Annotated in this window: 97 protein-coding genes, 2 tRNA genes and 6 pseudogenes (2 of these 105 running past the window's edge); 51 read left to right on the forward strand and 54 right to left on the reverse strand. The window is 45.1% G+C overall.

Features of this window, described 5'->3' with window-relative positions; genetic code table 11:
* From BFO_RS04640 to dacB, 22 genes are all read right to left on the reverse strand, one after another.
* Positions 1 to 504: the 5' portion of a hypothetical protein gene (locus BFO_RS04640; RefSeq protein WP_014224477.1), read on the reverse strand. The gene continues 828 nt to the left of window position 1, outside the view; only the first 504 of its 1332 coding nucleotides appear in the window; it begins with the start codon at positions 502 to 504; its stop codon lies off the left edge, out of view.
* A complete protein-coding gene (locus tag BFO_RS04645) occupies positions 494 to 1186 on the reverse strand; it encodes an acylneuraminate cytidylyltransferase family protein (RefSeq protein ID WP_014224478.1) in 693 nt (230 codons plus the stop codon). The genes BFO_RS04640 and BFO_RS04645 overlap by 11 nt, the downstream gene beginning before the upstream one ends.
* Entirely contained in the window at positions 1183 to 2220 is a 1038-nt protein-coding gene (locus BFO_RS04650; protein WP_014224479.1) for a nucleotidyltransferase family protein, read from the reverse strand. Before BFO_RS04650 ends, BFO_RS04645 begins: the two co-directional genes overlap by 4 nt.
* Positions 2221 to 3375: a UDP-N-acetylglucosamine 2-epimerase gene (neuC, locus tag BFO_RS04655; protein WP_014224480.1), complete on the reverse strand. Its 1155-nt coding sequence runs from the start codon at positions 3373 to 3375 to the stop codon at positions 2221 to 2223.
* The gene (gene neuB, locus BFO_RS04660; protein WP_014224481.1) at positions 3372 to 4382 is read right to left on the reverse strand and encodes an N-acetylneuraminate synthase; all 1011 of its coding nucleotides are present in this window, start codon (positions 4380 to 4382) and stop codon (positions 3372 to 3374) included. Before neuB ends, neuC begins: the two co-directional genes overlap by 4 nt.
* The gene (locus tag BFO_RS04665) at positions 4379 to 5014 is read right to left on the reverse strand and encodes an acetyltransferase (RefSeq protein ID WP_041590678.1); all 636 of its coding nucleotides are present in this window, start codon (positions 5012 to 5014) and stop codon (positions 4379 to 4381) included. The genes neuB and BFO_RS04665 overlap by 4 nt, the downstream gene beginning before the upstream one ends.
* Positions 5011 to 6045, reverse strand: a complete 1035-nt coding sequence (locus tag BFO_RS04670) for a polysaccharide deacetylase family protein (RefSeq protein WP_014224483.1) — start codon at positions 6043 to 6045, stop codon at positions 5011 to 5013. Before BFO_RS04670 ends, BFO_RS04665 begins: the two co-directional genes overlap by 4 nt.
* Positions 6042 to 7070 carry a hypothetical protein gene (locus tag BFO_RS04675; protein ID WP_046472580.1) on the reverse strand — a complete coding sequence of 343 codons (1029 nt, stop codon included), beginning with the start codon at positions 7068 to 7070 and terminating at the stop codon, positions 6042 to 6044. Before BFO_RS04675 ends, BFO_RS04670 begins: the two co-directional genes overlap by 4 nt.
* Positions 7071 to 7072: 2 nt before the next feature.
* Entirely contained in the window at positions 7073 to 8068 is a 996-nt protein-coding gene (locus BFO_RS04680) for a ketoacyl-ACP synthase III (RefSeq protein ID WP_014224485.1), read from the reverse strand.
* Positions 8069 to 8083: 15 nt separating this feature from the next.
* Positions 8084 to 8833, reverse strand: a complete 750-nt coding sequence (locus BFO_RS04685) for an SDR family NAD(P)-dependent oxidoreductase (protein WP_014224486.1) — start codon at positions 8831 to 8833, stop codon at positions 8084 to 8086.
* Positions 8833 to 9063 carry an acyl carrier protein gene (locus BFO_RS04690; RefSeq protein ID WP_014224487.1) on the reverse strand — a complete coding sequence of 77 codons (231 nt, stop codon included), beginning with the start codon at positions 9061 to 9063 and terminating at the stop codon, positions 8833 to 8835. The genes BFO_RS04685 and BFO_RS04690 overlap by 1 nt, the downstream gene beginning before the upstream one ends.
* 3 nt (positions 9064 to 9066) lie before the next feature.
* Positions 9067 to 10221: a LegC family aminotransferase gene (locus tag BFO_RS04695; RefSeq protein WP_014224488.1), complete on the reverse strand. Its 1155-nt coding sequence runs from the start codon at positions 10219 to 10221 to the stop codon at positions 9067 to 9069.
* A gap of 5 nt (positions 10222 to 10226) precedes the next feature.
* Positions 10227 to 11204, reverse strand: a complete 978-nt coding sequence (locus BFO_RS04700; protein WP_014224489.1) for an NAD-dependent 4,6-dehydratase LegB — start codon at positions 11202 to 11204, stop codon at positions 10227 to 10229.
* The gene (locus BFO_RS04705; protein WP_014224490.1) at positions 11204 to 12652 is read right to left on the reverse strand and encodes a lipopolysaccharide biosynthesis protein; all 1449 of its coding nucleotides are present in this window, start codon (positions 12650 to 12652) and stop codon (positions 11204 to 11206) included. The genes BFO_RS04700 and BFO_RS04705 overlap by 1 nt, the downstream gene beginning before the upstream one ends.
* Before the next feature lie 7 nt (positions 12653 to 12659).
* The gene (locus BFO_RS04710; protein WP_014224491.1) at positions 12660 to 13634 is read right to left on the reverse strand and encodes a coiled-coil domain-containing protein; all 975 of its coding nucleotides are present in this window, start codon (positions 13632 to 13634) and stop codon (positions 12660 to 12662) included.
* A 19-nt stretch (positions 13635 to 13653) separates the two neighbouring features.
* Positions 13654 to 14697 (reverse strand): Gfo/Idh/MocA family protein, encoded by a 1044-nt coding sequence (locus BFO_RS04715; protein ID WP_041591131.1) that lies wholly within the window; start codon positions 14695 to 14697, stop codon positions 13654 to 13656.
* Between the two features lie 235 nt (positions 14698 to 14932).
* Positions 14933 to 16189 carry an SO_0444 family Cu/Zn efflux transporter gene (locus tag BFO_RS04720; protein ID WP_014224494.1) on the reverse strand — a complete coding sequence of 419 codons (1257 nt, stop codon included), beginning with the start codon at positions 16187 to 16189 and terminating at the stop codon, positions 14933 to 14935.
* Between the two features lie 38 nt (positions 16190 to 16227).
* A complete protein-coding gene (locus BFO_RS04725; protein ID WP_014224495.1) occupies positions 16228 to 17826 on the reverse strand; it encodes a S41 family peptidase in 1599 nt (532 codons plus the stop codon).
* Positions 17823 to 18302 carry a pantetheine-phosphate adenylyltransferase gene (coaD, locus tag BFO_RS04730; RefSeq protein ID WP_014224496.1) on the reverse strand — a complete coding sequence of 160 codons (480 nt, stop codon included), beginning with the start codon at positions 18300 to 18302 and terminating at the stop codon, positions 17823 to 17825. Before coaD ends, BFO_RS04725 begins: the two co-directional genes overlap by 4 nt.
* A 10-nt stretch (positions 18303 to 18312) precedes the next feature.
* Positions 18313 to 20178, reverse strand: a complete 1866-nt coding sequence (locus BFO_RS04735; RefSeq protein WP_014224497.1) for a DNA topoisomerase IV subunit B — start codon at positions 20176 to 20178, stop codon at positions 18313 to 18315.
* A gap of 3 nt (positions 20179 to 20181) precedes the next feature.
* Positions 20182 to 21312, reverse strand: coding sequence for a hypothetical protein (locus BFO_RS04740; RefSeq protein WP_014224498.1), 1131 nt, complete (start codon positions 21310 to 21312; stop codon positions 20182 to 20184).
* Positions 21313 to 21390: 78 nt separating this feature from the next.
* A complete protein-coding gene (dacB, locus tag BFO_RS04745; protein ID WP_014224499.1) occupies positions 21391 to 22854 on the reverse strand; it encodes a D-alanyl-D-alanine carboxypeptidase/D-alanyl-D-alanine endopeptidase in 1464 nt (487 codons plus the stop codon).
* 153 nt (positions 22855 to 23007) lie between these two features.
* Between dacB and BFO_RS04750 the strand changes: the two genes are divergently transcribed.
* Positions 23008 to 23080: transfer RNA gene (locus BFO_RS04750), tRNA-Lys, on the forward strand.
* A gap of 198 nt (positions 23081 to 23278) precedes the next feature.
* Here BFO_RS04750 and BFO_RS04755 read toward each other — a convergent pair.
* The 4 genes from BFO_RS04755 to purN form a co-directional block, all read right to left on the reverse strand.
* Positions 23279 to 26038, reverse strand: coding sequence for a transglutaminase domain-containing protein (locus tag BFO_RS04755; RefSeq protein WP_014224500.1), 2760 nt, complete (start codon positions 26036 to 26038; stop codon positions 23279 to 23281).
* Positions 26039 to 26203: 165 nt separating this feature from the next.
* Positions 26204 to 26965 (reverse strand): lipopolysaccharide kinase InaA family protein, encoded by a 762-nt coding sequence (locus BFO_RS04760; protein ID WP_014224501.1) that lies wholly within the window; start codon positions 26963 to 26965, stop codon positions 26204 to 26206.
* On the reverse strand, positions 26962 to 27996 hold the full coding sequence (locus tag BFO_RS04765; RefSeq protein WP_014224502.1) for a glycosyltransferase family 9 protein: 1035 nt from the start codon (positions 27994 to 27996) through the stop codon (positions 26962 to 26964). The genes BFO_RS04760 and BFO_RS04765 overlap by 4 nt, the downstream gene beginning before the upstream one ends.
* A gap of 43 nt (positions 27997 to 28039) precedes the next feature.
* A complete protein-coding gene (gene purN / locus BFO_RS04770; RefSeq protein WP_041591132.1) occupies positions 28040 to 28627 on the reverse strand; it encodes a phosphoribosylglycinamide formyltransferase in 588 nt (195 codons plus the stop codon).
* A gap of 159 nt (positions 28628 to 28786) precedes the next feature.
* On the opposite strand from purN, the gene BFO_RS04775 reads away from it, so the two are divergent.
* From BFO_RS04775 to rnc, 3 genes are read left to right on the forward strand one after another with little or no spacing between them, the layout of a single operon-like run.
* Positions 28787 to 29023, forward strand: coding sequence for an acyl carrier protein (locus BFO_RS04775; RefSeq protein WP_014224504.1), 237 nt, complete (start codon positions 28787 to 28789; stop codon positions 29021 to 29023).
* A 17-nt stretch (positions 29024 to 29040) separates the two neighbouring features.
* A complete protein-coding gene (gene fabF / locus BFO_RS04780; RefSeq protein ID WP_014224505.1) occupies positions 29041 to 30297 on the forward strand; it encodes a beta-ketoacyl-ACP synthase II in 1257 nt (418 codons plus the stop codon).
* Positions 30298 to 30299: 2 nt separating this feature from the next.
* Positions 30300 to 31097 carry a ribonuclease III gene (rnc, locus tag BFO_RS04785; RefSeq protein ID WP_141728758.1) on the forward strand — a complete coding sequence of 266 codons (798 nt, stop codon included), beginning with the start codon at positions 30300 to 30302 and terminating at the stop codon, positions 31095 to 31097.
* 222 nt (positions 31098 to 31319) lie between these two features.
* On the opposite strand, the gene BFO_RS04790 is transcribed toward rnc, so the two are convergent.
* Together BFO_RS04790 and BFO_RS04795 are read right to left on the reverse strand one after the other, a co-directional pair.
* On the reverse strand, positions 31320 to 31673 hold the full coding sequence (locus BFO_RS04790) for an MmcQ/YjbR family DNA-binding protein (RefSeq protein WP_014224507.1): 354 nt from the start codon (positions 31671 to 31673) through the stop codon (positions 31320 to 31322).
* 111 nt (positions 31674 to 31784) lie between these two features.
* Positions 31785 to 32795: an ATP-dependent 6-phosphofructokinase gene (locus BFO_RS04795; protein WP_014224509.1), complete on the reverse strand. Its 1011-nt coding sequence runs from the start codon at positions 32793 to 32795 to the stop codon at positions 31785 to 31787.
* Positions 32796 to 32941: 146 nt separating this feature from the next.
* Between BFO_RS04795 and BFO_RS04800 the strand changes: the two genes are divergently transcribed.
* The 5 genes from BFO_RS04800 (at position 32942) to dtd (ending at position 42693) form a co-directional block, all read left to right on the forward strand.
* Complete coding sequence (locus BFO_RS04800) at positions 32942 to 34378, forward strand: bifunctional metallophosphatase/5'-nucleotidase (protein WP_014224510.1); 1437 nt, start codon at positions 32942 to 32944, stop codon at positions 34376 to 34378.
* A 93-nt stretch (positions 34379 to 34471) separates the two neighbouring features.
* On the forward strand, positions 34472 to 37729 hold the full coding sequence (locus tag BFO_RS04805; RefSeq protein WP_014224511.1) for a TonB-dependent receptor: 3258 nt from the start codon (positions 34472 to 34474) through the stop codon (positions 37727 to 37729).
* Between the two features lie 758 nt (positions 37730 to 38487).
* Complete coding sequence (gene mnmG / locus BFO_RS04810) at positions 38488 to 40365, forward strand: tRNA uridine-5-carboxymethylaminomethyl(34) synthesis enzyme MnmG (RefSeq protein ID WP_014224513.1); 1878 nt, start codon at positions 38488 to 38490, stop codon at positions 40363 to 40365.
* 45 nt (positions 40366 to 40410) lie between these two features.
* On the forward strand, positions 40411 to 42216 hold the full coding sequence (gene uvrC, locus BFO_RS04815) for an excinuclease ABC subunit UvrC (protein WP_014224514.1): 1806 nt from the start codon (positions 40411 to 40413) through the stop codon (positions 42214 to 42216).
* A gap of 30 nt (positions 42217 to 42246) precedes the next feature.
* Entirely contained in the window at positions 42247 to 42693 is a 447-nt protein-coding gene (dtd, locus tag BFO_RS04820) for a D-aminoacyl-tRNA deacylase (protein ID WP_014224515.1), read from the forward strand.
* A gap of 356 nt (positions 42694 to 43049) precedes the next feature.
* Here the strand turns inward: dtd and BFO_RS16590 are convergent.
* The 7 genes and pseudogenes from BFO_RS16590 to BFO_RS04855 form a co-directional block, all read right to left on the reverse strand.
* Positions 43050 to 43172: pseudogene (locus BFO_RS16590) on the reverse strand (T9SS type A sorting domain-containing protein); the annotation flags it as partial.
* 675 nt (positions 43173 to 43847) lie between these two features.
* Positions 43848 to 44279, reverse strand: a complete 432-nt coding sequence (locus BFO_RS04830; protein ID WP_041590680.1) for a hypothetical protein — start codon at positions 44277 to 44279, stop codon at positions 43848 to 43850.
* 181 nt (positions 44280 to 44460) lie between these two features.
* Positions 44461 to 45704, reverse strand: a pseudogene (locus tag BFO_RS04835) (ISL3 family transposase).
* A gap of 35 nt (positions 45705 to 45739) precedes the next feature.
* Complete coding sequence (locus tag BFO_RS04840; protein ID WP_014224519.1) at positions 45740 to 46153, reverse strand: hypothetical protein; 414 nt, start codon at positions 46151 to 46153, stop codon at positions 45740 to 45742.
* Positions 46154 to 46167: 14 nt separating this feature from the next.
* On the reverse strand, positions 46168 to 46680 hold the full coding sequence (locus BFO_RS04845; RefSeq protein WP_014224520.1) for a hypothetical protein: 513 nt from the start codon (positions 46678 to 46680) through the stop codon (positions 46168 to 46170).
* 609 nt (positions 46681 to 47289) lie between these two features.
* Positions 47290 to 48204, reverse strand: coding sequence for a ribonuclease Z (locus tag BFO_RS04850; RefSeq protein ID WP_041591134.1), 915 nt, complete (start codon positions 48202 to 48204; stop codon positions 47290 to 47292).
* Between the two features lie 360 nt (positions 48205 to 48564).
* Positions 48565 to 49767: an IS110 family RNA-guided transposase gene (locus BFO_RS04855; protein ID WP_014225157.1), complete on the reverse strand. Its 1203-nt coding sequence runs from the start codon at positions 49765 to 49767 to the stop codon at positions 48565 to 48567.
* A 164-nt stretch (positions 49768 to 49931) separates the two neighbouring features.
* Between BFO_RS04855 and rpoN the strand changes: the two genes are divergently transcribed.
* The 4 genes from rpoN to ispG all read left to right on the forward strand — a co-directional run bounded on the left by rpoN (position 49932) and on the right by ispG (position 54186).
* A complete protein-coding gene (rpoN, locus tag BFO_RS04860) occupies positions 49932 to 51389 on the forward strand; it encodes an RNA polymerase factor sigma-54 (protein ID WP_041591135.1) in 1458 nt (485 codons plus the stop codon).
* Between the two features lie 80 nt (positions 51390 to 51469).
* Positions 51470 to 51847 carry a glycine cleavage system protein GcvH gene (gene gcvH / locus BFO_RS04865; RefSeq protein ID WP_014224526.1) on the forward strand — a complete coding sequence of 126 codons (378 nt, stop codon included), beginning with the start codon at positions 51470 to 51472 and terminating at the stop codon, positions 51845 to 51847.
* Between the two features lie 6 nt (positions 51848 to 51853).
* Complete coding sequence (gene purE / locus BFO_RS04870) at positions 51854 to 52360, forward strand: 5-(carboxyamino)imidazole ribonucleotide mutase (protein WP_014224527.1); 507 nt, start codon at positions 51854 to 51856, stop codon at positions 52358 to 52360.
* The gene (gene ispG, locus BFO_RS04875; protein WP_014224528.1) at positions 52357 to 54186 is read left to right on the forward strand and encodes a (E)-4-hydroxy-3-methylbut-2-enyl-diphosphate synthase; all 1830 of its coding nucleotides are present in this window, start codon (positions 52357 to 52359) and stop codon (positions 54184 to 54186) included. The genes purE and ispG overlap by 4 nt, the downstream gene beginning before the upstream one ends.
* Here ispG and BFO_RS04880 read toward each other — a convergent pair.
* Complete coding sequence (locus BFO_RS04880) at positions 54134 to 55042, reverse strand: alpha/beta fold hydrolase (protein WP_041590682.1); 909 nt, start codon at positions 55040 to 55042, stop codon at positions 54134 to 54136. The two genes, ispG and BFO_RS04880, sit on opposite strands and share 53 nt — an antisense overlap.
* Positions 55043 to 55146: 104 nt before the next feature.
* Complete coding sequence (locus BFO_RS04885; RefSeq protein WP_014224529.1) at positions 55147 to 58905, reverse strand: T9SS type A sorting domain-containing protein; 3759 nt, start codon at positions 58903 to 58905, stop codon at positions 55147 to 55149.
* 406 nt (positions 58906 to 59311) lie between these two features.
* Here BFO_RS04885 and BFO_RS04890 point away from each other — a divergent pair, with 406 nt between their 5' ends.
* Entirely contained in the window at positions 59312 to 60967 is a 1656-nt protein-coding gene (locus BFO_RS04890; protein WP_014224531.1) for a phospholipase D-like domain-containing protein, read from the forward strand.
* A 33-nt stretch (positions 60968 to 61000) separates the two neighbouring features.
* On the opposite strand, the gene BFO_RS04895 is transcribed toward BFO_RS04890, so the two are convergent.
* A tRNA-Ala gene (locus tag BFO_RS04895) sits at positions 61001 to 61074 on the reverse strand.
* Between the two features lie 73 nt (positions 61075 to 61147).
* On the opposite strand from BFO_RS04895, the gene BFO_RS04900 reads away from it, so the two are divergent.
* Positions 61148 to 61462, forward strand: coding sequence for a DUF4286 family protein (locus tag BFO_RS04900; protein ID WP_014224532.1), 315 nt, complete (start codon positions 61148 to 61150; stop codon positions 61460 to 61462).
* The gene (gene ruvC, locus BFO_RS04905) at positions 61459 to 62034 is read left to right on the forward strand and encodes a crossover junction endodeoxyribonuclease RuvC (RefSeq protein ID WP_014224533.1); all 576 of its coding nucleotides are present in this window, start codon (positions 61459 to 61461) and stop codon (positions 62032 to 62034) included. The genes BFO_RS04900 and ruvC overlap by 4 nt, the downstream gene beginning before the upstream one ends.
* A gap of 47 nt (positions 62035 to 62081) precedes the next feature.
* Here the strand turns inward: ruvC and gdhA are convergent, their stop codons facing one another.
* On the reverse strand, positions 62082 to 63416 hold the full coding sequence (gene gdhA, locus BFO_RS04910; RefSeq protein ID WP_014224534.1) for an NADP-specific glutamate dehydrogenase: 1335 nt from the start codon (positions 63414 to 63416) through the stop codon (positions 62082 to 62084).
* A gap of 110 nt (positions 63417 to 63526) precedes the next feature.
* Between gdhA and BFO_RS04915 the strand changes: the two genes are divergently transcribed.
* The 3 genes from BFO_RS04915 to BFO_RS04925 all read left to right on the forward strand — a co-directional run bounded on the left by BFO_RS04915 (position 63527) and on the right by BFO_RS04925 (position 71465).
* Positions 63527 to 66499 (forward strand): PEP/pyruvate-binding domain-containing protein, encoded by a 2973-nt coding sequence (locus BFO_RS04915; RefSeq protein ID WP_041590683.1) that lies wholly within the window; start codon positions 63527 to 63529, stop codon positions 66497 to 66499.
* Positions 66500 to 66618: 119 nt separating this feature from the next.
* Entirely contained in the window at positions 66619 to 69618 is a 3000-nt protein-coding gene (locus tag BFO_RS04920) for a tetratricopeptide repeat protein (RefSeq protein ID WP_014224538.1), read from the forward strand.
* A 32-nt stretch (positions 69619 to 69650) separates the two neighbouring features.
* Complete coding sequence (locus BFO_RS04925) at positions 69651 to 71465, forward strand: TonB-dependent receptor (protein ID WP_244262947.1); 1815 nt, start codon at positions 69651 to 69653, stop codon at positions 71463 to 71465.
* 1 nt (position 71466) lies between these two features.
* Here BFO_RS04925 and BFO_RS04930 read toward each other — a convergent pair whose 3' ends face one another.
* Entirely contained in the window at positions 71467 to 71730 is a 264-nt protein-coding gene (locus tag BFO_RS04930) for a tetratricopeptide repeat protein (protein WP_041591137.1), read from the reverse strand.
* A gap of 118 nt (positions 71731 to 71848) precedes the next feature.
* Positions 71849 to 73267: an adenosylhomocysteinase gene (gene ahcY / locus BFO_RS04935; protein ID WP_014224542.1), complete on the reverse strand. Its 1419-nt coding sequence runs from the start codon at positions 73265 to 73267 to the stop codon at positions 71849 to 71851.
* 341 nt (positions 73268 to 73608) lie between these two features.
* On the opposite strand from ahcY, the gene BFO_RS04940 reads away from it, so the two are divergent.
* The 5 genes from BFO_RS04940 to dusB all read left to right on the forward strand — a co-directional run bounded on the left by BFO_RS04940 (position 73609) and on the right by dusB (position 78043).
* Complete coding sequence (locus BFO_RS04940) at positions 73609 to 74808, forward strand: beta-ketoacyl-[acyl-carrier-protein] synthase family protein (RefSeq protein WP_014224544.1); 1200 nt, start codon at positions 73609 to 73611, stop codon at positions 74806 to 74808.
* 6 nt (positions 74809 to 74814) lie between these two features.
* Positions 74815 to 75843, forward strand: coding sequence for a beta-ketoacyl synthase chain length factor (locus BFO_RS04945; RefSeq protein WP_014224545.1), 1029 nt, complete (start codon positions 74815 to 74817; stop codon positions 75841 to 75843).
* A complete protein-coding gene (locus BFO_RS04950) occupies positions 75837 to 76190 on the forward strand; it encodes an EamA family transporter (protein ID WP_041590685.1) in 354 nt (117 codons plus the stop codon). The genes BFO_RS04945 and BFO_RS04950 overlap by 7 nt, the downstream gene beginning before the upstream one ends.
* A 27-nt stretch (positions 76191 to 76217) precedes the next feature.
* On the forward strand, positions 76218 to 76952 hold the full coding sequence (locus BFO_RS04955) for an RDD family protein (protein WP_014224547.1): 735 nt from the start codon (positions 76218 to 76220) through the stop codon (positions 76950 to 76952).
* A gap of 86 nt (positions 76953 to 77038) precedes the next feature.
* Entirely contained in the window at positions 77039 to 78043 is a 1005-nt protein-coding gene (gene dusB / locus BFO_RS04960; protein WP_041590686.1) for a tRNA dihydrouridine synthase DusB, read from the forward strand.
* Here dusB and BFO_RS04965 read toward each other — a convergent pair.
* Positions 78037 to 79458 carry a lamin tail domain-containing protein gene (locus BFO_RS04965; protein ID WP_157755292.1) on the reverse strand — a complete coding sequence of 474 codons (1422 nt, stop codon included), beginning with the start codon at positions 79456 to 79458 and terminating at the stop codon, positions 78037 to 78039. The two genes, dusB and BFO_RS04965, sit on opposite strands and share 7 nt — an antisense overlap.
* Positions 79459 to 79625: 167 nt before the next feature.
* Here BFO_RS04965 and BFO_RS04970 point away from each other — a divergent pair, with 167 nt between their 5' ends.
* Positions 79626 to 80636 (forward strand): aspartate-semialdehyde dehydrogenase, encoded by a 1011-nt coding sequence (locus tag BFO_RS04970; protein WP_014224550.1) that lies wholly within the window; start codon positions 79626 to 79628, stop codon positions 80634 to 80636.
* Between the two features lie 27 nt (positions 80637 to 80663).
* Here BFO_RS04970 and BFO_RS04975 read toward each other — a convergent pair whose 3' ends face one another.
* Complete coding sequence (locus tag BFO_RS04975) at positions 80664 to 80897, reverse strand: rhodanese-like domain-containing protein (RefSeq protein ID WP_014224551.1); 234 nt, start codon at positions 80895 to 80897, stop codon at positions 80664 to 80666.
* A gap of 264 nt (positions 80898 to 81161) precedes the next feature.
* On the opposite strand from BFO_RS04975, the pseudogene BFO_RS16595 reads away from it, so the two are divergent.
* The 3 genes and pseudogenes from BFO_RS16595 to BFO_RS16600 form a co-directional block, all read left to right on the forward strand.
* Positions 81162 to 81443 (forward strand): annotated as a pseudogene (locus tag BFO_RS16595) (carboxypeptidase-like regulatory domain-containing protein); the annotation flags it as partial.
* A gap of 21 nt (positions 81444 to 81464) precedes the next feature.
* Positions 81465 to 83483, forward strand: coding sequence for a TonB-dependent receptor domain-containing protein (locus tag BFO_RS04980; protein ID WP_236684396.1), 2019 nt, complete (start codon positions 81465 to 81467; stop codon positions 83481 to 83483).
* Complete coding sequence (locus tag BFO_RS16600) at positions 83480 to 83734, forward strand: glycosyltransferase (RefSeq protein ID WP_157755293.1); 255 nt, start codon at positions 83480 to 83482, stop codon at positions 83732 to 83734. Before BFO_RS04980 ends, BFO_RS16600 begins: the two co-directional genes overlap by 4 nt.
* Here BFO_RS16600 and BFO_RS04985 read toward each other — a convergent pair.
* Entirely contained in the window at positions 83701 to 84636 is a 936-nt protein-coding gene (locus tag BFO_RS04985) for an IS1595 family transposase (protein WP_014224553.1), read from the reverse strand. The two genes, BFO_RS16600 and BFO_RS04985, sit on opposite strands and share 34 nt — an antisense overlap.
* A gap of 375 nt (positions 84637 to 85011) precedes the next feature.
* On the opposite strand from BFO_RS04985, the gene BFO_RS04990 reads away from it, so the two are divergent.
* The 7 genes and pseudogenes from BFO_RS04990 to BFO_RS16605 all read left to right on the forward strand — a co-directional run.
* Positions 85012 to 85452, forward strand: a complete 441-nt coding sequence (locus tag BFO_RS04990) for a hypothetical protein (RefSeq protein WP_157755294.1) — start codon at positions 85012 to 85014, stop codon at positions 85450 to 85452.
* Positions 85453 to 85464: 12 nt separating this feature from the next.
* Positions 85465 to 85656, forward strand: a complete 192-nt coding sequence (locus tag BFO_RS15530) for a hypothetical protein (protein ID WP_140230623.1) — start codon at positions 85465 to 85467, stop codon at positions 85654 to 85656.
* 66 nt (positions 85657 to 85722) lie between these two features.
* The gene (locus BFO_RS15535) at positions 85723 to 86013 is read left to right on the forward strand and encodes a hypothetical protein (RefSeq protein ID WP_143596089.1); all 291 of its coding nucleotides are present in this window, start codon (positions 85723 to 85725) and stop codon (positions 86011 to 86013) included.
* A gap of 14 nt (positions 86014 to 86027) precedes the next feature.
* Positions 86028 to 87566: a YcaO-like family protein gene (locus BFO_RS04995; RefSeq protein ID WP_140230624.1), complete on the forward strand. Its 1539-nt coding sequence runs from the start codon at positions 86028 to 86030 to the stop codon at positions 87564 to 87566.
* 218 nt (positions 87567 to 87784) lie between these two features.
* Entirely contained in the window at positions 87785 to 88486 is a 702-nt protein-coding gene (locus BFO_RS14380; RefSeq protein ID WP_157755295.1) for a LuxR C-terminal-related transcriptional regulator, read from the forward strand.
* Between the two features lie 195 nt (positions 88487 to 88681).
* Positions 88682 to 88978 carry an S-adenosylmethionine:tRNA ribosyltransferase-isomerase gene (locus tag BFO_RS05005; protein ID WP_041590691.1) on the forward strand — a complete coding sequence of 99 codons (297 nt, stop codon included), beginning with the start codon at positions 88682 to 88684 and terminating at the stop codon, positions 88976 to 88978.
* Positions 88979 to 89083: pseudogene (locus tag BFO_RS16605) on the forward strand (aspartate-semialdehyde dehydrogenase); the annotation flags it as partial.
* Between the two features lie 28 nt (positions 89084 to 89111).
* Here the strand turns inward: BFO_RS16605 and BFO_RS05010 are convergent.
* A complete protein-coding gene (locus BFO_RS05010) occupies positions 89112 to 89501 on the reverse strand; it encodes a rhodanese-like domain-containing protein (RefSeq protein ID WP_041590692.1) in 390 nt (129 codons plus the stop codon).
* A 77-nt stretch (positions 89502 to 89578) separates the two neighbouring features.
* Here BFO_RS05010 and BFO_RS05015 point away from each other — a divergent pair, with 77 nt between their 5' ends.
* From BFO_RS05015 to deoC, 3 genes are read left to right on the forward strand one after another with little or no spacing between them, the layout of a single operon-like run.
* Positions 89579 to 91132, forward strand: a complete 1554-nt coding sequence (locus BFO_RS05015) for a sulfatase (RefSeq protein ID WP_014224561.1) — start codon at positions 89579 to 89581, stop codon at positions 91130 to 91132.
* Positions 91116 to 91463 (forward strand): nucleotide pyrophosphohydrolase, encoded by a 348-nt coding sequence (locus BFO_RS05020; RefSeq protein ID WP_041591140.1) that lies wholly within the window; start codon positions 91116 to 91118, stop codon positions 91461 to 91463. The genes BFO_RS05015 and BFO_RS05020 overlap by 17 nt, the downstream gene beginning before the upstream one ends.
* 6 nt (positions 91464 to 91469) lie before the next feature.
* A complete protein-coding gene (gene deoC, locus BFO_RS05025; protein WP_014224563.1) occupies positions 91470 to 92384 on the forward strand; it encodes a deoxyribose-phosphate aldolase in 915 nt (304 codons plus the stop codon).
* Here the strand turns inward: deoC and BFO_RS05030 are convergent.
* Entirely contained in the window at positions 92381 to 94060 is a 1680-nt protein-coding gene (locus BFO_RS05030) for a nucleoside kinase (RefSeq protein ID WP_014224564.1), read from the reverse strand. The genes deoC and BFO_RS05030 overlap by 4 nt on opposite strands.
* A gap of 63 nt (positions 94061 to 94123) precedes the next feature.
* Between BFO_RS05030 and BFO_RS05035 the strand changes: the two genes are divergently transcribed.
* The 4 genes from BFO_RS05035 to BFO_RS05050 all read left to right on the forward strand — a co-directional run bounded on the left by BFO_RS05035 (position 94124) and on the right by BFO_RS05050 (position 98803).
* On the forward strand, positions 94124 to 95929 hold the full coding sequence (locus BFO_RS05035) for a Na/Pi cotransporter family protein (protein WP_014224565.1): 1806 nt from the start codon (positions 94124 to 94126) through the stop codon (positions 95927 to 95929).
* Positions 95929 to 97335, forward strand: a complete 1407-nt coding sequence (uxaC, locus tag BFO_RS05040; protein WP_014224566.1) for a glucuronate isomerase — start codon at positions 95929 to 95931, stop codon at positions 97333 to 97335. Before BFO_RS05035 ends, uxaC begins: the two co-directional genes overlap by 1 nt.
* 127 nt (positions 97336 to 97462) lie before the next feature.
* The gene (gene pfkA, locus BFO_RS05045) at positions 97463 to 98446 is read left to right on the forward strand and encodes a 6-phosphofructokinase (RefSeq protein WP_041590693.1); all 984 of its coding nucleotides are present in this window, start codon (positions 97463 to 97465) and stop codon (positions 98444 to 98446) included.
* A 57-nt stretch (positions 98447 to 98503) separates the two neighbouring features.
* Positions 98504 to 98803 (forward strand): hypothetical protein, encoded by a 300-nt coding sequence (locus tag BFO_RS05050; protein ID WP_014224568.1) that lies wholly within the window; start codon positions 98504 to 98506, stop codon positions 98801 to 98803.
* 130 nt (positions 98804 to 98933) lie between these two features.
* On the opposite strand, the gene BFO_RS05055 is transcribed toward BFO_RS05050, so the two are convergent.
* Positions 98934 to 100286 (reverse strand): IS5 family transposase, encoded by a 1353-nt coding sequence (locus BFO_RS05055; RefSeq protein WP_046472573.1) that lies wholly within the window; start codon positions 100284 to 100286, stop codon positions 98934 to 98936.
* Positions 100287 to 101295: 1009 nt separating this feature from the next.
* On the opposite strand from BFO_RS05055, the gene BFO_RS05060 reads away from it, so the two are divergent.
* Genes BFO_RS05060 through BFO_RS05085 form a run of 6 tightly spaced genes read left to right on the forward strand, consistent with a single transcriptional unit; the run spans position 101296 to position 107636 of the window.
* Complete coding sequence (locus tag BFO_RS05060; protein WP_014224571.1) at positions 101296 to 102279, forward strand: stage II sporulation protein M; 984 nt, start codon at positions 101296 to 101298, stop codon at positions 102277 to 102279.
* Positions 102266 to 103198, forward strand: coding sequence for a hypothetical protein (locus BFO_RS05065; RefSeq protein ID WP_014224572.1), 933 nt, complete (start codon positions 102266 to 102268; stop codon positions 103196 to 103198). The genes BFO_RS05060 and BFO_RS05065 overlap by 14 nt, the downstream gene beginning before the upstream one ends.
* Positions 103199 to 103207: 9 nt before the next feature.
* Positions 103208 to 103858 carry a DUF4129 domain-containing protein gene (locus tag BFO_RS05070; protein ID WP_041590695.1) on the forward strand — a complete coding sequence of 217 codons (651 nt, stop codon included), beginning with the start codon at positions 103208 to 103210 and terminating at the stop codon, positions 103856 to 103858.
* On the forward strand, positions 103845 to 105350 hold the full coding sequence (locus BFO_RS05075; RefSeq protein ID WP_052299237.1) for a DUF4350 domain-containing protein: 1506 nt from the start codon (positions 103845 to 103847) through the stop codon (positions 105348 to 105350). Before BFO_RS05070 ends, BFO_RS05075 begins: the two co-directional genes overlap by 14 nt.
* Before the next feature lies 1 nt (position 105351).
* A complete protein-coding gene (locus BFO_RS05080) occupies positions 105352 to 106323 on the forward strand; it encodes an AAA family ATPase (protein ID WP_014224575.1) in 972 nt (323 codons plus the stop codon).
* The gene (locus tag BFO_RS05085) at positions 106323 to 107636 is read left to right on the forward strand and encodes a DUF58 domain-containing protein (RefSeq protein ID WP_014224576.1); all 1314 of its coding nucleotides are present in this window, start codon (positions 106323 to 106325) and stop codon (positions 107634 to 107636) included. The genes BFO_RS05080 and BFO_RS05085 overlap by 1 nt, the downstream gene beginning before the upstream one ends.
* 380 nt (positions 107637 to 108016) lie before the next feature.
* Here the strand turns inward: BFO_RS05085 and BFO_RS05090 are convergent, their stop codons facing one another.
* The 3 genes from BFO_RS05090 to BFO_RS05100 all read right to left on the reverse strand — a co-directional run bounded on the left by BFO_RS05090 (position 108017) and on the right by BFO_RS05100 (position 110979).
* Positions 108017 to 109984: a M4 family KLIKK metalloprotease forsilysin gene (locus BFO_RS05090; RefSeq protein WP_014224577.1), complete on the reverse strand. Its 1968-nt coding sequence runs from the start codon at positions 109982 to 109984 to the stop codon at positions 108017 to 108019.
* A gap of 165 nt (positions 109985 to 110149) precedes the next feature.
* A complete protein-coding gene (locus BFO_RS05095) occupies positions 110150 to 110590 on the reverse strand; it encodes a hypothetical protein (protein WP_041590696.1) in 441 nt (146 codons plus the stop codon).
* Between the two features lie 5 nt (positions 110591 to 110595).
* The gene (locus tag BFO_RS05100) at positions 110596 to 110979 is read right to left on the reverse strand and encodes a hypothetical protein (protein WP_014224578.1); all 384 of its coding nucleotides are present in this window, start codon (positions 110977 to 110979) and stop codon (positions 110596 to 110598) included.
* A gap of 516 nt (positions 110980 to 111495) precedes the next feature.
* Here BFO_RS05100 and BFO_RS15815 point away from each other — a divergent pair.
* Positions 111496 to 111636, forward strand: a complete 141-nt coding sequence (locus tag BFO_RS15815) for a hypothetical protein (protein ID WP_014224580.1) — start codon at positions 111496 to 111498, stop codon at positions 111634 to 111636.
* Between the two features lie 297 nt (positions 111637 to 111933).
* Here the strand turns inward: BFO_RS15815 and BFO_RS16610 are convergent.
* The 4 genes and pseudogenes from BFO_RS16610 to BFO_RS05115 form a co-directional block, all read right to left on the reverse strand.
* Positions 111934 to 112197 (reverse strand): annotated as a pseudogene (locus tag BFO_RS16610) (T9SS type A sorting domain-containing protein); the annotation flags it as partial.
* Positions 112198 to 112620: 423 nt separating this feature from the next.
* Positions 112621 to 113250 (reverse strand): annotated as a pseudogene (locus BFO_RS16615) (hypothetical protein); the annotation flags it as partial.
* A 13-nt stretch (positions 113251 to 113263) separates the two neighbouring features.
* Positions 113264 to 113626 (reverse strand): hypothetical protein, encoded by a 363-nt coding sequence (locus BFO_RS05110; protein WP_041590698.1) that lies wholly within the window; start codon positions 113624 to 113626, stop codon positions 113264 to 113266.
* 4 nt (positions 113627 to 113630) lie between these two features.
* Positions 113631 to 114341, reverse strand: coding sequence for a hypothetical protein (locus BFO_RS05115; RefSeq protein WP_014224584.1), 711 nt, complete (start codon positions 114339 to 114341; stop codon positions 113631 to 113633).
* A 524-nt stretch (positions 114342 to 114865) separates the two neighbouring features.
* Here BFO_RS05115 and BFO_RS15820 point away from each other — a divergent pair.
* Both BFO_RS15820 and BFO_RS05120 read left to right on the forward strand, forming a co-directional pair.
* Positions 114866 to 115024, forward strand: coding sequence for a hypothetical protein (locus tag BFO_RS15820; RefSeq protein ID WP_167536502.1), 159 nt, complete (start codon positions 114866 to 114868; stop codon positions 115022 to 115024).
* Positions 115025 to 115196: 172 nt separating this feature from the next.
* Positions 115197 to 115343, forward strand: partial view of a hypothetical protein gene (locus BFO_RS05120; RefSeq protein ID WP_014224586.1) — the 5' portion only. The gene runs 66 nt beyond the window's last position; 147 of the gene's 213 nt are visible here — the first part of the coding sequence; it begins with the start codon at positions 115197 to 115199; the stop codon falls past the right edge of the window.

Genomic DNA, 115343 nt, shown 5'->3' on the forward strand with positions numbered 1-115343 from the left:
TTGCTTCTTATAATGTATCGGATGGAAATGCCATTCTACGGCATCAACCTGACAATCCTCCAATTGGCTGAATATTTCCATATAATGGTCATAGATATTCAGATATCCCATATCTCTATGTCTCGGGTTTGTTTCAAACCCCGCATGATCCAATATATGCCAATTATAAATCCATCCGTTGCCAAAGCTATCCTTATATTTATTCCTGAAATTGGACGTCAAGATTCTAAAAAGCATTTCATCGATCTCTTTCCATGAGCTTTTATATTCAAGTAAATGTGGAGAAATGATGACTTTCATTTTTTCTATTTCATCCGGACGGAGAAAATCAACCTCTCCTTTCTGTAATTTTATCAGGTTGTTTTTTGTAGGTGAAAGAGGAATACTGATACCTATAATTTCTTCTATCCGTTTAAATGTTTCCGAGACTGATTCATACAAGGGACCCTCCGTGTCAACATGATGGACAACGTATACGATCGGATTCTTCTGACTAACGTTCATAAGCTAAAATTGTTTCTGCATACATAAAATCATATTGATCGTCAATATCAATAGATCGATGCTTGGGCATAATGTACTTTATTTTCTTTTCAAAGTTTGAAATCCCTTTTTCTCGTAAAGACTTCGGATTGATGATATAGATTGCTCCATTATATTCGTAATAAACAGGTATGTTTTGGCGTCTTCCTGCGGTCGGATTCAGCATCAACTCCACAAAACCGGATTGGTTCTCTTTACATAAAACAGAAGGAGCGTGTGATATGCTAACGGATACGACCATATCGATGGAGTCGTCGTACAAGCTGAACGCCTTTTCTATATCTTGAGATGTTCTTAGAGGAGAAGTCGGTTGAAGCAATAAAACAACATCGTAATCGATACTTCTCTGTTTGTAAAAATCAAGAGCATGTAAGAGCACATCATTAACGGAAGACCTGTCAGTTGCTAATTCGTCCGGACGAATAAAAGGAACGTATAAACCATAATTTTCTACAATCTGAATGATCTCTTTATCGTCCGTAGAGACACAGATATGCTCATCCGATAAAACTCCTCTTGCAGCATCAATAGAATAACAAATCAAAGGTTTTCCGTGCAAAAGTTTGATGTTTTTACCGGGTAGTCCTTTGCTCCCCCCTCTTGCCGGAATTACAGCCAAAATCTTTTTATCCGTATTTATCATAGATATTTAGCGATCTCTCGTACTTTCGCGTAATCTTCTTTTTTACCAATATCAACCCAAAAACCCATTAAAGGAAAACGGATAATTTTCTTTCTTCTTTTTATCAATAAATCCATCAAATCAGTTGCATCACAGTATACATTATCCGGTATTAATCCGATAAGAGATCTCTTGATTAAATATATACCAGCATTGGCATAGTAATTAAAAACCGGTTTCTCTTTTATTCCCAGAATATCATGGCCATCCAACTCAAACACGCCATAAGGGACGGAATGTGAATACGGAACGGCTGCAACAGACATGTCGGCATTATATTTACGAAAATGCAGATAAAACTCTTCATAATCGATGTTCGTGAATAAGTCTGAATTCATGACTAAGATGGTATCATGGTGAAAAGTCGGAACAAATTTCACCGAACCAATCGTTCCTAAATAGGTTGGTTCTCGTACACATTCCACTTGTATGTTTTCTCGTTTATCCTTAAAATGAGACTCTATTTGTTCTCTCAGATAGTTTACAGTGATAGAGATATGTTCTACGCCATAAGAAAGAAGACGTTCAATATTATAGTCGATAATGGTTTTGTCACCAACGGGAAGAAGAGGCTTCGGCACTTTTTCCGTTAAAGGGCGCAATCGTTCGCCTTTCCCTCCTGCCATAAGCACAGCGTCAATCGGCAAAATTGATCTTTTTATTTTTAGATCATATATTTTTACGACCTTTCCTTCAGAATCCAAATATGGGACTAATGTGATTTGATTTTCCCTTAAATACTTAACCTGATTGACATCTATTTTTTTCTCAAGAAAATGGAATTTTTTCTCCATTGCTTCCCGCACACAATCCTCTAAAGAGCCGCCTGCAACTAACCATCTGCGAATATCCCCATCAGTTAATGTCCCGGTCATAACTTTATTGTTATTGATAACAAATAAGGTCAGGGGATCAATAGAAAGTTTGTTCAATGCGACCAACGCATCTTTTATTGTTGCGGTATCTTCAATCAGATACTTTGCAAATCTTTCCATTCAAAGATTGTAAAAAGATTTTTGAGCCAAATCATTTAACGGGTAACCTTTAATCACATTAAAAATCGATTGTGCCGTTTTTTTTTTCTCATACGGATTACGAACCTCTTTCGCGATTTCAGCCATCTCTTCCGATAAGACTTTTTTAAGTCCCTTTCTTATAGAGTCTTTATCGCTATAGCAGCTTATAATGCTATCACAAGTCACCCGACCTTTCTGACGGTCACCAATATTCAGTGTAGGGATTCTCAATGAAGGAGCTTCAATAATTCCACTCGATGAGTTTCCAATGACAGCCGCAACATGCTTTATCACAGATAAATATCGTTTCATTCCCAATGATGTGAAAGCGATAGCACGTTCTCTATTTCTTGTCGTGAATTCGCTGATCCTCTCTGAGATGTATGTTCCCTCCGGATCGGAGTTAGGCATTGTAAAAAGAACACGTATGTTTTTTTCTTCATCCAATGCCGTAAGAAATTCATCCATTTCTATTCGATTGTTTCCTTTTGTCAATGTTACAGGATGATACGTCGCAATAACAGTCTTTTTATTCAATTCAAAACCTAATGATTTTTCGATTTCATCTTTACTCATCAAAGTCATCTTCTTGATGTTTTCAACGCCAAGAGAACCAACATTAAAGACACGGTCCGGTTGCTCGCCAAGTTGAATGACACGTCTGCGATATTCCTCCGTAGAAGTAAAATGCAAATGGCTCATTTTCGTAATTGCATGACGGATGGCGTCATCGAATGCTCCTTCCGTAATTTCTCCTCCATGGATGTGAGCTATCGGGATCTTATAGACTAACGCTGCCGTAGCTGCAATCAACATTTCGTATCGATCGCCAAGTAAGACGATTAAATCCGGTCTCAATTCTTCATAAGCATCTGCGATACCTGAAAGTTCTACTGCCATAGACTTTACAATACCATTACTCGTGTCAGCAAGCTTGTGCATCGGCACCTTTTTATCAATAGTAAAACCATCCGCTTCTATTTCTTTATAGGTCAGACCAAACTCCGGAGACAGATGCATATTAGTCGCAATGATCTGAAGCGTTAAATCATGATCCGCCCGGATAAGCCACATCAAGCGGCTTAACAGGCCATATTCGGCACGGGTTCCTGTAACAACACAAACCTTCCTCATAATACGATTAAATCATCCGTCGCAAAGTCTTGCTTCGCTTCTTTCCCTAAGACATGTTCCCATTGCATCGGCGAAATGCCGTCTCCCGGACGCTTCACAGTGAGATTCTCTTCTGTAAAGACGTCTCCTTTTTTAATGTCGTATGCCGCAACGATGCTCTTTCGAACAATACATCTGTTTTTCTCTTCCGATGCACTGACTTTCTTCTCTGTGCCTCCTAATGCTTTCTCTACATTCCGAATGGCTGACACCATTTGGGTAAGTTCTTTCGGCTCCAAGGACGCTCTATGATCCGGTCCGTCCATCTCTCGGTCGAGTGTAAAATGTTTCTCGATGACACATGCTCCAAGTGCAACGGCCGCAATGGGTATCTCAATCCCCAAAGTATGATCCGAATATCCTACTTTAACTCCTAATTGATCTGCGATTGTTTTCATTGCGTGCAAATGCACATCGCGCATCGGCGTGGGATATTCCGTATTACAATGCAGCACGGTTAGTTGTTCTTTCGTCAATCCGTTTCGTAATAAGACCTTCATAGCCTCTTCTATTTCTGTCATTTCGCACATACCTGTAGAAAAAATCACAGGTTCATGCCACAATGCAATCCTCTTTAAATACGGATAATTCGTTATTTCTCCGGACGGGATTTTCCATAAACCCAAATGCAGCGAAGCCAAGAAATCGATGCTTGACAAATCGAATGGAGTGGAAAGAAACTTTATTTTTTTCCGGTTACAATATGTGACTAATTCGTAGTGGTGCTCTCTGGACAATTCCAGCTTCTTCAACATCGAATATTGCGAGGTATCGTCAGTCGAAAACATATTCTGTTGTTGATAGTTTGCTTTTCGGGCATCTTTTGAAACGAGCGCCTCAGTCTTAAATGTCTGAAACTTCACATAATCAGCCCCTGCCATTGCTGCAGCATCGACCAATTGCTTGGCAATCCGTATATCGCCATTATGATTTACACCAGCTTCTGCAATGATGATAGTTTTATTCATAGTCTGACTTTTAATAAAGCGGGATTTCCTGAGTAGATACCTCTTATTTTTATATCTTTTCTTACGACAGATCCCGCAGCAATCACGCACCCGTCCGTAATGCTTGTTCCATTTACCATTACCGACTGACTGCCCAAAAAAGAAGCTTCTCCTACACAACAATTTCCATTTACCATTGTTCCCGTAGACACATGTGCGTAATCTCCTATTACAGAATCATGCTCTATGTTCGCAAATGTATTTATAATACACCCTCTCCCAATGCAGACATCTGCATTTACTACCGCCTGGTGCATGATTACGGAGCCTTCTCCTATATCAGCATAGCGAGAAATAATAGCCGTAGGAGAGATGAGGGTAGCTAATGTTCCATTTTTGCGGAGGACCTTTTCATGTAACTTTATCCGCAAAGAAGCATCCTTTATATGACCGACGGTAACAATAAAAGAAGCATAATCGATGAGTCTGCAAATATCCTCATCCGTACCAATAACTTCATAATTAAGTACTTTCCCCCCTATATGTTCTGCCGTATCCAAAATTCCAAGAATACGAAACCCTGCAGATTCAGCAACATTTATAACAGATTTGCAATGCCCCCCACCTCCAATAAGAACGATACTCCGGTTCATGCGATGTTTGTATCATTAGATTCCACATACCATTTATTGACAACGGCATTTGCATCTTTCGGGATATCATTGGTATCTAACCGAGGTAATTTGTAGATCGAATCTTGTACAGAAGATACGGAACATAGAGAAACTTCCGTCGTTAGCCCTAACTTACATCCATATGTCTTTAATAAAGAAATGGTATCATCATTATAACTTCCATAAGGATAAGAAATCGTCCAATGGTTTAAATTGCCATTTATTCGTTGTATGAATTCTCTTGATTTCTCAATTTCGTATTTTTGCTGTTCCTTATTCAGCGTCCCTAACCACAAATGATCATATCCGTGACTCCCAACATGCATACCACAGTCTGCCATACATTGAAGCTGATCAATGTTCATATACAATTCATGACTGAAAGATTCCTCATCTATACCCACAACATTGGCGAATAACTCGTCTGTTATTTGCTTTCGTAATTTTTCCTGTAATTCAACTTGCAATAAACGCTTTACAAAAATAGTCTCTTTGTTGTCAAATCTATTTGCGGTTGCAAGTTTCTCAAAGTAATAATCAAATGATCTTAAATCAAACTCTTCTTGATATTTCAACAGCAATTGCTTTATTTCATTGAGCAAACAGGGGAATTTGTCTTCTGAAGTTAATGCCAAGATAAAGTGTATTTTGTTTACATCCAATACTCTGTGCTCCGTTATTGCTTTCACAGGCGGATAAAAAGCGCCTTGTATATGATACTTCTTAAGAACAGGAAAAACATTTATAAAATGATCTATATAAGCATCATCAAAAGTCAGCAGAACAGGATTAGGGGGCAAGCCCCCCCCCGTTAACATATTTTCACCATCCATCTTGCCATCAAATGCTGCAATAATTTGTTCTATCGTAACAAAGTTGTAATGCTTCTTCAAATATTCCAACTGTTCTTTAAACAAATGAATATCTAAACCTTTAATTCGAGGATATCGCGATTTCTTTAAATCACGAATATAATGATACATTATTATCGTCAGTTTAGTCTCTCTCATTGTATAATATTAGGTCGATCTTGATCAGAATCACCTTTAAAAATTACATAGTTAAAATCCGCTTTGTATGCAAATTCAATTCTTATATTCTTTCTTTCAAACGGTTCGAAATAATTTGGAATAATCACATCTCCGATTGGATTCAACTTAAGAAATCCAAGGTTAAAAAAGACCTCTTCGTTTATTCCGTAATTAAGGATATCCATATATTCAGCCCCAATATCTACCAACATTTTTTGTAATTCAGCCGACAAGCAAGGGAGATATTCGATATTTCCTAATATATCGACAATCCTAATCGCCCTCGATTTATTCATTTTTATGATTCGTAAAGTCCATATCGATACAAGTCGTTCTGAATCAAAAATTCCCCAAAAGCAATATTTATAAAAAGGATGATTTAAGTATCGATTTTTCAAGTATGAAATTGATTTCCTCGGCCGATAAGTACAGTCAATCCTTTCTTGTATCTGCTCTATACGAACTTCCCTAATCGCAATATCTCCGGGATATTGGGGGAACGATACTTGTTTTACATCTACATGTTCAGCAATATAAAAATTCTTGACATTTATATTAGGCAAGTAATAATGTGCCAACTCTCCGATCTGCATACCGGAAATTGCATAAATTTTTTTAGCAATTTCACTAATGCCTATAGCCGCCCAAGATTGGAAATTATCTAATTCAAATAATTTCTCCCAAATAGTAAGACCTAAATTTTTAATTTCGGCATTTTGTACATCTGTGCGCACTTTCCAAATGGCCCCCCAATAATCTCCTTCCTTAAAAAGCTCTTTGTCATATTGATATGTCGGTATAAAACCTAATAAAGCGTCAACTTCGTTAGTCGTATTATTAACCGCAATAATAAAATTATAGTTTTGATTTAACGGATTTAAATGCTGGAAATCAAGCACTTCTTTAGACAAGCCTAAGATGTGATTTTGTTTCCAATGCTTCTTGATAAAAGATTGGATTTTTAGGGAATCACTGTTTTCTGCGTATTTAACTGTGTAAATCATTATTATATCTTCAACATTACTCCTCCCCAAGAATATCCAACACCAAACCCGGCTAACAGTATATTACCTAATAACTTATTTTCTTTCTTTGCCTGATATAAAGCAATCGGTATCGTTGAGGATACCGTATTCCCCGTTTCTTCCAAACATATATAGAATTTGTCTTTAGGCAACTCAAGCAATTTTCTCAGATAATTTATCATATATTTATTTGCTTGATGGAATACATATAGATCAATATCATCTCGAGTTAGTTGATTTATTTTCAACACATCCTCAATAAGAACGGGAACAACCTCCGCAGTAAAATTAAAGATTTCACCTCCATTCATATACAGATAATCTCCGGATATCGGATTCCCTGAACTGTCAAAAGTCAGATCGTTTCGGGGGCTTTTATTACGGAATGCCCCTGTTCTTACGATTAAGTTTTCCGCCCCACGTCCATCCGTGCCTAAGCTAAAATCCTTTATTTCTGCAAATCCATCAGTAGATATTAGACATGCAGAAGCAGCATCTCCAAAAATAGCTCTGTTTCCTTTATCTTTATAGTGAATATGTTTATTGTATGTTTCCGCCGTAATTAGCAGCACATTACGAGCGACTCCTATCGCAATTAACCCTTTAGCAATAGATAAACCATAAATGAAACCAGAGCATCCCAAATTGTAATCTACAGCCCCACATGACGTCGGAAGCCCTAACTCGTTCTGAATAATGCAGGAAGACGTGGGTAAAAAATAATCCGGGCTTTGGGTACAGAGTAATACAAAATCAATCGTTTTTTTATCTATACAATGCTCATCAAAGAGTCTCTTCGCCGCTGATATCGCCATGTCTGTTGCTGTTTCATCTTCTGCCGCAAGATGCCGTTGAGTCACCCCAATTTTACTTGTTATCTTCTCTACAGACCATTCCGGAAACTCTTCGGCCAACTGCTCATTTGAGACTGTCTTTTGGGGTAAATAATACGATATCGCTTTTATATACGCTTCCATCTGTTGATACTTACGTTATAAGACACCTTCTCCTCCTCCCGTTATATCAATACAGCTCCCCGTCATCCACGAACTTTTGGAGGACAATAAATAAATAGACAAATAGGCGATATCATCGGGTGTGCCATAACGTTTCAATGGATATTTCTGCTGCGCTTCATTTAGTTTGTCATGATTAAAACCGATATTTGATATCATATTCGTTAAAACCATGGCAGGACAAATACAATTCACCCTAATTTGACGAGGCGCGAGTTCTAAAGCCAATACTTTTGCATACGATATCATCGCTCCTTTTGAGGCGCTGTATAAAGCATTCCCGACACTGGGTGCATAAGCTGCACGAGAAGCAATGAAGACAATAGACGCTTCTTTTTTTATTTTTTTTGCCTTCAAAAGAGCTGTTTGCAACAAGATCGGAGCAACAAGATTCGGAGAGATTGTTTGTTCAATGTCAGCAGGCTCAATTAACTTTGTTACAATCCTATGATTAACGCCTGCACAATGTACTATTCCATCTAAATCGGGAAGCTGTTCCACTAAATTATCCATTGATGCTTTGTCAGTCAAATCGGCGGCAAGTTCTATGTGATTTTTGCCTGACATTTGGTATAATGTCTCTTGCAAACGACTCTGGTTACGTGCAGTTAAAATTATATTTGCCCCCATTTCAGAACATCGTATGGATATTGCTCGCCCAATACCGGACGACGCTCCCGTAACTAACACCGTTTTATTTGACAAAGAAAATGGATTTTGTTCCATTATTGCTTAGACAGAACATAATTAAACAATTCCTCAATAGAGTTGATCTCTAACAAATCACTGTTTTTTATATTTACGTTGTATTTTTTAGCAATCATGTTTAAAACAGCTAAAGCTGTTAATGAAGACCATTCTTCCAATTCTTTAAAATTAGTAGTTGGTACGAATTCACTAATGTCTGTATCATCAAATTGGTCTGCAATTCTTTCAATAAACTCTTTTAATTCCATAATTCACTTTTTCAGATTTACACTACTAGGGATATTTACGATTCGTTCTTCGAGCCATTGTGTATGTTTCAAGCCATCGGTTTCGCATCCTTTAAACATTTCCAATCGATTCATAAGCTGCCATGCAGGGCGTGTCATGATGCCATGGGCGTTCGTATACTGCAAAAAATCCTGTTGAGCTTGTCTGTCTTTCAACAGGATGGTGTTTAACCAATAATTCGATCGACAGTTTTCAGGTTCGAGGAAATAATCCATATCATCTATTGTCGCAAAAAACGCGTGATATTTTTCGGCCGTTTCACGTTTATTCAGGACGAATTCTTCCAAATGCTCTAATTGCGCACATCCCAATGCCGCATTGATATTAGGCATACGATAATTATAGCCGACCCTGTCGTGAATAAACTCCCAACGATGAGGCACTTTCGCCTGTGTCGTAAGATGCTTGGCTTGAGCTCCCAATTCTTCGTTATTCAATAATAACATTCCGCCACCACCGGTCGTGATCGTCTTGTTTCCGTTAAAACTAATCACGCCGACACGCCCGAAAAGTCCGGTATGCTGTCCTTTATATAGACTACCAAGGCTTTCTGCCGCATCTTCAACTAATTCGATATGATACTCTTCACAAACAGCCGCAATTTCATCGATTCTTGCAGGATGCCCGAATGTATGCATCGGCACACAGGCTTTTATCCGACGTTGGGTGTTTTTGTTAAAGCACTGCGAATCTTTCATTTCCGCATTTCTGAAGAGCCAATCACGCATCGCATCCGGCGAAAGTCCCATAGTCGATTGATCAACATCTAAGAAGACCGGGTGTGCATCGATATAACGTATGGCATTACATGTGGCGATAAACGTAAGCGCTTGAGTCAAGACTTCGTCTCCTCGCGCTACTCCGACAAGCAACAGCGCCAGATGCAAGGCATTGGTGCCGTTCACACAAGTAACAGCCCTTGCCGCTCCGGTATATTGGGCCATCTTTTCCTCAAATCTATCAACAAATTGACCTACGCTGGATACAAATGTCGTGTCAACACATTCGGCCAAATATTTTTTTTCATTTCCAATAAAACAAGGTGCATGAAGAGGAACTTCCGGAGCTCCGTATAAATCATGAATAAAATCTGTTATTTTCTTATAGCTGCTCTCCATAGACGCTACACGTTGTATATCCCGGATTTATATTTCACTAAGTTCTTGTCATTCTTAAACCACTCGATCGTTTCTTTAAGTCCTTCTTCAATCGAGTATGAAGGGGTAAATCCGGTAAGAGACTTTAATTTCGTATTGTCTCCCCATAAACGGAAGACTTCAGAACCTGCAGGACGCAGACGTTGTGCATCTTCAATGAATTTTACATCTGCCAACATGAGTCGGGCTACCAGCTCAAATGTATCACGCATGGATATCTCATAGTTGCTGCAAATATTGATTTCCTGTCCGATAGCCTGGTCACAATTCGAAAGTTCGATAAACCCTCTGCAAGTATCTTTGACATAATTAAAGTCACGAGTAGGGCTTAGATCACCCAGTCGTATCTCTTTCATTCCACTCATAATCTGCGTTATGATAGTAGGGATGATGGCTCGTGCCGATTGGCGAGGCCCATACGTATTGAAAGGGCGCACAACGATCACCGGCAGTTCGAACGTATTGTAAAAGCTCATCGCCATGGCATCGGCCGCAATCTTCGTTGCCGAATAGGGCGATTGCGGTTGCTTCGGATGCTTCTCATCGATCGGCACATATTGCGCTGTGCCGTACGTTTCGGAAGTCGAAGTTATTAGCACCTTCTTCACTCCATTTTCTTTTGCTGCCTGACAGATATTCAATGTCCCTTTGATATTTGTATCTACGTAGCTGTCGGGAGCTATATACGAATAAGGGATTGCGATGAGGGCAGCCAGATGAAAAATCGTATCCACATCTTTCGATAGGTGTTTACAAAAGTACGGGTCGCGTACATCACCCGTCACCACTTCCAACTCAGGATGATCCAATCCTTCAAGCCATCCCCAGTCATTAAATGAATTATAGTAAGACAACGCTCGTACATGATGACCTTCCTCCAATAACATTTCCGTTAAGTGAGAACCGATAAATCCATCTGCTCCGGTAACTAGTATTGTTTGCATTATAATGATTTGATTTTTCTTGCCACAAAACCAAGGCTTTCTTTAAAAATAACGGAGTTTGTCATCCATAATATCCCAATATAAAAGGCAGCAACTAATATGATCTTAGCAGAGAATAATATGTATATATTTCCAATATTTTTCGTAATAAACCACGTCATTCCAATGGAAAAGATTACAATTACAAAGTATGGCAATATATCTTTTATTATAGATAAAAATCTAATACCAATCAGTTTATTTGTAAAATAGTGATTCGGGAAGAAACACATTAAACGAATTACGATGTAGGCAGTAATCATCGGTATGATTCCTAATGGCCTCATTAATAAAGCGCTTAATATCTGAAAGAAACACATGGCAGTAATGACCCATACATAAACATCCGATTTTCCTTTGGAAATTAGCAAATACACATAGATTGATTCCAAGAAACCAAAACTCCCCCAAATACAGAATAACTGCAAAAATATGACACTGCCCAGCCATTTTTCACCGATCGTCAGTAAAACAAATTCTTTCCCGACAAAAAGTAATCCAAACATTGCAGGAAAAGTAACAAAAGCACCGAATCTTACTAACTTATGAAACACATTAACCTGCCGATGTATATTATCCGAAGCTTCTACGAGAACGGATTGTACCACTCCTGTTATCATCCCCGACAAAACAGAATTACCCAAAGAGGCCCATTTATTACCTTGACTATAATAACCCGTTTCCGTTTTTCCATAATAACGCCCCAATATGACGGAAAAGATATTGGCAGATAACATACCCACAATAACACCGATAAATATCTTCACTCCGAATCCGAACATTTCTTTGAGCGGGGCCCAGTCAAATTCAAATGTCGGCCTCCATGGCGAGAAGTACCAGCGCAGCACTACGGCAATCATTATCTGAGACAGCTGCTGCACCGCCAATCCCCAAAACGCAAAACCGTTTAACGCCAATACCAGCCCGACTGCACCCGAACAGAACACCGCCGCCATATCGATGATTCCACGTTGCTTGGCCATGATTTTTTTAAGTAGATAGGCGTTGTGTGCAATGCCGGAAGACGCAAGGATAAAACTCAGGAAGACGATTCGAGAAAGATGAACCAGCACCGGCTGGTTATAAAACCGGGCAATCAGTGGCGCCGTAAAAAACAGAATGACATACATTCCAATAGCCGCAAAGACATTAAACCAGAAGACCGCATTATAGTCCCTGTGTTCGATAGTTTTTCTGTTGATAAGCGCCGTAGTAAAGCCACTGTCCATAACCGCATTGGCCATCGCCGTGAAGATGGCCAGCATCGCCACTAATCCGTAATCGTCGGGCGAAAGGATCCGGGCGATGGCTATACCAAAAGCCATACCAATCACTTGCTGTACGAAATTGCTGATTCCGCCCCAGAACAAGCCCTTGGCTGTTTTCTCTTTCAGTGTCGCTTCAGGCATTTAGATATTATTCTCCTTCTTTTTCTTTTACGTAGCGAGGTATTGAAGAGTTCTGAATCGCTTTCAATGCAATATCTTTTACACTGGTTTCAGCACGAAGAGCCTTATCGGCATACTCTTTTACCTGTGCCTGGAGCTCTTTTATCTTTTCCTGCAGAGAGGTTATTTGCTGATCTTTCAGACGAATCTCTGCCTCATTCTGCTGTTCGGAGAGTTTGTTTTTAAACTCATACTCCGTCTTTAAGCTCTTTGTGATCTCCGTCTCCTTATCGGTCAGCGCCTTTTCCAACATCTGAGGATACTCGGCGTGATATTTGCGCAACTCCACCAATTCTGCTTCTGCAGTTTTGAGGTTCGTTTCACGTTCCATCATTTCCTGCTCGAACTGCGCTTTCCTCTCTTGAAGCTCTCTTTCGAGTTGCTGCACTTTGGATTTATACTCGTCCGTATCCTTTTGCCTTGCTGTTTTCAGATGGTACGTATACTCTTCTTCTTCACGCTTACGTCGCTTGGCCACCTCGTTGGCATACTCCTCCTCTGCCGTTTTGTGTTTCAGCTTCTCCGTCTCCCATAAAAGTCTCGCTTCAGTCATTTCTTTTTCGAAAGCTTCTTTCTTTTCTTTCTGTACAAGAAGCATTGTGGCTAACGAGTCAGTATTGGCCGTGAGCGAGTACAATTCTTCGAGTTTCTTCTCCTCAACTGCAATGGCCGTTTTTATATCGGATAATTTCTTATATTCGATGGAAAGCCCTTCCAATAATTCGTTTAACGAACCGTTTAAAGTCACTTTCAGGTTTTCGATACTTTTTCCGATATTGTCTTTTGACAAGTCGGAAACACGATCACTTATTTCTTTATTTTGCTTCTCTTCCTGTTGCAGTTTAGGATGATTAGCTTTGGCTTTCTGCACTTCTTCCAAAAGATTTTCGTATGCTTCGAGAATCTCCGTCTTGGTGTTTTTTGATGATACGACGGTTGCCATAATTATTAATGTTAATTTATTATTTAATCATTTTTTGTCCGGATATTTTCAACGCATAAATCCGCTCGATGATATCGACGACTTTCATGCCTTCAAGTACATTCGTCGTTATCGTATCGGAGGTGTTACCGGAAAGCACATTCACCACGTTGCGGATCACGAGGTGATGGTTCTGTGCCGAGCCTTTGTAGGCGCCGTAGTCGTTGCCCGGATTCGTAGGCGGCAGGACAGGCATCTCGTAGTCCCGGATATGGCAATACTCGACTTCGTTCATATACTGTCCGCCAATTTTCACACTTCCGTTTTCCGCCACAATCAGCATACTGCTTTCGAGGTTTTTATCCCAAACGGCAGTCGAGTAGTTCAACGAGCCCATACCTCCTCCGTTCGTAAAACGGAAGTGAACGACGCCCGAGTCTTCGAACGCGGTTGTGTCATGGTGATTGAAATCGTCGAATCGCGCCTGTATGTCGGTAATGTCACCGAAAAGCCAGTACATCACGTCAATAAAATGCGAGAATTGTGTAAAGAGTGTGCCGCCGTCCAAGTCGGCCGTTCCGTGCCACCCGCCGGGTTTGTAATAACGTTCATCGCGATTCCAGTAACAATTGAGCTGCACCATGTAAATCTGTCCCAAACGTTCCGACTCAATTATCTCTTTGATCCAGACCGAAGGCGGAGAATAGCGGTTTTGCATCACACAGAAGACTTGTCGATGGTGTTTCAGACCGGTGTAGATGACCTTCTCGGCATCGGCTACAGAGAGTGCCATCGGCTTTTCGATGACCACGTGACAGCCTGCTTCCATCGCCCGGATAGCCATCGGGGCATGCAGACCGTTCGGCACGCAGATATTTAATACGTCGAACGGAATACCGCTTTCTAATAAAGCATCCAAACTGCGGAAAAAAGGTACTTTATATGCCTCGATACCCAATACGAGTTCGGGTCGGATATCGCAGAGGGCCACCAGCTCCGCTCCCTCTTCACGGGCGATCATTTCCGCGTGGCGTTTGCCGATATGTCCGCAACCCACCACGGCAAAACGAACCTGTTTGATCATCTTTTTTGTTGTCTTCTCCATACAACAAGTCCACGTCACTCCCATCGTGCGGGGCGACCTAAAAAGCGTTGCAAAGATACAAAACTTATTCTATATTATTGCAAGCGGCATCCGTGCCCGGAAAAGTATGCTTTCTCTTCGCCCGACAGGCGCTTATATATGATACGTTGCGCCCGTCCTGTCTCCGGGTCACGACGAGACGGGCGGGTGGCGCCTCTGTTCCGTCCGTTCTGCCTTATGCTTTTCCGCCGTACCCGAAGCCGAGATCGTCGATCACCGCCTTGACTTCGGCTTCCGTAGCGGTGCCTTCAACAAAAGCCGTCCCACTGTTCAAATCAACGCTTACGGAAGTGACGCCCGCCAACTTGCCAAGGCCTTTCTCCACACTTTCTTTGCAATGGTTGCAACTCATGCCGGTAATTTTATATTTTGCTGTCATATCGTTTATTTGTACAGGTTTTTGTTTGTATTTCAAGAAAAAAGCATAAACAAGCAGTAGCACAAGCAGGATGCTGCACGAGGTCTTGAACCAGGGTGTATCCGGCTGGCAACAGGCCGCAGCCGTGACGGTGAGCGGAGCCGCAAACCATTCGGCAGGCAGTAGATAATCGATTACCAGCCCGAAGCCGACTGCACCGATCATGATGGCTGCAAGATAAGTGATAAGGGTCTTTGCGCCCATCACTTTGCGTATAACGAGAATAGCCGCCATGTTCGTGGCCGGCCCCGCCATCAGCAGGACGAGCGCCGCACCGGGCGACATGCCTTTCAGCATCAGTGCCGCAGCAATCGGGATAGACCCCGTGGCACAAAGATACATGGGGACAGAAAAGAGTAGTACGAGTAACATGTTCTTTATCGGGGTGTCAGCATACTGCTCGAAAAAGGTTGTAGGCACGAAGACGGTAATCAGTCCCGCAATCACCAACCCGATCACTAACCATTTACCGATATCTTGAAGCATTTCCACATATCCGTAGCGCAGCGCTTCAATCAGACGGTTGGATCGTCTCGAACGGGAGGAATTGTTATTGTTGGAGCATCCGGTCTCACATGGAGAAGGAGATGATCCGTTCGATTCTTTCTCACTGCCGGCGGCGAAGCGGTTCACCGCCATTCCGCCAACAAACGCGGTCACTAACGCCACGAACGGACGGATGACAGCAAACGGAAGTCCCAGAAGCGAATAAGTCGCCATGATGGAGTCGACCCCTGTTTGTGGCGTAGCGATCAGAAAGGAGGTGGTTGCTCCCTTACTTGCCCCTTCGTTGCGTAACGACATGGCTGTGGGTATCACTCCGCAGGAACACAGAGGCAATGGAATACCGAATAAGGCCGCCCACAGTACCGACCGGAAATCATTCTGCGAAAGATAGCGCATGTAAATTCCCCGCGGTACATACACGTGCAGCAGTCCCGCAAAGAGGAAGCCCAGCAACAGGTAGGGCGACATCTCATTCAACAGGCTGATAAATGCATTCCATGATTCCATAAGATAATTTCTTTTATTAACCGATCATTCCCTTCATGTCATTGACTTTGTCCGAGCACCTTGCGATAGGCAGCCTCGTCGTTGATGATACGCAGGGCTTCTTTCAGGCTTTCGTTGTCGTCGTTGATCGTTTGAAAGTATTCGTTCATATTGAACAAGTCGCGTGCGATAAGCGCCTTAAGTTGAAGCGAAATCAGCGGCTTGGACCGATGATATTGCTCCTCGTTAAATTCGATCTTCTCGTCGGCCGCAAGTTTCTGAAGCTCTTGAAGCATTTCATCCGTCACTTCAAACTTCGCCCTGTATGTTTTGAATGCCGGATATTTCCTGCTCAGTTCCTTGCGATTCCTGTCGAGATAATTCATCGCTACGCGGTTGACGATTCCCATCCCGGCTACTTTCCGGTGATAGTCGGTGTAACGCGTCGAATCGAAAGGAATAAAAATATCGGGCATGATTCCGCCGCCCCCATAGACCGTGCGTTTATTCAACAAGGTATTGAATCTCAAGGAATCGGGAAAATGAATACTGTCGACATTCATCAGTTCGCCCCGATTATACCGTTCGATCAGATCACGATTATATTCTTTGGCCTGACCGTTCTTATAAGGTTTTTGAATATATCGTCCCGAAGGCGTGTAATAACGTGCGACAGTGAGGCGGATCATCGATCCGTCGGGCATGGGGATCGGTTTTTGTACAAGTCCCTTGCCGAACGTGCGGCGTCCGAGAATGATGCCTCTGTCCCAATCCTGCACGGCCCCGGAGACGATCTCACTCGCCGAAGCCGATGACTCGTCGACCATGATGATCAGCCGTCCGTTCTCAAATCCTCCTTTTTCGGTAGCGTCGGCCTCCTCGCGTGGCTGTCTGTTCCCTTTTGTATAGACGATCAGCCTGTCTTTTCCGAGAAATTCGTCGGCTAAGGCACACGCCACATGGAGATAGCCTCCGCCGTTGCCCTGCAAGTCCAGAATCAGATGTTTCATACCCTGTTTGCGGAGCTTGTCGAGCGCTTGGTTAAATTCTTCGTTCGAAGAGGCGGCGAAACGATTCAAGCGGATGTATCCGGTCGTTGCATCGGCCATATAAGCAGCGTCTAAACTGTAAACGGGTATTTTGCCACGGATAATCTTAAATTCGAGCAATTCGTTGGAGGTACCGCGTTTCACTTTCACACGCACTTCGGTACCTTTCGGGCCTTTCAGCCGTTTCATGATGTCGCTCGTTTTCATCTTCACACCGGCAATCAGCGAATCGTCTACCATGATGATCCGGTCGCCGGCCATCAGTCCTACTTTTTCCGAAGGACCTCCGGAGATGACCTGAATCACGTAGAGCGTGTCGGTAAGCATATTGAACTGGATACCGATGCCGTCGAAGTTACTGTCCAACGGCTCCGTCAGCTCTTTCGTTTCCTCCGGATCCGAATAGTCGGAGTGAGGGTCTAACTTTTCAAGCATCCCGACGATTGCATCTTCTACCAGCTTCTTTTCGTCCGTCTTATCCACGTATAAGTTGCTGATGGCATACAATGCCATGGAGAGCTTCCGGGCTTCCATGTCGGATCGCTGCTGCGCATGAGCCGATGAATAAAGCAATATGCAGACTATAAGGATCGATAAAATTCTGTTCATGATTTTTGTTGTTTTAATGTGTGTTGAACTTCTTGAGGAACAAAACGGGAGATATCTTTGCCATATTGTAACAGCTCGCGCACGATACTGGAACTGATATGTGTATATTCGGGCTCAGTAAAAAGAATGAACGTTTCGATACCGGTGAGTTCACGGTTGACATCCGCCATATACTTCTCGTACTCAAAATCGTTTACGGTGCGGATACCGCGCAGAATAAACCGGGCATCTATGCGTTTCGCAAAATCGACGGTCAACGAGTCATACAACATGACTTTAACGCGAGGATCGCTGCGATAGAGTTGTTCAATGGATGCCACTCGCTCCTCTAATGAGAAATATGTTTTTTTGGCCGAATTGATTCCGATGGAAATGACGATTTCGTCGACTAACGTTAATGCACGATCGACCAACGACTGATGGCCGATCGTGAAAGGATCGAAAGTTCCCGGGAAAATAGCTCTTCTTTTTTCCATGTGTCTGCATTCAGGCGGTGAGGTCTTCCTCTACCACAAGATTGTCAATAATAAAATTTTGTCTCTCCATCGTATTCTTTCCCATGTAAAATTCGAGCAGTTCCTTGATCGCGTCTTCCTTTTTGATGGAAACAGGATCCAAGCGCATCTCTTTCCCGATAAAATGTTTGAATTCGTCGGGAGAAATTTCACCTAATCCTTTGAAGCGCGTAATCTCCGGATTCTTTCCCAATTCATGAATTGCCGCGTTTTTCTCTTCCTCGTTGTAGCAATAGATGGTTTTCTGTTTGTTACGGACGCGGAAGAGCGGGGTTTGAAGGATAAATACATGCTTTTGTTTCACCAAGTCGGGGAAGAACTGGAGAAAGAACGTGATCAGCAAGAGCCGGATATGCATGCCGTCCACATCGGCATCCGTGGCAATGATGACCCGGTTATAGCGCAATCCGTCCAGCCCGTCTTCAATGTTCAAGGCGGCTTGCAGCAGGTTGAATTCTTCATTCTCATACACGACTTTTTTAGTCAGACCGAAGCAGTTCAGCGGTTTTCCACGCAGACTGAATACGGCCTGTAAGTTCGGATCACGGCTTTTCGTGATCGAACCGCTGGCCGAGTCGCCCTCAGTAATGAAGATACTGCTCTCGGTCTTGTTATCGCTCTTCCCGTCATTGAGGTGGATACGGCAATCGCGCAGCTTACGGTTGTGAAGGTTCACCTTCTTAGCCCGCTCCCGTGCTAATTTCGCCACTCCGGCGATGGCCTTCCGCTCCTTTTCAGATTCCTGTATCTTTTTATAGAGCGCATCGGCTGTTTCCGGATTCTTGTGAAGGTAATTGTCGACCTCCTTCTTTATAAAATCGCCGATAAATTTGGCCACCGACAGATTGCCTTTCGGACTCATGTTTCGCGAGCCTAACTTGATCTTTGTTTGCGATTCGAACTCCGGCTCCTCTACTCCTATATATATAGCGGCTACAAGTCCACTACGGATATCGGCCACTTCGAGGTTCTTATTGTAAAACTCCTTCACCGTACGTGCAAAAGACTCTTTGAATGCGGCCTGATGCGTGCCTCCCTGCGAAGTGTACTGTCCGTTGACGAACGAATAATAATCATCGCGCGACTGGTTGACATGCGTAAAGGCAATCTCTATATCGTTCGCTTTGAGATGTACGATAGGGTAAAGAATCTCGTCGGTGATGTTTTCATTGAGCAAATCTTCAAGACCTTTTTCCGAAATATATTTTTCTCCATTGTAATAAATGGACAGTCCTGAGTTCAGGTAGCAATAATTCCGAACCAATGCCTCGACAAACTCGTGACGGTATGCGTAATTTTCGAAAATGGAAGGGTCGGGCGTGAACCGGATAAGAGTCCCGTTTCTCTCTTTCGTCTCAACAGCCTCAGCGTCGCAGACAAGTTTTCCGCGCTGAAACTCAACCTTTTTTTCTACCTGATCACGATACGATACGACGGTAAAATCGGTAGACAGCGCATTGACCGCCTTGATACCGACTCCGTTCAGACCGATGGACTTCTTGAATGCCTCGGAGCCAAACTTACCGCTGGTATGAAGCGTCGAGACGGTTTTCGCCAGATTACCTTGCGGAATGCCGCGTCCGTAGTCACGTACCGATACATGCCCTTCGTCGATCGTAAGATCGATCCGGGTGCCGGCTTTCATACGGAACTCATCGATTGAGTTGTCGATGACCTCTTTCAGAAGGACGTAGATGCCATCGTGCCGATCTTCGCCGCCGTGCGTATTGCCAATATACATACCGGGACGCTTGCGAACGGCGTCAAGTCCTTCGAGCGTGACAATATCTTTATCTTCGTAAACCGTCGTTTGCGAAAGGTTTGCGTATTCGTTCATAAATCAAATCAGTTTTTTGATAAAGACCCTTCGTGTTTTATGATGCTCACGTTTAAAATAATCCCACTGCGCCTGTACGGCCGTATTTGTCTCCAACTCGATGTTGCTCTCCGCGTACTCCGCTCCCAGCTTGATATATTCGGGGATAAGGTCGCAGAAAAGAAGTGCATTCACGCCTTTGTTCTGATATTCGGGAAGTATACCCATCAGATACAGATCGACAATCTTCGTTTTCGAGTGCATTGCTTTGAGCAGTGGAATGAAACCGAACGGGAAGAGTCGCCCTTTGGCCTTTTGCAAGGCATGCGAAAGGCTGGGGAGCGAGATACCGAAGCCGACTACCGTATCGTCTTCTTCGCGCACAATCAACGTGATCAGGTTAAGACGCAACATCGGAATATATATCCTTACATAGTAATCAATCTGCTTCGGGGTCAGTTCGGCAAACCCGTAGAGCGGAGCGAACGACGCATTTAGCGTTTCGAAGACTTTGCGCGCATACGGCTGAATGTCTTTTCGTTTTTTGAACTTCAATACTTTGAGGCCGTATTTCTTTTTCACGATTTCGGCGATGCGCAAATGTTTTTCGGGGATCGCGTCCGGGATATAAATTTTAAACTCGTGCCAGTCCTGATCTTTCACGTAGCCCATCCGTTCCATCTGTCGGGGATAATACGGATAGTTGTAGATCGTTGCCATCGTGCCGAGCTGGTCGAACCCTTCGATCAGCATCCCCTCGTGATCCATGTCGGTAAAGCCCATCGGCCCGTGAACAGCTTCCATACCTTTGGCTTGGGCCCATGCCTCTACGGCATGAAACAAGGCATCGACAACTTCCGGATCATCGATAAAGTCGACAAAACCGAAACGTGCATATTTTTGTCCCCAGATCTTGTTGCTGGCATGGACAATCATCCCGGCAATCCGCCCCACGATCTTATCATCCTTATACGCCAAAAAATAAATCGCTTCGCTGTTTTCGAAAGCAGGATTCTTCTCTTTCGATAAGGTAATCATTTCCTCCTCGATAAGTCCGGGAACATGATACGGGTTGTCTTTGTATAAATCGATATTGAACTTGACGAAGTTCTTCAGATCCTTTTTTGTTGTTACTTCTTTAATTGATACACTCATATTCGCAGCTGCTGTAAACGTTCTTCCGTTTTTTTAAGCGACAAATGTAGTGATTTTAATTCAGACCTGTGTTGTTTTTTAGAAAAGGGAGAGTAGTAACTCCTCGATAGAGGCTTTCATCCGGCGACTTTTTCCGGTGAAATTATTGACTAAGATCACAACGGCATAACGCTTCCCGTCGTGATCGATGTATCCGCCATAACACAGGACACGACTCATGCTGCCGCTTTTCAGTCGCGCTTTTCCTTGCAACGAGCTTCCTTTCATCATGTTTCGCAAGGTACCGTCTATCCCTGCTTGCGGCAACGAATGCACGAAGGCCTCCGATGCTTTCGAACGCATGGCCATGTAAGTATATACGTCGCACAGGAATTCGGCCGTTACTTTGTTGGTAATGGCCAGACCACTCCCGTCGAACATCCGGAGCGAAGAGGTGTCGATCCCTTTTTGCTTCCAATACTGTGTGATGACCTGTGCTCCCCTTCCGAAAGAAGAGATCGCCTCTTTCGAGGAAGGAGCATAACGTAACCCGAGCGTTTTGAACACGGCGTCGGCATACAGGTTATGGCTGACGAAACAAAATATGCGAGTGAGCTCCTTAAGCGGAGGCGAATAAGTTGTGATCAAGGTTTTGCGGGGTGTCTCTTTCCACTGTCCAGCCTGTGAAAGGATGCGATGGCACGAAGGAGCCCCTTTGATGCGGATACCTTCGCGTTGAAGGAACGTATGAACGTAACGGGCTGAAAAAAGCGCAGGGTCGGGAATATCGCCAATCAGTTTGAAGTGAGAGCAGCGCGTAGGGATTGCACCGTAGAGGTATCGCTCATTGGAAAATGGGAATCCGATGATAAAACAGCTGTCGGTAGATGCGGGAAGAGCTTTGAGATAGTTGTGAAACGTGAGAGACGGTATGTCCGGTTCACAGTATTTGATCGCCGGAGTTGTACCGGCCACTCCGCTCTCAAGGTACAGACGGAACTGATTATCGAAGATGTTCAGCCCATAGCTCCCCTGTCCGTATTCACTTCCGAGGTCTTCACGCATCCATTTCATCGATACGCCTTCGGTATCGAAAATGCTTTCGTCCGCAATCAGCGCTCCCGCAACTTCGCGGATGCCGGCCTTGCGGATACCGGCTGCCCAAAGCATCAGCACACTGTCTTTCGGGGTATCAAGTTCAGACGAGTTAAGCGTAGGGTCTCCGCTTCCGCAGAGGTACAAATTACCGTGCAGGATGCCGTCGCGAATTTCTCCGTCGTACGAAACAGACGTCTCGAAGCGAAAGTTTTCACCTAAGATTTCAAGAGCAGCTGCTGCCGTAATGGTCTTCATCACCGAAGCCGGGGTCAACAGACGCTTGCTTTCATACTCGTATATGACGTCACCTTTGCTTACTTCCTTTACCATCAATGCGACGGAAGCTCCTCGAACCATCGGCTTGTCTAAGAAACACTTTAATGGAGCAGGAACGGATTGGGAGAAAATTGTCTGTGTACCGAAGCAGAGACATGCGGCCAAAATGATTTTCCACCGATCAATCATGATATTCCTCATTTTTTATCTATATCTATATATAATATTAGAAGCAAAGATATGAATATGAAAAAAGAAATACGGAAAAATTACGGTATTCGTTGTTTTCTTCAAAAAAAGCATTACCTTTGCACTCGCATTAAAAAAAAGTACTTCAAGTTCGATTCGCTAGCTCAGCAGGTAGAGCACATCCCTTTTAAGGATGGGGTCCTGGGTTCGAGCCCCAGGCGGATCACTCCAAAAAAGGTCTTCATTTTTGAAGACCTTTTCTTTTTTAAACCGGTCATTACTAATGATATTCAGCCTGTTATTTCATGTCTGTAATAAGTCATTCGAGACACCCGGGGGGGGAGCGTCTCGAATCAATGATCAATTGCGATTCCGTGTACTCGAAGAATGACAATTAACCCTTAATTATCTATCCGAAGGGATTTTACAATTGATGAATCACTTTCATCATCTGTTCGCCCAATCCGATGGTATACCCCTGCGAAACGAATACGACCCGTCCGAAGGTATCGGCAATGATAAAGATCGGGAGGCTGTCGGGATTCGAGAGTTTCATCGCGTCGGTAACCATACGCGAAATCTCGCCGTTCTCATCCGTTCCGAGCGTGATGGTCGAAGGTAATTCGCCGAACTCATTCCGGTCGAAGAGTTTGAAGTTTTGTTCATTTTTGAAAAGCAGGATCATACTGCGATTCCATTGTTCGAAATCGGCCTTGAGTTTCGCAATATCACGCATGGCATGGTTCGTCGGCTCCTGACGTGCACCAAGAATACCGATGACGAAGTAACCGCGTCCCGTGGTGTTGAGGATTGTCGTTTCCTCACCTTTCTCGGTACGATACTTCGCTTCGGCGTTGATGTTTCCGATCACTTGGATGTCGGCATCGTCGTGACGCATCACAAGGTCGACCGTCGTTTTCTTTTCTGCTTCGATAGGAAAGAAGCTCAGACGCGCCAGCACCTTCCCGCTGGCCATACGCGTACCGCTGACAAGTACATAGTTCCCCTCGTCTAATCGCAAGGAACAAGGCGATTGCAGCAGGTCTTTCCATGTATCGCCCGCCCCCATGTCAGCCTCCGTCTCGAAGTTCAGCGTCTGCAACCGGGCATCGTCCTTCAGCCGGGCAATCGTGAAATGACTATAGTACTTCGGATTATCGAGCGCTTTGACCGGTTGATAACCGGCTGAAAGCGCTCCTTGCGGAGCATTCGCCCGACTGGCGGCCGCCTCGAAATCAACGTCGAGCCATCCGCGGCAGTAATATTGGACCTTGCCGGTGACCGATTCGATACGTGCAGGGATGCCCAGACTGCGTGCCACAGCAACGAAAAAGATATTGCGTGAATGTGTATCGGCTATGCGCGCCTTCCAGACACCTATCGGCATTATCGGGATACGTTGCGGATTCAGGTCGTTGCGCACAGTGATATGTTGTTTCACCCATTCGACTAATGCTTGCGGATTCTTGCGTGCCTCGGTTGCTAACGAAGCATCAATTTGCTCGGCGAAAAACTTCTTGTAAGGTGTCAGATACTCATTCCATATACGCGGATTCATAACGAAAAAATAGAAGAGGCTCTCAAGTTCCGAGGGAGCCTTAGAGACGGTCTTCTTTATTTCGTAAAGATTCTCCGGGATCTTCGGTGTATTGTCTAAATGATCGAGCAGGACGTCGGCGGGAGTATCGCGCAAATCTTTCTCGGAAATTCTATACAGCAGGAAGATCGCCTCGATTGGCACGCTTCCGGGTTGGGCTCCGGCCATCTCGGAGTAGAGATCTTTGTGGTTGACCGATTCGCGGAGGAATTTCTCTATTTCTGCATGGTTTCCGCGGCTTTTCCGCATGATTTCCTTCAGTTCGTGATTGGGCACCAACAGTTCTTTTGCCAATGCAACAGCCATCGTGTCCGTAAAGAAAGTTGCGACGTAACGGTTTCGAATCTCGTCTTCCTCGTGCATCCGTCGGGCGTTTTCTTCTTTTTGTTCGTCAGTCACCTCGCTCTCGGCAGCGATCGTACCTTCTACCGGCGGTACGATATCGAGTTCGACAGTTGCCGTGTCGCCCGGTGTTTTATCGAGGGTAATCGTTACCTCATCATCTTTCCCAAACGATACCTTATGATACCCAAACCGTCCGTCTTTCGTAGCCCATACAAGCATATCGCCTTTCCCGGCAGCGAGCGAGCACCGGCCTTCATCGTCGGTCTTCTTACGCGCCACGGAATAAAACTCGGCATAGTTATACAACTTGAACTCCACCAGCGCGTCTTCTACCGGTTTGCCTTCGCTGTCCGTCACGGTTACAACGGTCTTGCCGGTCGGTGCATAATGATCGATGACATTGATTTCCGTATAACATGCCGTCTGTTCCATCACCTCTTCCGGACCGTTATACGCTCCGAATGCTTTGGTATGCATCAGCATGCCGCGATACGCCGGAGCGTTGAACCAGCCCAGGTTAAGTACGGGTTCAGGCTCGCAGGCACCCAAAAAATACCACTTGCCGTTGACCCACGCCTCGACCCACGCATGGTTATCGTCGGTATGGGCCCAACGAGGCGTATACACCTGACGGGCAGGTATGCCGACCGAGCGTAGAGCAGCCACCGTAAACGTCGACTCTTCACCGCAACGGCCATACGCCGTGCGTACCGACGCAAGCGGCGAGCTGGTGCGTGCATCCGACGGCATGTAAACAACTTTCTCATGGCACCAGTGATTGACCTCCAGCACGGCATCGTGCAGCGACAAACCTTTTACACGGTCTTTCAACTCCTCGTAAAACACCATCCGGCTCTCGTCTAAATTCTCGTTATTGACCCGCACGGGAAGCACGAAGTGACGAAAAATCATTTCGGGAATATCTTTGCCCCAAGGCATCTCCTTGCGTGCGGCAAACGACGAACGCACGTTCTTCAGATAAAATTGCCCGTCGTAGTCGGCAATGTCGCCCACCGGCATGTAGGCATACAAGAACTGCATGGCCTCGCGTTCGGGCACAGTCATCTCCGTATCAAAAACGGCAAACAGGGACGAGTCGGCAAATAACTCGGCTTTCGCATCGAAATCTTTCGACACTTGATCTCGGTAAGTAGAATCGGTGATAAAATGTTCGGGCTTCTTGCATCCGAAAGTCACACACATCATCATGATTGCTCCAGCAATAAATCGGTTTGCTTTCATCGTTATTTTTTTAATTTATACTCCGGCAATACCGGCAACGTTATTATTGAATCGGTCAAAGGTACGAATATTTTCAGCATAATGACCATAACATACCGACGATTTGTCCGCTCATCGGCAGAAAGCAGGTCATACCGCGGACGAACAACAACCTTAACCTTCTCCTCATTTGAATTTCTTCAAAAATGCTTTTCGTTTCTTCCTGTGTTCATCATAAATCCGCTTAATCTCTATCCCTTGAGCAAAATAGGATTCCATTTCCCACCCCATACATTCTATGTATCTTCTCAGCACATAATGATACAACTCATCCTGTACGTCGAACCGGGTGAGGTTATTGAGGCATTCGTATGCCGTAAAATTCTGCCCGAGGGCTTTGAAGCGCATCCGGTTCGTATCGATCAAAGAAAAGGTATAATGCCCGTCGTCGCGTGTGCGGAACAGTACATTCGTCGGATTCAAGTCGCCGTGAAGAATGCTCTTTTGATGCAATGCCGCCACTAACGCTGCAAAACCGTCGGCAATGACACGATCGAAAGGCTGCTGTGCAACAAGACGTTCATAGATCGCCGGCGCACCATCTTCTTCCGCAAGAAAATAACAATGAGAGAGCAGCCCCCTCCGACGTTGCTCAAGGTAGGCAATCTCGTGCGGCGTACCAAAGCCGCGATGACGCAAAACAGCTGCATAGAGGTAAGCACGTTGAGCTTTTGTTTTCCTGAAAAATCCATAGATGATCCGTTGAATCAGTATCGGTTTTTTGAAACGCTTTACGATGACGGGACGCCCCGACGGCAACACGAAACGTTTCACCTGATTGCGTTTATCGTAAAGCATCTCTCCTTCCCCATCAAACATCATCGGCAGCTGCTCCAAGAAAGTTTCAACCTCATCGCCGGAATACGCCGGATGAATCGCGAATCTCATGCCTTACTCAGATAGTCGTTTATCTTTCGAACAATTTGTTCGGCTGTAATTTGTGACAGGCAGGCCCAATCGCCACGATAACAAGGTTTATTTCCGTACGTTGAACATGGCCGACAAGGCAAGTCGGCCTGTATCGCCAAGTCGTAAGGCTGTTTATAGCCGTAAAAACCTGCATATGGGTGGGTAGCCCCCCAAATGGAGATCACCTTCGTCCCGACAAGCGAAGCAAAGTGCATATTCGCCGAATCCATACACAGAAAGACATCCAGACGACTGATCAGCGCCAGTTCATGATCCAGCCGATGCTTCCCGGCCATGTTCCGAGCACCCGGATATTGAAACGCCCATTGATCGAGAACCGCCTCTTCGTAGCCTTTTCCGCCGAACAAAAAGATCGTCATGTCGTTTTGCCCCGACAGGGATTTGACGACTTCCTCCATCTCGTCAATGGGATAAATCTTCCCGCGATGCTTGGCAAACGGCGCGATGCCGATCCATTTACCTTGCTTCTCGCCGGCCATAGATGCAATCAATGCATCATCGGCAGGATGTTGTTCGTACAAAGAAATAAAGGTATCGGTAAAATGAAATCCGGCAGTCCGAAAAACATCGGCATAACGCGCCGATACAAGCCGCAGAGGGCGGATGGTTTTCGGAGGTCTGCCGGTCAGGCGTCTACGCTCTTCCCGCATCTTATCCACTATATATACCGGTCTACGCTGTAACCGGAAAGTAAAATCGATCACTCTGCTGCGAATAACATCGTGCAGATCGAGAATTTTATCGAACTTATACCCGGTCAGAGCAAAAGCGAAACGCAACACCCCCCATAGCGTCTTCTCCGTGCTTTGCGTGTTGAGACCGATGATTCGTACATTTTCGGGACGATGGATGAAAATCGGTATCAGGAATGACTGCGTCAGTACGGTAAACGAGTCCTCAGGATTAGCTCGCGCCACCGAATAAATGACAGGGATTGTCATGGCTACGTCGCCGATTGCCGATAATCTTATGATCAATACTTTTGCCATTCTCTTGTGTCAAAAATCATACGCTCTGCACAAAGATACGATGCTAAAACGACTCGTGCAAGTTTTCGCCGAGCAGAACGCGCTCAATCACGGCGGGGTAATGCGCATATTCGAGGGCATGTACTTTAGTCGCCACATCTTCAGGAGTATCGGTCGGAGCAACCGGACAACGTGCCTGAAAAACAACTTGCCCTTCATCGTATCGGTCGTTGATAAAATGGATGGTAATCCCCGATTCCGTATCGCCGGCAGCCACGACAGCCTGATGCACGCGCATACCATACATTCCTTTCCCCCCATGTTTGGGGAGCAAAGCCGGATGAATATTGAGAATTTTTTTCGGGTAAGCACGTAAAATGGCGTCCGGAATCTTCTTCAGGAAACCGGCCAATACAATAAAATCGGCGCCATCTTCAGCCAATTTCTTCAAAACGGAGGTGCCACCGGACAGACTTTCTTTCGGGAAAGTTATGGAAGGAATCCCCAACCGTTTTGCACGATGGTGTACTCTGGCAGAAGCATTTTCGGAGTACACGGAAACCACTTCAACCATTTCGTTATCATGAAAATATCGTATGATATTCTCTGCATTTGTCCCATCGCCCGAAGCGAAAATAACCATCCTTTTCATCGCTTTCCCAAAAACAAGAAATGCACAAAAAACATAAAAATGTGCAATATTCGAGTTTTTTTGCCTTAAAAATTTGTTCTGTAAGATAAAAAATTCTTTCCTTTGCACTGCAAAAATAGAAAGTATTGCAAAAACAGTATTCATTTAAATCAAAAAATTATGTCTGATGTAGCATCTCGCGTAAAAGCGATTATTGTTGACAAATTGAGTGTTGAAGAATCGGAAGTAACAAACGAAGCAAGCTTCACGAATGATTTGGGAGCAGATTCTCTTGACACAGTGGAGTTGATCATGGAATTTGAAAAAGAATTTGGCCTCTCCATTCCGGATGACCAGGCTGAAAAAATCTCTACGGTAGGAGACGCTATTGCTTATATCGAAGCAAACGCGAAGTAATCTGCTTTTTATTCAGTATGGAATTAAAAAGAGTCGTAGTAACGGGTCTCGGTGCTCTTACTCCTATCGGCAACAACACCGCGGAAACGTGGGAGTCTTTGCAGAAGGGGGTAAGCGGCGCAGGGCCTATTACTCAATTTGATGCCTCCAAGTTCAAAACACAATTTGCCTGCGAAGTCAAAGGGTTCGACCCATTGCAGTACTTCGACCGGAAAGAGGTGCGCAAGTATGACCGGTATGCACAGCTCTCGCTCGTAGCAGCGACGGAAGCCGTGACAGATTCAGCAATGGACTTGGAAAAGGAAGATCTGAACCAGATCGGAGTGATCTTTGCCGCCGGTATCGGGGGTATCCGTTCGTTTGAAGACGAAGTACGGGACTACGATGCGGAGCGTGGGCCACGTTTTAATCCGTTCTTTATCCCTAAGATTATCGCAGATATAGCGGCCGGTCATATCTCGATGAAATATGGTTTCAGAGGCCCCAACTTTGCCACGGTCTCGGCATGTGCCTCTTCGACAAACGCCATTGCCGATGCGTTCAACTATATCCGTTTGGGCAAAGCCAATGCGATCGTAGCCGGAGGTGCCGAAGCCGCCATCGCCATTGTGGGGGTGGGAGGTTTCAACGCCATGAATGCGCTCTCGACACGCAACGATTCGCCACAGACCGCTTCCCGTCCGTTCAGTCAAAGCCGCGACGGCTTCGTTATCGGAGAAGGAGCAGCCTGTCTGATCCTCGAAGAGCTGGAACATGCTCTGGCACGCGGTGCAAAAATTTATGCCGAAGTAGCAGGCGCAGGTCTCTCGGCAGACGCTCATCACCTCACGGCAAGCCATCCCGAAGGATTAGGTGCAAAGCTGGTGATGCGGAATGCGCTGGAAGACGCGGAAATGAAACCGGAAGACATAGACTATATTAATGTACATGGTACGTCTACTCCTGTGGGCGATATCTCCGAAGTAAAAGCCATCAAGGATGTCTTTGGCGAACATGCTTACAAACTGAATATCAGCTCAACAAAGTCAATGACCGGTCATCTTTTAGGCGCTGCCGGCGCATTGGAAGCGGCAACCGCTGTGTTAGCCGTACGTGACGATATCGTTCCTCCGACCATCAATCATGCCGAGGGAGACGATGATCCTGAGATTGATTACAAACTGAACTTTACGTTTAACAAAGCACAAAAACGCGTGGTACGGGCTGCATTATCCAACACGTTTGGATTTGGCGGGCACAATGCCAGTGTAATTGTGAAAAAATTTGAGAAATAGACGTGCGTTTGTTCTTACAACAACTAAAAAGGCTCTTTATTCCTCAGAATAAAGAGCCTTATCTGTCCTTATCCCAACTGTTGGGATTCCATCCGAACGATGTGAAACTCTACGAACAGGCGCTTACACACCGCTCGTCACACTTTCCCGACGGCAAACGACCCCATAATAACGAACGGCTCGAATTTCTCGGCGACGCCATCCTCGGAGCGACTGTAGCCGATATTCTATACAAACATTTTCCGAACAAAAAAGAAGGTTTTCTGACCAGCGTACGCTCTAAAATCGTACAACGTGAGACCTTGAACCGTATAGCCCTCGAAATGGGGCTCGACAAGATGACCGTTGCCTCCATTCGCCCCAACTCTCACAACAACTGCGTATATGGCAATGCACTCGAAGCACTGATCGGCGCCATCTATTTGGATCACGGATATCGGAAATGCTTCAAGTTTGTCAAAGAGCGAATGATCGGTCATTATCTGTCGCTGGAAAAATTAGCCCGCAAAGAGATGAACTTTAAATCGAATTTGTTGGAGTGGGGACAAAAAGAAAAATTGAGAATCGATTTCGAACTGACAGACATCTATTCAGACAAAAACAAAAACCCAATATTTCATACCACTGTATCGGTTGAAAGTCATCCGTTAGCCACAGGCACAGGCTACACAAAGAAAGAGTCGCAACAAACGGCGGCCAAAAAAGCGATCCGGAGGATTCGCACAGATAAAAACATGCAAAGCCTGATTACCGAACTGAAACGCCAATCTTCGCTCAAGCCCGAGGGAGCCCCGATGTAGCGTATTTATCCCAGATTCCGCAATAGAACCAATTCTCCATGACGCGTGCAACATGTTGGTCGGCCTATGGCGTAAAAGCAGGGTCTACCTTGCCATCGCTCATATTCAAGAAACCACCTGTGAGCACCACGCCCATATAGTTCATCTTACAGAACGACAAGGTGGTGCGATAACGCTTGTCAACATCGGCTATCGACAGCCCGGCTTCTCCTGTTCTTTATTTTAAACTGTTATACTTTTTTTGCCCACAATTTCAAGTGAGCCCTTTATCAATCGCTTTATCAATTCGTCGTCAGCTCGTGTGATGTCGATACCAATCCAATATTTCGCAAAATTCTTGTTCGCATTGTAGGGCAGTCCGATGCAATCGTATTGCTCGCGCAACAGTATAGCCTCCTCCTCGCTGCATTTCATCGACACACGACTCAAGTCGTTGATATCGAAATAACAGAACATGTGGCCGCCGATGTAGAACACCAGGACGTCACGTGCAGCCCGAAACTTTTGGAAAGGAAACTTTTCTTCCACCTCGGGCGAGAGCGACAAACAGTAAGTGCGCAATGCTTCAATATCCATCTCAAGTTAATTATACAACAGCTTTAATCTTTCCGAAATCCATCTCCATCGGACGAATAAACGACCACGAGGATCATGAGACAATTAAAAGCAATCAAAAAATACCTTTTGTCATATCCCGAACGAAATCCCCATACGCTCCCCTTGTTTAATAAGCTCATTATCGGATGATACGCGTTTCGTCTTGCCCGCAATTTCGGCGAGCGGCACGGAGCCGATTTTTCCGTCTTTAAAACAGACCATACGCCCGAACTGTTTTTGAGCCACAAGCTCGGTCGCATGACCGCCAAGAAGTGTAGCCAGATTGCGGTCGAAAGGAGAGGGATTTCCGCCGCGCTGAATATATCCAAGCACTGTCTGACGCACTTCAATGCCCGTCGCCTCTCCCACGGCATGCGAAATATAATCAGCCGGACTGAGACAATCCGTCTTCAGTCCTTCCGCTGTCACAATGATGGAATACGGTTTGCCAAGATGCAAACGGTGCAATATCTTTTCATTGACTTTACGAATATCAAAACCCAGCTCAGGAATAAGGATAATATCTGCACCACCTGCCATACCGGCATAGAGTGCAATCCATCCGGCGCTATGTCCCATCACTTCGACAACCATCACACGCTTGTGCGAACTGGCTGTCGAGTGCAGACGATCAATCGCTTCGGTCGCAATATTGACTGCCGTATCAAACCCAAACGTGAGGTCCGTACCGTAAATATCATTATCGATTGTTTTGGGTACTCCAATCACATTCAGTCCGATTTGGAAAAGTTTGTTCGCCGTCTTCTGCGTACCGTTTCCGCCGATGCAGATAAGACAGTCAAGTCCCATTTCCATATAGTTCCGGCAGATGATCTCCGGCTTTTTATTGTCACCGGACTGAATAATCTTTTTGAAAGGTTTCTCGCGCGAAGTCCCGAGAATCGTTCCTCCCAGATTCAGAATACCCGAAAGCGTTCGTTCCGTGAAGAGCTCGGTATCTCGATTAAGCAAACCCGTAAAGCCGTTATGGATGCCTATCACCTCCATGCCATAGTGCATGATGGCCGTTTTACCTACTCCGCGAATCGTCGCATTGATGCCGGGACAATCTCCGCCCGACGAAAGAATACCGATTTTCATAAAATTTATTCATTAACGAACTACTTTGTACAAAGATACGTTTTTTGGAAAAGATACGAAACAGAAATAACAAAAAACAGCAAAGCAACACTAATGTAATATAAAATATACTATCTTTGCACCAAAGATAAAAAAAAACGGAATTTATGTTGAAGAAACTCACTACATGGATCATTTTGTTCTGTTGCGTAGCATGCGGGCAACAGGACAAACAGATTATTATACTTTCAACAAACGATATGCACGCACATATTGATGACTACGCGAAAGTAGCGGCTTACGTCGAACAAGAACGACAAAAAAATCCGAATGTATTGGTATTAAGCGCAGGTGATTTATTCTCGGGTAACCCGATCGTCGATTACTGTCCGAAATACGGTAACGGCTTTCCCATAATCGACTTGATGAACCGCATCGGATATCGTTTTACGGCATTCGGGAACCATGAATTCGACTACGGTCAGCATATCTTATGCGACCGTATGGCTCAAGCCGAATTCCCGTTCCTCTGTGCTAACATGACGGTTAACGACAGCCTTTGCATCAAACAACCCGAACCTTCGGCCACGATCGAAATCGACGGAGTGAAAATCGGCATCATCTCAGCCATTCAGATCGAAAACGTAAACGGTCGGCTCATTCCTGCTACACATCCCGACAAAGTAAAAGGCATTACGTTTACAAACCCTGTGGAAGCGCTCTGCGCATTACGGGAGATACGAAATCAATGTGACGTATTCATCGCTTTGACACATACAGGTATAGATACAGATAAAGAGATCGCCGAACGTATGCCTGAACTGGATCTAATCGTGGGTGGACATACGCACACGAAACTTGATACGGGAATCATCGTAAACAATGTTCTGATCACACAGGCAAACGAATATCTGAAATATATCGGTAAAACAACGCTTACAGTCAGAAACGGCAAAGTGGTTGAGAGAAAAAATGAGCTGATTAACCTTCCCAAACTGCGTGACGAAGATGAATCCATCAAAGCATTAATCGCTAAATATCACGACGAATCGCCGATGAATGAAATCATTGGAGAAGCAGGAAAACAATTTGACGGGAAAGAAGCGCTTGGCAATCTGATGACCGATGCCATCGTAAACGTACATCAAACGGATTTCGCCTTTCAAAATGCCGGCGGAGTACGCATCGGGAAAATCGAAAAAGGTGACCTTACCATGGGAAAAATCTATGAATTGGACCCGTTTAACAACCGTATCGTGATCATCGAAATGAAACCTGACGAAATCCGTTCACTCATCAAAAACTCACATAAACGCAGGAACAAACGCGCTGACTTATTTGTGTCGGGGATGACATACAAAATTTTCACAAAAGACGGTATAGCGGAACTCGTCGAAATGAAAATGGCAAACGGAAAACTGCTCGACGAAAACAAATATTACCGCGTTGGAATCAATGATTATCTTGCATCGGCATATACGTACGAGCATAAAAAAGCACCGCAGATTACCGACAAAACATCGGAAGAAACTCTTGTGGAGTATATCCGAAACAAAAAACAAATCACACCACAATACCCTCGTACGGAAGTGGTTGAAAAATAACGATAAAATGCCTGATTATCGAACAAACCCATAGAAACAACATAATCGTTAGAATCAAAAAGAAATTTATTTAACTAATTAATATAAGCACTTATGATAAAAAAAATTCAATTTCTTGCAGTAATGTTTCTTCTTATGACAACTACTGCAATACAAGCACAGGTAACGACCGCAAGTATGAGCGGACACGTGACAGATAAAGAAGGAGCAGTGATAGGTGCAACTATTGTCGCCACACATGAACCTTCGGGAACAACGTATGGAACAATTACCAACGTAGATGGACGATATAACCTGAATGGAATGCGCGTAGGTGGTCCATATAAATTAGAAGTATCATATATCGGATACAAAAAATCGGTAACAACCGGAATAACACTTTCATTAAGTGAAAATTATGTATTAAACATTCAACTTATGGAAGAAGCTGTCGGATTAGATGAAATTCAAATTGTAGCAAAAGGTGGAAGTTCAAATATGAACAGCGACAGAGCCGGTGCTGTGACCAATATTAATACAAGAATTATTAGCACATTACCTTCAGTTAGCAGAAGTTTGACCGACTTTACGAAACTTACTCCTCAAGCAAATGGAGCAGCTATTGGAGGAGGTACTTACCGACAAAACAATATTACAATTGATGGAGCTTCTTTTAACAATAAGTTCGGTATCGGACAAAGTATGCCTGCAAACGGTTCACCGATTTCTTTAGATGCGATTGATCAGATATCGGTAAGCGTAACTCCTTATGATGTTCGACAAAGCGGATTTCTCGGAGCTTCTATTAATGCGGTGACTCGTTCAGGCGATAATGAATTCAGAGGATCAGTCTATACCTATCTGAACAACGAAAAATTTAAAGGAAATAAAGTAAAAGATCAGACTTTTGAGCGCACAGAAAGTAGATATAACCTGTACGGCATACGTTTCGGAGGTCCTATTATTAAAAATAAATTATTTTTTTTCATTAACTATGAAACGGAAAAAACGATTGTTCCCGGTCCATCAAGAATAGCTGCAACAGATGGTAATCCTTATACTGACGGATCAAATAATATCGCTCGTCCGCTTGCCAGCGAAATGGATATGATCAGTAAATATCTTTCCGAAACGTACGGTTATGAAACAGGACCCTATCAAAATTATTCAAACGAGAGTCCGGGAATGAAATTTTTAGCTCGTGTAGATTGGAATATAAACAATAATCACCGTTTAAATATCCGATATAACATCACAAAAAGTAAAGAACCTTTGTACCCAAGCACTTCATCATCCCAAATTTTCCCCTCACCTTATGACAGAAGTTATAATAGAAGGGGAATGTATGCAATGTGGTATAAAAATACCGGGTATTTTCAAGAACAAAATTTTTCATCTGTTGCTGCCGAATTAAATTCCTCATTTGGAAAATTAAGCAATTTATTCAGATTTACTTATACAAATCAAGACGAACCTCGTTCTACTTCCGGTAAAGCATTTCCTTTTGTAGATATATTAAAAGATAAAACTCCATTCGTAAGTTTCGGAACAGAACTTTTTTCACACGGAAATTTACGAAAAGTTGAATCCTTTACTTTAAATGATGATGTTACATTTGGTGTAAATAAACATACCATTACAGCCGGATTACAATTCGAATATAATCATACAAAAAATGGTTTTCAACGTTTTGGAACAGGATATTATGCTTTTGATTCATGGGACGATTTTATTTCAAATAAGCCTGCAAAATCATTTGCAATTACACATCCCAACGATCTTTCCATTTCACAGGCATTTCCTTCTTTTAAATTTAACCAGTTTACCTTATATGCACAAGATGAGATAAATATATCTGAACGATTAAAAATATTAGCCGGAATACGAACTGATTTACCTTTTTATCCGAAAATAAATACATATAATCCTAAAGTTGCAGAGTTAGACTTTGACAGTAAAAAATTCGATACGGGAGAATTACCGTCAGCCAAAGTTTTATTTTCTCCCCGTTTAGGATTTAATTACGATATAAAAGGCGATCGTTCTATTGTTTTACGAGGAGGTACTGGTCTTTTTACGGGAACGATTCCTTTTGTATGGATTGTAGCTCAAGCAAGTGATGCAGGAGTATTACAAACAACTTATTCAGGTAAATCAATTCCATCATTTAAACCGACAACTTCTGAAATTTTAAATGAAATCTATCCGGGTGGACTAAAAGCAGAACCAGCATTACCCTCAGCAATAGTAAAAATAGATCATAATTTAAAATTACCACAGAACTGGAAAAGTAGCCTTGCCATTGACGTCAAGTTACCATGGAATATGAATGCTTCACTAGAAGGAATTTATAGTAAAGATATTCATTCGGTAGCTGTAACGAATGTGGGATTAAAGCCTGATGCTTTTCAAATAAACGGATATCCGGATCAACGTCCTATTTCCAAAAAACAATATTATCAATCTAAATTAAAGAATGTATATTTACTTAATAATGCAGGAGAAAATGAATATTGGTCTATCACGGCAAAATTACAGAAATCGTTTGAAAATGGTTTTGATGCTTCAATAGCCTATACACATAGTTACGGAAAGAGCTCGGGCGATGGAATCGGTGATCAAGTAGGTTCTGCTTGGTTCAATGATCCTCGTACTTACGGTTCAAACTCTCATGATATAGGTTATATGAACTATATTTTACCCAATCGCTTAATAGCTTCTGTTTCGTATAGAAAAGAGTATGCCAAATATTTCGCTACAACCGTATCTTTATTTTATGAAGGCGGTGAATCAGGTCGTTTTTCTTATTTATACGCGAACAACTTAAATAATGACGGAGGAGGCAATGCTATGCTTTATATTCCGAAAGACAAATCTGAAATAACATTTGCCGATCTATTCGATACGAATAAAAAAAGCCCTAATTACGGTAAAGTTATTTATACGGCTTCGCAACAAGAAACCGACTTTTGGAATTATGTCGAACAAGATGCTTATTTAAGAACTCACAAAGGAAAATATGCGATGCGTAACGGTGCACTCATGCCTTGGGTAAATACTTTCGATATAAAAATTTTACAGGATTTCTTTATACATGCTGGCGGAAAACGAAATACAATACAAGTAGGTTTAGATATCATAAATGTAGGAAATCTTCTAAACAGTAAATGGGGAATCCATCATAGCGTAAATAAAAATAATATCTTAGAAGTAGCAAATATGAAAGAAGTTATAGAAGGAAATGGGTCAGTAAAACCAACCTTTAACTTTCTTAAAAACGGAAAGGAAACACTTAAAGAAACGTATAGACCTAATATAGGATATGCTTCAACATATTATATGCAACTAAGTTTACGTTATATATTTAATTGATTATCTAACAAATTTACAGATATTCTTCCCTCGGAAACTCTTTCCTATTTCCGAGGGATTTTTTTCATATACTCCCTCGGAAAAAGCAAGCTGAAAACTCAGAAAAAAGTTGTTTATAAAAACTGAAAAAAAAATTTGAATAATCCATTAGGTTTTTAAATAGGGTTCAAATTTCATCTTCCGAAAAAAAATACAGGAATTCTTTTATGTATTTTTCAAACGATGAAATCCACAAAAAAAATAATTTTTTTCATGCAAAAATATCCCCTGAAAAGGTTTTCAAGCTTTGTTTATAAATCATTTATAAATACTATTTATAAACAACTTATCCTGTTTATATCTTACTCAAAAAATAGTCCGTTTATTTGAAAGAATGAAAAACAAAAAATCATTGAAGAAAATTTCAACACTTTAAACAGCCTATCATCTATATCATATTATTTTATAAAAACCAATTATATAAATAGTTGTGAGAAAACCGTTGAAATATTCTTTTGCTTCATATTCTAACTGTATGAAAGGTCAATTCGTCAGAGGAAATTCCACAGAACATAATTGGTGATCAATTTTTTCGTAAATAGACTCGGCGTATTTGTTTAGATTTGAAAAGCTACTTTTTGAATTTGTTTTACTGGTATAACACGATTGTCTATTTTAAAATGTTTATTTACTGATTGAAACTGCATTTTTGGGAGAGTTTTTTATTTGTGTATGTCTTTGATTATCTTTGTGCCTCTTTTTATCAAGTTGAGTAATAGATGAGGTTTGATTATGATGTGATAGTAGTGGGAGCAGGTCATGCGGGCTGTGAAGCTGCAGCTGCAGCTGCGAATTTAGGTTCGCGCACGTTACTGATTACTATGGATATGAATAAGATTGCCCAGATGAGCTGTAATCCTGCTGTAGGTGGAATTGCGAAGGGGCAGATTGTTCGCGAGATCGATGCTTTGGGAGGTTTTATGGGGATTGTAACCGATCGTACGGCTATTCAGTTTAGAATGTTGAACCGGAGTAAGGGACCTGCCATGTGGAGTCCTCGTGCACAGAATGATCGGGTAAAATTTATTCAGGCTTGGCGTGAGATTCTTGAGAATCTTCCTAATTTGTGGATATGGCAAGATACCGTCAGTGAATTGCTTTTAGACGGTAATCGTGTTTGTGGTGTAAAGACGGCTTTTGGAATCGAATTTCAAGCAAATTCGGTTGTTTTGACAAACGGTACTTTTTTGAATGGATTGATACATGTCGGTCGTGTACAATTTTCGGGAGGACGAATTTCGGAACCGGCTGTAGGAGGATTGACGGAACAGTTGATTTCTCTCGGTTTTATTTCAGATCGGATGAAAACAGGTACTCCTGTACGAATAGATGCTCGAAGTATTTATTTTGAAGAACTTACCGAACAACCGGGCGAAAATGATTTTCGTAAATTTTCTTATTTAGACAATGTCAAAAGAGAACTTAAACAATTAAGCTGCTGGACTTTATATACGAATGAAGAGTGTCACAATGTCTTACGTAAAGGATTATCGGAATCACCTCTGTATAATGGACAGATACAAAGTATAGGTCCTCGTTATTGTCCGAGTATCGAAACTAAAATCGTCACTTTTGCCGATAAAATACAACATCAATTATTTTTGGAACCCGAAGGTGAATCGACACAGGAATATTATCTGAATGGATTTTCTTCATCTCTTCCTTTCTATATTCAGTTGAAGGCTTTGCAAAAAATATCGCCTTTTCGTGATGTTCAATTATATCGTCCGGGGTATGCGATCGAATATGATTTTTTTGATCCTACGCAGTTATTACATACTTTAGAGACAAAGAAGATTTCACATCTGTTTTTTGCCGGTCAGATTAATGGAACTACCGGTTATGAAGAAGCGGCGGGGCAGGGGATAGTGGCAGGTATTAATGCACATCTTCGTTGTCATGGTGATGATACGTTTGTTTTAAATCGTGATGAGGCATATATTGGAGTATTGATAGATGATCTGGTGACAAAAGGAGTGGATGAACCGTATCGTATGTTTACTTCGCGTGCGGAGTATCGGATTCTTTTGCGTCAGGACGATGCGGATATGCGTCTTACCGAACGAGGTTATCAATTAGGACTTGCCGATACTTATCGTTATGGTTTATTGAAAAAGAAGAAAGAAATGATTGATCGGATCACGGAGTTTATTCGTTCTTTTTCCGTTATACCTGTTCAAATTAATGCTAAATTAACTTCTTTAGGAACGGCTCCTATTCCTCATGCTTACAAACTGGTCGATATATTAACTCGACCTCAAGTTTCATTTTCCGATATCAAAGAAGTGATACCGGAGTTTAATCAGTTGATAGATACGATTCCAATTTCTCGTCGGGATGAAATTTTAGAAGCGGCTGAGATTAGGATAAAATATAGCGGATATATCCAGCGAGAAAAGCAGATTGCAAGTAAAGTATCTCGATTGGAAAATATTCGTATCAAAGATAAGTTTGATTATTTATCGATTCAATCTCTTTCGACGGAGGCTCGCCAAAAATTACATAAAATAAATCCGGAAACAATTGCGCAGGCAAATCGTATTCCCGGAATATCTCCGAGCGACGTCAATATTCTTTTGGTATTATTGGGTAGATAATATAGAAATGTTCCACGTGGAACATGATTTTTTTATAAAAGAAGAATGGATGACAGGCTTAGCTACATACTAAAAATTCTTTCTACTATACCTGAGAAGCCGGGATGTTATCAATATTTCGATCGTAAAGGAACGATTATTTATGTAGGAAAAGCGAAGAATTTACGCAAACGAGTTTCTTCTTATTTTCAGAAAGAGCATGAAAATAATAAAACTCGTGTTTTAGTCAAACATATTTATGATTTAAAATATATTGTAGTAGATTCGGAAGAAGATGCCCTGTTACTCGAAAATAACTTAATCAAACAGTATCGTCCGCGTTACAATGTCTTATTGAAGGACGATAAAACGTATCCTTCCATCGTGATCAAAAACGAATATTTTCCACGTATATTTCAGACAAGAAATATTGTAAGGGATGGTTCTTTGTATTTCGGTCCGTATGCGTCTGCTTATACTGCGAAGATCATGCTGCAACTGATAAAAGAATTGTATCCGGTCCGGACATGCAAACATACCTTGACACCCGAATCCATTGCTTCGGGAAGGTATAAAGTTTGTCTCGAATATCATATTAAACGATGTAAAGCTCCTTGTGTCGGACTACAAAATAGAGAAGAATATAATCGGAATATTTCCGAGATAAAGGAAATATTAAAAGGAAACAGTTCACGCGTAAGCGCGCTCCTTCTAAATCGGATGCGAAAACTTTCGGAGGAAATGCGTTTTGAGGAAGCTCAGGAAATCAAATATCAATATGATTTGATTGAAAATTTTCGGTCGAAGTCGACGGTTGTTCCCATGTTGCATAATGTAGATGTATTTTCGTTGGATGAAAGCGAACAGTCCGTCTATATTAATTACATGCATATAGGAAACGGAGCCATTGTGCAGGTATATACGATTGAGTATCGGAAAAAACTTGATGAACCGAAAGAGGAACTTTTAGGTTTGGGTATTGTGGAAATGAGAGAGAGATTTCAAAGTAATGCTTCCGAAATAATCGTTCCTTTTATGCCTGAAGGTGTATTTTCAAAACATATTATTTTCACGGTTCCACAACGAGGAGATAAGAAGAAATTACTTGATTTGTCTGTTCAAAATGTAAAGCAATATAAGATTGATAAATTGAAACGTTCGGATAAGTTTAATCCCGAACAGCGATCGACCCGTCTGTTAACTGCGATTCAAAAGGATTTACATTTACCTGTTCTGCCGATGCAGATAGAATGTTTCGATAATTCAAATATACAAGGTACGAATCCCGTTGCGGCCTGCGTCGTATTTAAAAAAGGGAAACCGTCGAAGAAGGATTATCGTCATTTTCATATAAAGACGGTTGTAGGTCCCGATGATTTCGCTTCGATGACGGAAGTTGTTACGCGTCGTTACACACGACTGTTGGAAGAAGGTCTGCCTCTTCCGCAGTTGATTGTTATCGATGGAGGAAAGGGACAGTTGAATGCAGCAACGGAAGTGCTTCGGCAATTGAATTTATTAGATAAAATATCGATTGTAGGATTGGCAAAACGATTGGAAGAGATTTTTTATCCGGGCGATCCGATACCGCTTATACTCGATAAAAATTCGGAAACGCTGAAAGTCATTCAACATCTCCGCGACGAAGCCCATCGGTTCGGTATTACATTTCATCGGAAGATGCGAAGTAAAAAGCAAATTATTTCGGAATTGGATGAGATTAAAGGTATCGGAGAAAAGACGAAAGAGACATTATTGAAAAAGTATAAAAGTGTAAAACGGATTAAGGAAGCTCCGATGGACGAACTCATTGAATTGATAGGAGAGAGTAAGGCGGGTATCTTAATAAACGGTTTGAAAAAACCGGAATAAATATAAGCAGGAGAATTTAATTTTTGTAATATGAGAACAGTCATACAACGCGTACAACACGCGTCGGTTGCGATTGATGGAGCGGTACGATCCGAGATTGGTAAAGGTCTACTGATTTTGGTGGGTTTTGAAGATTCGGATACGGGTAAGGAAATTGTCCGGATGGCGAAAAAGATCGTAAATATGAGAATTTTCGACGACGATAAAGGTGTTATGAATCGCTCTGTACTTGAAATCGGTGGAGAAATTTTAATCGTCAGCCAGTTTACTTTATATGCTTCGACAAAAAAAGGAAATCGTCCGTCGTATATTCGTGCCGCGAAACCGGATATTGCGATTCCATTGTACGAGTCGTTTTGCAAGGAAGTAGAAATGCAGTTAGGTCGTGACGTAAAAACGGGTGTTTTCGGTGCGGATATGAAAGTTTATTTGTTGAACGATGGTCCTGTAACCATCATTGTTGATACAAAAGATTGATACGATTTCGTCGGATGGAGTAGGGGATGGAAGTCCGATTCTGAGCATAATCTTTCTCGATCTATTTAAAAACAAATCCGGTTGACCTTTTATATACGTTTAAAATTCTCAGCCTGCTTTATGCTTCGGCACGTATCGGATATACGTCCCGAACGTATCTGTGCGACTTACGGTGTCGTTTCGCCTCCGGCAGGCGGAGTGGGAACATGCGGCTCTTCTCCGTTCTGCTCCTTTCTTTCGTGTCCGCAAGGGGTTATGGGAAAGTGAAAAACGAAGAACGAAAAGTCCTTCGGGCTACATTTTTCATTCTTCACTTTTCACTTTTTACTCTTCACTGTTCGTTTTTCACTTTTCTCTCACTTCTTAATCAACTTCTGTGTGTACGTCTGTCCGTCTTTGACAACGCGCACAAAGTACAGTCCTGCCGGCAGTCCTGCCATCGAGATTTGGAACGTCGGCTCATTCGTCCGGAACGAGCTGATTCGTTGGTTTGTATTCCATAATTCAATATCATAGCTGTCTTCTTTATCGTTTTGACGCAATGACGAATGTTGGAATGCACCTAATTGGGCTCGTTCTTTAAATAACCGGGCCTGCTGTGCAGCTTCTTTTATGATGTAATATTCTTCTGTTAAACTGACAATAGCAGTTGCACTTGATTGATCGAAATACGCGTTGAAAATATTTTGAGGTGAAGAGCAATTACTACGTACCATATATACATGTCCCGGCCCCCATTCTCCCCATGTTCCGGAATTGCTTTTAGCTCTACACACAAACTCCAAAACATAAGGCTGATAATGAGAGTGTATATACATACTCAACGATTCTTTAAGCAGATTGTTACAATTCGCAGTAGTGTAATTCTGTATCATTGACGGAGGATTCGATGAATAATCGAATATTTTCCACTCGATTTCTTTTATATTCGGATTGTTACACAGGCTTTGCCCGAATTCGTTAACCGCACGGAAAGTACGGGTGCTTCCGAAGCTCAAACATGTCATAGCCGGAGGGTCTAAAGATACACGAGGAATGCCGGAAGAAGGTGGTGTTTTTTTGTAATATTTCAAGTTGCTAGAACCGAATGGACTGTAATTCCATGAATGTTTCATTAATGGCCATTCATTCCATTTTGAGATGAATATCCCTTGTTACTCGGTTGTTATAGCAGTATGATCACCAGATGCCCAAAAGACTTTTCCCGGATATGTTTCTTGTGAAACCTCAGTGTAACTGCCATCAGTTATATATATTTTCTCAGGATCTACAATATCATTAGGCCATCCTGTCCCTATCCACCGATCAATATTTTGCTCAACTCTCAACCAAGCATATCCATGACAATTAAACTTACGTGTAGAACTACAATTATCATATGTTTTTATTTGCACAGCATGTGGATAATGTTGAGCATAGTATTGATCGAGACTTTTTCGTTTCTCTATGCTTGACTCACACATTAGAAATGTAACTACTGGACTGCCATTAGGCGTATATATATCATTCATCCTTATGTCACATTGGCCTTTTATTGAGAAAGATATGACAATATGAAGTATAAATAAATAAAAAATCTTTTTCATAAGAGTTTATTTTATAATGGAATATTGGTATAAATGACTTTGGCTGACTTTAATTTCTGAGTGAATGAAAAAAGCTCCTCATTTTTAGTTGTATCCCACACAATTTTATTCCCTCTACAATCATAGAAATAGTAAAGAATACCACCACTACCCATCATCATATCGGTCACAAACATGGGCTCTATGTTGATTTGAGTGGGTAATGGAAATTCCTTCCTCCGTTTATGTAGTATACCATATCCATAAAGTTATTCACATTTGCGTATCCTCTGGCTCTTCTTTTGGCCAATTGTACTTTAGAGTTAAGACTTTCCAATACCCCATTTGTGATAGTTCCCTGCTCAAAGAATGTCTTTATGCCGAACAGATGCCCCTTGAACGTTGCCACCGGTTTTCTGAACGGTTCCAATGCAGAGACTGCTCAGCCATCTCCATCCATTTGAGAAAGTCTTCCCATGCTCCTTGAGATTTGGCAGTGGCGGCATGAAGTATATCAACGAGGCCTTCCTTGAGGCTATAGGCTTTTCCAAGAGATGGGTAGGTGAGCAATATCGTATCAAGCTCTTGCAACCTTCCTTCCGGCAGGTTCTTCCGAAGATGCAGCAGTGTAAACCGATGCCCTTTCAGCAGTTTCTTCTCACCCACTTCTGCCTTGCGCACCTCATCAAGTCTCTTGTTGGTGTCCTGTACTATGTGGAACTTGTCATATACAATATGTGCTTGAGGGAAATACGTCATGCAGCCGGAGGTGAAAGCATTGGACATGTCCATAGCAACCACCTCTATAAGCGAAGGATCTCCATCATGCTCTATGAGCCATTGGGAAAACCTCTTGAATGTATCTGAATCCTTGCCCGGACAGACGAATATCGTCTCTCTGGTGTCAAGGTCAACAAACTGAGTGATGTATGAATGTCCTTTCCTGCGAGAGGTTTCATTCACGCCTATACGTCTGACTCCGCACAAGTTGAGATTACGCTTGCCTTTGCTTATCCAATGACGGAATATGGTCCATATACGCTTGGGATATTCCTTTACTGTCTTAGCTACAGAGTTGACAGGAGTCTCTTCTTCTATAAGAGCCATCGCAAACGCCTCGAAAAGCATCGTAAAGCCCGAGTTATGCCGTGCCCAGGGAACCTGTACCATCTCTATTGAGGAAACATCGGTCTTCAATCGAGGAACACGAGCATGCAAATAACATGGATGCTCAAAGAAATTCAGATGACGCCACTGCTTGTCAACCGTGTCGTGAGGGGAAAGTAAGGTTCCCTTAGAAGAGATGAACCGGGAGCCGTACTCAAAGTCAATCCAAATATGAAGCTCGCGGATATTGCTCTCATCAAGCAAACGAAACTCACTCTTAACCACTTTCCAGGGAAAAGACAAATTCAAACCAATAGAGAATAACATGTTCGTATCCATGAATGCAATTATACAACTTTTTTCCGAATGCTGATCTATGGGTTACCCACACGATTCAACACAGACCCGAAAAAATTAGAAAGACCTATTTTCATTCCATATCTTCCTATAAAATAAGGGGATACCGTTTGTACTCCCTCAATTTGTTTTAATTTGCTCACTCGTTCTTTATAGCTTCTCCCCTCATTCATTGTGGATAATTTGAGCTCAGTCCAATAAAAATCCGTTGAAATCTTTTGTTTTTGCTTTAAAATTTGTTCCTTATGTAAATTTAAAGTTCTTTTTGATATCAGATTGCTTTTTTGTAAAGCAACATCATTGACTGTATAAATAAATACACGTGTTGTATCTAACTGTAACGGTTGTTTCTTTCCCTTATAATAATAAAAGTGCTCTTGAGCAAGCAATGATAAAGGGAAAAGTAGCACTATAAAAACTATCTTTTTCATAATCTTGAAATTATTTAAATATGTAACGGTTCTATTTTAAAGGTAACTTTTGCCGATTGAGCAAGTTTGTCAACTAAGATACCGTAACGAAAAACGTCAGGCTGGGTTGCATCGCCATCCACCTTCAACAAGTAAGTATAAGCATTGGAACCTGTTCTTACAAATGAATGTTCCATATTCGTTACTTGATTACCATAGGTTCCATATCCCAATAGCAGAGTGTGTTTCGAGAAATCGATCTGCTGTAAATCTTTGAAGTGTTTTAAATCTTTTTCAGTAAACACCGATTTAAGTTCTTTCTCTGACCGGATAACCTTCGATTCTTTATGATTACCTATCGCGGTTATTTTGGGCAGCTTTTTTATTATGGTTACTTCAAGAGAATTTGAGTTACCGGAAGAGGTTGAATCTTCATTTTGCAACTCTTTTTCTATGGTTACTTCAGGAGCAATAACATCTTTCTTACACCCCGCTCCTGCTGTTAGTAAAAGCAGGGTACTTATCCATAAAATGATTTGCTGTTTCATGTTTTTCTGTTTTTTAAGTTTGTACATGTTTTCCGCGTTCCGGATATTTCTTTTACGCTGCGCCTCCGTTGCGGTTTGCGAGGCACATCGGCTTGTCAGGTGGAGTGTCGGCTGTTATTTCCATGGTCTTATATTTTTTGTTATGTACGACAAAGGTATAAATGTTTTTTTGATCAGATGCAAATATTTTGTCTGTTTTTTTTGCGCTCTTTGTGTAATCCATTGTGAACTTAGTGGTAAAATTACCGCAGAAAACGCGAAAGTTACACAAAGCACGCAAGTTTGTTTAAGTAAAACATCTCGACCATTAAATAAATTAATATTTTATATAAGGTTTACAGCCCTCCGCAGGAGTGGGTATTCTTTTTTCCCCAACGCTTCGCTTCGCTACACATTGGGCTGAATTAACGCACCCCTTCGGAGCTGTTACAGTGGTCAGCTATCAGCTTTTAAGCAGTCAGCTATCAGCCAACAATTCGACAACTCAACAATCAAACAACCCAACGCCCGAAGGGCTGTTTTTAATGTTTAATTGTGTTTTGTTTAGCGATATTTTTAAAAGGAATCGCTCTGTGTGATCGCAGGCATGTTCTTTAACGGATCATTGTGTCAGACTTGGACAATCATGCCTTCCTGACCTGCAATGGTGTTCGAAAAAATGGCTTGAGCTTCTCCAAGTAATGGGTTAATATCTTCGTAGCGAGCTGAATAATGTCCTATTACGAGTTTTTTTGCACCTGCCATACGGGCAATTTCCGCGGCTTGACGGGCTGTAGAATGAAACGTTTCTCTGGCGCGTGCCAGTTCACTATCCATAAACGTTGCTTCATGATATAAGCAGTCAACTCCTTCGATATAAGGAACAATAGACGGTTCAAAGGCTGTATCCGAACAGAACGCGTAACGCCTCGGCGGTTGTGCCGGTCGTGTCAGTCGCGTATGAGGAACGGTTACCCCTTCGGGTGTTATAAAATTTTCTCCCTGCTTGATACCCCTCAATGCTTTGACAGGCACTTGGTAAAAATCGATCATTTCACGTATCAGATGAGCTTCGCGAGGTTTCTCGGCAAAAAGGTAGCCGCACGTAGGTATGCGATGCTTTAGCGGAATAGACCAGACACTGAGCGAACGATCTTCCATCACCAGTGCATGCTTTTGGGGATCAATCAGGTTTAGCCGTACGGTGTATCCCATTTCTTTGCAGAATAAGGCGAGAACAGGGCGAATAAAATCACCGAGGGCATGAGGCCCGTGAATCACTAACTCGCCTTTGCGTCCCAACATACCGAGTGTTGAAAGTAATCCGGGCAGTCCGAAACAATGATCGCCGTGCAGATGGGAAATAAAAATATGGGTCAGACGATTGAATCGGATATGCATCCTCCTCATTTGTAGCTGTGCTCCTTCACCACAGTCAATCATATACAGTTTATCGTGCAGATTTACGACTTGAGCGGTTGCCTCGTGACGCAAGGTCGGTGTCGCCGAACCGCATCCCAGCAAGGTCACATCGAAACGTATCATATTTTTCTCTCTGTTCATGAGCCGCAAAGGTACGTATATTTTCTGCTTTCTTCTCGTTGTTCTTTCCCCGTTTCTTTTTTTACACTACCTTTCCTCTAAAACGTATTTTGTGAGTTTGCTTACATTGCTGCTCAATCCCTCCCAAATTCGGTTGTTTGGGTGACTATAACACACGACTGTTGGCTCCGTGACGGTCGGTGTGTCTCGGAGATTGCGAATATAAGTATGTTACTTTCCTCTACAAGCTTGGGTAGCTTATGCCGGTGTCCGACTCCTTCCGGTGTATCTGTAAATTTGCGAAACGGGCTACTCTGTGCACCACAAAGGTAATTACGTGGCACCGAAAGGTATATCAAATGGCTAATCGGCCATATACGATTCAAGCAGTTTGATTTGTCCTTCTGTTCTTTTCAACTCTTCCTGCCTTTTGAGATAAATGTCAATGAAATCCTCTTCTTTGGAGAGCATGTGCCATACGGCAACGAGTATTTTCCGAGCGATGGCCACCTGGATCTTCATTTTGTTCTTTTTCTTGACGGTAGTTTGGAGGTAGCTGAAATGAGAGAAGAAACAGTTTCGGGTTCGTGATGCAGCCCATGCAATTTCGATCAATATTTGTCTGAGGTATCTGTTTCCGTGTGTCACTTTTCTGCTTTTGAAACGCCCGTTGCTTACATCGTTACGCGGTTTCAGACCGCACCATCCCACAAGGCTTGCCGCCGTAGCGAACATCTTCATATCAACACCTGTTTCCGCAATGATTGCCGTGGCTGCGCGTTCCTTGACACCGGGGATGGTTTGCAGGCGTTCGTATGGTTTGGGGTAATGTTCTTTGCAGAGCCGGACGAGTTCTTGCTGACAGTACGCCGTCTGTTTTTCGATCAGGTCGAGTGTTTCCTTCAATTGTCTGAGAACAATCAGGTCAGTTTCTGAGAACGAGCCTGTCAGCGCGGCTTTCACCCTCTCACGTCCATGTTTGTTGAGTATGCGTCCATGCACAAGACTGAGGAGTTCATCAGGATCGGTCTGTCCGTCGATTATCGCTTTGAGTACAGACCGATAGCTTTTACTTTTGGTGGTAGCCACGTAATTGCTGAGCCTAAAACCGCATCTTTGCAAAGCTGCGTCGAGTTTGTTGCTGTTGTAGGTCGTATCTTCGCACAGGTCCATGATACGGCGGTTCAATTTGCGCATATCCTGCACGATGGGCTCGGGAACGAAGCTTCCCTTGATGAGATTTTTCAGAAGACACTCCGCGATCCATCGGGCATCCTTCACGTCACTTTTCCTGCCGGGAAGCTGCTTGATGAAATAGGGATTCACCAATCTGAGTTCCATCGATTCGCAGAGTTCCGTCCATACCGGAACCCAATAGACGGCCGTGCTCTCCATAGCTGCTTCGGTGACACCATGGGCTCTCATGTCATGATGCATCTCACGCAAGTCGGGAGTAAGCACTCCATAAGTATTTTCCCAAATAATGGCCTGGTCATACCCCATAATACAGAGATAAATGCTATCTTTGTGCACATCAAGGCCGGCAACTGTTCGAGTTCTGTTCATAATTATTTTTTTAAATTTTTTTCCCTCCAAGATAGTAAAATTGTGGCTAAGAACACGCAGAGGAGGGGACAGAAAACAGAGCGTCGGCCTTGTGTTTTTATCTGCCCGGTGTAAAATCTCGAGGATTTTATCTAAATTTGCACATACGTTTTCAGATGCTTTTTATGCAGAAACAGCAGTTACAACAAAGTTTACAACAACGTCTTTCACCCCAGCAAATTCAGATTATCCGCATGCTCGAGTTGCCGGCCATCGAAATGGAAGAACGCATCCGGCAGGAGCTTGAAGAAAATCCGGCGCTTGAAGAAGGGCGCGAACCCTTGTCGGATGGTGAAACCGATGGTTCCGAGGCAGATGAAACCATATATGAAAGCCCGGAAAACGAGACCGATTTAACCCTTGGCAACTATCTTACCGAAGATGATATTCCTGATTACCAGATTCGTGTAATGAACGGCGCAAACGAACGACGCGAAGATATTCCTTTTTCTGCCGGCCCTTCGCTCCATGACTTCCTTGTCGAACAACTCAGTCTTCGGAATCTGACCGAGGAAGAAAAGAAAATAGGCGAATACATCATAGGGAATATTGATGACGACGGTTATTTGCGTCGCGAACTGTCGGCCATTGCAGACGACTTGATGTTTAAGGCTGGGGTAGATGTGAACGAATCCGACATCGAACCAACCTTAAAAGTCATTCAGGATTTCGAACCCATCGGTATCGGAGCGCGCAACTTGCAGGAATGTTTGCATATCCAGCTCGAGAAAAAAGAACAGACACCTTACACCCGTCAGGCCACAGAAATCATTGATTGTCATTTTGAAGCTTTTATACGGAAGCATTACGACAAGATTCAGCGGGCCTTGAATATAGACGACGAAACCTTGCGAGCCGTTTTACATGAAATAACGGCACTTAACCCCAAGCCCGGCAACGGCTGGAACGAATCTTCCGAGAGTGCCATGAACGAAATCACACCCGATTTCATCGTCGAAAATCACAACGGTGAACTGACGCTGAGTATGAATCAGCGCGATGTGCCCGACTTACGCATCAGCCGTGAATACAGCGATATGTTTCGCGATTATGCCGGCAACAAGACGAACCGCAGCCCGGAGATGCGCAATGCCGTTCAGTTTGTCAAACAGAAACTCGATGCTGCACAGTGGTTTATCAATGCTGTTCGGCAACGTCAAGAGACTTTACAGCGTACCATGGAAGCGATCGTCGTATTGCAAAACGAATTTTTCCTCACCGGCGATGAAACGAAGCTCCGGCCGATGATTCTGAAAGACGTAGCCGAACGTGCGGGATACGATATCTCGACCATCTCGCGTGTCAGCAACAGTAAGTACGTACAAACGAACTTCGGGATTTTCCCGCTGAAGTACTTCTTTTCCGAATCAGCTCGTAACGATAGCGGTGAAGAAATATCTACACGTGAAATCAAGCAAATTATGCGCGAAACCATCGATGCGGAAGATAAACAGAATCCTGTTACCGACGATGCGCTTTCAGTCCTTCTGAAAGAGAAAGGCTATCGGTTGGCACGCCGTACCGTGGCCAAATATCGAGAGCAAATGGGAATCCCCGTAGCCCGACTCCGAAAAGAAATTTAAAACAGACCGTTCCATTACGGTTATCGGAAAGTTTTTTATCTTTGTCGCGGAATAACATTAACCCATAAAAAATTAGAATCATGAATTTCCCGACAGAATTAAAGTACACCAAGGACCATGAATGGATCCGTGTTGAGGGCGACTGCGCCTATGTAGGTATTACCGATTATGCACAGAAAGAGCTGGGCGAAATCGTCTATGTTGACATTCCCACCGAGGGTGAGCATGTAGCTCAGGAAGAGGCGTTCGGCTCTATCGAAGCCGTAAAAACCGTTTCAGACCTGTTGATGCCTGTATGTGGCGAGATTCTCGAAGTCAATTCCGAACTCGAAGATAAACCGGAGTTGATCAATGAAGATCCGTATGGCAAAGGGTGGATCGTAAAAATCAAACCGGACGACGTAAGCAAAGCTGAGTCTCTGCTTTCTGCTGCCGATTATCAGAATCTTATCGGATAAACTGGTATGAAACCGGTTGTAAGTATCATCATGGGCAGTACGTCAGACTTGCCCGTGATGAATAAGGCGGCACAATTCCTCGACGAGATGGAAATCCCGTTCGAGATGAACGCTCTCTCGGCCCACCGTACTCCCGAAGAGGTGGAACGGTTTGCCAAAAATGCCGCCGGACGCGGAATCAAAGTCATTATTGCAGCGGCCGGTATGGCGGCACACCTCTGCGGCGTGATTGCTTCAATGACAACGTTACCCGTCATCGGCGTACCTATCAATGCTTCGTTGGATGGTATGGACGCGTTATTGGCTATCGTACAAATGCCGCCCGGTATTCCCGTCGCGACAGTAGGCATCAACGGAGCACAGAATGCTGCTATTCTGGCTGTACAGATGCTTGCCCTTGGCGATGAGAAGTTGAGCTCTCACCTGGCAGCTTATAAGGAGGATTTGAAGAAGAAGATCGTCAAGGCCAATGAAGAGTTGGCCGCTGTGAAGTTCAAATATAAAACGAATTGAAACGCCGCCACACATCGGTTGTAACGATCGGGAATACTCCGCTCGGAGGAACCAATCCTGTTCGTATCCAGTCCATGGCCGATGTTTCGACCATGGATACGGATGCTGCCGTAGCTCAGGCTCTCCGTATGGCCGAAGCGGGTGCCGAATACATACGCTTCACGGCGCAAGGTGAGCGGGAGGCTCATAACCTCGGTCTTATCCGCAGCAAATTGCGCGAAAAGGGGTGTGAAACACCTCTCGTGGCCGATATTCATTTTAATCCTAAAGCGGCTGAGGTGGCTGCTGTTCATGTCGAAAAAGTCCGAATTAATCCCGGTAACTATGTAGATGGGGTACGTAAATTTCGAAGCACTGATTATACGGACGAAGAATATGCAGCCGGGCTTCAAAAGATTCGCGACCGCTTTATTCCTTTTCTCCGTCTATGCCGAAAACATCGCACGGCTATCCGCATCGGTGTCAATCACGGCTCTCTTTCGGATCGTATCATGAATCGTTATGGCGATACGCCCGAGGGTATGGTCGCCTCATGTATGGAGTTTCTCCGCATTTGCAAGGAGGAGCATTTCAACGATGTCGTACTTTCCGTCAAGGCTTCGAATACAGTCGTTATGGTGCGTACCGTACGACTTCTCGTGCGCATGATGGAAGCCGAAGATATGTATTATCCATTGCATTTGGGGGTGACCGAGGCCGGTAACGATGAAGACGGACGCATCAAAAGCGTCACAGGCATCGGGGCGTTGCTGACCGACGGTATCGGCGATACGATCCGTGTATCGCTCAGCGAGCCTCCCGAAGCCGAAATACCCGTCGCACGGAAGCTGGTACATCATATTGAGGCCTGCAGGGAGGTCGAATTCACCGATATGCCCTCAACCTATCAAGGTACGGTCACGGATTATACGAGGGAGACGAAGGCCGTCGAAATCATCGGTGGAGAACATCTTCCTGTTGTTATTTCATGCCGGAAACCGGATGATCTTGCGATTTCAACAGTCGATCGGCCGGATTATTTTCGGGTATCTTACAATGATAATGACACACAGTCTGTACACGAATCAAATATCTATCGCACAGGCGAAACTCTGAAGCCGAGCCATGTCCGTTTAATGGAAGTTACCATTGCCGATCTTACCCCAGCATTTATTGAAGAAATCAAGGGGCAGGAGGCTGTTGTCCTGATCTTGAAAAGGCTCTCGGCCGACGGGGTCAACGAGGCGCGTGCAGCTGTCCTTCGTCTTAAAGAAGCCCAATCTCAAACGCCGCTTATCCTGCATCGTCATTATAAGGAGACCGATCTCGAAAACCTTCAGATCAAAGCGGCGGCCGATCTCGGGGTACTGCTTATCGATGGAATCGGTAACGGGGTTATGATTACGAGCGATGGGTTCGATGCTTCGGTGACTGATCGCCTTGCTTTCGGTATCCTGCAAGCTGCACGTGCCCGAATCAGCCGTACGGAATATATATCATGCCCCGGATGCGGACGGACACTTTATAACCTGCAAACAACCATCTCCCGTATCAAGGCGGCGACATCTCACTTAACGGGGTTGAAGATCGGTATCATGGGATGCATCGTCAATGGACCCGGTGAGATGGCTGATGCGGATTACGGCTATGTCGGTGCGGGACGTGGTCGGATCAGTCTGTATAAGGGGAAAACGTGTGTACTCAAGAATATCCCTGAAGAAGAAGCCGTAGAGCAATTGCTCAAGTTAATTGCCGAAAACCTCAGCATCGAAACCACAGCGCCTCCGACAGACCTCAACGAGCATCCACTACGTCGCGTAGCAAAAAGTCGGTTATTGAAGCCATGACTTCGCGCGTATAGTCATCATTTTTAAAAAGTCCGAAATGACATCCGAGGTTGGTCAGGTTTGACATTTCAAGGAATGGGATGATTTTACGGGCGCGTTTCATGACTTCTTCACCCGGAAATAAACAGTCGGATTTATCGGCAACCAGACCTACCGGTGCGCGAAACTTATGTAAATCTTTCTTCCGGAATTCTTTCCAATCTCCTTTGGAAATCTTCATATGCAGAAAGAGTATTCTGGCCATTTCGATTAAGTCGTCGTGTTCGAACGAAAGCACCGGCATCAAGTGTTTTTTTAGCAGTTCATCGGTCAGCTGTTCTTCATGTTTATCTCCCATACGCATCAGCTTCTCGACTTTCAATGACAAGTTCTTTGTGATGCCGGCCGGCTGAACAAGCAAAAGCCGCCGGACGCACAACAGCGCTTCCGTACAGAGTTGTAAGGCGATATTGGCCCCCCATGAGTAACCTAATACCGCACATTCCCGAAGTCCCAGACTGTCCATGACTTGGAAAGCCCACTGCCCGTATTCGTATTTGGCCGCCTGCAGACGTTGTTCCGCGCTGAATCCTACTCCTCCCGGCACATCCGGTGCAACGAGTCGTAATCGCCTTAAATCCAACCCTTCGATAAAAGGGCGCATCGCCAACGGGTTGGTGATCCACTCTCCACTGAAACACATGACGGGCATACCGCTCGGGGAACCGTAATACATGACGTGTGTATCTCCGAAACATGTTTCCACCATCTGTTCCGAAAGAGGGACTTTCAATGCCAGCAAATGTTTACGATATAAATCGTGAAGCAATCGCCTGCCTTCAGCTGATTGATACACTTCGGTATTGTTTCTTTTCATTACAGGTATAAATTGAACACTTACTTAAGTATAAGTACTGTGTCACGGAAAAAGATATTCATACCCTGTCTTTCCGTGACACAGTATTCTTTATATTTATCTGTCTATTTAATAATGATCTTTTGTACCATTTGATCAATCTTGACGATGTATAATCCTTTGGCCAGTGAGAGGGCAATTTCACCTGCCGGAAGTTGTTGATGGTAAGAGAGTGTACCCATCACTGTGTATATCTGCACCATGGCGGGTTGATCCGTCCGAATATGTATACCGTTTCTGTCTGCCCATACTGCTGCATATTCTTCAATCAATTGGTTTGCCGTAGGTTTGATGCCGGAGAACCGAACGTTCAGAGACTCCGTCACGTAACGGAACACGACCGTCATACTGCCGTCGAGGTTCTTTGTTTTTTTCATTCCGCCATCTTTATCCTGCCATTTGGAACCGGTTGTGATCTCCAGCTCATCGAGTGTATATCCTTCGTCCGGCGTAATCGTGAACGTAAAATTCTCTCGCGAAGGAACCGAATGAATTCCTTTACCGGGTTTCGTCTTGGCATGTTCACATTCGTTGATCACGACACTATGACTCAACTGAGTCGGCGGCAGATTTTTCGGAATAAATTCGTATGCTCCGATATCCACCCGGTCGTCATAGATTCGTTCCCCTCCCGCCAGGTCCTTTGTGCACCCGGCAGTAATAATCGGCGGATTCCATCCCGCATTGTTTGCTACGCTCCGCACGTCTTTCAAACGATAGTCTCCGGCCACCATTCCCCCGTTAGTATTGAATCCGGGCTTGGCAAAATACAGGATGCCGGTATGATTATCTCCTGCATTCGTGCCCAATAAGTTCCATGCGTTAGGAACGTCTATACCTTCGATCACGCAGAAAGAATACTCCGTACCGACTGCCATATTCACAATGTTAGGAAGGATTTGCGATGCAATCGTACGATTATCATAGATGATACTATTCATGACTTTCACACCTGTTGTCTGCGCATTATACATCCCTGCTCCCGACACTCTTGCCTGATTCCCGGAAAGAGTGACATTCAGCAGATTCGTCGCACCTCCTTCATTGTACATGCCGGCGCCTCGATTTGCCTGATTCCCACTTATCTCGGTATTGATGAACAACGGACTTCCAGTTGCACATGTTCCGCGTGAGAGAGTATATACGCCGCCGCCTTCGTGTGTGGCCGCATTGCCGCGGATGATACAATTGACAATCGTCGGAGAACCATTGTCATTAAAGATACCGGCGCCCTGTTTAGCCATACCTCCGGTAATGATGAAGCCATCCCACCGTGCACCGCGACTGACTCCACATCCTCCTTCGGGATAAGAACGATTCCCGTCAATCCGGATAACCGACGAGTCTTTACCTTGTAATATCGTCGGGTGGGCAACGATATTACGTTCCTCAATCGCCGACTCCGCACCCCCAAAGCCTCCGTACACTTCTACACTGTCGTAAGCCATCACGTACGAGCCGCCGGCAGGCGTATAGACCCCTTCAGCCATCCATATCCGGTCGCCCTTGCCGGCAACAGCCAGAGCCGTATCCAGGTTCAGGAATGCATCTTTCCATGAAAGACCGGTCTGTAGTCCGGATGTTGATCGCTTGTTCACGAAAAAGTCGATTGTTTTTCCTTGTATGTTGACTGTTCTTTTCGCAACCATTTCGCATCGCATCGTGTCGCCCGGAGCATAACTGATTCCTTTTTCAAAGATTTTCAATTCGATCTGTTTTTGGCCGATGGTTGTCCAAGTGACACTCGGAGCGGCAACCGTTGATGAAGCCGGTGTCCCTTCGGCAAATGTCCACGTATATCCCGAGATGGACGATGAGGCATTTTTTACGGCAAAGGTTTGAGGCACATTTACTTTGGCCGGTTTTCCCAAAGGTGTACGGAGTATGGTAATCATATCCGGGTCGTAGCATCCAAGAATGAGCTTCTGGGCTGTAGGAGTAGAAGGAAGTCCTCTGACAACGGATTTGATGGAGTGCGTGAATTTGTCGGCATAAGAGGATGCATCAGCCAACGTATAGGTCGTACCGTCTATGGTTGTCGTTCCCGGCACGACGACGATTCGTCCGTAGGGAGCATCATGGTGTGTGTCGGTAGTGATCCTGAACCTCCGTTCCGGTTCACTGACGAGCGTGATAAATTTATTGCGTAGCGGGTCACCGTTGGGAGCGGGATTCAACGTATCTTTTTCCAAAAAGATATCATCCATAACGTACGCCGTTCCCCCGAGATTAAACACAGAGACCGTTCCCCCGTTTTTGTCAGCCGCCATGAAGATGCCGTTGCCTACAGGCGCCTTATTGTTCTGTATCGTTGCGCGTCCAAGGATGCTTACTTCTGGAGTATTCGTTGCATGCGAGCCGATAAAGAGGCCTCCGGCTTTTTGAGAAGCCTGATTACCGCTGATTTCGCCACCGGTCATATAAAGTACGGTTTGGTTATTGACACCGATGCCGGCTGCAGTCGGCGCCTTATTGCTGGCTATTCGTCCTCCGGAGATACGGATGGTATCGGTCAGCCCGGAAGCATAAATTCCCCCACCGCTCTCTGATGCCGTATTATAAGCGATTTCGCCGAAGCGGAGATGTACTGTAGCATGTGAATCCATCGAAATACCACCTTGTGTCGTTTTCGCAGCATTGTGATTAATACGTCCACCGGCCATGTATAGAGTTCCCTGAGCTGTGGGTGTTCCCGAAAGGGCGACCCCTCCGCCATTCATCCCGGACTGATTATTACGTATGCCGGCATTGTCTTGCAAATAAATTCGGCCGGATTCATTCGCTACCCCGCCGGCTACTTTTTTCGACCGGTTATTGTATATACTGGTATTGTCGTTCATATGCAGTGTTGCACCGCCTCCGGCACCTCTCATGCTCAGAGATACCCCACCTGCCAATTCGGATGCTTCATTGCTGTGTACGGAGGCATTACCTTGCATTTCGACCGTAGCGTCTGTGTAGGCAGCTATTCCGCCTCCGCTTTTCGAAGCGCAGTGATGGATAGAAGCACTTCCGTTCATGATGAATTTGTTTTCGCGTTGTGTTACTCCGCCACCGGTATTTTTACTATAACAGCCATAGACAGACGAATTACCGTTCATCATAACAAGCGAACCATGCCCGCTGAAGATTCCTCCCGCGTCGTTATCATCAGCTTCGGACATACATCCGGCAATCGTGGCATGGCCATTCATCGTTACCACCGAATTGGGTCCTGTACTGCAAATGGCGCCGGCAACCGTTCCGGAAGCGGCTCCGGCGGGATGATAAGAACATAACCGAATAAGAGAGCCGTTGTTGAGGGTTAGCTTCCCGGAGTTCCGGATTCCGGCACAATCCCCTGAACCGGTGTTATGGTTATTCTGTAAGATCGCACCGTCGTTAAGTATCAGCGTAGCACCGGCATTTATAAGGATGAGCGGATGATCGGCCATAAGGCCACTGTTCGTACGGGTCGTATCGGCCTGCACCGTGAGAGCCTGCTGGTCCCATAAAGCGCCTCCGTCAAGCACGATACCCTCCATGAGGAGGGTAGCATCATTTTGTACCGTGATCAAAGACGTAAGAAGTGCTGCGCTGCGTTTGAGTGTAAATATCCCTCCCGCGCTTTTCAATACGATGTGCTGGCCGCTGTTTACGGTTACAGCCGTCGTCATACTGTGATTCATTGTGGCTTCGATGGTCGTAGGAATTCCTGTTGTGGGGACGGCAGCCACGGCCGCACTCAGTGTCGGGTAGTCCGTTGTCCCAATGCGAAACTGCGCTTGTGCAGCATAAGCTACCCCCAGGCAGAGGGCAAGGATTCCAAGTAATTTTGTTTTCATGTCCTTATTTATTATTATGAAGAATTTAACTGGTTTGCAAATTCGGAGACATTATAAATGTCACCACAAAATTAGATGTAAATTATGAGAGGAAAAAATATTTTTCAAAAAAAAACTGTGCGTTCAATATTATTCTATATATTTTAGCCGTATAATCTAATATACAAAGCATAAATCTGTTGTAAGATGGATCGGGGCCCTTACTGTCAGAATATCTGATTATGCTCTGAATGGCTTGAAATGGTTGAGATCTGTCGGAAGAATTGTTATTGATTTTCACCTGTTTTTTATTGCCTTTAAAAATTCAGATTAAACGAAGGCCGGATTCTTTATTTTTTTATATCTTTACAGCGAAAAAGGCTGAATACGATATTTTGAAGAAAATCACCAGATAAAAAAGGTTCTTATGAGAGCACAAAGAAAAAAAGGAGGGCTGAAGGTATATGCCGTATCCGGAAGCCATGTGGTTTTGCTGGGCATTCATTTGCCCGAAGAGGAGTGCGAGGGGTTGCTCGGCTTTTCGGTTTTGCGGGAAGACCATACCGAGGGGGAGAGGTATTATCTGAAAGCATCGAAAGTTTTTGAGGAGACGGACCCGAGGCTCAAACCCGGCACGCAGTATTCCACGCATAAGTTTCCCATTCAGAGTTTCCAGTGGGCCGACTATTCGGCCAAGCCGGGATATGCCTACACCTACGAGGTGTCTGCCCTGAAGGGCACGCCGGCCCATTTAACGGTCTATGCCACCGTGCGGGTGGCGATACGTACCGAGAAAGAGGAGGACGTGGGGCACAATGTCTTTTTCAACAGAGGGTCGGCCGCCTCGCAGGAATATGTGCGGCGATTCGGCGATGTGTCGCCGAAGGATGTGCCGGACAATAGGGCGTTTGAATGGCTCTCGCGTGGGGCCTACGAAGCGCTGGTGAGTTTTGTGGAGTCGTGCGGGCCGGAGCACAGCTTGCGGATTGCGGCCTACGAGTTTCATTACCGTCCTTTTCTCGAAGTGATCGGGAAAGCGATGAAGCGGGGAGTGGATGTGCGGATTGTTTACGACGGACGGAAGGAGTATCCGCGCCTGATCAATGAAGCGGCCATCCGCGAGACGGGGCTTGCCTCTTGTTGCACGCCCCGCCTCAACGGCAAATCCTGCATTTCGCACAATAAATTCATCCTGAAGCTCGAAAGAGGCCGTCCGGTATCGGTATGGACGGGTGGGATGAATTTTTCGGAAGGAGGCATTTTCGGACATTCCAACGTGGCGCATGTCGTCAACAATCCCGCCATTGCCGAGCGGTACGCACGCTATTGGGAGGCATTGCGAAGCGACCCCGAGAACGGGCCGATGAAGAAACGGGTGGAAGAGATCACGCCGGCATTCGCTTTGCCGTTCCGGGAGGAGGAAATGGTGGTCTTCAGCCCGCGCACCGGTATGGAGGTGCTGGAGAATTATGCCGGTATGGCACGGTCGGCCAGGCATGCGTTGTTTATGACGTTCGCTTTTGGAATGAACGAAGAGTTCAGGAAGGTGTATCAGACCGCACGCACGCCGTTGCGATATGCACTTATGGAGAAAGCGTGCATGGCCGGAAAAGACCGGGAGAAATTTGAAAGGGAGAAGAAGGAGATCGAAGCGATCCGGCGTAAGAAAGAGAATGTATTCGCTATTGGCAATATGATCCGCACGAATCGTTTCGACGGATGGCTCCGGGAACGGCTCACAGGATTGAACTCCAACGTGAAATACATCCACAACAAGTTTATGCTCATCGATCCGCTGGGCAAAAACCCCATCGTGGTTACCGGTTCGGCCAATTTCAGCGTCGCTTCCACGAAGAACAACGACGAGAATATGGTGATCGTCCGCGGCAACCAGAGGGTGGCCGACATCTACTTGGGCGAATACATGAGGCTGTTCAGCCACTACTCGTTTCGTGAATCGCTGCAATGGCGCGACCCTCTCGAAAAACCGAAATACCTGAGAACCGACGATTGGTGGAAAGATTATTTCCGGGACAATGCACGGGGAGCACGGAGAAAATATTTCGCTCAGGTCAGCGAATAAAAAAAGGAAGAATATGTTTCTTCCCACAAGAGGTGGAGTATAGCGGACTCGAACCGCTCACCTCGACACTGCCAGTGTCGCGCTCTAGCCAGATGAGCTAATACCCCCTCGAATTATTTCACGGCAAAGGTAACGTTTTTTTCAACAATAGCGCTACCTTTGACGGGAAATTTACGGACTATGCTTGTTTTTTATACGACATTTCATCTCTCACACAGGAAATATGAAGAGGGGCTTGCTTATTTACGGACGGTTTACATCCCGGCGGCAACGCGCAGCGGTCAACTCCGATCGCCACGTTTGCAGCGAGTCGTTCATGAGGTGGAAGGTGCGGAAGGAGTCAGTCTGTCTGTGCAGTTCGGGGTAAGCGATGAAAAGACGTTACAAGCCTGGATGTGTGACGAAGGGGCAGCGTTACATCAAGAGCTTGTCGCGCGATTCGGACATGAGATGGCGGGGTTCTCGACTGTACTCGAAGAACTTGATTTGATATGAAAGGAGGGGGGGCGACGGCTTTAGAACGGATTATTCTCGGGATTGACCCTGGGACGATCGTTATGGGATATGGCGTACTTTCCATCAATGGGCGAAAAGCAGCCCTCGAAACGATGGGCGTGTTGAAGTTAGACCGTTATGAAGATCACTATGTACGTCTGCGCCGCATTTATGAACGTGTCATCTCGCTAATCGACCAATATCATCCAGACGAGATGGCGATCGAAGCGCCTTTTTTCGGGAAGAATATACAAAGTATGTTGAAGCTGGGACGTGCACAGGGGGCTGCCATTGCCGCAGCGTTAAATCGTGACGTGCCGATATTCGAGTATGCGCCGTTGAAGATTAAGATGGCCATCACCGGTAACGGACAAGCGGCTAAAGAGCAGGTGGCCGGCATGTTGCAGCATATCCTCCGTATTCCCGACGAATGTATGCTTCCGCAACTTGATGCGACGGATGGGCTGGCCGCAGCCTATTGTCACTATTTGCAAACCAACCGGCCCATGCCCGAAAAAGCATACACCGGTTGGAAAGATTTCATTGCTAAAAATCCCGGCAAGGTGCGGTGAAAATAAACAGTTGTGTTCTTTTCCGCCGCGATCGCCGGATGTAACTGTTATACTACGCCTTGTGCCATCATTGCGCGGGCTACTTTCATAAACCCTGCAATGTTCGCTCCTTTCACGTAGTTGATATATTTGCCTTCGCGACCGTGGAGCACGCACTGTTCGTGGATGCTGCTCATGATCTGATGCAGTTTCTCATCTACTTCTGACGCCGGCCAGGAGATATGCATGGCATTCTGGGTCATTTCTAACCCCGATGTGGCCACACCACCTGCATTCACCGCTTTACCCGGAGCAAACAGACGGTTGTTATGCAGGAACAGATCGACTGCTTCGGCCGTACAACCCATGTTCGAAATCTCGGCCACGCATAGCGTGTCATGGTCAATCAGAGCACGTGCATCTTCAGCGCCTAATTCGTTCTGTGTAGCACACGGCAACGCAATATCAACCTTCTGCTCCCACGGGCGTTTGCCTGCAAAGAATGTTGCTCCCTTAAATTCGTCGGCATATGGAGCAACAATATCATTTCCGGAAGCACGCAACTCGAGCATATAATCAATTTTCTTACCGGAGATACCTGCCGGATCGTAAATATAGCCATCTGGACCGGAAATAGTTACGACTTTTGCACCCAACTCGGTCGCTTTGGTGGCAGCACCCCAGGCTACGTTACCGAAACCGGAAATTGCAACCGTTTTGCCTTGGATATCGTGCCCGTGCTCACGCAACATCTGATGTACGAAATAAAGTCCACCGAAACCGGTCGCTTCGGGACGCAAGATCGACCCTCCGAATTCCATGCCCTTACCCGTCATCGTTCCCGTATTTTCACGAGCTAATTTTTTGTACATGCCATAGAGATAACCCACTTCGCGTGCACCTACGCCAATGTCACCTGCCGGAACATCCGTATCCGGGCCGATGTTACGCCAGAGTTCCATCATGAACGACTGACAGAAGCGCATCACTTCGGCATCACTGCGTCCGCGGAAAGCAAAATCCGCCCCGCCTTTTCCGCCCCCCATAGGAAGGGTGGTCAATGCATTTTTGAAGGTTTGCTCGAAGCCGAGGAATTTCAGGATCGAGAGGTTTACCGACGGATGGAAACGCAGCCCACCTTTATACGGGCCAATTGCATTGTTAAACTGTACGCGGTAACCGAGGTTGACATGTACTTCGCCCTGATCGTCGACCCAGGGCACACGGAATGTAAAAATACGGTCGGGTTCCACTAACCGTTCGATGATTTTTGCTTTTTCAAATTCCGGATGTTCGTTGTAAACATCTTCAATTGAGATAAGCACTTCTTTGACAGCCTGCAAGTATTCCTTCTCTCCGGGATGCTTGGCTTCCAATGATAATAAGATTTCTTCGGTCTTCATGTTTTTTTTATTTTTAAAAGTCCACAAATGTAAGGAGTTTTTACGGTATACCAAATATTTTTCTTTAATTTTGGCGAATGATCCCGTAACAGGTAGGGATCGTGAATTGTATGAGCAAAATAAAGGACTTTCAAAAAGTTGCATTCAAAGATGTTTCGTTTGCTGATCTGATGAATAAGCGTATATATAATGTGCTGCTGATTGCAACGGAATACGATACGTTCATGCTCGAAGATGACGGGCGAGTGGATGAGCAGATTTTCAATGAATACATGTCGCTGAGCTTGCGTTATCCACCGCGATTCACACAGGTTTCGACCGAAGCGGAAGCCTTACGGGAGCTGGCCAATCGGACATTCGAACTGATCATTTTCATGCCGAACATGATGGAGGCCGATATTTTCGGCGCTCCGAAAGAAATTAAACAACAGTTCCCGGCCATTCCGATTGTGGTTTTGACGCCTTTCTCGAAAGAAGTAACAAGACGTGTGGTGAATGAAGATTTAAGCGTTATCGATTACGTCTTCAGTTGGCTGGGGAATTCGGACCTGCTTCTGGCGATCATCAAACTGATTGAAGACAACATGAACGCGCCGGACGACACAGCCAGCGTAGGGGTACAGATCATCCTGCTGGTCGAAGACTCCATACGCTTCTACTCTTCGGCACTGCCGCATCTTTACAAAGTTGTATTGGAACAAAGTCAGGAATTTGCCAAAGAAGCACTGAATGATCATCAGCGGACGCTTCGGATGCGCGGAAGGCCGAAGATCAAGCTGGCACGCACCTACGAAGAAGCAACAGCTATATATGACCGGTATCGTGAACATATTCTGGGTATCGTTTCCGATATGAGCTTTACGCGTGAGGGAAAGAAAGATATGCTGGCAGGCTACCGTTTCGGGCAATATGTGCGTGAAACAGGACCGGTGACACCGATCATTATGGAATCCTCCGAATCGAGCAATCGCGAATATGCCCGAAAACTGGGCGCTTCATTTATCGATAAGAATTCCAAGAGTTATCCGCAAGATTTGCGTGAAAAAATTATGCGACGCTTCGGCTTTGGCGACTTTGTGATCCTGGAACCTGAAACAAAAGAGGAGATTATGCGTATCAAAGACCTGAAAGGATTACAACATCAGATTTTTAATATTCCGGAACGCTCGCTCAGGTATCATCTTTCGCGCAATCACTTTTCGCGTTTCTTCTATTCACGCGCGATGTTTCCGCCGGCTGAACTGCTGAAACAGATTGATGTGAACATGTGCGCGGACTTGAATGATGCACGGCAACTTATTTTCGATGTCATCGTACAGTATCGGCAGATGAAGAACTCCGGGGTTGTGGCTGTTTATCAGAAAGAACGATTTGACGAGTACAGTAATTTTGCACGTATCGGCGAGGGATCACTCGGAGGTAAAGGGCGGGGACTGGCTTTTATCGGTGCGATGATCAAACGCTATCCGATGCTGGATCAGGAGAACTTTCCGGTCAACATCCCTAAAACGGTTGTTCTCTGCACCGATATCTTCGATGAGTTTATGGAAACGAACCGTCTGTATCCACTGGCATTGAGTGATATCAGCGACGAGGAGATGCTTAGCCGTTTCTTGGAGGCCGAACTTCCGAAGAGGTTGGTCGACGATCTGATGGCTTTCTTCGAAGTGGTGAAGCGCCCGATCGCGGTTCGTTCGTCGAGTTTGCTCGAAGATGCCCATTATCAGCCGTTCGCAGGTGTCTATTCGACGTATATGGTGCCTAATATGGACAATAAAAACGAGATGCTGCGGGCGGTGAGCGATGCCGTCAAAGGGGTTTATGCGTCTGTGTTTTATCGCGACAGTAAGGCTTATATGACGGCTACAAGCAACCTGATCGATCAGGAAAAAATGGCCGTCGTGCTTCAGGAAGTCGTCGGCGTACGGTTTAACGACCGTCTCTATCCGCTGATCAGTGGAGTGGCACGCTCCCTGAACTTTTATCCCATTGGCAAGGAGAAGGCCGAAGACGGTATTGTCAACATTGCTTTGGGATTGGGTAAATACATTGTCGACGGTGGCGTTACGCTGCGTTTTTCACCTCGTCATCCTCGCAATATCTTGCAGATGAGCACAACCGAATTTGCCTTGAAGGAGACGCAGACCCATTTTCTGGCATTAGATATGAAGAATATGCCAACCCGTTTTTCGGTCGACGACTCGTTCAATTTGATACGTTTGGGAGTTAAAGATGCCGATGAAGATGGGGCATTGAAGTTTATCGTCTCGACATACGAGCCTCATGACCAGATCATCCGTGACGGTTATTACCCCGGCGGACGGAAAATCTTGTCGTTTGCAAATATTTTGCAGCATGATATGTTTCCGTTAGCTAAAACGCTTGACACCTTGCTCCAGATCGGTCAGAAAGAAATGGGACGTCCGGTCGAGATTGAATTTGCAGTCAATATTCATCCGCAAAAACGCGATCGTGCATCGTTTTATTTGCTGCAAATCCGCCCGATCGTCGATCAAAAAGAAATGATAGACGAAGATCTGAAGCGCGTGGATCCGAACGATACGATTCTCTGGTCGCCCAACTCACTGGGACACGGCATCTCGAATGATGTGCACGATGTGCTGTACGTCAAGACCGCATCTTTCGATTCGTCCCGGACGCAAACGATTGCAGCAGAAATCGAGGCGATCAATCGTGAATTTTCCGGTAGAGGTTGTTACTATGTGTTGGTCGGTCCTGGTCGATGGGGTAGTCATGACCCGTGGCTCGGTATTCCGGTAAAATGGCCGCATATCAGTCATGCACGAGTGATCGTGGAATACAGTTTGGACCATTACCGGATGGACCCGAGTCAGGGGACGCACTTTTTCCAGAACTTGACGTCGTGCGGTGCAGGCTATTTTACGATTCATCCTTCGTTTGGCGGAGGTACGTTCGATGAAGCGTTTCTGAATGCACAACCGGCTTTACGGGAGACGGAGTATCTGCGGCTCGTACATTTCGAGCATCCGATAACGATCAAAATAGACGGCCGCCAAGGGTTAGGTGTCGTGATGAAACCTAATGAACAAACACAGGAGTGATCTTTGTTTTATAAGGCAAAGAGTTTACGGACATAAAATAAAAGGAAATTAATCCCGTTTTCCGGAAAGGATGGCTATCTTTGCGGAGATAAATGTAAGCCATTAGCCATTAGAAGCGTATGAAGAAAATTGTTATTTCACTGTTTTTGATGACCGGATGTTGTCTGACATATGGGCAGCGTACGCATCAATTCGAGTCGCCCGAGCGGTTATTTAACGAGGGGAAAGAGTTATTTCATTTACGAAACTATCCCGGTTGCTCCGACAAACTGAACGCTTATAAAGCACAATCGACCAATCGCGATCTGATTCAGGAAGCAGACTATATGCTGGCCTGCGTCGCTTTCGGACAAGATCATCCGGCAGCCATCGAGATACTCGAGAACTATCTGACGACTTATCCCGACACACGTCATGGAGACGAAATTTGCTTCATGCTTGGCTCAACTTCCTTTGCACAGGAGAATTATCAGGCAGCGATCGAATGGTTTAATCGCTCCGAAATCGATTACCTCGACGAAGAGCAACAGGAGGCTTATGCGTTCCGTATGGCTTATGCTTTATTGCAGACCGACGATCTGCGCACGGCGCGGAACTACTTTGCCCGCATCCAACAGGTCGGACATAAGTACAAAGAAGCTTCCGGGTATTATTTGGCTTATATCGATTATGCCACAGGCAACTATGAAAAAGCCTTGACCGGATTTAACCGGCTGAAAAATAGTCTGACTTATCGCGAACAGGCTCTTTATTACATCACCCAGATCAATTTTATTGAAAATCGTTACGACCGGGTCATCGCAGATGGTGAAGAGCTCTTGCGAGCTTACCCGAATAGTGCGAATAATTCGGAGATATACCGGTTATTGGGAAACGCCTACTACCGGAACGGCGAGCCATCGAAAGCGATTGATCGGCTGGAAAAATATGTGGCTCATACGGATTCCGTACTTCGTGGCGATATGTATATTTTAGGTGTCTGCCACTATAATCAAGGCAATTATGACCAGGCGATCGAAGCGTTGACTGAAGCCATTGATGAAGAAGATGCATTGACACAAAATGCCTACCTCTATTTAGGACAGTCTTACCTCAAGACGAATGATAAAAATAAGGCACGCATGGCCTTTGAGATGGCCACGACATCCGAATTCGACAAGCAGGTGCAGGAAACGGCCATGTATAACTACGCTCTGCTGATTCATGAGACGTCATTTTCCGGATTTGGCGAGTCAGTCACCATTTTCGAAGATTTCCTGAACCGTTTTCCGGACTCGAAATACACGGACAAAGTAAACGATTACTTGGCTGAAGTGTATCTTACCACAAAGAATTATGAAGCAGCATTGGCTTCGATCGAAAAGATACGCCAACCGGGAGCCAAGATCCAAGCTGCGCGTCAAAACGTATTATTCCGATTGGGAACACAGGCTTTTGCTAACCAACAGCCCGAGAAGGCCGTCGATTACTTCAACAGCGCCATCGCATTAGGGAACTATGACAAGGAAGTCTATAGCGACGCCTACTTCTGGCGTGGAGAGGCTTATTACCGTCAGCATAACTTCAGTGATGCGGCCTCAGACTTCCGTGCCTTCGCAGCAAATACGCCTGACCGAGCCTCCGATGCTTATGCGCTTGCACATTACAATCTGGGGTATTGCTATTTCAAGCAGAAGAACTACGAAGCGGCACATTCAGCTTTCCGGCAGTATGTCGACCTCGAAAAAAACACATCGGCGATATCGCTGGCCGATGCCTATAACCGAATCGGCGACTGCCTGTTCCATAACCGTCAGTTCACGTCGGCCGAAGAGCAATACACACGCGCCGCGTCATTGCAGCCTTCGAGCGGAGATTATGCGCTTTATCAGAAAGGATTCCTTCTGGGATTGCAGAAAGATTACAAAGGAAAGATCAGTCTGATGGACCGGGTTATCCGTGAATATCCCGAATCCCCCTACGCAGACGATGCCTTGTATGAGAAAGGGCGTTCGTATGTGCTGATGGAAAACTACGATCTGGCGGCCGACGCTTTCAAAGAACTGCAACAGCGTTTCCCACAGAGCAGTCTGGCACGGAAATCGGGTTTGCAACTCGGCCTTTTGTACTTTAACAATAACCAGCCTGAGCGGTCCGTCGAAGCCTATAAGAAAGTGATCAGCGACTATCCGGGCAGTGAAGAAGCAATGACAGCCGTACAGGACCTGAAATCGGTCTATGTGGATATGAACGATGTGGCATCGTATGCAAGCTATGTCAACTCGCTTGGAAATACATCGACCCGATTGGGTGCGAGCGAGCAGGATTCTTTAACGTATTTTGCTGCCGAGAAACTCTTTATGCGTGGCGATAATGAGGGAGCGTTCCGAAGTTTGAACAATTATTTGCAACAGTTTCCACAGGGAGCATTCAGTCCGAATGCCAATTATTATCTGGCTCAGATTGCATTCAATCAGAAAAATTACGACGAAGCAAGAGCAAGGTATACGGCGGTAGCCGAAAGCGGCAATACGAAATTTCTCGAAGAGTCGGTAGCACGCAAAGCCGAGGTGGAATACCTGCAAAAAGATTGTGCCGAGGCCATCAAGAGTTTCAAATGGCTGGCAGTTATCGCTGAAACGGCTCATAATCGTGAGGCGGCCAGACTGGGTATTATGCGCTGTGCCCGGCAGACAGGACAACAGACCGAAGCCTTGCTGGCAGCCGATGAACTGCTAAAAAGTTCGAAACTCAGACCCGAAGTAGAGGCCGAAGCCCGTTACTTGCGTGCTCAATCGTATCTCGGCTTGGGTGAAGAAAATAAAGCCCGGGTCGATCTGCAGGCACTGAGTAAAGATACGCATACGGTTTACGGAGCTGAGGCTAAATACTTATTAGCTCAGTCTTATTACGACGGAAACGAGCTTGACAAGGCCGAAAAGGAATTGCTGAACTTCATTGAGAAAGGTACAACCCATCGTTACTGGCTTGCACGCGGATTCGTGTTGCTCTCTGACGTGTATGTTCGGAAAGGAGATAAATTTCAAGCACGTCAATACCTCACAAGCCTGCAAAAGAATTACAAAGGCAATGATGACATTGCCGGAATGATAACGGAACGACTCGCAAAACTGAAATAAAGAAAAGGATAGTCGAAATGTCAATGAAAAAAATGAAGAAGATGACAACGAAGAACCAAATACGGATATCGATCGCAGCTGTTTTATTAAGTAGCAGTCTGACGCTTGCGGCTCAGGAAAAGGAAACGAAATTGAACCGTGAAATGACGCTCGAACGCGAATATGATCCGAGTGTACAAGATGCGAATAAGGTCAATCGCCTCCCCGACCTGAAAGAGCCGAAAGAGCCGAAGCATACGATCGAATATTCACCGTTCACCCTGCCGGCCGATCCGGAAAAGGAGATCGTCGTGCTTCCTTCGGGTAAAATCATGACGGCCATCCCTTACAACAAACGTCGCGGGTATCTTCGTCTCGGTACGGGAATGAACATGAATGTAGAAGGAGATTTCGGCTATCATCTTTTAAATAACCGGACGGATTTCCTGAATGTTTTCTTTTCCCACCGTTCGACGAGTAGCAAGCTAAAAGACTACGATGGAAGCGGCATGAAACAAAAAGCCAAGCTCAATGATAACCTCGGAGGAATCCATTTTCATCATCATTTCGACTTTGGCACGTTGCGCCTCGGAGGGAAATATGGCTACATAGGGTTTAACTATTATGGTTTCCCCTTAGACTCGCTCTACCGAATCCAACAACCGAGCAACAATCTGCTGCTACCACAGAGTTACCCCGCTGATCGCGAGAAGAATCAGGTAAACCAAACCATGAACGCATACGTTGGCATCCGATCGAAAGAAGACGCCTTGCTTGGCTATCTGCTCAATATTGAATATCAGCGCTTCGGACAAAAATACGGACATACCGTCGACGTGGATGGCATACGTGAAAATCGATTCACTCTTCAACTGGGCTTTAGCTCACGTTTCAGTAATAACACTCAACGGGTAGGTCTTGCCGGTAAGCTGAACTATTTCAACTATACGTATCCTTCGAACAATAAGGGAGGTGATACCCTTGCCTTCGGCTATCAAAATCACGCCCAAATCACCGTGACGCCTTATTACCGTTACGCAGATGATAACTGGAAGTTACAGTTAGGAGCCAACGTGATGCTCATTACCGGCGATTCGTCCAAACTTTTTCTGTCGCCGAATATCTCGGCCGAAGGAAAGATAGCGGATAAGACGGTGCTATACCTCTATGCCGGAGGCGGTATTGGAATGAACGATGCGCGTTCGATCTCACAACTGAACCGTTATACGGATCATGGGTTAATGGTGAAACCGTCGCGTACATGGTTAGATTTGGAGTTGGGCATCCGAAGCGGCTTCGTTTCGAACATGTGGATGGAATTCTTCGGTGGTTACAAAATTACGGAAAATGAGGTGTTTTTCGTTCCGGCTAATTATGTCGGAGCCAAGCACGATTTTGGGAATTACAGCTTCGCTTATCAGCCGGACGCTTCGCTGTTTCGCGTCGGTGCGTCGTTGAAGTATGCCTATCAGAAATGGGTTGATGCCTCGATCAAAGGCGTGTACCATAACTGGTCATTGCGCGACGGAGATGGCAATACGTGGCTCTCCGGCAAAGGGAATGGTTATAAAAGGGCTTACGGACGCCCCGAGTTGGAACTTCATGCCGATCTTGTCGTCCGTCCGTTCCGTCCGCTAACGCTGGCATTGGGATATTATTTAGGTGCGAATCGTTATACGCTGTTCCATCAGAAAGAAATTAAGCTGTCGAACATCAACGATCTGAATCTTACGGCAACGTATAACTTCAACGATACGTTCGGCGCTTATATAAAGGTGAATAATATGTTGAACAGTCAGCAGGAACTATGGTATGCTTACCCTACTCAGCAGTTTCATGTGCTGGCGGGTGTCAACCTCAATTTCTGATTCACTGATTATACAGATTCCTGTCGAAGAAATCGAGGATTTCGATCTCGCTCTGATATGCGCGATGGGCAGGACTGTCAGGGTTCAGTTCCATCGCTGCTAAATAGTTATTTAATGCTTCGCGGCTGTTGCCCTGCTTACGATAGGCATTGCCACGTAAGAAAAAGGCTTCGTCCGACTCGGGATGGTCGGTCAGGTAGGCATCAAGCCGGCGGATAGCGTCGGCAGTTTGGCCTTCACGGATGAGTTGTTTTATCTCGTTCATGTTCATGCAGCAAAGATAGGGACTTGTTTGTGAACGGGAAGATCATCCGCTGTAAAAATCGTATAAAGATAAAAACGGCGCTGTCTCTGAAGTGGGAGCAGCGCCGTTCGATTGTATATCAATACCGGTAGATGTCCGACTTGAACGGCCCGTTTACCGGAACGCCGATATAATCGGCTTGTTTTTGGGTGAGTTTCGTGAGTTTGACGCCGACCCGCTCGAGATGCAGCCGTGCCACTTCTTCGTCGAGGTGTTTCGGTAGACAGTAAACGCCAACTTCGTACTTCTTTTGCCAGAGATCGATCTGTGCCAATGTCTGGTTCGTAAACGAGTTACTCATTACGAAGGAGGGATGTCCGGTTGCACAGCCGAGGTTGACAAGACGGCCTTCGGCCAACAGGAAAATCGAATGCCCGTCGGGGAAAGTGTATTTGTCGACCTGAGGTTTGATATTTTGATGCTTGATACCGGGGAATGTCATCAGTTTTTCGACTTGAATCTCATTGTCGAAGTGTCCGATGTTGCAAACGATCGCCTGATCTTTCATCGCCTTCATGTGGTCGATGGTGATGACATCGCAGTTACCGGTTGTGGTTACAAAGATATCGCCTTCTTTTATACCTTCTTCCATGGTTGTTACTTCAAAGCCTTCCATCGAAGCCTGTAGTGCACAGATGGGGTCTATCTCCGTTACGATCACACGGGCCCCATACGAACGCATCGAATGAGCGCAGCCTTTGCCTACATCGCCGTAGCCGGCTACTACCACGACCTTTCCGGCAATCATCACATCGGTAGCGCGCTTAATCCCGTCGGCCAGCGACTCGCGGCAGCCGTATAGATTGTCAAACTTCGATTTCGTTACCGAGTCGTTTACATTGATAGCAGGCACGAGCAGTTCGCCGCGCTCCATCATCTGATAGAGACGATGTACACCGGTTGTTGTTTCTTCCGATACGCCTTTCATTTCCTTAAGCATATTGTGCCAGCGTTGCGGGTTTTCCTTATGGATACTTTCGAGGAGGTTCAGAATCACTTGTTCCTCGTGATTGGCTGCTTTGCGTTTAAGGATCCGGGGATCGTTTTCGGCCGCATATCCCTGATGGAAGAGCAGCGAGGCGTCTCCTCCGTCGTCGACAATGAGGTTCGGGCCTTTACCGTCGGGGAAACGTAGCGCCTGATCAGTACACCACCAATATTCTTCAAGCGTTTCGCCTTTCCACGCAAATACGGGCACGCCGGCCTTGGCGATAGCCGCTGCCGCATGGTCTTGCGTAGAGAAGATGTTACAACTTGCCCAGCGTACATCGGCGCCAAGGTCTACGAGTGTCTCGATCAGAACGGCGGTCTGAATGGTCATGTGCAGCGATCCGGTGATGCGTGCACCTTGAAGCGGTTTCTTATCCGCATATTTTTTGCGCAGCGCCATCAGCCCCGGCATTTCGTGTTCGGCGATTTCGATTTCCTTGCGTCCGAAATCCGCCAGTGTAATGTCTGCCACTTTATAGGGCAGCGTGTTCGTTGTTTCCTTTGCCATAACTTTCTTGTATGATTTTATGGCGCAAAGGTATGAAAATTTTGGATATGCTTTTTCCCCAACGCTCCGCTTCGCTACATATTGGACTGAATTAAGGCACCCTTTCAGGGCTGTTTTTTTATTGTTCGTTGTCAATGGTTAGCGTTTTTTTGCCGGATATCATGGAATAACCATTAACCATTGACAATTTTTCCGAGATTGGTTTTCTGTGCAAATTGACGAAGAGACGGGAAAGCTGTTTTCCTCTCCTCCCGGAGTTTTCGTATCTTTTCGTATCTTTGCCGTGTTTTTTTATGTAATAGAATGACAAGGCATCAGGTTATGAAGTCATAAATCCGCTTATGGAGAGGAAAGAAATTTACATCACCGGTGCGGGGATTGTTTCGGCTATCGGGATCGGTAAGGCGGAGACACTCGACGCGTTAATGAACCGGCGTACCGGAGTTGATCCCGTACGATACCTGCAAACGACGCATACCGGGTTGCCTGTGGGTGAAGTGAAGTTTACCGATAATGAGTTGCGTGAGATGTCGCAGTTGATGCCTTCAGACGCATTTATACGCTCGTCGTTGTTAGCCATTCCGGCTGTGCGCGAAGCAATGGAACAGGCACGGATCAATCGTTCTGCAGCGTTGCGCATCGCTTTTCTTTCGGGGATCACCGTTGGAGGGATGGACAAAGCGGAGCGATACTACACCGATTTTCTCACGAACGATTCTAAAAATATTTATATCGAACTGAACGATTGCGGCTCATGTACCGAGCAAATTGCCGATTACTTCGGATGCTTCGGTATGGTTTCGACGGTTGTGACGGCTTGCTCTTCGTCAGCGAATACGCTGATGATGGGATGTGACCTGATTCGCGATGGACGGGCCGATGTCGTCGTAGCCGGCGGATGCGAATGCCTCTCGCGCTATCATGTGAATGGCTTCAATACGCTAATGATCCTCGATCATGAGGTTTGTCGGCCGTTCGATCGTGACCGGGCAGGGATTAATCTGGGAGAAGGCGCTGGATATCTCGTGCTCGAGTCGGCAGAAACGGCGCTGTGTCGGGGAGTGAAGCCTATCGGTAAAATATCGGGTTACGGCAATGCTTGCGACGCATATCATCCGACAGCCTCGTCGTCCGACGGTCTCGGAGCATACTTGGCGATGAAAGGAGCGATAGACGATGCGGGAGTAAAGCCCGAAGACATCGGTCACCTCAATGCGCACGGCACAGGTACTCCCAATAACGATTTGACCGAAGGATTGGCCGTCATGCGCCTCTTCGGCGAACGGATACCACCGATTTCATCGGTCAAGGCTTATATCGGACATACGACAAGTGCAGCCGGAAGCATCGAAGCTATCGTTTCCCTGTTAGCCCTCGAGCACAACTTCCTGCCGGTAAACCTGAATTTCCGCAATCAAATCAAAGAGCACAGTTTCGTACCGATAACGAACCCGGAGCCGCAACGTCCCTTGCATCACGTGCTCTCCAACTCGTTCGGCTTCGGAGGCAACGACTCCGCGATCATCTTATCCAAAAGCTAACCGCTCATGTCTGTCTATCTTCAATCAGCCCGGCAAATCTCTGTGCAACAACCTCTCTCCGACGAGTGGTTTGACCATCCCATAGCATACGGCAAGAAGTATGTGCCTACACTCGACCCGCAATTCTCCGATTATCTTTCTCCCCTGATGTCGCGCCGTATGTGTACGCTCCTCAAGCGTGCGGTCGTCGTGTCTCGTCTAACGCTCAAGGATGCGGACGTCGAAAGGCCCGATGCCATCATCAGCGGCACAGGACTCGGATGTATCGCAAACACGGAGCAGTTTCTCCTCTCCATCATGGAGAACAACGAACAATTGCTCCAGCCCACCTTTTTCATGCAATCGACACACAATATCCTGAGCGCGACGATTGCCATTGATCTGAAATGTCACGGGTATAATAATACGTATGTGCATCGCGGTACGTCGTTCGATCAAGCCTTGCTTGATGCTCTCCTGCAATTCGGGAGAGGAAAAGTCGAGACGGTGCTGGTCGGCGGATACGATGAACTGACGGAGCATTATTATCGCTTCTTCGACCGTCTCGGGAAGTGGGACTTCGAACCCGGAAAATGCTTTGCCGGCGAAACAGCTGTCAGCATGTTGCTCGGCAACGAGAAAGGTGCTCGTACGCTCTGCCGGATCGACGGCGTAGAGTTGATGTATCGTCCGACACCTGTACAGATGCGCGGAACGCTCGACAGATTGCTTTCCGGGGCCGGTTGTGAACCGACGGAGATCGATGCCGTATTGACGGGTCTCAATACGCACCGACAAAACGATGCGGTGTATCACGATGTGATGGCACACCTTTTCGAACACTGTCCGACAATGCAATACAAACACCTCTTCGGCGAATCGTTTTCTTCGTCCGCATTGGGCGTATATGTGGCTGCCACTTGCCTGCATCGTCGGGAAGTACCGTCACACCTGCTTTGCGGGCGTACGAAAGCTCTGCCCGACCTCAAGAGGATTCTCGTCTATAACCATTACAACAATAAAGCTCATTCTTTCATTCTTTTGTCATCATGCTGAAGCTACTCTGCTGCTCAACCGTTCAATGCCTGTTTCTTGTAGCGGGACAAATCTTCCTGAAATGTGCGATGGCCGAAATCGGGACTTTCTCGTGGACTTGGAAGTTCTTTCGTCAAGCCATGTTCAGCTGGCAGCTTCTCGCTTCGGGATTGTCGATGGTTGTGGCGTCATTCATCTGGTTTTACATACTGAAACATTACGAACTGTCCTTAGCCTATCCTCTGATCAGCATCAGCTATATCTTCGGCACGTTGGCAGCCATTTTCTTTTTTCACGAAACTGTCCCTTTCACACGGTGGATGGGTGTTTTACTGATTATGGGAGGAGTTGTGCTGTTGACCAGATAAAGAAAAGAAGAACAAACAATCGAACGAATGGCATACTCGAGTATTATCACGAATTCATATGTACGGATTGACCAGGAACCGGCCAGCGTCGGACACAGGGTTTTGGCGCGGACGATTGACTCTCTTTTGCTGTTTGCTTACGTTTTATTGATCTCCGTGCTCTGTGGTATTTATATCAATCTCACAGAAAAAAAAGAAATAGACCTCGTGCTGGCGATCATGATAGTCGTATGTTTTCTGCCTGCCCTGTGTTATTCGCTCCTTTGGGAAGTTTTCAATCGAGGGCAATCGCCCGGAAAACGATTCGCAGGCATACGTGTCGTGATGAGAGATGGAAGCCCCCCTTCATTTTCTGCCTACTTGCTGCGTTGGGTGATGCTGATCATCGATCTGTATATGTCGTGCATCGGACTGATCCCGATGATTCTGACCCGTAACAACCAACGATTCGGCGATCTTGCCGGCGGAACCCTCGTGGTCAAAGAAAACGATTTTCGAGGGATACAGCTTATCTTTCACGAACTTCGTCATTTGACGGAAGACTATCATCCGATCTTCCCGCAGGCCGAACATCTTTCGCTCGAACAAATGAATCTGATCGCTGAAACCTTATCGGACAAGACAAACAAACGCTCGCAGCGCATTCATCAATTAGCGTTACAGGCCCGCAGTTTTCTGAAGATTGAAACAACAATCCCGGACGAGCATTTCCTCCGCACTCTCATGCGCGATTACCAATATTACACACTGGAAGAAATCTGATTGATGATGACGAACTCCTATTCTGTGATCCGCTTTATTTGGAGACATTAAAATCATTACTTTTACAACCATTTAAGAAAGAAAAGGTGAAAATCGGAACAATAGATTTGGGAGAACGGCCGGTCATGCTGGCACCGATGGAAGATGTGACAGACATTTCGTTTCGTCTGATGTGTAAGCAATTCGGGGCGGACATGGTCTATACCGAATTTGTATCGAGCGATGCATTAATCCGTCAGGTAAGCAAGACGGAAGAGAAACTCAAAGTTTCGGACGAAGAGCGTCCCGTGGCAATACAAATCTACGGCCGGGAAGTGATGCCTATGGTTGAAGCGGCACAAATTTGCGAAGCAGCACATCCTGACATGCTCGACATCAATTTCGGTTGCCCGGTCAAGAAAGTGGCGAATAAAGGGGCCGGGGCCGGGATGTTACGCAACCTCCCGCTGATGCTTGAGATAACACGTGCCGTAGTGAAAGCCGTAAATATTCCCGTAACGGTAAAGACGCGTCTTGGCTGGGATGCCGATCATCGCATTATCGTCGAACTGGCCGAGCAGTTGCAGGACTGCGGCATTGCAGCCCTCACGATCCACGGACGCACACGTGCACAAATGTACACCGGCGAGGCCGACTGGACGCTCATCGGCGCCGTAAAAGAAAACCCACGCATGCATATCCCCATTATCGGTAACGGCGACATCACATCGGCCAAACGGTGTAAAGAAGCCTTTGAGTGTTACGGGGTAGACGGTATAATGATCGGACGTGCGAGTATCGGACAACCGTGGATTTTCCGCGAAGTAAAACATTTTTTACAGACAGGAGAATCGCTCCGCCCTGAGTCGTTCGTATGGTATCTCAATATCCTGAAACGACAGGTGCGACAAAGTGTGGAACGGCTCGACGAACGGCGCGGCATCCTTCATATCCGTCGACATCTGGCCGTAACCCCTCTGTTTAAAGGCATCCCCGATTTCAAATCGACACGGGTAGCCATGTTGCGTGCCGAGACCGTGGCGGAACTTTTCGAAATCATGGACGGAGTCGAGGAGATCATCCGCGATAAGCACCCCACGGCGGATCAGTGAACCAGAAAGGCTTTTTTGACACGCCGGCGGTTGCCGTCGGCGTGATAAAGCTCGGCAAAAAAGATATATACACCAGACGACAGGCGGCTTCCGTCTGTTCCTGTACCATCCCACGAGATTTCGCCGTTAGGCGTTAGCAACTGGTTGTTTGCTATTTCCGCCATTCTCTTCCCATTGGGTGTATACACCTCGATCCGGCAACGATAACCCGTTTCATCCGTTCGGTAAGATATAACGTAACGGTCGGTAGTATGGAGATATTCGGGAGGTTGGATGGAAAACGAATAGTCGGCCTGTGTATCCCTGAACTGTGAATTTCTGTAGCCGGGCGTCGCGTAGCCTGCTTCCGAAGCCGCCGAAGTCCAGTTCGAAGCCTCTTCCGACGCTCCGTCGGGACGGATACGCTCCAACGACACACCTTTCATATGTCTGATCGCCGCATCATGCCACTTCGATGAGTAAGCGACCTTGTCGATAATGAGAGAGTCGAACTTTCGCAACAGAACGATCGTGGCTTCACTGTTATGCAGGACAGGTAATTTGAGTTCATGGATCCGTTCGGGAAAAGGAGTCGTATAAAACTCGATCACACCACTACGACTTGAGGTCAGGACGAGATATTCGTCGGCCGCAAGAGAGTCTTTGACCGATGTCAGAGGGTATCGCGTACCGATTTCACCGTTTGCCTTTCGGATCGCAAAAGTAAGGCTGTTTACCGGCAATATCCGTCCCGAACGATTATAGAGCTCGATGAATTCGCTTCCGCCGACGAATGGATCGAATAAAATCTCATTCACGACGATTTCACCGGGCTCGATTTTTATCGGCTCTTCAGGCGTCGGATCAGGTTGGGCCGGAGGGACTGGCGGTTGAGGAGGCGTAGGCTCGGGTGGTGAAGCAGGTGACGAATTAACCGTACCCGGCGTACCTCCTCGCGGGTCGGTACAGAGATGCCACGTACTATCCGACCCGCGTTCGTGCGATTTTCCGGCTACGGCTTTCGGGTAGTCGTAGGCGTGAATCATAAGCCCATCCGAGTTTTTTAAGGCGATATGCTTACCGCCATTGGCCAGATTCGCAGGGAACTTCTTTAAACCTATCCCCAGTGCCTCAGAAGGGATCACGATCTCCCGCCCTTCGTGATAAAGCACTGCATACCTGCCGGCAGGTAGCATAACATCGGGCAGGGCAACCGTCGTTCTATCGTAGATAAAAGCCCATCCCTTCAGTGAAAGAGTTTTGTCCGAAGCATTGTAGATTTCGATATATTCTGTTTCCGGCAATGCCGTCAGTCCTTTCGGATTGGCCATCACTTCGTTCAGCAATACATCGCCCGGCTTTGATGGATCAGACGTTTGTGCCCGCAAGAAGACCGGCATAAGTATCAAACTGATGAGTAGCATCATGTGTTTCATTGTACTTCCCTCCTTGTTTCTCTGGCTGCAACGGATGAAAAATGTAAGGCGGATACCGTTTGCCGCATTTGTTTTTCTATCTTTGCAGCCGTATTTGAAGATTTCTGTTACAAATATACAACGAAAATAGTAAACATTCCATATCTTTCTATACACAACGAATAAAGATGAAAGTAGCAATTGTTGGAGTAAGCGGTGCGGTGGGACAGGAGTTCCTTCGTGTGTTCGAAGAGAGAAATTTCCTGATGGACGAGCTGGTACTGTTCGGTTCGTCGCGTAGCGCAGGACGTGAATATACGTTTCGAGGGAAACCGTATATCGTCAAAGAACTGAAACACAATGACGATTTCAAAAGCATCGATGTGGCTTTTACTTCGGCCGGAGGCGGTACTTCTATGGAATATGCCGAAACCATCACGAAACACGGCACGGTGATGATCGACAATTCAAGTACTTTCCGGATGGATGAAGACGTCCCTCTGGTCGTACCCGAAATCAATCCCGAAGATGCGCTGACACGCCCTAAAGGAATCATCGCAAACCCGAACTGTTCGACGATTCAGATGGTTGTTGCGTTGAACGTGATCGAAAAACTCTCGCATATCAAACGTGTGCATGTGGCAACGTATCAGGCTGCCAGCGGAGCGGGAGCGGCTGCGATGGACGAGCTGATAAAACAGTATGCGCAGCTTCTCAAAGGTGAAGAACCGACGGTCGAAAAATTTGCCTATCAACTTGCTTACAATCTGATTCCGCAAATCGACGTATTCACCGAAAACGGCTACACGAAGGAGGAGATGAAGATGTACGGCGAGACTCGCAAAATCATGCATTCCGACATTGAGGTGAGTGCAACGTGCATACGTGTTCCGGTGATGCGTGCGCACAGCGAAGCAATCTGGGTAGAGACAGAGCGTCCCGTCTCGGTCGAAGAGGCAAAAGAAGCGTTCGCACGAGCCGAAGGGGTCATCTTGCAGGATGATCCGGCTAAGAAAGATTATCCGATGCCGCTCTTCGTAGCCGGGAAAGACCCTGTTTACGTAGGCCGTATCCGCAAAGACCTTGCCCATCCGAACGGATTAACGTTCTGGGCGGTCAGCGACCAGATCAAAAAGGGAGCGGCTCTGAACGCGGTACAGATTGCCGAATACCTGCTCAAAGCCGGAGGCCTCGGCTAAGATCAAAAAAAAGAGGAGGGGAAATCCTCATGTTTTTTTCCCCTCCTGATAAAGACGCCATTCATGATAGCCTTCGTTCAAATTATGAACCGTATAGCCTTTTTCGACTAACATCTCGGCCGCTCTTCGGCTACGCCTACCGCTCCGGCAATATACCGCCACAGGCCGCGACTTGTCGAGCAACGAGTCGGCCTTCGCCAGAAAGTCTTTTTCCGTGACATCGATCAGGATCGCTCCTTCGATGTGTCCGGCCTTAAACATTTTCGACAAATACTCGTGGAAATATCCTGATGTGCTACCTACTTCAACAAATCATTTTTGGGACTAAAGTATAAGGTGTTGTTAAAAGTATAGGTTTTATTCTTTTTAGAACGTCAATATATTGACTATAGGAAGATTAACGCTTCTGGTATTTTCAAAAACTATAGCAACTTAATAATGCCGAAAATAATTATACAAAAAATAGTAGGCTGTTCACAAAGGTTCCACACCTTTGCACTTAAAACGTTTGTAGTAGTTGGATAGATGAATATACGAATTACATTAGTGAGTTTGCTTCTTTTTATCATTCCTTATTGGATAAATTACATACAAGGGCAAATTTCGGGCATTGTGATAGACCGGAAAGGTTTCCCTATTCCTTACGCAAACGTCAGCGTATTGTCTGCCGGAGACTCTCTTTTCGTTAAGGGCGGCGTTGCGGATTCAACGGGACACTTTCAAATCACAGACATGGAGCCGGATAAACCGTATATGTTAAGACTTTCATCCGTAGGATATAAAACCGTCCATTATCCCTATATTGCCGAAAGGGAGCGCATCTATCTTATGGAAGAAGACAATCTTTTGCTGGATGAAGTTATCGTAAAAGCCGAAACGCCTCAGGTGAGAGTCATTGATGGCCGATTAAGTTTCCCTGTACAAACGCTTGTAAAGAATAAACCTGTGACAAACGCCTTCGACCTGCTTGGAGAGGTGCCAGGATTAGATAAATCGGGGGATCGTATTTCGATTATTGGTGCTCCTTCGACTTCAATCATTATCAACGGAAAAAAAAGCTCCATGTCTGCAGAGCAAATCAAACAGATGTTAAAATCGATGCCTGCTAACCGAGTGAAAAGCATTGAAATATTATACGTGACTCCTACTTCGTTCGGCGTTCGGGGAGCATCCGTCAATGTTGTTTTAGATCGTTCCTCTGAAGAGAAAGGATGTCGAGGAGAATTTTATTCCAGCATATCTCAATCCTACAAGCTATCCCCTTCTGCCGGTGCTTCCCTCGTTTTTTCGAGAGAAAAAACAAGTATTGATATAAACTATGAATTTCGTCGAAAAGGTAATTACACAAAAGAAGACTTGTATTCCGTCCATACGCTGACTGAAGGGACATCATCCCCCGCAACATTCATAATTGAGCAGGACAACAAAGGAGAGAGCTTTAATCATGCACACCGTATACGGTGTGCACTGTTTCATTCCTTTTCGACCAAACACACCTTAGACCTGTCTTATTATACATCTATAAACCGTACAGATTCCCACAGAAAGGGTGCCGTTGCAATTGAAAACGTAGGAATGACTCACAGCGACAACGATTTGTCGGGAAATAGTTATCTACACGTCGTCTCTGCCGACTATATGCTCAGTACACTCTCTGCAGGAGGTGATTTTCTTATTTATAAGCAGAGAAACACCCAACAACAGTCTAACAGAGGGCAGCAGATGTACACTATAAACGGCAGAGCATTTCAATCGGTACACCAATCGAATTTTTATCTGACCAACAAATCGAAACTGTTCCGAAACGCGTCGCTTACTTATGGCGTAAGAGCCCTAATAAGTTGTGCGGAAAACACGAATACAACAGAACGCGACCGCATTTCCATTGAAAATATAAACCAGACCCAGAGCGAAATAATACTCGAAATTTTCAATGATTGGTCATATTCTTTTCTGAAGAAAGGAACTCTGTCTGCCGGAATTAGCTGCCAACATCACAAAGCAATGACTAATCCCGACGAAAAAATCTTGTGGAATAGGAATACATGGTATCCTACTTTGGGATTCACTTGGCGATTTAGCCCCACTCATGTCCTTCAACTATCATTTTCGAACGAGAAGCGTTATCCCTCGTATTGGCAACAAACCCCAACAACGACTTACCGCAGTAGCTATGTGTCGATTGCCGGTAATCCACAGTTGAAACCATCGGACGATTATATGTTTCGCACAGTGTATATCTTCAGAAGCAAATATATTTTCCAATTGTTCGGAACACGGAGTGCTCGAAATATCAGGCAGACCCTTGTTCAAAGTCCCGACCAGTTACAAGCCGTGTACCGTGTATCGAATTTAGATTATCGTGATACGTACGGTTTTCTCATCATCACACCATTCATGATCGGCAAACACCTTTCATCCAGAGTAATACTTTCGGGCTTCAACGTTATTGACAAAGGCCAGATTACTCATGTTTCATTCGACAGGCACATATGGGCCGGCCAAATCCGACTGAATAATACGCTGAATATAAGCAAAACTTTGTCCATGCAGATAAACGGGTATTTTATCAGTAAAGCGATTCAAGGCATTTATACTATCGACCCAATATATGACTTGTCAGTTGGAATACTCTGGAAACCTGCAAAAAAATGGGACATCCATCTGAATAGTGAAGACCTGCTGAAGGGACGCAGACAAGGAGTCAGAGTCGATGAGGGAGGGCAGTATTATAAGTTGAATATGGACAATGATACGCGGTTTGTCTCATTATCCGTTAAATATACGTTCGGCGCATTTAAAGCGCGTAACAGAGAGAATATAGAAACGTCAAGGTTAGGGCTATGACGAATAACAGAATAACAAATAAAAAGCTTTCCATTGTTATAACATTCTGTAATGAGGGAAGAGAGGTAAAAGAGACGCTAGAAAGCCTAAGAGTCTCTTCAGACGAGAGACTTGTTGATATTCTTTTAGTCAATGATGCTTCTGATGACAAGTTTGATTATAATCATATTGCTTCCAAATACAACGCTTCGATCTATACCAATAAAAAAAGATATGATTATCCGTATTTATACCTAAATTCATTTTTATAGGTTACGCAAGCTACGAGCAATCTTCCAAAGAGAGCTTCTTCGCAGTATCTTCGATTAAACTTATAACAGAATTCATCGAGATAATTTTGCAGGAATTCGGGCTTGATGTCATGGAATGTATTTATCAACTGTCTCTTGGCATTGCTGATGGCGATATGAACCCAGGGCAAGGCTTCCCCCACCTTCTCTTTGGGAATCACCTGAGAGTTGTGTCTAGGTACAAAGTCTTTCAATTCCACATAAGAGGTAGAATGATCCGTGTCAACTTCCTGTACACCTGAGGCTAACTCCTTAACCGCCTTATTGATCGTTTCTTTCTTCAAGTCATCGATTACTTTCATTTTCAAATAGCCGACACTGCGGGGTTTTTGACCCCTTGCGGGCGATGCAACCATTTCACTTTCCGCCATAACCAACACTTTGCTTTTTCTTTGGCTGCCACGTCCCCGTTTCAAGGGCTTATCTTTTTCCGCTTCGGGGGTTTCTGTAGAAAAATAACCTTCGTCCAGTTCAATGCGTCCTGCCAGTACATACTCATCGTCTCTTCTACCCATGACTTGGCGAAGTTTGTGAACCATGTGCCAAATGGGATGGTAACGATTATGACCCAATTGGCGCTGAATCTCTTTGGCCGAAAAGGTCTTTTTCGTTGACGTGAGCAAATGCATGGCTATAAACCAGTAGCGAAATGGAAGTTTCGATTTGTGCATAACGGTGCCACTCTTGAGCGTGATGCGCGTTTTACAGTGTTTACACTCGTATTGTTCCTTATCCTTTTTCCAGTAATGAGAACTCCCGCCACATTTGGGGCAAATCACGCCAACCTGGTCGCGATAGGCCTTAAACTTTTGCTTGCAACTTTCCTCGTCCGGAAAGTGAGTTAGAAAATCGATCAGTGTCATTGCCTTATTTTTTTGCAAAGATAGCCATTTTGGGTAAATATGCGGAGATTCATTAAAAAAGAAAAGGAGTCGCAGAATCAAGAAATATTGGAGTTAGCCTAAGCAGGACACCTTATATAATTATTTTAGATGCCCATATGCGAATATATCAAACCGATTGGGCAGATATAATTCTGCACTTGCTTTCTATGTATCCAAGAACTCTCTTTTGCTGCCAGACACTACCGATAAATAAAGTGGGAGAAATTATATCCTCTACTCCAACAAGTTTTGGCGCATATATAGACATGCAAACAATGGGTGCCAAGTGGAATAAAGTTGATCTATCCCTCAAAGATTATATATATGATATTCCTTGTCTTTTAGGGGCTTCTTATGCTTTTTCACGCAATTATTGGCTTGAAATCCATGGATGCCGATGGGCTTAAAAGCTATGGATATGATGAACAGCTTATAAGTCTTAAATCTTGGTTGTATGGAGAAGGCTGCAGTTTAATTAAAACAATTTCATTTGGGCATATGTTTCGAGATAAGACGGATGTTCCATATTCTCTTTCCGAACTTGATTATACATATAACAAATTATTGCTTATTTGCTTGTTCCTGGGAAAAAATGAAGCACTCTCATTCTCTAAGAAAGAGAAATTACCATCAAATATCCTATATGAAGTTTATAAATATGTAAGTGATAATAAAACATGGCTTGATAAGATTTTTACGGCTGATAATAAAGCCAAGTTTTATCAAATAAATAATAAGGTAATTCAATTAAATGAGATAGCGGAAGCCGAAAAGCTAAGAGTAGGCATATTTTAATTCAAATTCATTATGAGAACAAAAAGTCAAAAACTTGGCAATTGGATTCTGGAAGAATCGATTGAGATTGATTCAATGGGATCAATCAAAGGTGGAAAATTCCAAAATTTTCCTTCAGCTCGCACTGATGAGTCTGGGTCAACTTATGAAGGTCAAACCCTCGAAGAAGTTATAGTAACCCCACCACCATCATCGGTATTTTAACTTAATTCTGAGAGAGGGCTGAGACTGCTTCAGTCCCTCTCATTTTCTTTTCTAATTTTTATAACAATGAAAAAATACAAAGTCGTATCTCCTTATAAAACAGTTGGTTCTATCAAATCTATTTTGAATGATATCGGTATTCTGACACGAGAAGAGTATTTTGGTAACAATCAATTTCACTCTTGTCGGATTTCTATTGGAAATTCTGACATATCATCACTGAATATCGGTTCGAATGGGAAAGGAAGATCTTTTGAATACTCCCTTGCTAGTGGTTATGCTGAATTCATGGAGAGGCTTCAAAACAACTGCTTCTATTTGGTAGACGTTTTGCGACGCATCAATTCTTTGAAATAGAAAAAGTTTCTGATGTGTATATTCAACGTTTGTCTAGTGAAGGTCTCATATTTGATCACTACTATGATTCAAATGAATTATACATGAGCCCTGACACTTTGGTGTCAAAATATGGAAAAGAACTATGCAAGCTGTTTAACTACAAGGATATAGACGATTTCTCAAAAAGTCTACAAAAAAGATTTGGTAATAAAAAGTTCATCTGTGTTCCTTTTTATGCTGTTGAAGAAAACAAAGAGGTATACCTTCCTGTTGAATTGTGTTTGTTTGCTACTGGATCAAATGGTATGGCATCTGGCAATACTCCAGAAGAAGCTATTTTACAAAGTTTATGTGAGATATTTGAACGATATGCGATTTCGGAAATATACAATAAAGGCTTAACCCCTCCTACAATTCCTTTTGAATATTTTGAGGGAAAATCTATTTATAACAAAATCAACTATCTAACAAAAGACAAAGGATTTGAATTAATTATCAAAGATTGTTCTTTAGGGAAAAAATTGCCTGTAATCGGAGTTATTATTATTGACAAACAAAAGCAATTATACAATTTCAAAATTGCTTCTGATTTCGTTGCTGAAATAGCTTTGGAGCGATGCCTTAATGAATTACATCAAGGCTCACAAACATTTAAAAGTATCCCTCTGAAATATTATACATTTGAAGAAATTAATAATTTGAATGGTCCGGATTCGGCATTAATAAATCTTGAGAAAATCTTTGTAAATGGTAGTGGCTTTTGGCCTGTTACTATATTTCATAAATCCGAGTCATATAAATTCATAAAATTCGATATCGAATATGGGCAGTCGAATGAAAAAGACATTAAAATTGCAAAAAAATTAATCAAAAAGAATGGGTGCAATATCTATATTCGTGACAATTCCATATTGGGGTTTCCGACCTATTATATTGTAATTCCTGGCATGAGTCAAATAGATATGACAACTCCTAAATTAGAGCGCCTGCATAAATCCGAAAGTCTTGACCAAATAAGATACTTGGGAAATAAACACATTAATACAATAACCTTATTAGCAGAGATTGTTAATGAAGAGTATAACATTATAAAAGCCCAAAATAAAAGTTATACTAAGAATTATATTTATTGTATTGATCCTGATCTTACAGATCTTGACCTTGAACTATTAGGCTTTATGTTGAATTTCTATTTAAAAGATTTTGAAAAGGCATTGTATTATCTTGACATTTTTTTATCGGAAAAACACACATTGATATATCAATATTATTATGCTATCCGTGATTTCGTAGATTTATATCATATTAAGAATATTGATCCTACAGATATAAAAATAATGCTTGATCTAAAGTATTCAGAAGATTTAACCTCAGAATTATTTTCTGATTTTTCTAATCCTGAGTTAGTGTTCCAATATCATAACTTCCCTAAAGGATTTGATTTTACACCTGAACAATTTGATTCTTCTACGGCGTTATTACCTATATTGAGAATAGAGAAAGAGATGGAACGGTATTGTAAAGAAAATCCTATACAACAAATTAAACTTGCATCCATATTTCATTCTTAACTTTTAATGACTTTGTTGCAATGGATAAATTCCTAAAAAACAATGGAATATTTTCATCTGTACTGAAATATTAATTTCGACACATTGCTGATTATTAGTTAGTTGTTTTTCTATATGCACCTATGTTCTTTGAGAATCAGATGTCAACCGCTGGAACAAAGTCATTCCTTTCTATTAAACAAAAATAACTCCTAATAACTATGAGATCATCCTTGGCTATGAGACAAGAAATATTAGATGCCTTTTTTGATGGGATTCAATATAGTTCCATGCATTCGCATCAAGCGATATATATGTTTGATTATCAAAGTGACAGAGCTTTGTATATCTCACCTGCATGTGAAATTTTGCTGAATAAGTGTGGAGCTTTGAAGGTTTTTGAATTGACATACAATATCTTCCTTGAACAAATCGTATGCGGAAGTACTGGGTGGATTCATGATGCGAATACTGCAGCAATCAACTTTTTCAAATGCTTGTCCACCGAAGAATATAGACAATATATTCTCTCCTACAATTTCTATCTGAAAAGCTATAATTCTTCTAATCTTGTTTGCCATCGACTTACTCCAATTCAGCTAACTGATACAGGAAATGTGCATTGGCTACTGGGTAGCTTTTCTTTATCTTCCCATAATACTATTGGTCACATTCGCATCAGTAAAAGTGGAAGTTCTGTTTATTGGAAATATTCCGAGAATGAACGAAAATGGACAGAGAAAAAAGGAATAATCTTGTCTAACTTAGAAAAAAAAATTATCTTATTGTCAGCACAAGGGGTTCAAGAACAGGAAATCGCAAAAATGCTACATATTTCCACACCATTATTAAAGTTTCGTAAGCGCGAGCTGTTTATCCGGCTTAAAGTCAATAATATATCTAAAGCGATTCTTCGCGCTATTAATTATCATCTGCTATAAATATTCAACAAGCTTTCCCCTTGTATCAATAATTTTAGTGGATATACGTATATTTACCTATAATGATTTTTGCGTAAAAAAATATTGCATGTGAAATGAATTGATTTTGCATTCTGAATCTGTTCCCCGACGAATGAATTGCCCGATACTCGTTACCGCAACGCGACGAAGCTGCTTGTTTATCGTGGCGGATAGATGTGCGAAACAGTTTCCAACCTGTTTCCTGACGAATGTTCACCTGATGACCTGCTTGTCTTCAGCAATACGCGTGTCATACGAGCAAGATTGTTCTTTCATAAAACGACGGGAGCACAGATCGAAATCTTTTACCTCGAACCGGCCGAACCGGCCGACTATGCGCAGATATTTCGACAAACGAAGCTGTGTAGTTGGCATTGCCTCATTGGAAATCTCAAGAAGTGGAAAGACGGCACACGTACGCTATCTCTTGGAGAGAGAGCCGTCCAACTGTCGACCTTTTTCAGGACATGACACGGATTAACGTTCTGGGCGGTCAGCGACCAGATCAAAAAGGGAGCGGCTCTGAACGCGGTACAGATTGCCGAATACCTGCTCAAAGCCGGAGGCCTCGGCTAAGATCGAAAAAAAAGAGGAGGGGAAATCCTCATGGTTTTTTCCCCTCCTGATAAAGACGCCATTCATGATAGCCTTCGTTCAAATTATGAACCGTATAGCCTTTTTCGACTAACATCTCGGCCGCTCTTCGGCTACGCCTACCGCTCCGGCAATATACCGCCACAGGCCGCGACTTGTCGAGCAACGAGTCGGCCTTCGCCAGAAAGTCTTTTTCCGTGACATCGATCAGGATCGCTCCTTCGATGTGTCCGGCCTTAAATTCGTCGGGACGACGAACGTCTACCAACTGAATCGACTTATTCCCTTTCAGCAAAGCATCGAACTCAGCGACTGAATACGATGTAAAATCTCCTCCGCTTGCTTTCTTCGTACAGCAAAGCGCAACAAACAATGATATAACTGTAATAAATTTCGTCATAATGCAAAAAATAGGGTGGCAAAGATAACGAAAAACCGGAAAATGTCGCTACCTTTGCCCGTATACGCATGATAACAATGAAAACAACATGTCTCATTCCGTTTGCCCTGCTTCCGGTTGTCACACAGGGAGCGGAAACACAGGATACCGTTCGTCGTCCGAATATCATTTTGTTTATGGTCGATGATATGGGCTGGCAGGATACCTCACTGCCTTTCTGGACACAGCGTACGCCGTTTAACGAGACGTACGAAACGCCGAATATGGAACGCCTTGCACGACAAGGGATGATGTTCACGCAGGCTTATGCCTCAGCCATCAGTTCGCCCACGCGATGCAGCCTGCTCACCGGAGCCAACGCGGCACGACACCGGGTGACGAATTGGACGCTCCATCGCGACCAATCGACCGATGCCCAAAGTGATGCCCTTACTTTTCCGCAATGGAATGTGAACGGAATCTGCCAAGTGCCGGGTATCGAACAAACTTACTGTACGACCTCGTTCGTACAGTTGCTCAAAGAGCACGGATACCATACCATTCATTGCGGAAAGGCACACTTCGGCGCCATTAATACGCCGGGCGAAAACCCCGCACATTTCGGCTTCGAAGTCAACATTGCGGGACATGCCGCGGGAGGCCTGGCCAGTTACCTCGGCGAACAGAACTTCGGAAACCGTACCGATGGCGGTGCGCAATCGCCCTTTGCCATCCCGGGACTCGAAAAATATCACGGCAAGGACATCTTCGCGACCGAGGCGCTTACGCTCGAAGCCATCCGCGCCCTCGACAAGGCGAAGCAATACGGACAGCCCTTCTTCCTTTATATGGCACACTACGCCATCCATATCCCCGTCGATAAAGACATGCGCTTCTATGCCAAATATCTCGACAAAGGAATGGATCCCAGAGAGGCGGCCTATGCCGCCCTGATCGAAGGGATGGACAAGAGCCTCGGCGATCTGATGGACTGGGTCGAAGCGCATGGCGAAGCCGACCGGACCATCATCCTTTTTATGAGTGACAACGGTGGCTTCAGTTGCGGATCGAAATGGCGGGGCGGTACGCTGCATACCCACAACGCTCCTCTCAAAAGCGGGAAAGGTTCCGCTTACGAAGGCGGGATACGCGAACCCATGATCGTCTCATGGCCCGGGCAGGTGAAGCCTCAAACCCGTTGCAATGATTACGTTATCATCGAAGATTTCTTTCCCTCCATTCTTGAAATGGCCGGAATAAAGAACGATAAAATCGTACAGCCCATCGACGGACGAAGCTTCATCCCCCTCCTCACCGGAAAAGGCGAAAATCCTTCCGACGGCCGAGCACTTTTCTGGAACTGCCCGAATCTGTGGGACGGAAGCGGCCCCGGAGTAGGTCCCTCATGTACCATTCGCGAAGGAGACTGGAAACTCATTTATTTCTATGAAACCGGCAAGAAGGAGCTGTTTAATATATCCGAAGATATCGGCGAAAACCACGAACAATCCGCCTCTTATCCGGAACGTGTCGCAGACTTATCAGCAAAGCTCGGCACCTATCTACGCAGCGTCGATGCCCAACGTCCGTCGTTCAAGGCCACCGATAAACCGTGTCCCTGGCCCGATGAAAAAAATGAAAAGCGAAAATAATTTAACTCTAAGAGACCTCCAGCAGCGGGTAGACGACTGGATCAAGATGTACGGCGTACGTTACTTCAGCGAGTTGACCAATATGGCGATCCTGGCGGAAGAAGTCGGCGAAGTTGCTCGTATCATCGCCCGTAAGTATGGCGATCAATCGTTTAAAGAGAGTGACAAGACGCGTCATCTGGCCGATGAGATGGCCGATGTGTTATGGGTGCTTGCCTGTCTGGCTAATCAGACGGGCGTCGACCTGACGGATGCTTTCGAAAGAAACCTGTGCAAAAAAACGGAACGAGACTCCGAACGACATAAGAACAATCAAAAACTAAAAGAATAACATAAGATGGAAGAACATGAACACGGGCATGCCTGCAATCATTCGCATGCCGACAAGTATCACGAATGTATAGAACGTTTCGATCCGGCGCTTTCGGCGGATGCCGTCGCGGAAAAAGTGAACAATCTACTTGAAAAGTCTTATCAGAAGAATTTCAACAGTGAAACCCTGAAACAAGTCTACGGATTGATCGACTTAACAACATTGACCACCCTCGACACAAAAGAAACCGTTTGGCAGATGGTCGAAAGAGTAAATGCCTTTGAAGGACTGTCGCCCGACATGTCGAACGTGGCAGCGATCTGCACCTACCCGGTTTTTACCGCGACGGTAAAGCAGGCCCTGACGGCACAGGACGTAAAAATTGCCGCGGTATCGGCCGGTTTTCCTTCGTCTCAGACATTCCCGGAAGTTAAGGTGGCCGAAACAGCCTTGGCCGTGATGGCCGGCGCCGACGAAATCGATATCGTGATGAACCTCGGCTGCCTGATGGAAGACGCCTGTGAAGAGGTGGCTGACGAAATCGCCGAGATCAAAGATGCTTGTCGCGACGCCAAGCTGAAAGTCATTCTCGAAACAGGAGCCTTGTCGACTCCGGACAACATACGGAGGGCTACACTCCTCGCCTTGTATTCGGGTGCCGACTTCATTAAGACGTCGACGGGTAAAGGTTATCCCGGCGCCACACCTGAAGCTGTATATACCATTTGCCGCGTAATCAAACAATATGACCAACTGATCGGACGGAAGGTCGGCGTAAAAGTCTCCGGTGGAATACGTTCGGCCGAAGACGCAGTGAAATATTATACGATCGTAAAAGAACTGTTGGGCGACGAATGGCTGACGAAGGAATACTTCCGTATCGGTGCCAGCAGCCTTGTAGCCGACATCGAACACCGGCTGGGACTCGGTATCCGTTAATACTGGAAGACTCCCCCACCCAAAAATTCACGTAGGAGAGAGGTCACGGGCAATTCTTCGAGCGGGATGTAGTTAAAATAGCGAAGGAATCGCAACAACCGATAAGCCTCGGCGCTCTCCGCATCTTTTTCGCGGATTTCGCTGAGGATCGGTTCGGCGAACTTACGCAATACGGCCAGCTCATAAATCATGGCGCTGTTGAACATTGCATCGGCATTCTCCTGATACGGAAACACCCACTTGTCTTCTCCCCGGCGTACTTTCGGCCACATAGCAATCGTCTCACGCGCCGAGTAACCGCGTGAACGGTAGTCACGCACGATACGTCGAAGCAGGCGGTTGTCGGTCGTGGGAATCCAGTTATGCCCGTCGAGCGAAATCGTCGTCAAGGCCGAGACATAGATGCGGTAAATATTTTCGGGTGGGAGGTGTGACGTCAGTTCGGGGTTTAACCCGTGAATTCCTTCAAGAATCAGGACGGAATTTTTCTGTATCTGTAATTTATCTCCGCGAAACACCCGCCGGCCCTGCTCGAAGTCGAACGAAGGAATTTCGATTTCTTTCCCGGCAATGAGCTTGCGCAGGTCGCTGTGAAAGTAGGGAAGATCGATCGCGTAGAGCGACTCGAAGTCATACTCCCCCTCGTCATCTTTTGGCGTGTCTTCTCGATTCACATAATAATCGTCGAGCGAAATCCCAACCGGATGTAACAAGTTTGTGATAAGTTGTACTTCGAGACGTTTGCAGAAGGTTGTTTTGCCCGAAGAGGACGGGCCGGAAATCAGGACCACGCGTACGCCTTCGTTGTAACGCGAAGCAATCTCCTCGGCGATGTGGGCAATCTGTTTCTCCTGCATCGCTTCCGATACCATGATAATCTTACGCGCGTCTCCGACCGATATGGCGCGGTTCAGATCGCCCACATAGTTGACACCGATCGTACGCTGCAACTCTAAATGCTCCTTATAGGCGTGGAACATCTTATCTTGACGCACCATCGGGTAAAGCTCGTGCACGTTGTCGCGCTGAGGTATCTGCAACAGTACACCATCGGAGTAGGGCATCAGATCGAACAGATGGATATAGCCCGACGAAGGTACGAGGCTGCCGTAGAAATAGTCGATGTAACCGTCCAGCTCGTAATATGACGTGTAAGCCATACCGGCCGTCTCGATCAGCAGAGCACGGTCGTTCATATCCCGCTCGTAAAACGTCTCCATCGCATCGGGAGTGCGTACATTGCGCATCTTGAACGGAAGATCGGCGTCGATCAGTTCTTGCATCCGCTGTTTGATCTGTTCAACATCTTTCTGTGTCAGCTTCCGGCGATTTTCGAACACGCAATAAAACCCTTTCGACACGGGATGCTCAAGATTGAACGGGGTATCGGGATAGAGGTCGTAGACGGCCTTGACAAGGATGAAGCAGAGCGAACGCAAATAGATACGATAGCCCGAAGGATGGGTATAATCGACAAAATCGATATCTTTCGGATTCCAACAACGATATGTCAGACTCTCGACCCGGTTATTGACCCGCGCCCCCAGCGGGCGGTAATGTAGCGGAGCCCCCAACATGACGTAAATCTCACTCAAAGACGAACCGATAGGGACCTCCTTATATAAATCGTTGTTTTTGCAATAGACCGTAATCGATTCTTTATCTGTTTTTGTCATAATTCTGTTTTTTTGTATTTTTGTCCGCAAAGTAACAAAAAAATTATACAAGTCAATCTTTCTATGAACTATTCTTTCTTGGACTTTTTGACACTCGTCGGTTCGTTAGGAATGTTCCTCTACGGAATGAAAACGATGAGTGAAGGTCTTCAGAAAGTGGCCGGAGACAAACTCAGGAACATTCTTTCCGTCATGACGACGAATCGCTTTACGGGCGTCCTGACGGGACTTCTCATCACTGCCATGATCCAGTCGTCGAGCGCAACGACGGTGATGGTGGTCAGTTTCGTCAATGCAGGGCTGCTTACATTGGGACAATCCATCAGCGTCATCATGGGGGCTAACGTCGGAACAACCATTACGGCATGGATCATCTCGATCTTCGGATTCAAAGTTGACATCAGCATCCTCTCCCTGCCACTCATCGGTGTGGCTATTCCACTCATGTTCGCCAAAAAGAGCAGCCGGAAATCGTGGGGAGAGTTTATTCTCGGTTTTGCCTTCCTCTTCCTCGGACTCGCTTACCTGAAAGATTCGGTACCTGACCTGCAAAACAATCCCGAAGTACTCTCGTTTATCCGTGACTACACTTCCATGGGATATGGTTCATTGCTTCTCTTTATGCTTTTAGGCTCGGTACTTACTGTAATTGTGCAGTCCTCGAGCGCCACAGTCGCTATTACCTTGATCATGTGTACTCAGGGATGGATCCCCTTCGAAATGGCTGCCGCCATGGTATTGGGCGAGAATATAGGAACGACGATCACTGCCAATATCGCAGCAATCTCGGCCAATACATCGGCTCGCCGTGCAGCCTTGGCGCACCTGATGTTTAACCTGTTCGGGGTCTGCTGGATGATGCTCCTCTTTTATCCCTTCTCCGATATGGTCGCTCAAGTCGTTACGAAGTTTGGTCCGGGCGATCCGCACGAAATAACGAATTTCATCACTTCCCTTGATCCGGAAACCGTGAAACAAATTACTTCCGGTCAGGAACTGACAGACCCGAGGTTGATCGCCTTGCAGACCCACCTCTTCTCATTGCAGATTTCTGTTTCATACGGTCTTTCACTGTTCCATACGTTGTTCAATCTGTGCAATATTGCCATCATGATCTGGTTCACGAATCTTTATGTCCGTATTTGTTCGGCCATCATCAAATCGCCGCGTGAAACGGAAGAAGAAGAGTTCCAGCTCAAATATATTTCATCCGGAATGCTTTCGACTTCCGAGTTATCGCTCTTGCAGGCTAAGAAAGAGATGGCTGTCTACGGACAGCGTGTGTACCGAATGATGGGCATGGTTAAAGAGATCCTCTATGAGACGGATGATGAAAAATTCCTGAAAACATATAACCGCATCGAGAAATACGAACAGATCAGTGACCGCATGGAGGTTGAGATTGCGGACTACTTGACCCGTGTGCTCGAAGGACGACTCAGCGCCGAAGGAAAGAATAATATCCGCGTGATGCTTCGCGCCGTGTCCGAAATCGAAAGTATCGCCGATTCATGCAACAACATCGCGAAAACCATCAAGCGGCGTAACGATGCGAAAGGACACTTTACCGACGAGCAAAATCATAATATTGAACACATGCTGGCCCTGACCGATGCTGCAATCGTTCATATGAACGACATCCTGCTCCGTCAGACCGGTACCCGCGAAGACATGGCGCTCTCCTACAATATGGAGAACGAAATCAACTCTTATCGAAATCTATTAAAAAACAACAATATAGATAACATAGACAATAAGTTGTATAAGTATTCCGATGCCATCTTCTACATGGATATTATCTCCGAATGTGAGAAGTTGGGAGACTATGTATTGAATGTGGTACAAGCTATCATTGAGAAAAGATTATGATGCGACGAACATTTCTGGATGCCAATTTTCTGCTGCAGACCGATACGGCTGCCGAGCTTTTTCGCAAACATGCCGAAAAACTGCCGATTATAGACTATCATTGTCACCTCGATCCCAAAATGATTGCCCGGAACTACCAGTTTGCCGACCTGACTGAGATCTGGCTGGACGGCGATCATTACAAGTGGCGTGCCATGCGTGCGAACGGGGTGCCCGAAGAATACATTACCGGTAACAAACCCTCGTATGAGAAATTCGAGAAATGGGCGGAAACAATCCCTTACACCATGCGAAATCCGCTCTACCACTGGACGCACATGGAACTAAACCGTATCTTCGGTATTCAGGAGACATTGAAACTTTCCAATGCACGTCATATATACGAAGAGTGTACGGCTAAGCTGCAAACACCGGAATATCGCCCGCAAGCGATTATGCGACGGATGCGGGTCGAGGTTGTTGCTACAACCGACGATCCGGCCGATACGCTCGAATATCACCGAGAGATTCGCGAAAACAGCTTCGGGGTTAAAGTGTTGCCCGCATGGAGACCCGATAAAGCGATGGCCATCGGAAATCCGAAGGCGTATAACGAATACCTCGACAAACTGTCGGCCGCAGCCGATCAGACCATCGGTACTTATAAAGAGCTTGTCGATGCATTGCAAAAGCGACACGATTATTTTGAGCGGGAAGGCTGTACACTGTCCGATCACGGGTTGACGACCTTCTACGCTGATCCGTACACCGATGCCGAGGTCGAAACGATCTTCGGAAAGGTACGTGCCGGACAGACGGTCGGAAAAGATGAACATGATCGCTTTTGCTCCGCCTTGCTGTATGATCTGGCTGTGATGGACTGTCGCTCCGGATGGGTGCAACAGTTTCATATCGGAGCGATCCGTAACAACAATGCCCGCATGTTCAAAAAGATTGGACCTGATACAGGCTTCGACTCGATCGATGATGTAACGGTAGCCGTTCCTATGAATCGCTTTTTCAGCCGTCTTGACGAAGAAGAACATCTGGCCAAAACGATTGTATACAATCTGAACCCGCGTGATAATGATTTGATCGTAACTAACCTCTATAATTTCAACGACGGGTCTGTTCCCGGCAAGATGCAATACGGTGCAGCATGGTGGTTTCTTGATCAATATAAAGGAATCGAGAATCAGTTGAACAGCCTCTCGTCGCTTGGCTTGTTAAGCCGTTTCGTCGGTATGTTGACCGACTCGCGCAGCTTCCTGTCGTATCCGCGTCATGAATATTTCCGCCGTATTCTGTGTAATATCATCGGGAACGAGATAGAGCACGGCCTGTTACCTGCTTCCGAATTTTCGTTTATCAATCAGATGGTCGAAGATATCTGCTATTACAATGCCAAGCGTTACTTCGGATGGTAACGTGGCGGGTTTTTCGTTGTGTTGCATCGTTCGATTATTTTATCCCTGCTCCTCTTATTCGACGTTAATCACTATCTTTGCGCCCCGGTTCGGGCTTTAATTGGGTTTTAAATTAATAAGAAGCAATATGTCGACAAAGATCAAGTGTATCGGTCTATTGACCTCGGGAGGAGATGCTCCCGGCATGAACGCGGCCATTCGTGCGGTGACGCGTACTGCGATTTATAACGGAATGGCGGTAAAGGGGATTTACCGAGGATATAAAGGATTGATCACAAACGAGATCGAAGATTTCAAGACACAGAGCGTCAGCAATATCATACAACGTGGCGGAACGATTTTGAAGACGGCTCGATGTGCCGAATTTCAGACCTCCGAAGGACGAAAGCTGGCGTATGACGTTATTCTTCAGCATGGTATAAACGCTATGATTGTCATAGGTGGAGATGGCAGTCTTCGCGGAGCTCGTGACTTTGCGCAGGAATATGATTTCCCTATTATCGGGTTGCCGGGAACGATCGACAACGACCTGAACGGAACGGATACGACGATCGGCTATGATACGGCGCTGAATACGATTATGGAATGTGTCGATAAGATACGTGACACGGCATCGTCGCACGAGCGTTTGTTCTTTGTCGAGGTGATGGGACGTGATGCAGGGTTTCTGGCACTCAACGGCGCGATTGCATCAGGTGCGGAGGCTGCGATTATTCCGGAAATCTCCTTGAAGAAAGACCAATTGGCTGAAATGATCGAGATGGGTTTTCGGAAGTCGAAGAACAGCAGCATCGTGCTGGTAGCTGAGAGCGAGGTGACAGGCGGAGCGATGGGTGTAGCCGAACGGGTGAAGAAGCAATATCCGGGATTTGACGTGCGCGTCTCTATTCTCGGTCATTTGCAGCGCGGAGGTTCGCCGACGGCGCAGGATCGTATCTTGTCTACTCGTATGGGAGTGGCAGCCGTCGATGCGCTGATCGAAGGACAACGAAATGCCATGGTCGGTATTCAAAATGAAGAGTTGACGCTGGTACCTTTCGTGAAAGCCATCAAAAAAGACAAACCGATTAACCGCGATCTGCTGAACGTGCTTCGGATCGTTTCAACCTAACATGACCGGGAAACCGTTGCGGCGGCTTCTGGAATATCTATATACGGCAGAAGAGGGATGGTACCTAAAACCTATCTTGCGCAATTGGAGGAACACTTGCAGGTCTTCCGCAACGAAGGCAACGCGATTTTTTTTCCGGCCGAGGCCGTTGATTTCGAGGGATTGGACTTGGCATATATCCGCATCGCAGACAGATACGGGGCATCCGAAGCTTACAGAACAGGCTGGAAGAAACTCTTGCAATACTTGTCAGACAGTCGGGAACTGAACGAAACAACCCGCTTTATCGGATTAAGTTTCGACGACCCGAATGTAACTGTGTTTCGGCCACGTCGAGCTATTACGATTGGGCAATAAAGAAAATCCGCGAACATAAAAAGACAGCAGGTACTGCTGCACCTTAACCCAGGCTTGCAACCCTTGTGCTCCGCAGGGGTTTTTATTAATGATAAACAGATAGCTGTCAATGATTGTAATTAGTCGCTCCTTAACAATTGATTTTCTTGAATAAAAAGGAATAAAAGTATATTTTTTCCTTTGGCAGAAACCCGTAAAAAATAGAACGCAAAAGATTTTCCTTAATCTTTTCCAGCATTTTCTTTAGATTCCAAGCTGTTGCTGCCATGTAGGCATTAATATGTATCCCTTTTTCGCCCCACAGATAGTTCTGTTCCATACGGAAGTCTTTTTTCAGATGTCCGAAGATAGGTTCAATACCTGCTCTGGTTCTAAATTTCTTGCGTTTCTGCATTTTCTGATATTCACTGTCAGATTTTTTAGGTTTGTTGGGAGTAATGATTTTTACTCCTTTTATTTCTCTGCGACCTCTCCCTCCCCTGTCGTACGCAAGTTCTTGAGGTAATTTCAAATCATTGTCTTCCATCTGTCTAAGAAGCGGTTCTATGGTGTCTCCATCATAAGGGTTGTCTAAGAATGTCTGTACGGCTGTAATGATTTTTCTGCCTTTCTTGCCTGTAGTAATGAGTCCGACTTTGTTCCCAAACTCATACTGTTTGTGTGCCTTACCTTTAGCTATGCAGCGGGTAAAGGGTTTGTGCAGACTGTAAATTTTATCCTTGTCATTTCGTTTTTGATTTACAGCTTGTTTAAGAAGCGAGAACTCGTTTTCGTACAGTCTCTTCTGTTCTTCGTTCATTTTGCGGTCAAGCTCACGCAACAAGGCATTGGCAATTGTTTTCAACCGCCTTTTGGCTTTATTGGCTTTTTTGACACGCTTGGGATGTTTTCCGTTGTAAGCGTCGCGAAGCAATTGTTTGCTTTCCCGGGTGTACCGCTGACGCTGGATGATTCCTTCTTTCTTAGCAATCTTATTGCATTTATCAATTACTTTCTTGCACAGCTTGGCATCCGTAGGAAAAGTAATGTTGTTTTCCTGCACGGTGGTGTCCGATAGGACAAACTTGGATTCTTTAGGCACTTCTTTGCCGTGCAGACGGACACTGTAAGCAAAAATCTTTCCTATCCCTTCTTCACCCACACGGGTACGGAAATGAACGAAATCACTCGGATCGAAAGGAAACTCATGCTCAAAAAATTCACCTCCGCAGAAATACTGAAAGTAAACATCTCGAACCCAAAATTCCGGTAGACGCTCATCTCCAAGATTGTATAGATGTTTTAACATTAAGCAACCAACCATCAGGCGGATGGGTACGCTCGGAGCTCCTCTCTCGGAATAAAGTGGAGCAAACTCCTTTTCAAAATAGGACCAGTCTATTTTGTCTGCAAGAACGGCAAGTTCGTGCTTCATGTCAATAAAATCTTTCAGCATGGGGCGGAACAAATCCCGCTGCCCTTTTTCCGGTAATTTTCCTAACATAATTCGCAGGGTTTTATTCTGTAAAGATACAAATTCCTGCAAATATATGCAACTGTTTTCAATATTATTTTGTTGAATCACAAAATATTAAGCAAATATTAAGGAGCGACTAATTATTTTCCTGATAAATGGTACAATTACAAATGACGAATTACGCATGCCTCTTTCTGTCATTCCGAACGGAGTGAGGGATCCCGTACGGAGAGGAAAGATTCATCACTCACACTCTGAATGACAAATGTCCGAACGCAAAGGGCGCAAATGGACGCGAAAATCAATTACGAATTACGAGGTACGAATGCGAATACATCATTGTATATGCACCGTAGAGACGCAATTCATTGCGTCCCTGCCATCCGCGGCCGAATCGGTTGTTATGGCGGGCGAACACTACATGGCAAACAAATCAACTATTCAACGCCCGCAGGGCATAACCATTAACCATTAATTTACGTCAGACTTTCAGCCCTCCCATGACCTGGCAACCATTTTCCCCAACGCTTCGCATTGGACTGAATTATTACGCCCTTTCAGGGCCGTTTTCCAAATGTTAATTGTCGATGGTTAAAGGTTTTGTCGGGTACATGATTCGGCATGTAACACGCATAACCATTACCCGAAAGGGCTGCAAGCCCGATATATTTCAGCCCCATCCCGTAAGGGTGGGGTATCGATGCTCATACCTTGGTTAGAGGGCTGTAAGCCTGACATAATCGTTAGCGGTCAGTATTCAGCTTTCGTAATTTGTCATTCGTAATTGTTCGTTGGCGTTCATCCAACAAATCAACAACTAAACAAATAAACATCTCAACAATTCAATATCTCAACGCCCTGCGGAATATAAGGGCTGTAAGCCTGACATAATAAATGTTTGCATGTTGACTTGTTTCAATAACAACTTTTTCGGCGATAATCACGCCGACAATAGTTTTTTCACGTCTCCGTTTTGCGTAAACACATGAAAAGGTTTACTTTTGTGCTGTTTTTATCAGCAATAAACGGTTAGCAGTTGAAAGAGATTTCGTTTATACGGCAAAACATCGCCAAGTGGGAAGGTCTGGAACAGGTGGTAGCATCCGCCGACACGCAAGACCCGGGGCGCCTTGCCGACGCGTATACCGAAATCACGACCGATCTTTCTTTCTCGCGCAGCCATTATCCACGGTCGCGTATTACGACTTATCTGAACAATCTGGCATCGGCGCTTCACAATGCGTTGTATAAAAACAAGAAAGAGAAACGGTCGCGTATATTGCTCTTTTGGAAAGAGGAGCTTCCGCTCGTAATGTACGAGTCGCGCCGCGAACTGCTCTATTCGTTTCTGGTATTCCTGTGCAGTGTGCTGATCGGAGCGTTCTCTGCCCTTCACGACGATACATTCGTGCGTCTGATTATGGGCAACGACTACGTCGATATGACGCTCGACAACATCCGCAGCGGCAAACCGATGGCCGTCTATGGCAGTCAGGGTGAACTGGGAATGTTTTTGGCCATTACGTCGAATAATATCTATGTCTCGTTTCGGGTGTTTATTGCCGGATTGCTTACCGGGATCGGCACGGGATTGATGCTTCTCTACAACGGCGTGATGGTCGGGGCGTTTCAGACGTTCTTTTTTCAGCAAGGCGTAGGGATGGAGTCGCTTCTCTCGATCTGGCTTCACGGCGCGTTAGAGATTTCGTCGATCGTCGTGGCGGGTGCAGCCGGCTTGGCGATGGGCGACGGGTGGCTGTTCCCAGGCACTTATCCGCGCGGATATGCTTTCCGGCAAGGCGCTAAAAGGGGATTGAAGATCGTCGTAGGGCTTGTGCCGATGTTTATCATCGCCGGATTTATCGAGAGCTTCCTGACGCGGCATACGGAATTGCCCGATATGTTGCGGGCTGCATTTATTCTGCTCTCGTTCGTGTTCGTAATCGTCTATTTCGTGATTTATCCACGTATGGTATGGAAGAACAAACATCATACATCCTCAGATAATGGAATATACTAATCCTAAAATTCGTTACTATCGGGTACGTACATTCGGTGAAAAACTGAATATTACGTTCGATTACCTTCGTGAGAACTGGCGTGTTATCCTCCGTTTCTCGCTTTACTTGATTCTACCCTTGTGTATTTTTCAATCATTTGCTCTAAACGCCTATTTCTCAACAAATTTAGAATTAATGAAGGATCCAAACGGCTCAAAAGACATCTTGATAGAATTTGTTCTTCGAGGCGGTATATACGTCATTATCTATATGATAGGCAATATGATACTTTCTGCCCTTATCTATGGTATGATGCATGTGTATGATCACCGTACCGAACGACTGATGGAACTGACGTTCGGCGAATTCAAGGAAACACTTTTCCGTTTCTTGGGTAAATGCTTTCGTATCATCCTGTTTTATGGTGCAATGACAATTCTGGTAGGAGGTCTTGCAGGAATGCTTGCCACATGGTCCGTTTGGGCGCTTGTCGTCTATCTTATTTTCGTACTGATCGGCGCCCTGATCATCATGTTACCGATGGCGCTTCTCACCCCGATGTATCTCTTTGAAGAGCAGCCTTTCTTCGAAACCTTGCAGCGGGCATTTCGTTATGGGATGTCGTTCTGGATCGAAATATTCGGCGTTCTCTTTGTCTTCGGACTCATCGGAGGAATTATCAACACGGTAACTTACCTGCCCTGGTATCTGGTTGTGGTAGTATCTCAGGTGTTCATCCTGACCTCGCCCGATTCGGGGATCGACCAGTCGCTTTGGTATCAATTGCTGACGTACGTACTGGGGATTATCCAGTCGTACGGATCATATATTGCACAAATGGTGGGGATGGTGGGGATTGCATTCGAGTATTTCCATATCCGTGAGAAACGCGAGGGCGTCACGGTCGAAACGGAAATTTCCAATTTCGCGAACCTGTAGCACGCAAGCATGACTCACGCCGTCTCCGACACGATTTGTTACAATGCAGCCAGAATCGCGGAATATCAGTCCGATGCTCGCTATGACTATAACAGTCAGCTACAAATGTCGGATACCGGCCTGACGGAGATCATCCGGCAGTGGTTGGCGCATATCCTGCGGCGATTATTTCGCAACGCCGAAGTCGATACGATTGATACATGGACGGGATGGGTGTTAATCGGAGGCTTCGTGTTGGTGCTCGCGCTTGCCATATATTTTATCCGGAAAAAACATCCTGCTCTGTTTATGCGCGAAAAGAAGATGCCAGATCTTCCTTACGACGTGGAAGAGGAAAATATTTACGGCGTCGATTTTGAGAAAGAACTGTCGGCCGCTTTGACGTCGAACGATTTCCGGTCGGCCGTTCGCCTTCTTTACTTGCAGACCCTGCGTTTTTTGGCCGATAAGCAAAGGATCGACTGGCGCATTTTCAAGACGCCTACCGAATATATTTACGAATTAAAGCCGGCAGTGCTGCGACCGGTGTTTCGCGATTTTACGAATCGTTTTTTGCAGGTACGATACGGTAACTATCAGGCCACGCCGGAACTGTTCGATGCTATGCGTGAGCTACAACGGCAAATCCGGGAAGGAGGGGAGGAGCATGAAGGGGAGTAAACGTTATTTCGTGATACTCGGCGTATTTATGGTGCTGGCTTTTGTATTTCAGTACTATTCACCCAAGCCGTTCCGGTGGACTCCGACGTTTTACCATAACGACCGCCAGCCTTTCGGATGTTACGTGTTCGATGAGGTGGTCGGGACGTCTGTCGTTGCGTATGAAGTCCAAAACCGGTCGCTTTACGAAATCTATATGGCAAGTGTCGATACGTTCAGGCTGTGGCAAGAACAGAGCGATTTCCTAATGGAGGATGAGACGTTTTCGGCCGAAGAGACAGAAGAATATTTTGAAGAGGATGCGTCTGATGACGAATACGATACCATCTATTTTGACGAAGATAACAGTCTAATCTCCGTGCGAGATGCGGAGGAAGATGCTTTCGATTTACCGAAGCCAGAGCTGCTACCCGAAGCGGGGCGGCGTGCTATCCTCGTAGTCGAAGAGCGTTTGCTGATGCAGCCGATCGATGTGAAAGCGCTGTACGGTCTGCTTCGGCAAGGCAATAAGGTGATGCTTTGCGCCTCGTGGTTCTCCGGTGCGTTGTGTGATTCACTCCGGTTTTCGACCGAGCATGATGCCGTCTTGGGCTATGTCCGTTATTTTGAGCGTTCAGTCAAACAAACCCGCGAACGCGACAGCCTTTATTGGGGGTTCGATACGCTTCATGCCGAAGCGATTTATGAAGTTTATCCGCAAACCCATTCGTCTTACCTGAATACAGGTGACGATACGTTGAAAATCAAAGCGCAAGAGTTGCGCTCTGAACACGATACGCTTGCGCGACCTCGTTCGGACAAGATGAGATGCGACTCGTCCGGAGTGCTCGTTTGCGACGGGCAAGGAAGGCCGGTAGCGATACGGGCGCATATCGGTGAAGGTGAACTGTTTCTGGTGACAACACCGCTGCTCTTCACCAACTACGGCATGCTCGACGGAAATAATGCCTCGTATATCTTCCGTCTGCTTTCGTGTATGGGGGCGGGAACTTTACCGCTCATACGGCTCGAATCATACGGCGAAGGCGCGCAGGAGTCAGGCAGCCTGTTCCGTTTTTTCCTGAAACATTCGCCATTGCGTTGGGCTTTGTACACAACCATGCTGACGCTTCTGCTGTTTATGTTCTTCACCGCCCGACGGCGGCAGCGGGTGATCCCCGTCGTGCAGCCACCCGCTAACGGGATGCTTCGGTTCGCGCAGCTGATCGGTCATCTGTATTATCAGCGGAAAGATTATAAAGAGATGATTAAAAAGAAATATCTGTATTTCTGCACAGAGGCAAAACGGCTTCACGGGCTTGATCTGCAATCGGGCGAGCCGGCAGAAACGCTTAACGGACGTTTGGCCCGAAAAATGGGACTGCCTGCCGAAGAGCTATGGCCGGCTTTCCGTGAGCTGAACGAGTTGCTGCACAACGATACACCGGCCGATGAGGCTGCGATGATACGCCATATCGACCGGATCAATGAATGGAAAAGCAAATTGGATTAATATGGAAGAAAGAGTAGAAACAATGGATTTGACGGGGTTCACGGAGAAAATCGGTCGGATACGCACGGCCATGTCGTCGGTACTTGTCGGGCAAGAGCGCACGGTCGATTTGCTGCTTACCGTGATGCTGGCCAAAGGGCATGTGCTCATCGAAGGCGTACCGGGTATTGCCAAAACACTGATGGCGCGACTGATGGCACAGCTCGTGGACGCACGCTTCTCACGTATTCAGTTTACGCCCGACCTGATGCCGTCGGATGTGCTGGGTACGTCGGTGTTTAACATGAAAACGAGTGATTTCGATTTTCATAAGGGGCCGATTTTCGCCGACATCGTACTCGTCGACGAGGTGAACCGCGCTCCCGCCAAGACACAGTCCGCCCTGTTCGAGGTGATGGAAGAACGACAAGTGACCCTCGACGGAACAACGTATAAGATGAGCCCGTTATACACCATTCTGGCTACGCAGAACCCGGTAGAACAGGAAGGCACCTACAAGCTGCCCGAAGCGCAGTTAGACCGCTTCCTGATGAAGATCACGATGCAATACCCCACGCTCGACGAGGAGGTGCGGATTCTGGAACGTCATCATGCGAACGCGCGGTTGACGTCGCTGGAGACGATCCGCCCCGTCCTGACGGCCGACGAGCTGCTGAGGCTCAGCGACTGTGTAGGCAAGGTATATGTCGAACCGTCTCTGCTGCGTTATGTGGCTGCCATCGTCCATCAGACACGCACGAGCAAGGCCGTCTATCTCGGCGCCTCGCCGCGTGCGTCGGTAGCGCTTATGCAGTCGGCCAAGGCCTTCGCACTGTTGCAGGGACGCGACTTTATCACACCCGAAGATGTGAAATTCATCGCCCCATCCGTATTGCAGCATCGGTTGACGTTGACGGCCGAAGCCGAGATGGAAGGACATACGCCGTCGAAAGTCATACGCCGTCTGATCGAAAAAGTAGAAGTACCGAAATAATGTACCTGAGCAAGCGGTTTTACATCTTCTGCGTGGCAGCCGTCGTCCTGTTTCTGGCGGGCTACGTCTTTCCCGTGTTATTCATGGCGGGGAAGATGCTGCTCGTGGCACAGGCGCTGCTCTCGGCAGCTGACATTGCGCTGCTGTGGCGGCAGAAGGATGGAGTATATGCCGAGCGTTCGTGTGCCGCCCGTTTCTCGAACGGCGACCCCAACCCTGTACGCATCGCCGTAGAGAACCGCTATCCCTTCGCCGTACATATTGAGGTGATCGACGAGCTACCCGACGTGTTTCAGCGGCGCGATATTCTTTTCCCGCTCCACCTGCTATCCGGCGCTCGCAAAGAGATTGTCTATCAGCTACGGCCAGTGAAACGCGGCGAATATGGCTTCGGACATATCCGTCTGTTCGTCTCCACGGCCATCGGGTTCGTCGTACGCCGTATCACGGCTGGTCAGCCCGCCCGGGTCAAAGTCTACCCCTCCTACCTCATGCTGCACCGCTACGAGCTGATGGCCATCCATAATAACCTGACCGAATTAGGTATCAAACGCATTCGTCGCATCGGTCATCATACCGAATTCGAGCATATCAAGGAATATGTGAAGGGCGACGACTACCGCACCATCAACTGGAAGGCCAGCGCCCGCCGGCATCAGGTAATGGTCAACACGTATCAGGACGAACGGTCGCAACATATCTACAACATCATCGACAAGGGGCGCGTCATGCAGTCGGCATTTCGGGGGATGACCCTACTCGACTATTCGATCAATGCCGCGCTGGTACTCTCGTTCGTAGCGATCCGGAAAGAAGACAAGGCCGGGCTGATTACCTTTGCCGAGCGTTTTGAGACATTCGTTCCGGCCGGAAAGCAGTCGTCGCAGATGCAGCTCCTGCTCGAAGACCTCTACCGTCAACAGACTACCTTCGGCGAAAGCGATTACTCGTCACTCTACGTGCATCTGAACAAACACGTAAGCAAACGCAGTCTGCTCATCATTTACACGAATTTCGACCGCATCATCGGGATGGAACGCCAGCTGAGCTATATGCAGCAGTTGGCACGTCAACACGTCGTGCTGGTCATCTTCTTCGAGGATGTCGAGCTTCGTGACTTTGCCGCACGCCCTCCGCAGAGCTCCGAGGACTGCTTCCATCAGGTGATCGCCGACCGGTTTATCTACGAAAAACAATACGTGACGACCACCCTCCGCCGGCATGGCATCTATTCGCTCCTCACCACACCCGAAGACCTCTCGGTCGATGTCATCAACAAATACCTTGAGATGAAAGCCAAACGACTGCTTTAAGTTTAAGGCCATATTCCCCTTCGAGTGTTTAGATATTTAGTTGTTGGTTAGTTAGCGTTCAGCAGCCAGCGTAATTTAATTGTCAATTATCATGCAGAGTACATGATTTGGTCTGTACCACACGTATAACCATTGACCATTGTTCAAACGCCCCAAGGGCATACAAGGGCTGAAAGCCCGTTCTGTTTCAGCCCCATCCCGTAAGGGTGGGGTCCCGTCCCACCTTGTTCGGAGGGCTGTAAGCCTGATGTAATTTATCGGTCAGTATTCAGCAATCAGCCATCAGCTTCCATCCAACAATCAAACAACTCAACCATTCAACAGCACAACAGTTAAACGCCCGAAGGGCATCACTTTTCACTTTTAGTTTTTCACTTTTCTCATTTTTTGATCAACTTCTGCGTATACGTCTGTCCGTCTTTGACGACGCGCACGAAGTACAGTCCCGCCGGCAATCCGGCCATCGAGATTTGGAACGTCGGCTCATTCGTCCGGAACGAGCGCAGCATCGTCATACCGCTCCAGAGCTGGATTTCGTAGGGGCTTCTGTCGGTCGAGAGCACGCTTAATCCGTTGACTTCGTCCGTCTCCGTCAGCTGCAAGGTCACTGCATCCGTTGCCGGGTTGGGCGAGAGGGTGAAGTGAGAACGGGATGTTACCTCAATTGACAATGCTATGCTATTCGTGTAGCAGCCTTGTTGCTTAACGCGAACATTAATTCTTGCTCGTCCTTCCCTGAGAGGTGTAAGATGTGCTATATATCCACCTTGATGAGATACCGATACGATATTCGGATTATAATTAACCCATTCCCAGTTGCTAATGGGGATATTTATTAAAGGAGCATTATTAATACGGAAATGAATATCTCTATTAGGAGTAACTTGATACAAATTTAAACCGATCTGCCCATATGACATATCTGCATTATGCCATCCTATTCCATTATCATAAACAGATGCTTCTAATATTGGGTCGAATAACCATATGTTTCTGTTAATATTAAGGGGGTTACTGTTTATTCTGATATTTGCTCTTAATTCAACATCTCCTGTATTTCTACGCTTTAATGTTACTTTATCAGTTGTAGACGATAAGATTATAGCATTATTATTGCTTAAACTCCATTGAACTATTGCTCCTGCCGGCAGGTTTTCTATCGTATAGGTTGCCTGATCGCAGACCGATGCAGGGCCGGAGAGGTGGGGCTGATATTGGGTATTCCCCACTCCTACGGCATACCAGGCATTTTCGATCTGGTGCTCTAAGAAACTATTTGTGCCCGCTATTTCTCTTGCTGCATTAATCATTGATGTTCTGATTTGTGCATAAGAAGTTGTAAAGCGTAAATATCCACCGAAAACAGCTTTAACAATAAGATTTTCCGCATTATCCATCCCAATTCCCCATACTGAATAGTTTCTTCCCAAGGTATTTACTCCAGTACCTCCATTTACTAATAGGTAAAACCAGTGCGAAAAAACACCTCCACGCACATAACTGTCTCCTGAGTTATATTGTGGAGAAGCGTATGTATTTGCAATTTGACTCATCGCATTACTTGCATTCGTATTCTGTAAATTTCTTAAACAAGAATAATTTCTAGTAATTTGTTCTCCAATTTGCCATACAGAATTAGGATGTATGCGATGTTCCATTATAACTCCCCAAATATCACTCATCCCTTCGTTAAAAGCCCTTTGATCTGTTGTGTTGTTCCAGCCTATCTGAAAATGAGTAATACCGTGCCCAAACTCATGAGCAACCACATCAACACTTGCTAAGGGTTGAAAATCACTACCTCCTTCTCCAAAAGATAATGTGCGATCAATAGAATTCCAAAATGCGTTGTCATAATTATTGCTATAGCGTATATGTGCGTCAATTGTAAACCCATCATCATCCATGCTGTTTATATTGTGAGTATTGTATAATCTGTCGCAAATACGCTGTAATGCCCACTGCACGTCCAAGCCCATATCGTTGTTGTTGGGACGGTGTTCTGCCTGTGTCCAATTGTTATCATTATCCGTTATATCTACTCTGCTTAAGATATTCGTTCTCCCTTCTAAATTCCATGTATGAATAATTGTATTTCGTGTGGAATCGACCAAATGATAACTTCCTTGATAGTTATGTGTAGTTCCTTGTTGGCTTCCGGAATAGCGGGTCGCAAATGTTCCCTGTGCCGAAAAATCGATAAAAACTGGTTCAGTCATTCGCAGACTCCCCGTATGTGCATCTATAAATCCTACTTCTGTATTTTGCGGATAATCTGCATATAAATATACTCTGTAAACAAGTGCCGGCAAGGTATCCGTTTTTTCTAAAATTTCTTTTATAATCAATTCTGCTATATAATTGTAAATCGCTTTTTCCGGTATATTTTTATATATAAATGAATGTCCGTATATATGCCTAAAATTAATTATATATTACTGATATACAGAAATTTATCTCTTGCTTCAATCCATACATCCAAATTATTGTTATTAAATAGTTTAATGGAGCTTTTAGGTACAAACACGGATATTCATATTTTTATATTTAGCAAAATGCTTCATAGCTTCGTGTCCGGTAATAGAAGGCTTGGGGCTTACGTCGCTAGCATCTACGTAATGCCCATGTGCAAAGTACATTTTACCGTTTTTATAGTGGAAATTATATCCGGCTCCATCTATTTTAATTCCATTATAATACTGTTCGAAATGTTCGTGAATAAATTCTTTTTGTTTTTGTCTGTGCTGTATTTTTCTGAACTCATCGGTCGGTTTTACTTTAAGGATACTCTTAAAGAAAGTTTCAGCAGATGTCGGTATTATCACCTGCTTATCATCTGCCGAAAATTCTATAGACTCAAGAACTCCTTTTGAATTTTTTCGAAGAATGGTTTTTTGCGCAAGTGTACTCCATGTAATAGCCATCAAAATGACTGCTGAAATTAGTTTTTTCATGATTTTTATTTTTTACGTTGATAAATTTCTGTAAGATCGCGTATGGCAATTAAATCCAATGGAAATAATTGCATTTTATCCCTATAAAAAAGATATTTATACCTATAGTTGCACATTAATAGTACTGTATCGTTGAGGATGGAGTATTCGCATTGAAACGATGTGTATTGTTCCTTTGTGTAATCATACTTGTGAACAATACCCGATGGAAGAAACTCTCTATATCCGGTAGGAATAATTGGCCTCCCTCCAGAGTTAATCAATTCCCACTTTCCCAAGATTGCCTGTTCCGGATTGGCAGGAGGTGAATGCAACTGTCCATTCTCGCACCCCACTCCTCCTATCAGCAGAAGCAGGACACCTATCCATAAAATAATTTGCTGTTTCATGTTTTTCTATTTTTAAAATTGATACTTGTTTTTCGCGTTCCGGATATTTCTTTTACGCTGCGCCTCCGGTGCGGTTTGCGAGGCGCATCGGCTTGTCGGGTGGAGTGTCGGCTGTTATTTCCATAGCCTTATATTTTATTGTTATGTACGACAAAGGTATAAATGTTTTTTGACAATATGCAAATATTTTGTCTGTTTTTTTGCGTCTTTTACGTAATCTATTGCGAACTTGGAGGTAAAATAACCGCAGGGAACGCGAAAGTTACACAAAGCATGCAAGTTTGTTTAAGTAAAACATCTCGACCATTAAATAAATCAACATTTTATATCAGGCTTACAGCCCTTCGCCGAGACGCGATGCCTTTTTCCCCAGCGCTTCGCATTGGGCTGAATTAATGCGCCCCTGCGGAGCTGTTACAGCGGTCAGCCGTCAGTTCCGCATTCCTCCTTGGAAGGGGGGAAAGGGGGATGTTCATATCGGCGTTATGACGGGTGAACACAGAGGTTTGCCCCTACATGAACTGCCCTTTCCTCTACCCTGTCATTCAGAGCACTTTCCTTGTCATTCAGAGCGTCAGCGATGAATCTTTCCTCTTCCTCGCGGGATTCCTCACGGTGTTCGGAATGACAGAGGTACATGTTGTAGAGACGCAATGATTTGCGTCTCTACGGTGCGTACTGCGTTCATTTGCGAAATTTGCGTTCGGACACCGTGTACCCTGTACATAACCATTACCCGAAAGGGCTGAAAGCCAGATATATTTCAGCCCCATCCCGTAAGGGTGGGGTCCCGTCCAACCTTGTTCGGAAGGCTGTAAGCCTGATGTAATTTATCGGTCAGTATTCAGCCATCAGCTTCCATCCAACAATCAAACAACTCAACCATTCAACAGCACAACAGTTAAACGCCCGAAGGGCATCACTTTTCACTTTTCGTTTTTCACTTTTCACTTTTCACTTTTTAATCAACTTCTGCGTATACGTCTGTCCGTCTTTGACGACGCGCACGAAGTACAGTCCCGCCGGCAATCCGGCCATCGGGATTTGGAACGTCGGCTCATTCGTCCGGAACGAGCGCAGCATCCTCATACCGCTCCAGATTTGGATTTCGTAGGAGCTTCTGTCGGTCGAGAGCACGCTTAATCCGCTGACCTCATCCGTCTCCGTCAGCTGTAAAGTCACTACGTCCGTTGCCGGGTTGGGGGAGAGGGTGAGATAAAGATTATCGTAAACCCCAATTCCCATGGTGTAATAATCTCCTACTCCACATTCATTTGTCGCTCTGCACACAAGTTGATAAGAGCCGGGATTATAAAAAGCAATATCAATCGATTCCGTACCGTTACCATACAGAGAGTTGCCATTTAGGGGATTTAAGATCCATTGATAGCTTGAAGGAATAGGTGCATTATTGCTTATAACGGCACGATATGAAGCATATTGGCCTGTAGGAACCCTCTGCTCTCCGATGATATTACTGATAGATGGTGCACCAAAATAGGTTTCTTTGGTTAATAATGCAATTCTTATATTGTTAAACAAGATATCTGCATGAATAATTTCCATTCCGTTACGAAATTTAGTAAAAGTAGCAGTATGGGTTCCTTGTCCTGAAGTCAATGTAACATTATTATTGCTTACACTCCATTGTACCGTTGCTCCCTGTGGCAGGTTTTCTACCGTATAGGTGGCTTGATCGCAGACGGACGAAGGGCCGGAGATAGAGGGAGACGGGGAAGCCTTTTGGTAATATTTCAAGTTATTCGAACCGAATGGGCTGTAATTCCAAGCATGCTTCATTAATGGCCATTCATTCCATTTTGAGATGAATATTCCTTGTTGCTCGGTTGTTATAGCAGTATGATCACCAGATGCCCAAAAGACTTTTCCCGGATATGTTTCTTGTGAAACTTCAGTGTAACTGCTGTCACTTATATATATTTTTTCAGGATCTACGACATCATCAGACCATCCTGTTCCTATCCACCGATCAATATTTTGCTCAACTCTCAACCAAGCATATCCGTGACAATTAAACTTACGTGTAGAACTGCAAAGATCATATGTTTTTATTTGCACAGCATTTGGATAACGTTGAGCATAGTATTGATCGAGACTTTTTCGTTTCTCTATGCTTGACTCACACATTAGAAACGTAACTACCGGACTACCCTTAGGCGTATATATATCATACATCCTTATATCACATTGCCCTTTTATTGAGAAAGATATGACAAGATAAAATATGAGTAAGCAAGAAATCTTTTTCATAAGAGTTTGTTATTTATAGTAAAACATTTGTATAAATAACTTTAGCCGACTTTAGTTTCTGAGTGAAAGAAGAAAGTTCTTCTTTTTTAGTCATATCCCATATGGTTTTATCTCCCTTACAATCAAAGAAATAATAAAGGATTCCGCCGCTTCCCATCATCATATCGGTTACAAACATGTCTTGTCCCTCATAGTTTAGAAACCATATCGTCCCCTTATAATTTCCCGTGTTATCGGTTTCTGCTTTATGTATTAGTTCCTTAAGCCATGGAAGATTTTTCTGAGGATTTTCGCACTTGCAGTCCGCAACCGAATTTGAATCTTTGTTGCATGACAAAAGCAAGAAAAATATGAATACTGTAAATAACTTTTTCATAGCTCTATTTTATTAATTGGTAAGACAATTCATCAATCATTTTTACGAACTGTTCATTCGTCATTTCACTTTTTGAGTATAAAGACATATGGGAAAACTCTGCCATATTCTTATTATTCATTACAATAGATGCTCTGGAATAGATATTGGTACGGAAGCCGGAACCTTGGAAATATGCTGCATACTTGAATTTTTCCTCATATCCTTTAACAAGACTGCGTAAGATGTTTTTGGCCGTTTCTTTTCTTTCCACATCATGATGCTTCTCCGAGCCGAAACGGGACAAAATAAGTTCCAGCATATCTACGGCAACAATAAAATCCCCTTTTTCTAATTCCGAACGATTTTCATTCAACAATGAAAATGAATGTATTTTTTGGATATATCTTTTGATCAGATTATCCGAAGCGTCTTTTCTTTTATATAACGCTCTTATACCATTGAAATCGGAGAATAATTTATCAAGCCCTTCGTCGGTATTATTAAACGCAAAAACATCATATAGTAGCGGATAACGTAAACAGATATCGATCAGCTCATTCGTGGATAATGATTGCAATATGCTTTCAGGTACTTGGCAGGCTTTTACCATTTCTTCGTTACTCTGAAATTTCTTCCACTCTTCCGTTCCCGGTTTAACGGGATAGTCCCATGTTTGTCCGAAAATACCTATCGGACAAAATACCATCAATAATAAAAGAATTTTCTGTTTCATGTTTTTCTGTTTTTTTTAAGTTTATACTTGTTTCCGCGTTCCGGATATTTCTTTTACGCTGTGCCTCCGGTGCGGCCTGTGAGGCGCATCAAATTGTCGGGTGGAGTGTCGGTCGTTATTTCCATAGCCTTGCGTTTTTTATGATACTACAAAGTTATAAACGATTTCTGAGAATACGTAAATATTTAAGCTGTTTTTTTGCGTCCTTTGCGTCGTTCTTTGCGAACTTGGCGGTAAGATCACCGCAAGGAACGCAAAAGTTACGCAAAGCACGCACGTTTGTTTAAGTAAAACATCTCGACCATTAAATAAATCAACATTTTATATCAGGCTTACAGCCCTCCGCAGGAGTGGGTATTCTTTTTTCCCAATGCTTCGCTTCGCTACACATTGGGCTGAATTAATGCGCCCCTGCGGAGCTGTTACAGCGGTCAGCCGTCAGTTCCGCATTCCTCCTTGGAAGGGGGGAAAGGGGGATGTTCATATCGGCGTTATGACGGGTGAACACAGAGGTTTGCCCCTACATGAACTGCCCTTTCCTCTACCCTGTCATTCAGAGCTCCTCCTTTGTCATTCAGAGCACTTTCCTTGTCATTCAGAGCGTCAGCGATGAATCTTTCCTCTTCCTCGCGGGATTCCTCACGGTGTTCGGAATGACAGGGGTATATGTTGTAGAGACGTAATGATTTCTTTTTCCCCCGACGCTTCGCTTCGCTACACATTGGGCTGAATTAACGCGCCCCTGCGGGGCTCTTACAGCAGTCAGCCGTCAGTTCCGCATTCCTCCTTGGAAGGGGGGAAAGGGGGATGTTCATATCGGCGTTATGACGGGTGAACACAGAGGTTTGCCCCTACATGAACTGCCCTTTCCTCTACCTTGTCATTCAGAGCACTTTCCTTGTCATTCAGAGTGTCAGCGATGAATCTTTCCTCTTCCTCGCGGGATTCCTCACGGCGTTCGGAATGACAGGGGTACATGTCGTAGAGACGCAAATCATTGCG

The sequence above is a fragment of the Tannerella forsythia 92A2 genome (genome assembly GCF_000238215.1).
GTDB classification, from domain to species: Bacteria; Bacteroidota; Bacteroidia; order Bacteroidales; family Tannerellaceae; genus Tannerella; species Tannerella forsythia.

Excerpts from the sequence above, each read along its gene's own strand:
- BFO_RS04645 (WP_014224478.1), bottom strand. The coding sequence starts at position 1,186 with ATGATAAATACGGATAAAAAGATTTTGGCTGTAATTCCGGCAAGAGGG.
- BFO_RS04650 (WP_014224479.1), bottom strand. The coding sequence starts at position 2,220 with ATGGAAAGATTTGCAAAGTATCTGATTGAAGATACCGCAACAATAAAA.
- neuC (WP_014224480.1), bottom strand. The coding sequence starts at position 3,375 with ATGAGGAAGGTTTGTGTTGTTACAGGAACCCGTGCCGAATATGGCCTG.
- neuB (WP_014224481.1), bottom strand. The coding sequence starts at position 4,382 with ATGAATAAAACTATCATCATTGCAGAAGCTGGTGTAAATCATAATGGC.
- BFO_RS04665 (WP_041590678.1), bottom strand. The coding sequence starts at position 5,014 with ATGAACCGGAGTATCGTTCTTATTGGAGGTGGGGGGCATTGCAAATCT.
- BFO_RS04670 (WP_014224483.1), bottom strand. The coding sequence starts at position 6,045 with ATGAGAGAGACTAAACTGACGATAATAATGTATCATTATATTCGTGAT.
- BFO_RS04675 (WP_046472580.1), bottom strand. The coding sequence starts at position 7,070 with ATGATTTACACAGTTAAATACGCAGAAAACAGTGATTCCCTAAAAATC.
- BFO_RS04680 (WP_014224485.1), bottom strand. The coding sequence starts at position 8,068 with ATGGAAGCGTATATAAAAGCGATATCGTATTATTTACCCCAAAAGACA.
- BFO_RS04685 (WP_014224486.1), bottom strand. The coding sequence starts at position 8,833 with ATGGAACAAAATCCATTTTCTTTGTCAAATAAAACGGTGTTAGTTACG.
- BFO_RS04690 (WP_014224487.1), bottom strand. The coding sequence starts at position 9,063 with ATGGAATTAAAAGAGTTTATTGAAAGAATTGCAGACCAATTTGATGAT.
- BFO_RS04695 (WP_014224488.1), bottom strand. The coding sequence starts at position 10,221 with ATGGAGAGCAGCTATAAGAAAATAACAGATTTTATTCATGATTTATAC.
- BFO_RS04700 (WP_014224489.1), bottom strand. The coding sequence starts at position 11,204 with ATGCAAACAATACTAGTTACCGGAGCAGATGGATTTATCGGTTCTCAC.
- BFO_RS04705 (WP_014224490.1), bottom strand. The coding sequence starts at position 12,652 with ATGCCTGAAGCGACACTGAAAGAGAAAACAGCCAAGGGCTTGTTCTGG.
- BFO_RS04710 (WP_014224491.1), bottom strand. The coding sequence starts at position 13,634 with ATGGCAACCGTCGTATCATCAAAAAACACCAAGACGGAGATTCTCGAA.
- BFO_RS04715 (WP_041591131.1), bottom strand. The coding sequence starts at position 14,697 with ATGATCAAACAGGTTCGTTTTGCCGTGGTGGGTTGCGGACATATCGGC.
- BFO_RS04720 (WP_014224494.1), bottom strand. The coding sequence starts at position 16,189 with ATGGAATCATGGAATGCATTTATCAGCCTGTTGAATGAGATGTCGCCC.
- BFO_RS04725 (WP_014224495.1), bottom strand. The coding sequence starts at position 17,826 with ATGAACAGAATTTTATCGATCCTTATAGTCTGCATATTGCTTTATTCA.
- coaD (WP_014224496.1), bottom strand. The coding sequence starts at position 18,302 with ATGGAAAAAAGAAGAGCTATTTTCCCGGGAACTTTCGATCCTTTCACG.
- BFO_RS04735 (WP_014224497.1), bottom strand. The coding sequence starts at position 20,178 with ATGAACGAATACGCAAACCTTTCGCAAACGACGGTTTACGAAGATAAA.
- BFO_RS04740 (WP_014224498.1), bottom strand. The coding sequence starts at position 21,312 with ATGAGTGTATCAATTAAAGAAGTAACAACAAAAAAGGATCTGAAGAAC.
- dacB (WP_014224499.1), bottom strand. The coding sequence starts at position 22,854 with ATGATTGATCGGTGGAAAATCATTTTGGCCGCATGTCTCTGCTTCGGT.
- BFO_RS04755 (WP_014224500.1), bottom strand. The coding sequence starts at position 26,038 with ATGAAAGCAAACCGATTTATTGCTGGAGCAATCATGATGATGTGTGTG.
- BFO_RS04760 (WP_014224501.1), bottom strand. The coding sequence starts at position 26,965 with ATGAGATTCGCGATTCATCCGGCGTATTCCGGCGATGAGGTTGAAACT.
- BFO_RS04765 (WP_014224502.1), bottom strand. The coding sequence starts at position 27,996 with ATGGCAAAAGTATTGATCATAAGATTATCGGCAATCGGCGACGTAGCC.
- purN (WP_041591132.1), bottom strand. The coding sequence starts at position 28,627 with ATGAAAAGGATGGTTATTTTCGCTTCGGGCGATGGGACAAATGCAGAG.
- BFO_RS04775 (WP_014224504.1), top strand. The coding sequence starts at position 28,787 with ATGTCTGATGTAGCATCTCGCGTAAAAGCGATTATTGTTGACAAATTG.
- fabF (WP_014224505.1), top strand. The coding sequence starts at position 29,041 with ATGGAATTAAAAAGAGTCGTAGTAACGGGTCTCGGTGCTCTTACTCCT.
- BFO_RS04790 (WP_014224507.1), bottom strand. The coding sequence starts at position 31,673 with ATGGATATTGAAGCATTGCGCACTTACTGTTTGTCGCTCTCGCCCGAG.
- BFO_RS04795 (WP_014224509.1), bottom strand. The coding sequence starts at position 32,795 with ATGAAAATCGGTATTCTTTCGTCGGGCGGAGATTGTCCCGGCATCAAT.
- BFO_RS04800 (WP_014224510.1), top strand. The coding sequence starts at position 32,942 with ATGTTGAAGAAACTCACTACATGGATCATTTTGTTCTGTTGCGTAGCA.
- BFO_RS04805 (WP_014224511.1), top strand. The coding sequence starts at position 34,472 with ATGATAAAAAAAATTCAATTTCTTGCAGTAATGTTTCTTCTTATGACA.
- mnmG (WP_014224513.1), top strand. The coding sequence starts at position 38,488 with ATGAGGTTTGATTATGATGTGATAGTAGTGGGAGCAGGTCATGCGGGC.
- uvrC (WP_014224514.1), top strand. The coding sequence starts at position 40,411 with ATGGATGACAGGCTTAGCTACATACTAAAAATTCTTTCTACTATACCT.
- dtd (WP_014224515.1), top strand. The coding sequence starts at position 42,247 with ATGAGAACAGTCATACAACGCGTACAACACGCGTCGGTTGCGATTGAT.
- BFO_RS04830 (WP_041590680.1), bottom strand. The coding sequence starts at position 44,279 with ATGAAAAAGATTTTTTATTTATTTATACTTCATATTGTCATATCTTTC.
- BFO_RS04840 (WP_014224519.1), bottom strand. The coding sequence starts at position 46,153 with ATGAAAAAGATAGTTTTTATAGTGCTACTTTTCCCTTTATCATTGCTT.
- BFO_RS04845 (WP_014224520.1), bottom strand. The coding sequence starts at position 46,680 with ATGAAACAGCAAATCATTTTATGGATAAGTACCCTGCTTTTACTAACA.
- BFO_RS04850 (WP_041591134.1), bottom strand. The coding sequence starts at position 48,204 with ATGATACGTTTCGATGTGACCTTGCTGGGATGCGGTTCGGCGACACCG.
- BFO_RS04855 (WP_014225157.1), bottom strand. The coding sequence starts at position 49,767 with ATGAACAGAACTCGAACAGTTGCCGGCCTTGATGTGCACAAAGATAGC.
- rpoN (WP_041591135.1), top strand. The coding sequence starts at position 49,932 with ATGCAGAAACAGCAGTTACAACAAAGTTTACAACAACGTCTTTCACCC.
- gcvH (WP_014224526.1), top strand. The coding sequence starts at position 51,470 with ATGAATTTCCCGACAGAATTAAAGTACACCAAGGACCATGAATGGATC.
- purE (WP_014224527.1), top strand. The coding sequence starts at position 51,854 with ATGAAACCGGTTGTAAGTATCATCATGGGCAGTACGTCAGACTTGCCC.
- BFO_RS04880 (WP_041590682.1), bottom strand. The coding sequence starts at position 55,042 with ATGAAAAGAAACAATACCGAAGTGTATCAATCAGCTGAAGGCAGGCGA.
- BFO_RS04885 (WP_014224529.1), bottom strand. The coding sequence starts at position 58,905 with ATGAAAACAAAATTACTTGGAATCCTTGCCCTCTGCCTGGGGGTAGCT.
- BFO_RS04890 (WP_014224531.1), top strand. The coding sequence starts at position 59,312 with ATGAGAGCACAAAGAAAAAAAGGAGGGCTGAAGGTATATGCCGTATCC.
- BFO_RS04900 (WP_014224532.1), top strand. The coding sequence starts at position 61,148 with ATGCTTGTTTTTTATACGACATTTCATCTCTCACACAGGAAATATGAA.
- ruvC (WP_014224533.1), top strand. The coding sequence starts at position 61,459 with ATGAAAGGAGGGGGGGCGACGGCTTTAGAACGGATTATTCTCGGGATT.
- gdhA (WP_014224534.1), bottom strand. The coding sequence starts at position 63,416 with ATGAAGACCGAAGAAATCTTATTATCATTGGAAGCCAAGCATCCCGGA.
- BFO_RS04915 (WP_041590683.1), top strand. The coding sequence starts at position 63,527 with ATGAGCAAAATAAAGGACTTTCAAAAAGTTGCATTCAAAGATGTTTCG.
- BFO_RS04920 (WP_014224538.1), top strand. The coding sequence starts at position 66,619 with ATGAAGAAAATTGTTATTTCACTGTTTTTGATGACCGGATGTTGTCTG.
- BFO_RS04925 (WP_244262947.1), top strand. The coding sequence starts at position 69,651 with ATGAAGAAGATGACAACGAAGAACCAAATACGGATATCGATCGCAGCT.
- BFO_RS04930 (WP_041591137.1), bottom strand. The coding sequence starts at position 71,730 with ATGAACGAGATAAAACAACTCATCCGTGAAGGCCAAACTGCCGACGCT.
- ahcY (WP_014224542.1), bottom strand. The coding sequence starts at position 73,267 with ATGGCAAAGGAAACAACGAACACGCTGCCCTATAAAGTGGCAGACATT.
- BFO_RS04940 (WP_014224544.1), top strand. The coding sequence starts at position 73,609 with ATGGAGAGGAAAGAAATTTACATCACCGGTGCGGGGATTGTTTCGGCT.
- BFO_RS04945 (WP_014224545.1), top strand. The coding sequence starts at position 74,815 with ATGTCTGTCTATCTTCAATCAGCCCGGCAAATCTCTGTGCAACAACCT.
- BFO_RS04950 (WP_041590685.1), top strand. The coding sequence starts at position 75,837 with ATGCTGAAGCTACTCTGCTGCTCAACCGTTCAATGCCTGTTTCTTGTA.
- BFO_RS04955 (WP_014224547.1), top strand. The coding sequence starts at position 76,218 with ATGGCATACTCGAGTATTATCACGAATTCATATGTACGGATTGACCAG.
- BFO_RS04965 (WP_157755292.1), bottom strand. The coding sequence starts at position 79,458 with ATGAAACACATGATGCTACTCATCAGTTTGATACTTATGCCGGTCTTC.
- BFO_RS04970 (WP_014224550.1), top strand. The coding sequence starts at position 79,626 with ATGAAAGTAGCAATTGTTGGAGTAAGCGGTGCGGTGGGACAGGAGTTC.
- BFO_RS04975 (WP_014224551.1), bottom strand. The coding sequence starts at position 80,897 with ATGTTTAAGGCCGGACACATCGAAGGAGCGATCCTGATCGATGTCACG.
- BFO_RS04980 (WP_236684396.1), top strand. The coding sequence starts at position 81,465 with ATGGAAGAAGACAATCTTTTGCTGGATGAAGTTATCGTAAAAGCCGAA.
- BFO_RS16600 (WP_157755293.1), top strand. The coding sequence starts at position 83,480 with ATGACGAATAACAGAATAACAAATAAAAAGCTTTCCATTGTTATAACA.
- BFO_RS04985 (WP_014224553.1), bottom strand. The coding sequence starts at position 84,636 with ATGACACTGATCGATTTTCTAACTCACTTTCCGGACGAGGAAAGTTGC.
- BFO_RS04990 (WP_157755294.1), top strand. The coding sequence starts at position 85,012 with ATGCTTTTTCACGCAATTATTGGCTTGAAATCCATGGATGCCGATGGG.
- BFO_RS15530 (WP_140230623.1), top strand. The coding sequence starts at position 85,465 with ATGAGAACAAAAAGTCAAAAACTTGGCAATTGGATTCTGGAAGAATCG.
- BFO_RS15535 (WP_143596089.1), top strand. The coding sequence starts at position 85,723 with ATGAAAAAATACAAAGTCGTATCTCCTTATAAAACAGTTGGTTCTATC.
- BFO_RS14380 (WP_157755295.1), top strand. The coding sequence starts at position 87,785 with ATGAGACAAGAAATATTAGATGCCTTTTTTGATGGGATTCAATATAGT.
- BFO_RS05005 (WP_041590691.1), top strand. The coding sequence starts at position 88,682 with ATGTGCGAAACAGTTTCCAACCTGTTTCCTGACGAATGTTCACCTGAT.
- BFO_RS05010 (WP_041590692.1), bottom strand. The coding sequence starts at position 89,501 with ATGACGAAATTTATTACAGTTATATCATTGTTTGTTGCGCTTTGCTGT.
- BFO_RS05015 (WP_014224561.1), top strand. The coding sequence starts at position 89,579 with ATGAAAACAACATGTCTCATTCCGTTTGCCCTGCTTCCGGTTGTCACA.
- BFO_RS05020 (WP_041591140.1), top strand. The coding sequence starts at position 91,116 with ATGAAAAGCGAAAATAATTTAACTCTAAGAGACCTCCAGCAGCGGGTA.
- deoC (WP_014224563.1), top strand. The coding sequence starts at position 91,470 with ATGGAAGAACATGAACACGGGCATGCCTGCAATCATTCGCATGCCGAC.
- BFO_RS05030 (WP_014224564.1), bottom strand. The coding sequence starts at position 94,060 with ATGACAAAAACAGATAAAGAATCGATTACGGTCTATTGCAAAAACAAC.
- BFO_RS05035 (WP_014224565.1), top strand. The coding sequence starts at position 94,124 with ATGAACTATTCTTTCTTGGACTTTTTGACACTCGTCGGTTCGTTAGGA.
- uxaC (WP_014224566.1), top strand. The coding sequence starts at position 95,929 with ATGCGACGAACATTTCTGGATGCCAATTTTCTGCTGCAGACCGATACG.
- pfkA (WP_041590693.1), top strand. The coding sequence starts at position 97,463 with ATGTCGACAAAGATCAAGTGTATCGGTCTATTGACCTCGGGAGGAGAT.
- BFO_RS05050 (WP_014224568.1), top strand. The coding sequence starts at position 98,504 with ATGGTACCTAAAACCTATCTTGCGCAATTGGAGGAACACTTGCAGGTC.
- BFO_RS05055 (WP_046472573.1), bottom strand. The coding sequence starts at position 100,286 with ATGTTAGGAAAATTACCGGAAAAAGGGCAGCGGGATTTGTTCCGCCCC.
- BFO_RS05065 (WP_014224572.1), top strand. The coding sequence starts at position 102,266 with ATGGAATATACTAATCCTAAAATTCGTTACTATCGGGTACGTACATTC.
- BFO_RS05070 (WP_041590695.1), top strand. The coding sequence starts at position 103,208 with ATGACTCACGCCGTCTCCGACACGATTTGTTACAATGCAGCCAGAATC.
- BFO_RS05075 (WP_052299237.1), top strand. The coding sequence starts at position 103,845 with ATGAAGGGGAGTAAACGTTATTTCGTGATACTCGGCGTATTTATGGTG.
- BFO_RS05080 (WP_014224575.1), top strand. The coding sequence starts at position 105,352 with ATGGAAGAAAGAGTAGAAACAATGGATTTGACGGGGTTCACGGAGAAA.
- BFO_RS05085 (WP_014224576.1), top strand. The coding sequence starts at position 106,323 with ATGTACCTGAGCAAGCGGTTTTACATCTTCTGCGTGGCAGCCGTCGTC.
- BFO_RS05095 (WP_041590696.1), bottom strand. The coding sequence starts at position 110,590 with ATGAAAAAACTAATTTCAGCAGTCATTTTGATGGCTATTACATGGAGT.
- BFO_RS05100 (WP_014224578.1), bottom strand. The coding sequence starts at position 110,979 with ATGAAACAGCAAATTATTTTATGGATAGGTGTCCTGCTTCTGCTGATA.
- BFO_RS15815 (WP_014224580.1), top strand. The coding sequence starts at position 111,496 with ATGAACTGCCCTTTCCTCTACCCTGTCATTCAGAGCACTTTCCTTGTC.
- BFO_RS05110 (WP_041590698.1), bottom strand. The coding sequence starts at position 113,626 with ATGAAAAAGTTATTTACAGTATTCATATTTTTCTTGCTTTTGTCATGC.
- BFO_RS05115 (WP_014224584.1), bottom strand. The coding sequence starts at position 114,341 with ATGAAACAGAAAATTCTTTTATTATTGATGGTATTTTGTCCGATAGGT.
- BFO_RS15820 (WP_167536502.1), top strand. The coding sequence starts at position 114,866 with ATGAACTGCCCTTTCCTCTACCCTGTCATTCAGAGCTCCTCCTTTGTC.